Origin of the sequence: Pseudomonas sp. HMSC057H01, assembly GCF_001836405.1 — a bacterium.
GTDB classification, from domain to species: domain Bacteria; phylum Pseudomonadota; class Gammaproteobacteria; order Pseudomonadales; family Pseudomonadaceae; genus Pseudomonas; species Pseudomonas aeruginosa.
In genome coordinates this window covers 142,784-244,940 of record NZ_KV828464.1, presented here as the reverse complement: position 1 = coordinate 244,940, position 102,157 = coordinate 142,784, and the positions used below count along the sequence as shown (strand labels likewise).

Genomic DNA, 102,157 nt, shown 5'->3' with positions numbered 1-102,157 from the left:
TGGGGCGCATCCAGGCGAACACCTTGGCCATGTCGCGCCCGTCCAGCACGCCATGCTGGTAGGAGCGGCGCTTGCTGCTCTCCAGGGTCTGCTCGTCGGCGAAGAGCATCGCCGGGCTTTCCATCTGGCTGTCGAGCAGGCTGACCAGGTAGGTGACGCTACTGACCTTGCGCAGTTGCCGGCGCACCTGGAGGTGGCCGAGCAAGGCGGCCACGGTGAGCCCGCCGGCGCAGGCGCCGGCCAGGTTCACGCTGCGGCTGCCGGTGATCTCGCGGCTGACCTCGATGGCTTGGTCTAGGGCCTCGACATAGGTGCTCAGGCCCCATTCGCGGTGCTGGGCGTCGGGGTTGCGCCAACTGATGACGAAGACCTGCAGGTTGTTCTTCAGGGCGTACTGGACGAAGCTCTTTTCCGGCGACAGGTCGAAGATGTAGTACTTGTTGATCTGCGGCGGCACGATCAGCAGGGGCTTGGCGTACTGGCGCTCGCCCAGCGGCTTGTACTGGATCAGTTCCAGCACCTCGTTGCGGAACACTACCGCGCCTTGCGTGGTGGCGAGGTTGCGGCCGATCTCGAAGGCGGTCTTGTTCACCTGGCTGGGCATGCCGCCGTTGTGCACCAGGTCTTCGAGCAGGTGGCGGACGCCATTGAGCAGGCTGATCCCGCCGGTATTGAACAGTTCCTTTACCGCCAGTGGATTGATCAGGCTGTTGCTGGGTGCCACGGCGTCGGAGAGCAAGGCGACGAGGAAGCGGGCGCGGGCGCGATCGTCGCAGTCCAGGTTGCTTTCGTCGATCCAGGCGAGCAGTTGCTTCTGCCACGCCAGGTAGGCCTGCAGGGTGCGCCGGTAGAAGGGATTGAGGCGCCAGGATGGATCCTGGAAACGGGCGTCCTGAGGGTTCGGCTGGTGCAGGGTGTCGCCCAGCAGCACCTTGCCCAACTGGCCTCCGAAGGCGACCAGGTGCCGCGCACTGTGCAGCGGCTGGCGCAGGCCGTGGACGGCCAGGCTGCGGACCGTCGTCAGCAGGTCCTTGCCGCGCAGGCCGACGATGGCGCTCTGCGCACTCATGAACTCGGCGGGCACCGGCACGCTACCCGATTCCTGTTTTTCTCGCATGGACCACACTCCGTCGTAGGACCACAGTCTGGATGCCATGGGCGATAGTCCCCTGGCTCGGAATACTCAGTTATAGCCTGTGAATTCCGTTTCACCCGGGGCAGAACCGCACACCTGCCTGAACAGGGAGGATGCCGCCCGACAGTGGGGCAGCAAGCGCTGTACCACAACGCCGTGAGGGGCGTCGCAGAGCTTGCGCTGTCGCGGCGAAGCCAGGCGCCATGCGCCGTTGCGGAACATTGACTATGCACCTGCACCATGACGAAGCAGTGTCTGCTGCCCTGGTGTTGCCCGCGCAGCAGTTCAGCCGGTCTTGGGCAGGAACGGACGAGGGTGCATGACGGCGCGGCGGCGCTCCTCGGCGAGGAACTTCATGATGATCGGCGCCACCGATTCGGCGCGGGTCACCAGGAACAGGTGGCCGTCGTCGATCACGTGCAGTTCGGCGTTGGGAATGCGCCAGGCCAGCACGCGCATGTTGATCAGCGGGATGATCGGGTCGTCGTCGCCGGCCAGCACCAGGGTCGGCTGGCGGATCCTATGCAGCCAGTGGATGCTGGTCCAGCCGAGCCCGGCGAACAATTGCCAGTAGTAGCCCAGCTTGCCCGACGAACGCACCTTGCTGGCATGCGCCATGGCCAGCTTGGGGTCGCGGCGGAAGGCCCCGCCGTAGATGTCCGGTGCGATGTGTACGCCATAGGAGGGCTGGATGTAGCGCCGCGGGCTGGCCATGCGCATCAGTACCTTCGGCTTGCCTGGCACCATCACCGCGCCAGCCGAAGTGGCGGCGAGGATCAGCTTCTTGCAGCGTTCCGGATAGTCGTGGGCGAACTGCTGGGCCAGCGCGCCGCCCCAGGACACGCCGATCGCGTTGACCTGGCCGTAGTCCAGGTAGTCGAGCATCCGCGCCGCCAGCTTGGCCAGGCCGGGAAAGCGGTAGGGCACGCTGGGCGTCGAGGAACCGCCGACGCCGGGAACGTCGAAGGCGATCACCTCCAGTTCCGGGTCGAGCGCCTGGACGAAGGGGAATACCAGTTCCAGGTTGGCGCCTATGCCGTTGAAGATCAGCAGCGGAGTGCTTCCTTCCTTGCCCGGCCGCACTGCGGTGCGGATGGTCTGGCCGTCGAGGTCGATGGTCCGGAAGACGAAGGGCTGGGGCATGCTCGGGGTCCTCGGCGGCGCAGCCGCGGGCTCGGCGATACGGGGCCTGGCCGGCTTCCGCGCGGCGCGGGGCCGCGCCGGAGGCGCTGGCGGGGTTTCGTCGGCGGAGGCCGCGGATCGCTCCTGCGGCAGTTCTTCAGGCTGGTCGCTTTTCATCGTTCATGCACGTAGGTTCCGGGCGCGGCTTCGCCGGCCGGATAGGTCTTGTTGCCCAGGCTGGCGGGCGCCTTGCGGGTCTTGCCGGAGCGTTCGGCCAGCCATTGCTGCCAGTGCAGCCACCACGAATCGGCGTGCTTGCCGGCCTGTTCCAGCCAGGCCTTGGGCTCGGCGGGCAGTTCCGGATTGGTCATGAAGCGTGCCTTGGGGTTGCCCGGTGGGTTGAGGATGCTCTGGATGTGGCCGCTGTTGGAGAGGATGAACTCGCACTTGCCGCCCAGTAGCCTGGCCGACTTGTAGCACGACTCCCAGGGGGTGATGTGGTCGTTCAGACCGGCGACACAGTAGAAGTCGCAAGTCACCTGCTTCAGGTCGATGGGCGTGCCGGAGACCTCCAGGGCGCCGGGGCGGTTCAGCGGGTTGCTCTTGAACAGTTCGACGAACTCGCCGTGCAGCGCGGCGGGCAGGCGCGTGGTGTCGTTGTTCCAGTAGAGGATGTCGAACGCCGGCGGCTGGTTGCCGAGCAGGTAGTTGTTGACCCAGTAGTTCCAGATCAAGTCGTTGGGGCGCATCCAGGCGAACACCTTGGCCATGTCCTTGCCCTCCAGCACGCCGGACTGGTAGGAGCGACGCTTGGCGGCCTCCAGGGTCTTCTCGTCGGCGAACAGCGCGACCTGGGTATTCAGTTCGAAGTCGAGCACGCTGACCAGTTGGGTGAAGGCGTTGACCTTCTTCTCGCCGCTGGCGACGTAGTGGCCGACCAGGGTCGCGGTGGTGATCCCGCCGGAGCAGGCGCCGAGGAGGTTGAGGTCCTTGCTGCCGGTGATCGACAGGACTACCTCGATGGCCTCCTTGAGCGCCTCGATATAGGTGGTCAGGCCCCATTCGCGCTGCGACTTGGTCGGGTTGCGCCAGCTGACGATGAAGGTCTGCACGCCGTTGCGCAGGCAGAAGCGCGCCAGGCTCTTGTCCGGCGACAGGTCGAAGACGTAGAACTTGTTGATCTGCGGCGGCACCACCAGCAGCGGGCGTTCGTGCACCGACTCGGTGATCGGCCGGTACTGGATCAGTTCCAGCACGTCGTTGCGGAACACCACGGCGCCCTCGGTGGTGGCCAGGTTCTTGCCCACCTCGAAGGCGTCCATGTCCACCTGGCTCGGCATCCCGCCGTTGTTCACCAGGTCCTTGGCCAGGTGGCCGAGGCCGTCCAGCAGGCTCTTGCCGCCGGTCTCGAAGAAGCGCTTGACCGCCGCCGGGTTGCTCAGGCTGTTGGTCGGCGACATCGCCTCGGTCAGCAGGTTGATGACGAACTGGCCACGACTGATGTCTTGCGGCGACAGGTCGCTGTGGCTGATCCAGCTGTGCAGTTCCTTGCGCCAGGCCAGGTAGGTCTGCATGTAGCGCTTGTACAGCGGATTCTGGCTCCAGGCCGGGTCGGAAAAGCGCCGGTCGTCGTCGCCTGGGCGCAGCTCCGACTGGCCGAGCAGGACGTTCTTCAGCTCCAGGCTGAAATGCGCCACGTGCCTGGCGCTGTGCAGTGGCTGGCGCACCGCCTGGAGCAGTACCATGCGCGCGGAGGTGAGCAGGTCCTTGCCCCGGATGCCGATCACCGGATTCAGGTTCAGCGTGTTTTCCGCGGCTTGCTTGGGAAGCTCGTTATTGTTCTTTTGACTCATCGGCAACGCTCCATTGTTCGAGGCGAAACAGGGGACCGCAACGAAACCGGGGACCAGGTGTCCGGCCGGCTACTGCTCGACTACCAGCCCACCCGCACGTTTCAGGGCGGGGCGGACGCACGTCAGGGAAGGGAACCCGGACAAGGGGCTGCACCGTCTTGGTTACGCGAGTTTCCGCTGGCGTGCAAGCTGGCAGAAGCATCGGTGGCCGGCGTGGCTGGCCCGGCGAGCGGCCGACCTGCGGACTAGAGCGTTGCTGCCGTGCAGGGTAGGACATTCGCCGTGGCGACCGCGCCGACCGGATGTCTGGTCTGGCAGTCTGCGGGGCGAATGTTGCAAATGACGTGCCCTCGTTCGGGGCAGCGGGGAAAAATCGCCTGGATGCCGTGTGCCGCGAAGGGGCACTCGGCCCGGCGCTTCAGAGCATCAGCTTGACGACCGACTCGTCGGGGTCGCGCGACTTGCCGGCGCTGGCCAGCTCCGCCAGGTAGTCGGCCCATAGCTGGTCCTTGCGGGTCGCCAGCTCGTACAGGTAGTCCCAGGTGAACAGGCCGCTGTCGTGGCCGTCGTCGAAGCTCAGCTTCAGTGCGTACTGGCCGGCGGGCTCGACGCCGACCAGGCCGACGTTCAGCTTGCCGTACTGCAATACCGGGTTGCCGTGGCCCTGGACCTCGGCCGAGGGCGAATGCACGCGGAGGAACTCGGCGGGCAGGTCGTAGCTGTCCTCGCCGTAGCGCAGGGTCAGGGTCTTCGAGGCTTTGTGCAGCTGGATGGCGGAAGGGATACGCATCGCATCGGACTCGCGGAAGGGCGGAGTACAAGGATACCCCGGTTCGGGACCGCGCGGCCCGCCGCCACGGTGCTGGCCGTGGCGGCGGCGGTGGTCAAAGGATGTAGCGGGACAGGTCCTCGTCCTCGGCCAGCTCGCCGAGGTGGCTGTTGACGTAGCCGGCATCGATCAGGATCGGCTTGTCGCTATGCTCGCTGGCCAGGTCGGCTGCGCTGAACGAGACCTCCTCCAGCAGCCGCTCAAGCAGCGTATGCAGGCGGCGGGCACCGATGTTCTCGGTCTTCTCGTTGACCTGCCAGGCGATCTCGGCAAGGCGCTTGATGCCGTCCTCGGCGAACTCGATGGCCAGTCCCTCGGTCTTCAGCAGCTCGCGGTACTGCTCGGTGAGCGAGGCATGCGGCTCGGTGAGGATGCGCTCGAAATCGTTCGGGCTGAGGGCCTTGAGCTCCACGCGGATCGGCAGGCGGCCCTGCAGCTCGGGAACCAGGTCGCTCGGCTTGCTCAGGTGGAAGGCGCCGGAGGCGATGAACAGGATGTGGTCGGTCTTGACCATGCCCAGCTTGGTGTTCACCGTGCAGCCCTCGATCAGTGGCAGCAGGTCGCGCTGTACGCCCTCGCGGGAGACGTCGGCGCCGCCGGCGTTGGCGCGCTTGGCGATCTTGTCGATCTCGTCGATGAAGACGATGCCGTGCTGCTCGACCGCCTCCAGGGCGCGTGCCTTGAGCTCTTCCTCGTTGACCAGGCGCACCGCCTCTTCGTCGCGGATCAGCTTCAGGGCCTCGGCGACCTTCAGCTTGCGGGTCTTCTTCTTGCCCTTGCTCATGCCGGAGAACAGGTTCTGCAACTGGTTGGTCATCTCCTCCATGCCGGGCGGGGCCATGATCTCCACGCCGGCCGGGTTGTCGGCCACCTCGATGTCGATTTCCTTGTCGTCCAGCTGGCCTTCGCGCAGGCGCTTGCGGAACAGCTGGCGGGTGTTGCTGTCCTCGCGTGCCGGCTCGTCGCCGAAGCCCATGGCGGGACGCGCGGCCGGCAGCAGGGCATCGAGGATGCGCTCTTCGGCGGCGTCCTCGGCGCGATACTTGACCTTCTGGATCTCCTGTTCGCGGAGCATCTTCACCGCGGCGTCGGCGAGATCGCGGATGATCGACTCGACGTCGCGTCCGACATAGCCGACCTCGGTGAACTTGGTCGCCTCGACCTTGATGAACGGCGCGTTCGCCAGGCGCGCCAGGCGGCGGGCGATCTCGGTCTTGCCGACGCCGGTGGGGCCGATCATGAGGATGTTCTTCGGCGTGACCTCGGCGCGCAGCTCGGCCGGCAGTTGCATGCGTCGCCAGCGGTTGCGCAGGGCGATGGCGACGGCGCGCTTGGCGTCGTCCTGGCCGATGATGTGGCGGTTGAGTTCGTGGACGATCTCGCGGGGCGTCATGGACATTCGTTTACTCCAGCGGGGGACGAGCGCTTCAGACGGCGCTGTCCAGCTCCTCGATGGTCAGGTTCTGGTTGGTGAAGACGCAGATCGAGCCGGCGATGTTCAGCGCGGTCTCGGCGACTTCCCGAGCGCTCAGCTCGGCGTTGTGCTGCAGCAGGGCCAGGGCCGCGGCCTGGGCGAAGCCGCCGCCGGAGCCCATGGCGATCAGGCCGTGTTCGGGTTCGACCACGTCGCCGTTGCCGGTGATGATCAGCGAGGCATCCTTGTTGGCGACCGCGAGCATGGCTTCGAGGCGGCTCAGGGAGCGGTCGGTGCGCCAGTCCTTGGCCAGTTCGACGGCGGCGCGGACCAGGTGCCCCTGGTGTTTCTCCAGTTGCTGCTCGAAGCGCTCGAACAGGGTGAAGGCATCGGCGGTGGCGCCGGCGAAACCGGCCAGTACCTGACCGTGATACAGGCGCCGGACCTTCTTGGCGTTGCCTTTCATCACGGTGTTGCCCAGGGAAACCTGGCCGTCGCCGCCCATGACGACTTTGCCGTTGCGGCGGACAGATACGATGGTGGTCAAGGGGGAAATCTCCACACTGCGGGGCCGAATGCCCGGAATGCTGGGAGATATAGGGGCGATCCGCGGCTTTTCAACCGCACGCACCGCCGTGCGTCGGAACGCACGGCGTGGCCCGCGTTCAGCGGGCCTTGCGTTGCTGTAACAGCAGGTTGCTGAAGCCGTTGGAGGACAGTGTCTTCTGCGCCTGGGACAACTGGTCGCGGCTGTTGAACGGGCCGACCATCACCCGGTACCAGGTCTCGTCGCGGACGTTGCCGGCCTCGACGTTCACCGACTGCCCGAGCAGGATGATCTGCGCGCGCACGCGGTCGGCGTCGGACTGCTTGCGGAACGAGCCGGCCTGCAGGAAGAACTGCGTGCTAGCGGCGACCACCGCTTTCGGCAGCGGCGGTGGCACCTGCCCGGCGAGTGCGGCCTTGGCCCGCGCTTCGTCGGCCTTGGCCAGCTCGGCGGGGGTGGGCGACGGCGGGGCCTTCTCCGGTACCGCTTCCGGCGGCACCACGACCTCGGACTCCGGCAGCAGGGTGTAGAACTCGTACTTCGGCTTGGCCTGGGCCGGCGTCTGCGTTTGCGCGGGCTGCTGGGCCTGGCCGTTCTGCTGCGGCTGCTTGCCCTGCACGGCGGCCGGGCGCTGGGCGTCCGGGCGTTCGCGCTGGACGTCCTTGCGCCCGGGTTCGAGCTTCATCAGGAACATGATGAAGCCGCCGATGGCCAGGCCGGCGACCAGCCAGACCCAGCCGGGAACGCCGTTCTTCGCGGCGGGCGCCTGGTAGCGGCTGGCGCCGCGCTTGGGGGCGGGTTTCTTCTTTGCCATGGGGGTTCCCGGACTCCTGTTCGGGCGGGTTCGATTACATGCGTTCCAGAGTCTTCAGACCGAGCAGCTCCAGGCCCTGTTCCAGGGTACGGCCGGTCAGCGCGGCGAGACGCAGGCGGCTGTCCTTCTGCGCCGGGTCCTCGGCGGTGAGGATCGGGCAGTGCTCGTAGAAACTGGAGAACAGCCCGGCCAACTCGTACAGGTAGGCGCAGAGCAGGTGCGGCACGCCCTTGAGCGCGACGTTGTTGATCAGGTCGCCGAACTGCGCCAGTTGTGCGGCCAGGGCCAGCTCCTGGGGCTGCTCGAGGACGATCTTCCCGCCCAGTTGCTCGCGGCCCTGGCCGAGCTTGCGGAAGACGCTGGCCACGCGGGTGCAGGCGTAGAGCAGGTAGGGTGCGGTGTTGCCTTCGAAGCTGAGCATCAGTTCGAAGTTGAAGCTGTAGTCGCTGGTGCGGTGCTTGGACAGGTCGGCGTACTTCACCGAGTCGATCCCCACCACCCGGCCGATCTCGCGCAGCTGGACCTCGTCGAACGGCTCCTCGCCACGCTCGGCGCGCTGCTCGTTGCGTTCCTTGACCAGCGCATAGGCGCGGCTCTCGGCCTCTTCCAGCAGGTCGATCAGCTTCACCGTACCGCCGTCGCGGGTCTTGAACGGACGGCCGTCGGCGCCGTTCATGGTACCGAAGCCCATGTGCTCCAGCTCCATGCCGGCCGGAACGAAACCGGCGCGCCGCGCCACTTCGAAGACCTGCTGGAAGTGCAGGGCCTGGCGCTGGTCGACGAAGTACAGCACGCGGTCGGCGTGCAGCACGTTGTGCCGATAACGCATGGCGGCGAGGTCGGTGGTGGCGTAGAGGTAGCCGCCGCCGGCCTTCTGCACGATCACCGGGAGTGGATTGCCCTCGGCGTTCCTGAACTCTTCGAGGAAGACGCACAACGCGCCGTTGTCTTCGGTGAGCAGGCCCTTGGCGGTCAGGTCGGCGACCACCTGGGCGAGGTCGTCGTTGTAGGCGCTCTCGCCCATGACGTCGGCCATGCTCAGCTTCACGCCGAGACGGTCGTAGACCTTCTGGCAGTGCGACAGGGAAATCTCGTTGAAGCGGGTCCACAGGCGCAGGCAGTCAGGGTCGCCGGCCTGCAGCTTGACCACCAGTTCGCGGGCGCGGTCGGCGAATTCGGGAGACTCGTCGAAGCGTTTCTTCGCCGCGCGGTAGAAGACCTCCAGGTCGTGCAGCTCGGCCTCGGCGTCGACCGGTTGCTCTTCCAGGTAGGCGAGCAGCATGCCGAACTGGGTGCCCCAGTCGCCGACGTGGTTCTGCCGGATCACCGTGTCGCCGAGGAACTCGAGGACGCGCGCGACGGCGTCGCCGATGATGGTCGAGCGCAGGTGGCCGACGTGCATCTCCTTGGCCAGGTTCGGCGAGGACAGGTCGATCACCACGCGCTGCGCCGGGCCTGCCTTGCGCACGCCGAGACGTTCGTCGGCGAGGGCGCGGTCGAGGCTGGCGGCGAGCCAGACGTGATCCTGGAAGAAGTTGAGGAAGCCGGGGCCGGCGATCTCCACCTTGGCCAGTTGCTCGTGGGCGGGGATTGCCTCGACCAGCCTGGCGGCCAGGTCGCGCGGCTTCATCCCGGCCGGCTTGGCCAGCATCATGGCGATGTTGCTGGCGAAATCGCCGTGGCTACGGTCCTTGGTGTTCTCCACCTGGATGTCCGGGGTCAGGCCGGCGGGCAGGGTGCCGTCCGCGGTCAGTTGGTCGAGGGCTTGCTGGATCAGCTGGCGAATCGTGTCTTTCATCGTTCTCTCCGTGCTCGCGGGCAGAGGGGCGGCGCGCGACGGTCGGGCAGGGGAAGGGCCGGCGGATGCGGCGCTCCGAAGTTCACTCCCCGCGATGCGCGCGGGGTGGCCGGTCGAGGCTCAGAACCGCGCATTATCCGTGGGCGGACAGGCGTTGCCAACCGTTGCGGCGATTAGCCGACAGTTTGCGCCGGACATCGCGGATTCCGGCTGACCCCAGTCAAGCGGGGCGTCTTCCTGGAAGGCGCTCAGAACAGGTCGATCGGATCGATATCGAGCGACCAGCGCACCTGGCGCCCGCCGGGCAACTGTTCGAGGCTCTGCAGCCAGGGCGTCAGCAGGCGATGCAGCGGCGCCCGGCTCATGCACTGCAGCAGCAGTTGCGCGCGGTGCTTGCCGGCACGCCGCTCCATGGGCGCGGGCACCGGCCCGAGCAGTTCCACCTCCGGTCCGCCCATCTGCTCGAGCAATTGCTCGGCGGCACTGCAGGCGCTGTCGAGGAAGGCTTCCGCCTGGCCCGGCTTGTGCGCTTCGGCGCGCAGCAGGGCGAGGTGGGCGAAGGGCGGCAGGCCGGCGGCGCGGCGTTCGCTGAGGGCCTGTTCGGCAAAGGCGAAGTAGCCGTCCTCGGTGAGCTGGACCAGCAGCGGGTGATCGGCCAGGTGGGTCTGGATCAGTACCCGCCCGGGCTCCTCGGCGCGTCCTGCGCGGCCGGCGACCTGGACGATCTGCTGGGCCATGCGTTCGCTGGCGCGGAAGTCGGCGGAAAACAGGCCGCCATCGGCATCGAGGATCGCCACCAGGGTGACCCGTGGGAAGTGGTGCCCCTTGGCGAGCATCTGGGTGCCGACCAGGATGCATGGCTCACCGCTGTTGATGGTGGCGAAGAGGTCGCGCATGGCGTGCTTGCGCGAGGTGCTGTCGCGGTCGATGCGCAGCACCGGATGGTTCGGGAAGAGAATCCGCAGGCGTTCCTCGGCGCGCTCGGTGCCGGCGCCTACCGGACGCAGGTCGAGCTTGCCGCATTGCGGGCAGTTCATCGGCGGCCGCTGGCGGTGGTCGCAGTGGTGGCAGCGCAACTCGCCGCTGCCCTGGTGCACGGTCATCCGCGCGTCGCAGCGCGGGCATTGGCTGATCCAGCCGCAGTCGTGGCAAAGCAGGGTCGGAGCGAAGCCGCGGCGGTTGAGGAACACCAGGACCTGCTGGCCGGCCGCCAGGGTATCGCCGATGGCCTGTTGCAGCGGGCGGGAAAGGCCGGCGTCGAGCGGCATGCTCTTCACGTCGAGGCGGATGAACTTCGGCGGGTGCGCGCCACCGGCGCGCTGGGTCAGGCGCAGCAGGCCGTAGCGGCCGGCCTGGGCGTTGTGCAGGCTTTCCAGGGCGGGCGTGGCCGAACCGAGCAGGATCGGCACGTTCTCCAGGCGCGCGCGTACCAGTGCCAGGTCGCGGGCGTGGTAGCGCAGGCCGTCCTGCTGTTTATAGGAGGCGTCGTGTTCCTCGTCGACGATGATCAGTCCCGGCCGCTTCAGCGGCGTGAACAGTGCCGAACGGGTGCCGATGACGATGTCGGCCTCGCCATCCCGGGCGGCGAGCCAGGCGTCGAGGCGCTCGCGGTCGGTCAGGGCCGAATGCAGCAGGGCGATGCGCGCGTTGAAGCGGCGTTCGAAACGCGCCAGGGTCTGCGGGCCCAGGTTGATCTCGGGAATCAGCACCAGGGCCTGGCGGCCTGCGGCCAGGGTTTCGCGGATCAGTTGCAGGTAGACCTCGGTCTTGCCGCTGCCGGTGACCCCGGCCAGCAGGAAGCAATGGAAACCGCCGTGGCTGGCGCGAACCGCTTCGAAGGCGGCGCGCTGCTCGGGGTTCAGCGGCAACTCCGCCTGGGCCAGCCAGCCGCCTTCGCGCGGCGGGGTGCTGTGGCGCCGCACCTCCAGTTCGACCAGGCCTTTTTCCTTGAGCAGGTCGAGGCTGTCCTTGTTTATTTCCAATTGGTTCAGCAACTCATGGGAAACCCCGTGCGGATGCTGCTTGAGAATCGCCAGGGCCTGGCGCTGGCGCGGCGCCCGGGCCAGGCGCGGATCGTCGAGGCTGGATTGCGCGGCGGCATGCCAGAAGCGCTGCTGGCGCGCCTCGGCCGGCTCGCCCTGGCGCAACAGGTTGGGCAGCGCCCAGGACAGGGTGTCGCCGAGGCTGTGCTGGTAGTACTGGGCGGTCCAGCGACAGAGTTCGAGCAGGTGCGCCGGCATTGGCGGCTTGGCGTCGAGTACCCTGAGGGCAGGCTTGAGCTTGTCTTCGGGTACTTCGGAACGGTCCGTCACCTCTATCAGAACGCCAACCAGCTCCCGGCGCCCGAACGGCAGCAGCAGGCGAATCCCCGGCTGTAGGGCGCTGCGCGGAATGCCGCGGGGCGCGCGGTAGTCGAACAGGCGGCGGAGTGGCGAAGGCAGGGCTAGGCGTAGGATCAGGTCTGACACTCAGCGGCTTCCGGGGATGAAGGAAACGAGGACTGGGCCGGCGATGTTAGCAGACGACCGGCGGGCGGGGTCGCTTGCATAGATGAATCGGTCTGGTATGATCCACGCCCTTAATTACGTGCGGTGCCTGGTAAACGCGCTGGGTGGCGGCACACAACGCCTCGAGGATTGAATCATGAAAGCGGACATCCATCCGACTTACGAAGCTATCGAAGCTACCTGCAGCTGCGGTAACGTCATCAAGACCCGTTCCACCCTGTGCAAGCCGATCCACCTGGACGTGTGCTCCGAATGCCACCCGTTCTACACCGGCAAGCAGAAGGTGCTGGACACCGGCGGCCGTATCGACCGCTTCAAGCAGCGTTTCGGCGTATTCGGCGCCACCAAGTAAGCCGCTTGCCGCGAACGCGCGCAATGCTACTTGTCGCTGTACCGAGAAAGGCGTCCCTGGTGGGCGCCTTTTTCATGTCCGTGGTTTCCGCCTTCGCCGGTGCGGCGGAGGCCTGCCGGCCTACCGGTGCCTTGCAGAACGTCGAGGTGGCGCGGGTGGTGGACGGCGATACCGTGCGCCTGCGCGATGGCCGCAGCGTGCGGCTGATCGGTATCAATGCGCCTGAACTGGCGCACAACGGCCGCACCACCGAGCCCTTCGCCGAAGCCGCGAAGCAGCGGCTGCAGGCGCTGGTATCGGCCAGCGACGGGCGTCTCGCGCTGCAGCCGGGCCGCCAGGCCCGCGATCACTACGGGCGGACCCTGGCGCACCTGTTCGATGCCAGCGGCGCCAACCTCGAGGCGCGCCTGCTCGGCGAGGGCCTGGGCTACCTGGTGGCGGTCGCGCCGAACACCGAGCTGACGGCCTGTCAGCAAACGGCGGAACGTGCCGCGCGTTCGGCTAATCTGGGTGTATGGAAGCGTTCGCCGGTGCTTTCGCTCGATCGACTGGCGCAGAGCGGCTTCGCCGTGGTCCGCGGGCGGGTGCTCGAGGTCGAACGCAACCGGGGCGGTATCTGGCTGGAGATGGACGGTCCGCTGGTCCTGCGGATCGAGCCGAAGGTGCTCAAGGCGTTCGATGCGAAACGGGTGATGCAGATGGCGGGACGTTCGCTGGAAGTGCGTGGCTGGGTGGTCGATCGTTCCCGCCGTGGCGCTGTGCCGGCCGGCAAGGCGCGCTGGCAGATGTCGGTGACCGATCCGGCGATGCTGGAATGGTTGCCATGAAGACCGCCTGGCTCCTGCTGCTGTTGCTGGGAGTCGGCGCTCTGGGCGGCTGCGCGGTGAACCCGGCCACCGGCAAGAGCGATTTCGTGATGATGAGCGAGCAGCAGGAACTCGGCATGGGCGCTCGCTACAACCAGGAAATCCTCAAGCAGTTCCCCCGCTACAACGATGAAAAGCTCCAGGCCTACGTGCAACGGGTAGGCGAGCGGGTCGCCCGCAGCAGCCACCGCAGCAACCTGCAATATCATTTCACCGTCATCGATTCGCCGGACATCAACGCCTTCGCCCTGCCGGGCGGCTACATCTATATCCATCGCGGACTGATCGCCTACCTTGGCTCCGAGGCCGAACTGGCCGCGGTGCTCGGTCATGAGGTCGGCCATGTCACGGCGCGCCACAGCGTGCGCCAGCAGAGTCAGGCCAGCGCCTGGAACATCCTTGGCCAGGCGGTGGCGATCGGCACCGGGGTCGGCGCCGCCGGCGACCTGGCCAACGTGCTCGGCACGGCCTTCGTCCGCGGCTACGGGCGTGACATGGAACTGGAGGCCGATGGTCTCGGCGCCCAGTACCTGGCCCGCGCCGGCTACGATCCGACGGCGATGATCCAGGTGGTGCGGGTGCTGAAGAACCAGGAGGACTTCGCTCGCGAAGAGGCCGCGCGTAATGGCCAGGCGGTACAGGCCGGCGGCTACCACGGGTTGTTCGATACCCATCCGGACAACGACCGGCGCCTGCAGGAAGTGGTCGGCCCGGCCCGGCAGCTGGCCAACGGACAGCAGGAAGTGGGGCGCGAGGTCTTTCTTCGCCATCTGGAAGGCATGCCGTTCGGCGACTCGGCATCGGCCGGGGTGCGTCGCGGGCAGAACTTCTACCATGCCGAGCTGGACTTCACCCTGAGCTATCCGGCGGGCTGGAAGATCCTCAACCAGCCCAGCGCCCTGCTTGGCTATCCGGCGGACGAGCAGTCGTTCATCGGCATGAAGCTGGTGCCCCATGATTCCCGCCTGACGCCCGCGGAGTTCCTGCGCAAGAACGCCGGGCAACGGCTGGCCCAGGAAGAGTCGCTGAAGCAGGCCGGGCTGAACGGCTACACGGCGGTGGTGCCAGGCAACCCGGCGCGACGGGTTGCTGTGATCTACCAGGGCGACCGCGCCTACCTGTTCGTCGGCGTGGTCAAGGTCGGTTCCCTGGAGACCCAGGACGACCGCTTCCTCAGCGTGATCCGCAGCTTCCGTCCGCTGCGCGACAAGGAGCGGGCCCTGGCGCAGCCGCGACGCCTGCATCTGGTGCAGGTCAAGGCGGGGCAGACGCTGGAGCAATTGGCGGCTGGCGGCGAGGGGTCATTGAGTGACTCCGTGGCTCGTCTGCGTCTGCTGAATGACCTTTATCCGAGCGGTGAACCCCGTCCGGGCGATTGGCTTAAAGTCGTACGCTAGAGGTCTTGACAGCCGGGTCCTGACGATCTTGTGGGGCGTCGTCTTCTTGCGTATGCTCGGTCGCCCCGTCTGTCCAACAAGCAATAAAGCGGAAGTGCCCAAATGTCCGATCTTAAAACCGCTGCCCTCGAATATCACGCACAACCCCGTCCGGGAAAACTGAGTGTCGAGCTGACCAAACCCACCGCTACCGCCCGGGACCTGTCCCTGGCCTACAGCCCGGGTGTCGCCGAGCCGGTGCGTGAAATCGCCCGCGATGCCGAGCTGGCCTATCAGTACACCGGCAAGGGCAACCTGGTGGCAGTGATTTCCGACGGCACCGCGATTCTCGGCCTGGGTAACCTCGGCCCGCTGGCCTCCAAGCCGGTGATGGAAGGCAAGGGTGTGCTGTTCAAGCGCTTCGCCGGCATCGACGTGTTCGACATCGAGGTCGACGCCGAGAGCCCGCAGGCTTTCATCGATACCGTCAAGCGTATTTCCATCACCTTCGGCGGTATCAACCTCGAGGACATCAAGGCTCCCGAGTGTTTCGAGATCGAGCGCGCGCTGATCGAACAGTGCGACATCCCGGTGTTCCACGATGACCAGCACGGCACCGCCATTGTGACCGCGGCGGGCATGCTCAACGCGCTGGAACTGGCCGGCAAGAAGCTGGAAGAAGCGAAGATCGTCTGCCTCGGCGCCGGCGCTGCCGCCATCTCCTGCATGAAGCTGCTGGTGAGCATGGGCGCCAAGGTCGAGAACATCTACATGATCGACCGCAAGGGCGTGATCCACGCCGGTCGCGACGATCTGAACCAGTACAAGTCGGTGTTCGCCACCGAGACCGACAAGCGTACCCTGGCCGACGCCCTGGAGGGCGCCGACGTGTTCGTCGGCCTGTCCGGCGCCAACCTGCTGGAGCCGGAAGACCTCAAGCGCATGGCGCCGAACCCGATCGTGTTCGCCTGCTCGAACCCGGACCCGGAGATCAAGCCGGAACTGGCCCATGCCACCCGCAACGACGTGATCATGGCTACCGGACGTTCCGACTATCCGAACCAGGTCAACAACGTGCTCGGTTTCCCCTTCATCTTCCGCGGTGCCCTGGACGTACGTGCCACGCGCATCAACGAAGAGATGAAGATCGCCGCCGCCCTGGCCCTGCGCGACCTGGCCAAGCAGCCGGTCCCGGAGGACGTCTGCGCCGCCTATGGCGTGGACAAGCTGGAATTCGGCCGCGAGTACATCATTCCGAAGCCGATGGACAAGCGCCTGATCACCGTGGTTTCCGATGCCGTGGCCAAGGCTGCCATCGAGACCGGCGTGGCTACCCTGCCGTATCCGAAGAACTATCCGCTGAAATCGGTGGACGAAGTCTTCAACGGCTGATCGATCCGCCGGATAAAAAGAAACCCCGCCTTGGCGGGGTTTCTTTTTGCCTGCGCCTCGCGCTCCGTCGTCGTCGACGAAGCGCAGGCGCCGGTTCAGAACAGGTCGATCGGCGCGCCTTCGTCATCCGGCAGCGGGCTGCCAGGGAAGCTGCCCGGCGGCAGTTCGTTGACCGAGGGCGGGGTGTCCTCGTTCTTGAACATCTCGAAATAGGCGCCGGGAGTGCCCGGCGCGGCCGAACGGCCGGTTACCGGGTCGATGCGCAGGCTGACGATGCCTGGCGGCTCGGCCATGGTGTGCATCGGCTTGTCCTTGAGGGCGAAGCCCATGTACCTGATCCAGATCGGCAGCGCGACGGTACCGCCGTACTCGCGGCGACCCAGGGTCTCCGGCTGGTCGAAGCCGACCCAGACGCTGGTCACGTAGTCGGAGTTGTAGCCGGAGAACCAGCCATCCTTGGAATCGTTGGTGGTGCCGGTCTTGCCGGCCAGGTCGGTGCGCTTCAGCGCCAGGGCGCGGCGCCCGGTACCGCGCTTGATCACGTCCTGCAGCATGCTGGTCATGATATAGGCGGTACGGGCATCGATGATCCGTTCGGCCGGGGTCGGCTCGAAGGTGGTCTGGGCCTTGGCGGCGACTTGCTGGGCTTCGATCGAACCTTCGCCTTCGGCGCTCTCCGGATGCTCGGGGTCGCCAGGTTTCCCGGCGTCTTCCGCATCCGGCGCAGCGACCTGTTCTTCCACCGGCACGCGGGGCGGATTGGCCTGGTACAGCACCTGTCCGTCGCGGCTCTCGATGCGTTCGATGACGTACGGATTGACCTTGTAGCCGCCGTTGGCGAATACGCTCCAGGCGCCGGCGATTTCCATCGGTGTGACTGTCGCGGTACCCAGGGCCAGGGAGAAGTTGCGCGGCAGTTCGTCGCGCTGGAAGCCGAACTTGGTGATGTAGCTGATCGCCCGCTCGATGCCCAGGCCCTGCAGGACGCGGATCGAGACCATGTTGCGGGACTTGTACAGGGCTTCGCGCAGCGGGATCGGGCCGAGGAAGGTATTGGTGTCGTTCTTCGGTCGCCAGACCTTGTCCAGGTACTCGTCGACGAACACGATCGGCGCATCGTTGACCAGGCTGGCGGCGGTGAAGCCGTTGTCCAGGGCCGCGCTGTAGATGAACGGCTTGAAACTGGAGCCCGGCTGGCGCTTGGCCTGGATCGCGCGGTTGTAGTTGCTCTGCTCGAAGGAGAAGCCGCCGACCAGCGAGCGGATCGCCCCGTCCTTCGGGTCCAGGGAGATCAGCGCGCTCTGTGCGGCGGGAGTCTGTACGAAGCGCAGGGTGCCGTCTTCCTGGCGCTGCACGCGGATCTGGTCGCCGGCCTGGGCCACGTCGGCGGGCTGGCGCGGCATCGGGCCCATGCTGTTGTTGCTGAGGAAGGGGCGGGCCCATTTCATGCTGTCCCAGGTCACGGCTTCTTCCTTGCCGTCGCGGGTCATCACCATGATCCCGCTCTTTTCCACCTGGGTGACGATCGCCGGCTCCAGGCCGCCGATGCTGCGCTGCTGGCCCAGGTGCTTGAGCCAGGCGTCGCGGGTCTGGCCCGGCAGGCGGGTCTCCGGGCCGCGGTAGCCGTGGCGCTGGTCATAGTCGATGAGGCCGTCGCGGACCGATTGGCTGGCGGCGTTCTGCAGGTCGCTGCGGACCGTGGTGATGACCTTGTAGCCCTCGGTATAGGCCTCGCTGCCGTAGCGGCCGACCATCTCGGCACGGGCCATCTCGGCGATGTAGGGCGCATTCAGTTCGGGGGTCTGCACGTGGTAGGAGGCGTTGATCGGCTCCTCGACGGCGGCCTGGTAGCGTTGCTGGTCGATGAAGCCGAGCTTGAGCATGCGCTCGAGGATCCAGTTGCGCCGCTCCGTACTGCGGGTCGGGTTGACCAGCGGGTTGTAGCGCGAGGGCGCTTTCGGCAGGCCGGCGATCATCGCCATCTCGGCCAGGCTCAAGTCTTTGATCGGCTTGCCGTAATAGACCTGTGCGGCAGCCTCGATGCCATAGGCACGGTTGCCCAGGTAGATCTTGTTGACGTAGAGCTCGAGGATCTCGTCCTTGGTCAGCTGTCGCTCGATCTGCAGGGCCAGGAGGATTTCATTGATCTTTCGCGAGAAGCTTCTTTCATTGGTAAGGAAGTAGTTCTTCGCTACCTGCATGGTGATGGTGCTGCCGCCAGTCTGGATGTGACCGCTTTTCAATAATTGCGCGGCGGCGCGCATTAGGCTTTTCACATCGACGCCATAATGGTTGGCGAAATTGTCGTCCTCGGCGGACAGCAGGGCATGGATGAAGTCCTGCGGGATGTCGGCGAAGCGGATCGGCGTCCGGCGCATCTCGCCGAACTCGGAGATCAGCTTGCCGTCCTCGCTGTAGACCTTGAGGGGGATCTGCAGCTGGACGTTACGCAGAGCTTCCACCGAGGGCAGGCTGGGACTCAGATAGAGATAGGCGCCGCTGAAACTGAGCAGCACTCCACAAATCAGGGTGACGCAAGTCCACCACAGGAACTTCAGCAGGCGCATGGGTAGATTCGGATTTCCAGGAAAAAGAAAGAGTTAAGCGAATAGGACAGGAAAAAGGCAAAAGCTGTTCACATTATAAGCAATTTTTCTGTGACCTAGCCATTTGCCTGGCCTTCGGCTCTGGTATCTAATGTGAAAAAAGAAGAATCGTTCGTAAGTATTGAACGCTAATAGGGAATTGGTCGTGCTAGGGCTCATAAAGAAGAAAGCGAACACCTTGCTGGGGATCGACATCAGCTCGACCTCGGTAAAGCTCCTTGAGTTGAGCCGCTCCGGAGGCCGCTACAAAGTGGAGGCCTATGCCGTCGAGCCGCTTCCGCCGAATGCAGTCGTGGAAAAGAACATCGTCGAGCTGGAAGGGGTCGGCCAGGCGTTGTCACGGGTGCTGGTCAAGGCGAAAACCAACCTGAAGTCGGCCGTGGTCGCCGTCGCCGGTTCGGCGGTGATCACCAAGACCATCGAGATGGAGGCCGGGCTTTCCGAGGATGAACTGGAAAACCAGCTGAAGATCGAGGCCGACCAGTACATCCCCTATCCGCTGGAGGAAGTCGCCATCGACTTCGAGGTCCAGGGACTCTCCGCGCGCAATCCTGAGCGCGTGGACGTACTCCTGGCCGCCTGTCGGAAAGAGAACGTCGAGGTTCGCGAAGCGGCCCTGGCGCTGGCCGGCCTGACCGCCAAGGTGGTCGACGTCGAGGCTTACGCGCTGGAGCGCTCCTATGCGCTGCTGAGCAGCCAGCTGGGTGCCGACACCGACCAGTTGACCGTGGCGGTAGTGGACATCGGCGCGACCATGACCACCCTGAGCGTCCTGCACAACGGACGCACCATCTATACCCGCGAACAGCTGTTCGGCGGTCGCCAGCTCACCGAGGAGATCCAGCGGCGTTACGGACTCTCGGTGGAGGAAGCCGGTCTCGCCAAGAAGCAGGGCGGTCTTCCGGATGACTACGACAGCGAAGTTCTGCGTCCGTTCAAGGACGCCGTGGTGCAGCAGGTTTCCCGCTCGCTGCAGTTCTTCTTCGCCGCCGGACAGTTCAACGACGTCGACTACATCGTCCTGGCGGGCGGTACGGCGTCTATCCAGGATCTCGATCGGTTGATCCAGCAGAAGATCGGCACCCCGACCCTGGTCGCCAACCCGTTCGCCGACATGGCGCTGAACGGCAAGGTGAATGCCGGCGCCCTGGCCAGCGACGCTCCGGCGTTGATGATCGCCTGCGGCCTGGCGTTGAGGAGTTTCGACTGATGGCACGGATCAACCTTCTACCCTGGCGCGAAGAGCTGCGCGAGCAGCGCAAGCAGCAGTTCCTGGTGATTCTTGGCGGCGTCCTTTTGGTTTCCGGCGCACTGGTGTTTCTTGGTGGCCAATATCTCAACACTGCGATTGAGCATCAGGGCGCGCGCAACGACTTCCTGCGCAAGGAGATCGTTGTGCTGGATGCGCGGATCAAGGAAATCAGCGAGTTGAGATCGCGGCGCCAGCAGTTGCTCGAGCGGATGAAGATCATTCAGGACCTGCAGGGCAACCGCCCGATCATTGGTCGGGTGTTCGACCAGCTCGTGCGGACCTTGCCCGACGGCGTGTATTTCACCGACCTGAAGATGACCGGCAAGAACATCGCCATCGCCGGCGCAGCCGAGTCCAACAACCGCGTTTCCAATCTCATGCGCAACATGGACGCGTCCGAGTGGCTGACCGCCCCGACCCTGAACGAGGTCAAGGCGGTGACCCAGGGCGCGGTGGACCAGGCCAACGTGTTCCAACTGACCGTGCAGCAGACGCAGCCCGGCGAGGAAGACGCCAAGGCGAAGCATGGGGTTGCGCAAGGAGCCAAGAAATGAGTCTGGCCAGTTCCCTGGAAAGTCTGCGCAAGATCGACGTAAACGACCTCGATCTGAACAACATCGGTTCCTGGCCGGCGGCGGTCAAGGTCATCGTCTGCGTGCTGCTGACCGCGGCGGTCCTGGCGCTGGGCTACAACTTCCATCTCCGTGACTTGCAAACACAGCTCGAACAGCAGGCTGCGCAAGAAGAATCGCTCAAGCAGCAATTTGCTACCAAAGCGTTCCAGGCCGCGAACCTGGAAGCCTACAAGGCACAGATGAAGGAGATGGAGGAGTCCTTCGGCGCCTTGCTGCGGCAGTTGCCCAGCGACACCGAGGTACCCGGGCTGCTCGAGGACATCACTCGTACCGGTCTGGGCAGCGGCCTGGAGTTCGAGGAGATCAAGCTGCTCCCTGAAGTCACTCAGCAGTTCTATATCGAGCTGCCGATCCAGATCAGCGTGGTCGGCGGCTACCACGACCTGGCGACCTTCGTCAGCGGCGTGTCCAGCCTGCCGCGGATCGTTACCCTGCATGACTTCGAGATCAAGCCGGCTTCGCCCGATAACACCTCGAAGCTGCGCATGAGCATCTTGGCCAAGACCTACCGCTACAACGACAAGGGGCTGAAGAAATGAGAGCCCGCCTGATTCTGAGCAGCTTGCTGCTCACCATGCTTGCCGGTTGCGGCGCGAATTCCGAGTTCGGCGATCTTCAAGCCTATATGAACGAGGTACGTGCTCGACCTAAGGGCAATATCGAGCCTCTGCCGAAGTTTCAGCCATATGAAGCTTTTACTTATAGCGCTTCGAACCTGCGTAGTCCGTTCCAGCCGCCGGTGAAGATCGACCTGACCGTGCGGCAGAAAGGCAACAAGGTGGTTAAACCCGACGAGACACGGGTCAAGCAGTTCCTGGAAGGTTTCAACATCGAAACCTTCGAGATGGTCGGCACACTGTCCAACGCCCAGGGTACCTTCGCCTTGGTGAAGGGCGCAGGTGGCGTGCATCGGGTGAGGGTCGGGGACTACCTGGGACGCAACGACGGCAAGGTCGTCGGCATCAGCGAAGGAAAAATAGACGTGATTGAAATCGTTCCTGACGGAGAGGGGAACTGGCTGGAGCGTCCGCGCAGCCTGACTCTCAAGGAACGCTCCTGAGGGCGGGGAAAAACATGCATAACCAACAGCAGTCTGTACAACGGAGTCGGACGATGAACAGTGGCCTCTCGCGCCTCGGGATCGCTTTGCTGGCCGCCATGTTCGCGCCGGCATTGCTCGCCGCGGACCTGGAGAAACTCGACGTGGCGGCACTGCCTGGCGACCGGGTCGAGCTAAAGCTGCAGTTCGACGAGCCCGTCGCCGCGCCGCGTGGCTATACCATCGAGCAGCCGGCGCGAATCGCCCTCGATCTGCCGGGGGTGCAGAACAAACTCGGCACCAAGAATCGCGAGCTGAGCGTGGGCAATACGCGCAGCGTCACGGTGGTCGAGGCGAAGGATCGCACACGGTTGATCATCAACCTGACCACGCTGTCGTCCTACACCACCCGGGTGGAAGGCAACAACCTCTTCGTGGTGGTCGGCAATTCGCCGGCCGGCGCCAGCGTCGCTTCCGCCGCTCCGGTCAAGGCAAGCCCGGCTCCGGCTAGCTATGCCCAGCCGATCAAGCCCAAGCCGTACGTGCCGGCGGGTCGTGCCATCCGCAACATCGATTTCCAGCGTGGCGAAAAGGGCGAGGGCAACGTGGTCATCGACCTGTCCGACCCGACCTTGAGCCCGGATATTCAAGAACAGGGCGGCAAGATCCGCCTGGACTTCGCCAAGACCCAGCTGCCGGATGCGCTGCGGGTTCGCCTGGACGTCAAGGACTTCGCCACGCCGGTGCAGTTCGTCAACGCCAGCGCGCAATCCGACCGTACCAGCATCACCATCGAACCGAGCGGGCTCTACGACTATCTGGTCTACCAGACCGACAATCGCCTGACCGTCAGCATCAAGCCGATGACCACGGAAGACGCCGAGCGGCGCAAGAAGGACAATTTCGCCTATACCGGTGAGAAACTGTCGCTGAACTTCCAGGACATCGACGTGCGTTCGGTACTGCAGCTGATCGCCGACTTCACCGACCTGAACCTGGTGGCCTCGGATACCGTGCAGGGCAATATCACCCTGCGCCTGCAGAACGTGCCGTGGGACCAGGCGCTGGACCTGGTGCTGAAGACCAAGGGCCTGGACAAGCGCAAGCTCGGCAACGTGCTGCTGGTGGCCCCGGCCGACGAGATCGCCGCCCGTGAGCGCCAGGAGCTGGAAGCGCAGAAGCAGATCGCCGAGTTGGCGCCACTGCGTCGGGAACTGATCCAGGTGAACTACGCCAAGGCCGCGGACATCGCCAAGCTGTTCCAGTCGGTTACTAGTAGTGGCGAAGAGAAAGAAAATTCTCGTGGTTCGATTACCGTAGATGACCGTACCAACAGCATCATTGCCTATCAGCCGCAGGAGCGGCTGGACGAGCTACGCCGAATCGTTTCCCAGTTGGACATCCCGGTTCGTCAGGTGATGATCGAGGCCCGTATCGTCGAGGCCAACGTGGGGTACGACAAGAGTCTTGGTGTGCGTTGGGGTGGTGCCTACCACAATGGCAACTGGAACAGCTACGGCAAGAACGGCAACATGGGCATCAAGGATAAGGAAGGTTACAACTGCGGGCCGTTCCAGGGGCAGTGTACGTTCCCGACCAGAGATAATTCTCCGACCCCATTTGTGGATATGGGGGCCAAGGATGCTAGTTCCGGTATCGGTATTGGCTTTATCACCGATAACATCATTCTTGACTTGCAATTATCGGCTATGGAGAAAACCGGGAACGGCGAAGTGGTTTCGCAACCCAAGGTCGTAACTTCTGACAAGGAAACCGCGAAGATCCTAAAGGGATCGGAGATCCCATATCAGGAGGCCAGTTCCAGTGGTGCGACCAGCACCTCGTTCAAGGAGGCCGCTCTTTCTCTGGAGGTGACGCCGCAGATCACTCCAGACAATCGGATCATCGTTGAGGTGAAGGTGACCAAGGATGCTCCCGACTTCCAGAATGCTTTGAATGGAGTTCCTCCGATCAACAAGAACGAGGTTAACGCCAAGATTCTGGTCAACGATGGTGAAACCATCGTTATCGGCGGTGTATTCAGCAACACCCAGACAAAGGCTGTCGACAAGGTACCCTTCCTCGGTGACCTGCCTTACTTGGGCCGTTTGTTCCGCCGCGATACGGTCTCCGATACGAAAAACGAACTTCTGGTTTTCCTGACACCGCGGATCATGAATAATCAGGCCATCGCAATCGGTCGCTGATATCGAACAACGTGGTCAACCTGATCCTCGTCGGCCCGATGGGTGCTGGAAAGAGCACCATCGGGCGCCTGCTCGCCAAGGAGCTGCATCTCGCGTTCAAGGACTCCGACAAGGAGATCGAACAGCGGTGCGGCGCGAATATCCCATGGATCTTCGATGTCGAGGGCGAGGTCGGTTTCCGCGAGCGCGAGCAGGCCATGCTCACCGAACTCTGCGCCGCCGACGGTATGGTGATCGCCACCGGCGGCGGGGCGGTGATGCGCGACGGTAACCGCCAGGTGCTGCGCGCCGGTGGCCGGGTTGTGTACCTGCATGCCTCGGTCGAGCACCAGATCGCGCGCACGGCGCGGGACCGCAACCGCCCCTTGTTGCAGAAGCCCAACCCGGGACAGATCCTCCGCGACCTGATGGCGCTGCGCGACCCGCTCTACCGCGAAATCGCCGATGTGGTGGTGGAGACCGACGAAAGGCCGCCGCGCCTGGTCGTCCAGGAAATTCTCGAACGCCTGCGCAAGTTGCCGCCCCGCTGAGGCGCGGCGAATTGCGTTATTCTATTGCCCTTTCCTGTCTGGGGGCCTCATGCGCACACTTCACGTCGATCTAGGCGAGCGTAGCTATCCCATTTACATCGGTGAAAACCTGCTGGGCGACGCCCGCTGGTTCGCGCCGCATATCGTCGGTCGCCGGGTCGCGGTGATCAGCAACGAAACGGTCGCTCCTCTCTATCTGGAAACCCTGCTCAAGGCACTGCAAGGCCACGAGGTCACCCCTGTGGTGCTGCCCGACGGCGAGGCCTACAAGCAGTGGGAAACCCTGCAACTGATCTTCGATGCCCTGCTGAAGGAGCGGCATGACCGCAAGACTACCCTGATCGCCCTGGGCGGCGGCGTCATCGGTGACATGGCCGGTTTCGCCGCGGCCTGCTACCAGCGTGGGGTCAACTTCATCCAGGTGCCGACCACCCTGTTGTCCCAGGTCGACTCCTCGGTGGGCGGCAAGACCGGGATCAACCATCCGTTGGGCAAGAACATGATCGGTGCGTTCTACCAGCCCCAGGCGGTGGTCATCGACACCGCGTCGCTGAAGACGCTGCCGTCCCGCGAGCTGTCCGCCGGGCTGGCGGAGGTGATCAAGTACGGTTTCATTTGCGACGAACCGTTCATCACCTGGCTGGAAGAGCACATGGATGCCTTGCTGGCACTGGAGCCGACCGTTGTCACCGAGGCCATCGAGCGCTCTTGCGCGGCGAAGGCCCGCGTGGTGGGCGCCGACGAGCGCGAGTCGGGCGTGCGTGCCACGCTGAACCTCGGCCATACCTTCGGTCACGCGATCGAGACCCAGCAAGGTTACGGCGTCTGGTTGCACGGCGAAGCGGTAGGGGCGGGAACCGTGATGGCACTCGAGATGTCGCATCGGTTGGGTTGGCTGAGCGCCGCCGAGCGCGATCGCGGTATCCGTCTGCTGCGCCGGGCTGGCCTGCCCGTGGTACCGCCGGCCGAGATGACGGCGGAAGATTTTATGGAACACATGGCCGTCGACAAGAAAGTGCTCGATGGCCGCCTGCGTCTGGTTTTGCTGCAAGGACTGGGGAATGCCGTGGTCACCGGCGATTTTCCCCGTGAGATCTTGGACGCGACCCTGCGCACCGACTATCGGGCCTTGGCCGACCAGCTTGGAGATGAATGAGGTCCCATGACCAGCTTGCATGCCGATGAGGCCTTCCTGGGCCACTACCAATTCAGTCACGACCCGTTCGCGCCGCGCGTTCCGGGTTTCAAGTTCTTCCCGGCGCAGCGCAAGCCGGTGCTCGGCCAGTTGCACCATCTGGCCCGCTACAGCCAGCTCCTGCTGCTGGTCACCGGGCCCCTGGGCAGCGGCAAGACCCTGCTGCGCCAGGCGCTGGTGGCCAGCACCAACAAGGATGCGGTCCTCAGCGTGGTGATCTCGGCGCGCACCGCCGCCGACGAGACTTCGTTGCTGCGCCAGGTGGCGCAGGGCCTGAGCATCAACCAGGCGAGCCTGGAGGCGATCCTGACCAAGGTGGCGCAGCTGGCGATCACCGGGCAGGACGTCTACCTGATGGTGGACGATGCCGAGCAGCTCCAGGACAGCGCGCTGGAAGTGCTGTTGCTGCTGGCTTCCGGCACCAACGAGGGACGCCTGCATGTATTCCTGTTCGGTGAGCCGTCGTTGCTGCCGCGCCTGGAGGTGTTTTCCGAGGGTGAGGAGCGCTTCCATGCCATCGAGTTGCAGCCATACAGCGAAGAGGAAACCCGCGACTACCTGGCCCAGCGTCTCGAGGGCGCCGGGCAGGGCATCGAGCTGATTTCCAACGACCTGCTGGTGGACATCCACGAGCAGTCGGAAGGCTGGCCGGGAGCGATCAACCAGGTCGCCCGCGATGCCCTGATCGAAGCGATGCTGGCCAATCGTGGCGCAGCGCGCAAGGCAACCGGAGGGTCTTTCAACTTGCCCAAGAAGCATCTGGTGATTCTTGCGGTCGTGGCCATCGGCGTGATCGCCGCCTGGTTCATGCAAGGCAAGAGCAAGCCGGAGGCGCCGCAGACCGCCTCTACCGAATTGTCCATGAATGGCGCTACGCCGGCCCAGGCCCAGCAGCCGGGCAGCGGCCCGGCCGTGGAGTTCAACGGCTCCAGCCAGCCGTTGCCGCTACCGTTGGTCGGCGAGTCGCAGCCGGTCATTCGCGAGCCGCTGGCCCAGGCCGCCGGGCAAGGTGGCGACGACGAAGGCGGCCTGCCGTCCGCCGCGGTGCCGCCTACCGTTTCCAGCTCGGCTCCTCCGGTGACGCCGCTGGCCAACAACGGCGTCACGCCGATGCATCCGGTGCCGCCGGCGCCGACCGAACCGACCGCGCCTGCGGCGACCCCGACTCCGGCGCAGACCCCGGCACCGGCCGCGCCGGTCGCCAGCGCTCCGGCCAGCAAGCCGGCCCCGGCCCCCGCTCCGGCCAAGCCGGCGGCGAGCAAGCCGGCCACCACCGCCGCGGCGAAGCCGGCCCCGGCTCCGGCCGCCAAGCCGGCCAGCGGTGGCGGTGCGGGAAGCCAGTGGTATCGCAACCAGTCTGGTGGTAACTTCGCCCTGCAGATCCTCGGTACCGGCTCCGAAGCCAATGCCCAGGCGTTCATTCGCCAGCAGGGCGGCGGCGATTTCCGCTACTTCAAGAAAACCCTGCAAGGCAAGCCGTTCTACGTCGTCACCTATGGCAGCTTCCCGAATCGTGCCGCCGCCCTGGCCGCAGTGAAAAAACTGCCGTCCAAGGTGCAGGCCGGCAAGCCGTGGCCGCGTACCTTCGCCAGCATCCAGCAGGAGATCGGCCAGGCGCATTGATCCGACCTGTCGTCGCCTCTTGACGAAACTCGCTAGTCGTTAGCATGACTGGTGGGTTTCGTCTTTCATTTTGGCGACATTGAATTTCATTTTCTCGCCGCAAAATTTGTGAGGCCTTGTGCACCTATGTACAATGGCCTCCCTTTGCCTGTCGAAAACTCGCCGCATGAGCGGGTGACAGGCGAAGTAGATGACTAAAAAAGTTTTGCCGGTGAGAGTTCCTTATGAAAGCAGGTCTGTACCATCCTGAAACGTTCAAGGATAACTGCGGATTTGGCCTGATCGCCCATATGCAGGGCGAGCCGAGCCATCAACTTCTGCAAACCGCAATCGAAGCACTGACCTGCATGACCCACCGCGGTGGGATCAATGCCGATGGCAAGACCGGGGACGGCTGCGGGCTGCTGATCCAGAAGCCCGACCTGTTCCTGCGTGCCGTCGCCAGGGAAGCCTTTTCTGTCGACCTGCCCGAGCAATACGCGGTGGGCATGGTGTTCTTCAACCAGGACCCGGTGAAAGCCGAGGCGGCACGCGAGAACATGAATCGCGAGATCGTCGCCGCCGGACTGGAGCTGGTCGGCTGGCGCAAGGTGCCGATCGATACCAGCGTTCTCGGCCGCCTGGCGCTGGAGCGCCTGCCGCAGATCGAACAGGTGTTCATCGGCGGCGCCGGCCTGAGCGACCAGGACTTCGCCATCAAGCTGTTCAGCGCACGGCGCCGCTCGTCGGTGGCCAACGCCGCCGACAGCGACCACTACATCTGCAGCTTTTCGCACAAGACCATCATCTATAAGGGCCTGATGATGCCGGCCGACCTGGCCGCCTTCTATCCGGACCTTGGCGACGAGCGCCTGCAGACCGCGATCTGCGTATTCCACCAGCGCTTCTCCACCAACACCCTGCCGAAATGGCCCCTGGCGCAGCCTTTCCGCTTCCTCGCCCACAACGGCGAGATCAACACCATCACCGGCAACCGCAACTGGGCCCAGGCGCGGCGGACCAAGTTCACCAACGAACTGATCCCCGACCTGGAAGAGCTAGGCCCGCTGGTGAACCGCGTCGGCTCCGACTCGTCGAGCATGGACAACATGCTCGAACTGATGGTCACCGGCGGCATGGACCTGTTCCGCGGCCTGCGCATGATCATCCCGCCGGCCTGGCAGAACGTCGAGACCATGGACGCCGACCTGCGCGCGTTCTACGAGTATAACTCGCTGCACATGGAGCCCTGGGATGGCCCCGCCGGCGTCGTGCTGACCGACGGTCGCTATGCCGTCTGCCTGCTCGACCGCAATGGCCTGCGCCCGTCGCGCTGGGTCACCACGAAGAACGGCTACATCACCCTGGCCTCGGAGATCGGCGTCTGGGACTACAAGCCCGAGGACGTCATCGCCAAGGGTCGCGTCGGTCCGGGGCAGATCCTCGCGGTGGACACCGAGACCGGCCAGGTCCTGCACAGCGACGACATCGACAACCGCCTGAAGTCGCGCCATCCCTACAAGCAATGGCTGCGGCAGAATGCCCTGCGCATCCAGGCGACCCTGGACGACGACCATGGCGTGGCCAGCTACGACGCCGACCAGCTCAAGCAATTCATGAAGATGTTCCAGGTCACCTTCGAGGAGCGTGACCAGGTGCTGCGTCCGCTCGGCGAGCAGGGCCAGGAAGCGGTGGGCTCCATGGGCGACGATACGCCGATGGCGATCCTCTCCCGGCGCATCCGCTCTCCGTACGATTACTTCCGCCAGCAATTCGCCCAGGTCACCAACCCGCCGATCGACCCGCTGCGCGAAGCCATCGTGATGTCCCTGGAAACCTGCCTGGGCGTCGAGCAGAACATCTTCGAGGAAGCCCCGCACCATGCCAACCAGGCGATCCTCACCACTCCGGTGATCTCGCCGGCGAAGTGGCGGACCATCATGACCCTGGACCGCCCGGGCTTCGACCGCCACTTCATCGACCTCAACTACGACGAGTCGATGGGCCTGGAGGCCGCGGTGCGCAACATCGCCGACCAGGCCGAGGAAGCCGTGCGCGGCGGCAAGGTGCTGCTGATCCTCAGCGACCGCCATATCGCTCCCGGCAAACTGCCGGTGCATGCTGCCCTGGCCGTCGGCGCGGTGCATCACCGCCTGGTGCAGACCGGGCTGCGCTGCGACTCCAACATCCTGGTGGAGACCGCCACCGCCCGCGATCCGCACCATTTCGCGGTGCTGATCGGCTTCGGCGCCTCGGCGGTCTATCCGTTCCTCGCCTACGAGGTGCTGGCCGACCTGATCCGCACCGGTGAAGTGCTGGGCGACCTCTACGAGGTGTTCAAGTACTACCGCAAGGGGATCTCCAAGGGCCTGATGAAGATTCTCTCGAAGATGGGCATCTCCACCGTCGCGTCCTACCGTGGCGCGCAGCTGTTCGAGGCGGTGGGCCTGTCCGACGAGGTCACCGGCCTGTGCTTCACCGGAGTCGCCAGCCGCATCCAGGGTGCGCGCTTCGTCGATATCGAGAACGAGCAGAAGCTCCTGGCCGCCGAGGCCTGGAGCAACCGCAAGCCGATCCAGCAGGGCGGCTTGCTGAAGTTCGTCTATGGCGGCGAATACCACGCCTACAACCCGGATGTGGTGAATACCCTGCAGGCTGCCGTGCAGCAGGGCGACTACGAGAAGTTCAAGGAATACACCGCGCTGGTGGACCAGCGCCCGGTGTCGATGATCCGCGACCTGTTGCAGGTGAAGACCGCCGCGCAGCCGCTGGCGCTCGACGAGGTGGAGCCGCTGGAAGCCATCTTCAAGCGCTTCGATGCCGCCGGGATTTCCCTCGGCGCGCTGTCGCCGGAGGCCCACGAGGCGCTGGCCGAGGCGATGAACACCCTGGGCGGTCGTTCCAACTCCGGCGAGGGCGGCGAGGACCCGGCGCGCTACGGCACGCTGAAGAGTTCGAAGATCAAGCAGGTGGCTACCGGCCGCTTCGGCGTGACCCCGGAATACCTGGTCAACGCCGAGGTCCTGCAGATCAAGGTGGCCCAGGGCGCCAAGCCCGGCGAGGGCGGCCAGTTGCCGGGCGGCAAGGTCAACGGCCTGATCGCCCGCCTGCGCTATGCGGTGCCCGGCGTGACCCTGATCTCGCCGCCGCCGCACCACGACATCTACTCCATCGAAGACCTGGCGCAGCTGATCTTCGACCTCAAGCAGGTCAACCCGCAGGCGCTGGTATCGGTGAAGCTGGTATCCGAGCCTGGCGTCGGCACCATCGCCGCCGGCGTGGCCAAGGCCTATGCGGACTTGATCACCATCTCCGGCTACGACGGCGGTACCGGCGCCTCGCCGATCACCTCGATCAAGTACGCCGGCTCGCCCTGGGAACTGGGCCTGGCGGAAACCCACCAGACCCTGCGCGGCAACGACCTGCGCGGCAAGGTCCGGGTGCAGACCGATGGCGGCCTGAAGACCGGCCTGGACGTGATCAAGGCGGCCATCCTCGGCGCCGAGAGCTTCGGCTTCGGCACCGCACCGATGATCGCCCTGGGCTGCAAGTACCTGCGCATCTGCCACCTGAACAACTGCGCCACCGGCGTGGCGACGCAGAACGACAAGCTGCGCAAGGACCACTTCATCGGCACCACCGCGATGGTGATCAACTTCTTCACCTTCATCGCCACGGAAACCCGCGAGTGGCTGGCGCGCCTCGGCGTGCGCAGCCTGGGCGAACTGATCGGCCGCACCGACCTGCTGGAGATCCTCCCCGGCGAGACCGCCAAGCAGCAGAACCTGGATCTCGCTCCGTTGCTGGGCAGTGACCTGATCCCGGCCGACAAGCCGCAGTTCTGCGAGGTGGAGAAAAACCCGCCGTTCGACCAGGGCCTGCTGGCCGAGAAGATGGTCGAGCTGTCGAAGGCCGCCATCGAAGGCCTGAGCGGCGGCGAGTACGAGCTGGACATCTGCAACTGCGACCGATCCATCGGCGCGCGGGTATCCGGCGAGATCGCCCGCCTGCACGGCAACCAGGGCATGGCCAAGGCACCGGTGGTGTTCCGTTTCAAGGGCACCGCGGGACAGAGCTTCGGCGTGTGGAACGCCGGTGGCCTGCACCTGTACCTGGAAGGCGACGCCAACGACTACGTAGGCAAGGGCATGACCGGCGGCAAGCTGGTCATCACCCCGCCCAAGGGCAGTCCGTTCAAGACCCAGGAATCGGCCATCGTCGGCAACACCTGCCTGTACGGCGCCACCGGCGGCAAGCTGTTCGCCGCCGGAACCGCCGGCGAGCGCTTCGCCGTGCGCAACTCCGGTTCCCATGCGGTGGTGGAAGGTACCGGCGACCACTGCTGCGAATACATGACCGGCGGTTTCGTCTGCGTGCTGGGCAAGACCGGCTACAACTTCGGCTCCGGCATGACCGGGGGCTTCGCCTACGTCCTCGACATGGACAACACTTTCGTCGACCGTGTGAACCACGAGCTGGTGGAAATCCAGCGGATCAGCGGCGAGGCGATGGAGGCCTATCGCAGCCACCTGCGCAAGGTCCTGGTCGAGTACGTGAACGAAACGGCAAGCGAGTGGGGCGCGAACATCCTGGAAAACCTGGATGACTACCTGCGACGGTTCTGGCTGGTGAAACCGAAGGCGGCCAGCCTCGGTTCGCTGCTGACCAGCACCCGTGCCAACCCGCAATAAGCGCCCGAAGTTGTGATGAGGTTTCGATATGTCTGAACGTCTGAATTCCGACCGCCTGAACAACGACTTCCAGTTCATCGAAGTCGGGCGCAAGGACCCGAAGAAGAAGCTGCTGCGCCAGCGCAAGCGCGAGTTCGTGGAGATCCACGACCTGTTCAAGCCGCAGCAGGCCGCCGACCAGGCCCACCGCTGCCTGGGCTGCGGCAACCCCTACTGCGAGTGGAAGTGCCCGGTGCACAACTTCATCCCGAACTGGCTGAAGCTGGTTTCCGAAGGCAACATCCTGGCCGCCGCCGAACTGTCGCACCAGACCAACACCCTGCCGGAAGTCTGCGGCCGGGTCTGCCCGCAGGACCGCCTCTGCGAGGGTGCCTGTACCCTCAACGACGGCTTTGGCGCGGTGACCATCGGCTCGGTGGAGAAATACATCACCGATACGGCCTTCGCCATGGGCTGGCGCCCGGACCTGTCCAAGGTCAAGCCGACCGGCAGGCGCGTCGCGGTGATCGGTGCCGGCCCGGCCGGCCTCGGCTGCGCCGACGTGCTGGTGCGCAACGGCGTGACCCCGGTGGTGTTCGACCGCAACCCGGAGATCGGCGGCCTGCTGACCTTCGGCATTCCCGAGTTCAAGCTGGAGAAGCACGTCCTCAGCCGTCGCCGCGAGGTGTTCACCGGCATGGGCATCGAGTTCCGCCTGAACACCGAGATCGGCAAGGACGTGACCATGGAGCAGTTGCTCGATGAGTACGATGCCGTGTTCATGGGGATGGGCACCTACACCTACATGAAGGGCGGTTTCCCCGGCGAGGACCTGCCGGGCGTACACGACGCCCTGGACTTCCTGATCGCCAACGTGAACCGCAACCTCGGCTTCGAGAAGTCGGCCGAGGACTTCGTCGACATGAAGGGCAAGCGCGTGGTGGTCCTGGGCGGCGGCGACACCGCGATGGACTGCAACCGCACTTCGATCCGCCAGGGCGCCAAGTCGGTGACCTGTGCCTATCGCCGTGACGAAGAAAACATGCCGGGCTCGCGCAAGGAAGTGAAGAACGCCAAGGAGGAGGGCGTGAAGTTCCTCTTCAACCGCCAGCCCATCGCCATCGTCGGCGAGGACCGGGTGGAAGGCGTGAAGGTGGTCGAGACCCGTCTCGGCGAGCCGGACGCCCGCGGACGCCGCAGCCCCGAACCTATCCCCGGTTCCGAGGAGATCATCCCGGCGGAAGCCGTGCTGATCGCCTTTGGCTTCCGGCCGAGTCCGGCGCCGTGGTTCGAGCGCTTCGAGATTGCCACCGACAGCCAGGGCCGCGTGGTGGCTCCGGCGCAGGCGCAGTTCAAGCACCAGACCAGCAACCCGAAGATCTTCGCCGGCGGCGACATGGTCCGTGGTTCCGACCTGGTGGTGACGGCGATCTTCGAAGGACGTACCGCGGCCGAAGGCATCCTCGACTACCTTGGCGTCTGACCCGCGGCGCCACCGGCGCTGCGACAAATCACCGCGATAGACAAAAGGCACGGCCCCCGCCGTGCCTTTTGTTTTGTGCTTTGCGACAATAGCGGCCCTTTTCGCCCGCCGGCCTGTGGATAACCCCCTTCCGCACGCGCCCGCGTGAAGCCAGCAGCCTTTGATCGGATGCCGTTATGACTGCCCTGAAGAACGACCGCTTCCTCCGCGCCCTGCTCAAGCAGCCCGTCGATGTCACCCCCGTCTGGATGATGCGCCAGGCCGGTCGTTACCTGCCGGAATATCGTGCCACCCGTGCCAAGGCCGGCGATTTCATGAGCCTGTGCATGAACCCGGAGCTGGCCTGCGAAGTGACCCTGCAGCCGCTGGACCGTTACCCGCAGCTGGACGCCGCGATCCTCTTCTCCGACATCCTTACCATTCCCGATGCCATGGGCCAGGGCCTGTATTTCGAGACCGGCGAAGGCCCGCGCTTCCGCAAGGTGGTCTCGTCGCTGGCCGACATCGAGGCGCTGCCGGTTCCCGATCCGGAACAGGACCTGGGCTATGTGATGGACGCCGTGCGCACCATCCGCCGCGAGCTGAACGGCCGCGTACCGCTGATCGGCTTCTCCGGCAGCCCCTGGACCCTCGCCACCTACATGGTCGAGGGCGGCTCGAGCAAGGACTTCCGCAAGTCCAAGGCGATGCTCTACGACAACCCCAAGGCCATGCACGCTCTGCTGGACAAGCTGGCGCAATCGGTGACCAGCTACCTCAACGGGCAGATTCGCGCTGGCGCCCAGGCGGTGCAGATCTTCGACTCATGGGGCGGCAGCCTGTCGGCGGCGGCCTACCAGGAGTTCTCCCTGGTCTACATGCGCAAGATCGTCGATGGATTGATCCGCGAGCACGACGGACGCCGGGTGCCGGTGATCCTCTTCACCAAGGGAGGAGGCCTGTGGCTGGAGTCGATGGCCGAGGTCGGCGCCGAGGCGCTGGGCCTGGACTGGACCTGCGACATCGGCAGCGCCCGGGCCCGTGTCGGTGAGCGCGTAGCCCTGCAAGGCAACATGGATCCCTCGGTGCTCTACGCCAATCCGGCGGCGATCCGCGCCGAAGTCGCGCGGATCCTGGCGGCCTACGGCAAGGGTACGGGGCATGTGTTCAATCTCGGCCACGGCATTACCCCGGAAGTCGACCCGGCCCATGCCGGCGCCTTCTTCGAGGCGGTGCACGAGCTGTCGGCGCAGTACCACGGCTGAGCCGGAACGAAAGAAGGGGAGCCGAGGCTCCCCTTTTTCATGCGCGGGCCGACGGCCCTCCGGCGCGTTGGTTGGCGGGGTCGCGCCGGTGGCGTACCCGCCCTACGCAACCCGCCCGGCTCAGTTGCTTACCTTGCCGGTGCGGTCGTTGATCACGAACAGCTTGCCGTTGGCGTCGCGCACGAGGATTTCCGCGCCCGGCTGGCCATCCATGTCGGCCACCGAATCGATGCTGTAGTTGACGTCGCCGATGCGGTAGTCGCTGCTGGCGCCGCTGGCGTGGTGGATGACCCGCACCTTGCCCTGCATCACCACGATCAGCTCGTTGCCCGGCTTGCCGTCGGTGTCCGCGGTGCCGCCATAGAGTGCCCAGGCGCTGGCGCCGATGCTGTATTCCTTGCGGGAAGTGGCGTTGCTGATCACGTAGATGCCGGTGCTGGTGCGGCCGATGATCTCCGCGCCGGGCTGGCCGTCGAGGTCGGCGATCTGTGCGAGCGCGTGGTAGCCGCTGAAGGTGAAGTCCTTGGCGCCACTGGTGCGCGGGTCGATGACCTTGACGCCGTTGCCCATGTTCAGCACCAGTTCCTTGCCCGGCGCGCCGTCCACGTCGGCGACGTCGAACAGGCCCCAGGTGCCGTTGTAGCTGAAGGTGGCGTCGCGTTGCGTACGGGTGCGATCGAATACGGTGCGCACGCCGTTGCCGATGCTGAGGATGACTTCGTCGCCGGCGACGTTGTCGACGTCGGTGGCACGCATGATCGCCCAGGAGACGTTGCCTACCGGGTACTTGCGCTGGGTGGTGCTGGCGTGGGAGACGATCACCAGGTCGGGACCGGCCTTGACCAGGATTTCCGCGCCGGGCTGGCCGTCGGTATCGGTGGCGCCGAAGACCGACCAGACCACGTTGCCGAAGCTGTAGTTGCGGGTGCTGCCGCCTTCCACCACCTGCAGGTTGGCGCCGTCGCGGTAGACCGCGGCGAGCTGGCCGTTGCCCCGCAGGTCCCAGGTTCCTACCAGAACGCCGGCCGCCTGGGCTGCGCTGGCGCAGAGGGAGAACAGTGCCGTGCCGAGCAGGCAGGCGCGCTTGATCGCTGGTTTCATAAAGTCCCTTTTATATCGCTGTCGAGGCCGGCCGGATGCCGGCCGCAGCAGCATAGGACAGCGCTTGCCGCGCTCAAGGGAAACGCGAGGGATTTGTCGAGCGCTTGGCATTTGTTCGTGAAACTGGTTGCCCGCCCAGCAGGCGGGCGCGGGTGTCGCTCGGCGGCTCGCCGGTCCAGCGCTTGAAGGCGCGGGTGAAGTTGGTTGGATCGCTGTAGCCCAGGTACAGGGCGATACGCTGCAACGACACCTCGGGACGCCGCAGCAATCGCAAGGCCTGGCGCTGGCGAGCCTGGCCGAGCAACTGGCGAAAGCTGGTGCCGGCGTCATGCAGATGCCGCTTGAGGCTGCGGCTGGACAGGTGCAGGCGCGTGGCTACTTCCTCCAGGTTGGGGAAACGCTGTTCCTGCCGTTCCAGCTCCAGCCGCACGCGGGCGCAGATGTCCCGGCGGCCGGCATCGAGCAGCGCCAGTTCGCGTTCGCAGTGTTCGCGGGCGCGGCGCAATGCAGCCGGATCGGCCATCGGTAGCGAGCGGACGAGCAGGATGGCGGGGAACACCAGCTGGACGTGGGCCTGGTCGTAGCGGCACTGCGGCAGTGGCACAGGCACGGCAGGTTCGGGATAGTCGAAGTTGAGCCTGCCGACCAGGGCCGGTTCGCCGAGCAGCCAGGCGCCGGAGCGATACAGGCCGATCAGCAGGGCTTCGCTGAAGTACCGGTGCAGCGCCGGCGGGAGCGCGGGGCCTGGCAGCAGGCGCAGGATCACCTGCTCGTCCTCGCGCAGCAGGCTGATTTCGACGTTGCCCTGCAGCAGCGGCATGTAGCGCAGCGCCAGGCACAAGGCATCGCCGAGCGTCGCCGAGGCCATCATCGCGTAGCCCAGGCTGCCATGGGCGGTGGGAGGCGTGCGCAAGGCGAGCTGTGCGCCGAGGCCGGGGTCGCCGCTCAGCGCGAGCGCCGCGGCGGCGATCGCCTGGTACTGCTGCGATGTGACGCGTGCTTCCGGCTCTTCCAGTCGCAGCGTCGACAGACCGATTTCCCGCAGCAGCGCGCGTCCGTCCAGGCCGCGTTCCTCCAGCAGGCCGAGCAGCAGGCGCGGATAGGCGGCGGTGATGGTCGGTGCGTCGGAGTCCGTGCGGCGGCTCATGCTGGCGTGTCCTGGCCCGAAATGATCGGCAGTCTGGCGCGAGCGCGTCTGCCGCTGCATTGGCTGGCGCCGCGATACTGCCCGGCAACGCAGTCAAGCGGAGAACGAGCGATGCATCCCTGGGCACGACGCAACATTCCGCAACTGGCCGGGCGCCTGGCGCTGGTCACCGGCGCCAACAGCGGCCTGGGTTGGCAGGCGGCGCGCACGCTGGCCGGCAAAGGGGCAACCGTGGTGATGGCCTGCCGCAATCGCGAACAGGCGGAGCGGGCGCGGCGGGCGATCCTCGACGAGTATCCCCAGGCACGCCTGGAGCTGGCCGATCTCGACCTGGCCGACCTCGCCTCGATCCGCGCCTGCGCCGCCGGTTTCCGCCAGCGCCACGAACGCCTCGATCTCTTGTTCAACAACGCCGGAGTGATGTTCCTGCCCCTGCGGCGTACCCGCGACGGTTTCGAGATGCAGATGGGCACCAATCACCTTGGCCACTTCGCGCTTACGGGACTGCTGCTGGACTCGTTGCTGGCCGCTCCACGGCCCAGGGTGGTGGGTATGACCAGCGGTTTCAACCAGTTCGGCCGGCTGCCGCTCGACGACCTCAACGCCGAGCGCGGCTACAACCGCTATCTCGCCTATTGCCACAGCAAGCAGGCCAATCTGCTGTTCAGCCTGGAGTTGCAGCGCCGCGCCGGCCAGCGGGGCGTGCTTCTGCAGAGCCTGGCGGCGCATCCGGGCTACGCGGCGACCAACCTGCAGTACGCGGCACCGGCGATGTCCGGTTCGCGCCTGGGACGCTGGGCGATGAAGGTGGCCAACGGAGCGTTCGCGCAATCGGCGGAGATGGGGGCGTTGCCGGCACTTTCCGCGCTGACCGAACAGCGCTGGTATGGCGGCGCCTATGTCGGCCCGGATCGCTGGCTGGAAACCCGCGGTTATCCGGCGGCGGCGCGGATTCCGCGGAATGCGCGCGACCTGGGGCTGGCCGCGCGGCTGTGGGCGCTATCGGAAGAACTGACCGGAGTACGCTTCTGGTCGGAGTGAAGGCGCCGGGAGACCGGCGCCTCGAACTCAGTGGGCGGGCTGCGCCAGGGTGTTGCCAGGCAGGGCCGGCAGGCGCGCCAGGTGCAGCGAGACCAATACCGCGACCACCAGCAGCGAGCCGATGAACAGCCCGATGCCGTTCCAGCCGTAGTAATGCCAGAACACCCCGCCGAGGGTGCCGGCCAGGCTCGAGCCGACGTAGTAGCTGAACAGATAGAGCGACGAGGCCTGGCCCTTGGCGCGCAGGGCGCGGCGCCCGATCCAACTGCTCGCCACCGAGTGCGCGCCGAAGAAGCCGAAGGTGAACAGCAGCAGGCCGGCGAGCATCAGCGGGATCGGCTCGAACAGGGTCAGCAGCAGGCCGCCGAGCATCAGCAGGATGACCGCCCAGAGCACCTTGCGTCGCCCCAGCTTGTCGGCCAGCGAACCGACCCAGGCCGAGCTGTAGATGCCCGAGAGGTAAACCACCGAGAGCACGCCGACCACCGCCTGGCTCATGTGGTAGGGCTCGGCCAGCAGGCGGTAGCCGATGTAGTTGAACAGGGTGACGAAGCTGCCCATCAGCAGGAAGCCGATCAGGAACAGCCAGGGCAGTCCGGCGTCGCGGAAGTGCAAGCGGTAGCCGTTGAGCAGGGTCGCCGGCTTCAGCGGTGCCGGCCGGAAGTGTTTCGATTCGGGCAGCACGCGCCAGAACACCAGCGCGGCGACCAGGGCCAGGCCGCCGAGGACCGCCAGTGCGGCATGCCAGGAGATGAAATCGACCAGGACGCCGCTGATCAGGCGTCCGCTCATCCCGCCGATGGCGTTGCCGCCGATGTACAGGCCCATCGACAAGCCGATGTGCTGCGGATGGATCTCTTCGCTGAGATAGGTCATCGCCACCGCGGCCAGGCCGCTCAAGGACAGCCCGACCAGCGCGCGCATCAGCAGCACGCCATGCCAGGTGGGCATCACCGCGCTGCCGAGGGTGAACAGCGCGGCGGCCAGCAGCGAGACGACCATCACCGGCTTGCGGCCGATCGCGTCGGAGATCGGGCCGGTGACCAGCAGGCCAAGGGCGAGCATGGCGGTGGCGACGGACAATGCCAGGCTGCTTTCCGCGGCGCTGATGGAAAACGCCTTGGACAGCACCGGCATCATCGGCTGGATGCAGTAGAGCAGGGCAAAGGTGGCGAAACCGCCGGAGAACAGCGCCAGGGAGGTGCGCATGAACTGCGGGGTGCCTTTTTCGATATAGCGTTCGACTTCGGTGGCGGCTTCCAGCACCTCGTTGGCTGCTTCGCGGGCCGCCTCGATTAACGCGGGTTCTTCTTCGGCCTGTGGCCGGACTTGCGGATTGCTCACGGGGCACCTCTGGGGACGGTGGCGAGCAGGCACAACGAGGCCGCGCCACCTGGATTTCAGGGACAAGGGGTCGTTGTTGGAGGTTATGTGGCAAAGGATATAGATAGGTTTATATGATTTCCAATATATTGATCGACACGATTGATATGTAAAAACACCTAATAGGAGGGGCCGCTTGGAACTCAGGCACCTGCGCTATTTCATCGCCGTCGCCGAGGAGCTGCACTTCGGCCGCGCCGCCGAGCGCCTGGGGATCTCCCAGCCGCCGTTGAGCCAGCAGATCCAGGCGCTGGAGGAGGAAATCGGTGCGCGCCTGTTCGAGCGCACCAACCGCCGCGTCGAACTCACCGACGCCGGCCGGCTGTTCCTCGACGAGTCCCGCCAGGTGCTGGCCCAGGTAGACAAGGCGGTGCTGCTGGCGCGTCGCGCCCACCTGGGGGAACTGGGCGAGCTGAAGATCGGTTTCACTTCCTCGGCACCCTTCACCTCGACCATACCCAGCAGCATCCATGCCTTCCGCAAGGCCTATCCGGACGTACACCTCGACCTGCAGGAAATGAGCAGCCGCCAGGTACTCAAGGCGCTGCTCGAGGAAAGCCTGCAGGTGGGCGTGATCCGCCCGCTGGCGCTGCCGGATGCGGTGCATTGGGTGGAGTTGTTCCGCGAACCGCTGGTGGCGGTGCTGCGGGCCGACCATCCGCTGGCGGCCGGCAGCGAGGATGGCCTGGCCATCGCCGCCCTGGCCGAGGAGCCCTTCGTGTTCTTCCCGCGCAGCTACGGCACCGGGCTCTACGACCAGGTCATCGCCCTGACCCGACAGGCCGGCTTCAGCCCGCGCATCGCCCAGGAGGCCAGCGAGGCGATGACCATCATCGGCCTGGTCTCGGCCGGACTGGGGGTGTCGATCCTGCCGGCGTCGTTCCGCCGCACCCGGGTCGACGGCGTGGTCTACCGCACCCTGAGCGATCCCGAGGCGACGACTGCGGTATGGCTGGTCCGCCGGCAGAACGAGGGCTCGCCGCTGGCGCTGTCCTTCATCGACCTGGTGACCCGCGAGGCGGCCAGCCTGCGCCGGCGCTGAACCGCTCTACGTCAGGACCGAGACGGCGCTCGCGCTTGCCCGCGGCTTTGCCTATCATCCGGGATCAGGCTCGGCTCACGGAGATTTCCCATGCGGCGCGTGGTGTTCAATCAGAAAGGCGGGGTAGGCAAGTCCAGCATCGCCTGCAACCTGGCGGCGGTCAGCGCGGCGGAGGGCTATCGCACCCTGCTGGTGGACCTGGACGCCCAGGCCAACTCCACGCACTACCTGACCGGACTGACCGGCGAGGACCTGCCGGTGGGGATCGCCGACTTCTTCAAGCAGACCTTGTCTTCCGGACCCTTCAGCAAGAAGGGCAGGGTCGACATCTACGAGACGCCGTTCGACAACCTGCACATCGTCACCTCCAGCCCCGAACTGGCCGACCTGCAGCCGAAGCTGGAGTCGAAGCACAAGATCAACAAGCTGCGCAAATTGCTGGACGAACTGGACGAAGACTACGACCGGATCTACCTGGATACCCCGCCGGCACTGAATTTCTACACGGTATCTGCGCTGATCGCTGCCGATCGCTGCCTGATTCCCTTCGATTGCGACAGCTTCTCCCGCCAGGCGCTGTATGGCCTTCTCCAGGAGATCGAGGAACTGCGCGACGACCACAACGAAGACCTGCAGGTCGAGGGCATCGTGGTCAACCAGTTCCAGCCGCGCGCCAGCCTGCCGCAGCAACTGCTCGACGAGCTGGTGGCGGAGGAACTGCCGGTGCTGCCGGTGTACCTGATGAGCTCGGTGAAGATGCGCGAGTCGCACCAGGCTTGCACCCCGCTGATCTTCCTCGAACCGCGGCACAAGTTGACCCAGCAGTTCGTCGAGTTGCACGGGCTGCTCGAAAGCTGAGCAGCCTCTGCGGCAGCGCTTCTACGAGGTAACCAGGACGTCGCAGCTCGGCTGGCGCAGGTAACGTTGCGCCAGGTTGCCGAGCAGCGCCTGCATCAGCGCGTTGCGGCTGTGCCGGCCGAGGGCGAGCAGCTCCGGCTGGCGCTGCTTCAACGCGGCGTCCAGGCTGTACGGCAGCACGCCGGGAACCACTTCGTGGCTCAGCTGCGGCCCGACGCCCGGCAGGCGCTCCTGCTCGTCGCTCAGCAATTGTTCGATCAGCCCGGCCTGGGTGGCTAGGTGCGCGGCATTCTGCCGGGGCAGGCCGAGCACGCCGTCGTCGGGGGACTCGAACACGTGCAGGGCGTGCAGGTCGGCTTCCACCGGCAGCAGGCGGTAGGCCTGGCGCAGCGCGGTACAGGCGCACTGGGAAAAGTCCAGGGCGCTGAGCGCCTGGCGGTAGGGTTCGTCCGCCTCGCGCACGGCGAGCAGCACCGGCACCCGGCTGCGCCGCACCACTTGGTCGAGGGTGGTGTTGCCGAAGCGTTCGAAGGTCTTCTGGTGGTGTGCGCCCATCAGCAGTAGGTCCGGTTCGAGCGCCCGGGTCTGCTGCAGGATGCCGTCGATCGGCTGGCCCCTGAACAGGTGGATGGCGCTGTCCTCGTCGAGGCCGGCCTCCTTGCGCTTGAGTTGCAGCATGGCGCTGACGGTCTTCACCGCCGACGCCGATAGCCCCGGGTCGTACACGTGCAGCAGACTGACCCGCGCATCGTGCTGGCGGGCCAACTGGGCGGCGCGGGCGAGGGCGACGTCGGCTTCCGGGGTGAGGTCGTGGGCGACCAGGAGGTGGCGGATCATGGCGGACTCCGTGGGATGGCTACGCTGGCTTCCCCACTGTCGCGCCGCAGCTCGCTACGGACCTTGATCCACGGCAGAAAAAACCTTCGCCGGGCCCTGCGAAATCTGCCAGTCAGGGTCGCGCGTGGCTGCGTAGCTGGTACAGCGCGGCGCTTTCCGCCACTACCTCGCCCTGCTCGTCGGTGAGTTGCAGTTCGAGGCTGTATTCGGCCTTGCCGCGCTCCCCGGCCTCGGTTTCCAGTTGGCGGATGCGCTCGGCATCCAGGCGTGCCTCGACGCGTATGTCGCCCTTGGCCGGGCGGCGGAAGCGCAAGGTCATCTCCTTGACGATGGGATAGAAGCGGGCGCTGTCGAAGCTGGTCAGAAACAGCGCGCCACCGGGAATTTCGGCGAGGGTGAAGAGCGCCCCGGCGTACATGCTGCCGATGTGGTTCTCGTTGCCGGCGCCCGGCATGCGCAGGCGCACGTAGCCGGGTTCGAGGACTTCCGCCCTGAGTCCGCTGCGCTGGACGAAGGCGATCTTTTCTTCGGTCAGGTGCCTGGCGAGTTCGGTGGGCAGTGGCATGGCGCTCTCCATGTCGGGGATCCCAGCCAGACTAGCCGGCCGGCCAGGCCGGGCAAGGACCGAAACGCTCGCCCGGACTGACCGATCCGCTCAGCGTGCGGCGGCGGCCAGGGCCTGGTCGAGGTCGGCGAGGATGTCGTTGATGTGCTCGATGCCGATCGACAGCCGCACCATGTCGTCGGAGACTCCGGCGCGGGCCAGTTCCTCCGCGTTCAACTGGCGGTGGGTGGTGCTCGCCGGGTGGCAGGCCAGGGACTTGGCGTCGCCGATGTTGACCAGCCGCACCACCAGCTTCAAGGCGTCGATGAAGCGCGCGCCAGCGGCGCTGCCGCCCTGGATACCGAAGGACAGGATCGCCGCCGGGCGGCCCCCCAGGTAGCGCCGGGCCAGGGCGTGCTCGGGGTTGTCGGCGAGGCCGGCGTATTTCACCCAGGCCACCTGCGGATGCTGCTGCAGGTAGCGGGCCACGGCGAGGGCGTTGTCGCAGTGGCGCTCCATGCGCAGCGCCAGGGTCTCCAGGCCTTGGAGGATGAGGAAGGCGTTGAACGGCGAGAGCGCCGCGCCCATGTTGCGCAGCGGTACCACCCGGCAGCGGCCGATGAAGGCGGCGGGTCCGAAGGCCTCGGTGTAGGTGACGCCGTGGTAGGACGGATCGGGCGTGTTCAGCAGCGGGAAGCGCGACTTGTTCGCCGCCCAGTCGAATTTGCCGGAGTCGACCACGATCCCGCCGATGCTGGTGCCGTGGCCGCCCATGTACTTGGTCAGCGAGTGCACGACGATGTCGGCGCCGTGCTCGAACGGCCGGCAGAGCACCGGGGTGGCTACCGTGTTGTCGACGATCAGTGGCACGCCGTGGCGGTGAGCGGCGTCGGCCAGTGCCTGCAGGTCGATGATGTTGCCCGCCGGGTTGCCGATGGTTTCGCAGAACACGGCCTTGGTCCGCTCGTCAATCAGCGCTTCCAGGGCGGCGACGTCGTCGTGGGCGGCGAAGCGCGCCTGGATGCCGATGCGTGGCAGGGTGTGGGCCAGCAGGTTGTAGGTGCCGCCGTAGAGCTTGGCCACCGAGACGATGTTGTCGCCGGCCTCGGCGACGGTCTGGATCGCGTAGGTGATGGCCGCCATCCCCGAGGCCACCGCCAGCGCCCCGACCCCGCCTTCCAGCGCCGCGACGCGCTGTTCCAGTACGTCGTTGGTGGGGTTCATGATCCGTGTGTAGATGTTGCCCGGTACCTTCAGGTCGAACAGGTCGGCGCCATGCTGGGTGTCGTCGAAGGCGTAGGAAGTGGTCTGGTAGATCGGCACCGCCACCGCGCGGGTGGTCGGGTCAGGGCTGTAGCCGGCGTGGACGGCCAGGGTTTCCAGTTTCATGCAGCGTTCCTTCGGGCAGATTGGAAGGACGCAGCATGGGAAAGCGCGCCGGGCGGGTCAATGCGCCCGGGCAAGGAAAAGCGTGCCTGGTTAGACCGTTGTGTTCGCCGCTTATGCCTGTCAGCGCAGGCCGATGTAGATGTTGTAGGCGCTGATCAGGGTGATCAGGGTGCCGACGATGACCAGCAGGGTGCGCGGCGAAAGCTTCTTGCACAGCAGGGCGGCGAACGGTGCGGCGAACAGGCCGCCGAAGACCAGCCCGGCGACCATCTTCCAGGTGTCCGGCTGGCCAGCGAGGAGGATGAAGGAGGTGGCGCTGGCGATGGTCAGGAAGAACTCGGCGAAGTTCACCGAGCCGATGGTGGTGCGCGGGTCGCTACCCGAGCCGATCAGGCTGCTGGTGACCACCGGGCCCCAGCCGCCGCCGCCGGCAGCATCGACGAAGCCGCCGAAGAGTGCCAGCTTGGCCACGTGGCGCGGTGCCCGGCGCTTGATCACGTGGCGGTAGGCCTTGCTCAGGATGTACAGGCCCATCAGCAGCAGGTAGGCGGAGATGAAGGGCTTGAGCTGGTGGCCGTCGAAGCGGGTGATCAGCACGGCGCCGAGCACCGCGCCGATCATTCCCGGCAGCAGCAGGCGGAGGAAGAGTGACTTGTTGACGTTGCCGAGCTTGACGTGGGAAATCCCGGAAAAGCCGGTGGTGAACACTTCGGCGATGTGCACGCTGGCGCTGGCAGCGGCCGGCGTGGCACCAGCGCTGAGCAGGAAGGTAGTCGCGGTGATGCCATAGGCCATGCCCAGCGCACCGTCGATCACCTGGGCGAAGAAGCCCACCGCCACCGCGCTCCAGAAACCCCGGCTGGTCAGGGCCTGCTCGATGATCTCGAAGCCGTTGCTGCCGCCGTTGTCGAAGAACAGGCGCCAGGCCAGGAAGGCGAGCAGGCCGACCAGGATCAGCACCGCCGCCCACATGGCGGCGCGCAGTACCGGGTGGTCGTCCGGATGGGTGACGAAATCTTCGACAGGAGGCAGACCTAGCGCCTGGTGTTCGGTGTTGATCGAACTCTGGCTGAGATCGAGGTCGCGTATCTTCATGCGGCAAGGCGCCTGACAGGAGGTGGTAGAACAGGCTGGAATAAGTGTGGCGGCGAAGATAATCGGCTTTTCTTAGTGCGTCTAAGAAGTTTTCCGAAGGTATTTATTCCATTGCGGCATTATCGGCCGCCGTTCTGTCAGGGCATCCCGTCAGGAGGAGCAACTGATTTCCAGGTGCCGCCCCCAGTCCGGTGGGCGCCGAGTGAAGCGCTCCATGCCCGGCTGTTCCTCGAACGGGCGACTCAGCACCTGGTGCAGCAAGCGGACTTCCGTGTAGTCGCCCTGCTCGGCCGCTTCGATAGCCTGCTGTGCCAGGTAGTTGCGTAGCACATAGAGCGGATTGACCGCGTGCATGCGCCGGCGCCGCGACTCCTGGTCTCCGCCTTCTTCCTCGACGCGCCGGCGGTAGGCCTCGGCCCAGCGGTCAAAGGCCTCGCGGTCGACGAAGTCGTCGCGCAGGCTGGCCAGCGCCCGCTCCGGAGTCTCCTCGCCGAGTCGGCGGAAGAACAGCGAGTAATCCACCGCGCTGCCCTGCATGCGCTGCAACAGTTCCTGGACCAGGGCCTGGTCGTTCTCCGCGGCGACGCCCAGGCCCAGGCGCCGGCGCATCAGGTCGAGGTAGTGGGCCTGGTAGAGGGGTAGGAACAGGTCGAGGCTGGCGCGCAGTTCGTCCACTTCCACCAGTGGCGTCAGCGCCTGGGCCAGGGCGGCCAGGTTCCAATGGGCGATCGGTACCTGGTTGCTGAAGGAGTAGCGGCCGGCGTCGTCGGAGTGATTGCAGATGTGATTGGCGTCGAAATCGTCGAGGAAGGCGTAGGGCCCGTAGTCGAAGGTAATGCCGAGGATCGACATGTTGTCGGTGTTCATCACCCCGTGGCAGAAGCCATAGGCCTGCCAGCGGGCGATGAGTTCGGCGTTGCGCTCGACGACCTGGCGGAACATCGCCGCGTACGGCCGCTCGGCTGCGTTGCAGTCGGCGAAGTGGTGTTCCTGGACGAACGCCGCCAACTGTTTCAACTGGTCGTGCTGGCGGGTGTAGTAGAAGTATTCGAAGTGACCGAAGCGCACGTGGCTGGGCGCCAGGCGCAGCAGCGTCGCCGCGCTTTCCTTCTTCTCGCGCCAGACCGGCGTGCTCGAACCGATCACGCAGAGCGCCCGGCTGCTGGGAATGCCCAGTGCCGGAAGGGCTTCGGAGGCGAGGAACTCGCGGATCGACGAGCGCAGCACGGCGCGGCCGTCGCCCATCCGCGAGTAGGGGGTCTGGCCGGCGCCCTTGAGGTGCAGGTCCCAGTGCTCGCCGGCCTGGTTGATCACCTCGCCGAGCAGCAGGCCGCGGCCGTCGCCCAGGCGCGGGTTATAGGAGCCGAACTGGTGGCCGGAATACACCATCGCCCGCGGCTCGGCCTCCGACCACAGCTTGTGCCCGCCGAACAGCTCGGCGAACAGCGCTTCGTCACTGGTTTCCGCTGGCAGGTCGAGCAGCGCCAGGGCGGCGGGGCTGGCTACCACCAGGCGCGGCTCGGCGATGGGGTCGGGCAGGACTTCGGTGGAGAAGGCGTCGCCCAGGCGGGCGAAGCGGTTGTCGAAGTCGAGGTCGTCGAGTGATTTCAAGAGAGGCCTCCGGCAATTCCCGAGCATTGTGCTGGGAATTGCCGGAGGGCGTCCAGGCCCGGAGGTTCAGCGGGTCGGTTCGGCGGGACCGTCCTGGCCCTTGAGCGCGGGCGGATTGCCGACGCCGCTGTGCTGCGGCTCGCCGACGAACAGCTGGACCTGCTGGCCCTGGAGGTTCTTGACGAACACATCGACCTGGTTGAAAGCCATGTCGATCTTGTGTTCGCGGAAGCTGGTGGCGATCTTCGTCAGGATCTCGTCGGTGGAGGGGTTGCGGTCGCCCAGTTCGCGGACGTGGAAGCGCAGCTCGTAGTCGAAGGTACTGGCGCTGATGGTCAGGAAGTACAGCAGCGGCTCCGGGTCGCGCAGTACCCGCGGGTTTTCCTTGACCGCCTGCATCATCAGCTTGCGCGCCAGCGGCAGGTCGGTCTCGTAGGCCAGGCCGATCTTGATGGTGACCCGGGTCACGGTATCGCTCAGCGACCAGTTCACCAGTTGCCCGGTGATGAAGGTCTGGTTCGGGACGATGATCTCCTTGCGGTCGAAATCGGTGATGGTGGTGGCGCGGATGCGGATCCGACTGACCGTGCCGGACAGGTTGCCGATGGTCACCACGTCGCCGATTCGCACCGGACGCTCGAAAAGGATGATCAGGCCGGAGACGAAGTTGGAGAAGATCGCCTGCAGGCCGAAGCCGAGGCCTACCGAGAGCGCCGCCACCAGCCATTGCAGCTTGTCCCAGCTGACCCCGAGGGTGGACAGGGCGCTGACGATGCCGATGCCGCTGATGGCATAGGAAAGCAGGGTGGTGGTGGCGTAGGCGCTGCCCTGGGCCAGGGTCAGGCGCTGTAGCACCAATACCTCCAGCAGGCCGGGCAGGTTGCGCGCCAGGGCCACGGTGACCACCGCGATGGCCAGCGCCGCGAGGAAGTCGCGCAGGCTGATCGGCACGCTGGTGGCCGCTTCGCCGGTGCCGGCGGTGTACTGGTACAGGGTGACGTTGTCGAGGTAGGAGATCACGCTGATCAGGTCGGCCCAGACCCAGTACAGGCAGACGATGAAGCCGATCAGCAGGGCCAGGCGGATCAGCCGCAGCGATTGCTGGTTGATCTGCTCGATGCCGAGGGTCGGCTCCTCGACGTTGGTCTCGCCGTCGACGCCTTCCTTCGCCGCGTTCTGCCGTTTCGCCAGGGCCCGGGCGTAGGCCAGGCGCCGGGCCGCCACGCCCAGGCCGCGGACGAAGGCGGCTTCGATGACGAACCAGAGCAGCAGCAGGTAGAGGGTATCGATGAGACGGTCGGTGAGCTTCAGCGAGGTGTAGTAGTAGCCGAAGCAGACCGCGACGAAGAGCACCAGCGGCAGCGCGGTGAAGAGGAGGCCGACGATCATCTTGATCAGCGACGGACGCTCGTCGCCGGGGCTGCTGAACAGCAGGCGGCTGAGCAGCCAGGCCATGGCCGCGTAGCCGAGCAGGACCACGGCGATGCCGATCACGTCGTCGGCCAGGCTCGCCGGCTGGTGCTCGGCCACCGTCACCACGCCGACCAGCGCCAGGACCACAACGCCGAGGCGGACCAGGTGCCGGTCGAGGAAGCCGACCTGTTCGCGGCTCCAGTGGAAATGCCGCTCGGCGATGCCGCCCGGGGTGAGGATGCGATGGGCGGTGTAGAACAGCAGCCAGACCTGGGCCATTTCCAGCAGGGCGCTGCCGAGGGTGGCGTTCTGGCCGCGGGCGTCCAGCAGCAGGGCCAGGCCGGCGACGGCGAAGGTCAGGGTGCCGGGCAGGGCGAGGAGGATGGTGATCAGGATCGCCAGCGGGGTATGCAGCTGGCTGTCGCGCTTGAAGTGGCCGATGTCGTCGTTCAGCTCCGCCAGCTTGTCGTACAGGTAGCGGCGTTTCCACAGCAGAGCGGCGATCAGCAGGAACAGCGGCAGGAACAGCAGCGGCCGATCGACCAGGCCTTCGCCCAGTTCACGCACCCCGGAGCCCCAGGGGATCTCGGTGAGCTGGTTCTTCAGCAGGGTCGGGGTCATCTTGAACCAGGACAGGTCGAGCGGCTGGTTGCTGGGAATCCAGAACATCTGCTCGTCGAGGGTGGTGCGCAGGCTCTCGCTGGTGGAAAGCAGTTGCTTCTGGTTCAACTGCAAGGTGATCGCTTCGTTGAGCAGCGCGTTGAGTTCGTGGTTGAGCCGTTCGAGCAGCTCGGAACGGGTTGCCAGCAGGGTGTCGAGATCCTTGCGCAGTTCCGGCGTGACCTGCTCGCTGGGCTGCTGGGCGAGCAGGTCGTCCAGGTATTGCTGCGGGGTCGCCAGCTTGTCGCGTTCCTGGTTCAGTTCGAACTGGCCGAGGCGCAGGTCGGCGATCTCGTCGGCCAGGCTCTGGTCGGTCTTGATCTTCGGCAGCGCCTGTTTCTGCTTGTAGAGGATGCGCGACAGCAGCAGGCTGCCGCGCAGGACGTTGATCTGTTCCTCGAGGGCCTGGTTGGACTGGGTCAGGTTGTCCAGTTGCTGCTTGGTCTCGAGGTTGCGCCGGGTGAGCACGTTGAGGCGGTCGGTGGCGCGCAGCAGGTAGTCGGAGAGACGCAGATTCTTGGCGTTCTCCTGGCTCAGCAGGCTGTCGGTGCCGGCCCCCTGGGCGCCTTCCTTGGACAGCTCGGCGACGGTCTTTTCCGACTGCTCGCGGCGCTTCTCGCTGATTAGCGCCTGCAGGTCGAGGGTTTCCTTTTCCAGGCGCGAGATCTTCTCGGTGAGCAGATCGTGCTGGCTCTTGCCGAGGTCCTGCAGCAGGTTGTTGCCGGCCAGTTCCTGGCGCAACAGCTGGCTCTGCACGGTCAGCGCGGCCTGCTCGGCGAGCAGCTCGCCGCGACGGTCGGCGTTGATCGCCTTGCCGCTTTCCTTGCCGGCCTTGAGCAGCGAGCCGATCTCCAGGATTCGTGCCTGCATGCTGCTGATGCCGGCCTGGGCTCGTTCCGGGCGGGTCTCGGCGGTGATCGACAGGCTGTTGGCCTCGCCCAGGGCCTTCTGCCACTCGGCCTGCTGGGTGGTGCGGTCGTTGAGCAGCATCTCCAGGCGGGCCACGCTCTCGCCGCTGTAGCGCTCGCTGACCGGGCGTTCGCGGGTCTTCTTCAGGCGCTCCAGTTCGCGCTGGTTATCCTCGATCTGCCGGGGCGCGTCGCTCAGACGCTTTTTCAGGTCTTCCAGGCTCTGCAGCGCTTCGTCGCGCGCGGCGAGGAACTTGAGGGTCTGTTCGAGTCTGGCCTTGACGACCTTCTGGTCGGCTTCGGCGAGCTTGCGTTCGGCCAGCTTGTCGAGGCTTTGCTGGACGGCTTCGGCCGAGGGCGGCTCGGACTGGGCGAGGAGCGGCGGACTGGCAAGGCAGAGGCCGAGGAAAAGAGTAGCGATCAGGGAGCGGAGGGCAGGCATGGTCGAGAAGAGACTCGAAGAAGGGTGAATGCAGGTTAGTGGTGGCTCCGGGACGCCGCAAGGCGTCACGGAACGGGGATTCGACAGGAAATCAGAGGAAAAGTCCGGGCCCTGGGCGGCCTTCCGGAAACTTCACGCCGACCTTGCGGATACGGTTGCCTTCCAGGGCGGCCACGGTCCAGGTCAGGCCGTTCCACTCCACCTGGTCGCCGATCACCGCTTCGCCGCCGATCTCGTGGGCGATGAAGCGGCCCAGCGCTTGCTCGCCGTCGATGCCGTCGAGCTTCAGGCCGTAGAGCGAGGCCACCGCCGACAGCTGGGCATCGCCTTCCAGCACGAAGTCGCCGAAGAAGCGCGCGCCGAGGCCGCGGTCGGGCGCCTGGCTGAACAGCTTGCCGAGGGCCGGCAGGTCGTGTTCGTGGCCGATCACGCAGAGGATGTCGTCGGCCTCGAGGATGGTGCTGCCCGACGGGTGGAGCAGTTCGGTGCCGCGGAACAGCGCGGCGATCCGGGTCCCGCCGGGCATCTTCAGCTCGCGCAGGGCGGCGCCGATGCACCACTTTTCCTTGTTCAGGTGGTAGACGAACAGCTCCCACTCGCTGGTCGGGTGGATCTCCAGGCCGGCGCGGGATATCGGTGCCGGGTCCGGCGGCACCACCACCCGCAGCAGCCTGGCCGCCCAGGGCAGGCTGGTGCCCTGCACCAGCAGCGAGACCAGGACGATGAAGAAGGCCACGTTGAAGAACAGCTGGGCGTTCGGCAGGCCGGCCATCAGCGGGAACACCGCGAGGATGATCGGCACCGCGCCGCGCAGGCCGACCCAGGCGATGAAGGCCTTCTCGCGGTCGTGGAAGGCGCGGAACGGGATCAGTCCGATCAGCACCGACAGCGGCCGCGCCACCAGGATCATCCACAGCGCCAGGGCCAGCGCCGGCAGGGCGATCGGCCACAGGTCGTGGGGGGTGACCAGCAGGCCGAGGACCAGGAACATGCCGATCTGCGCCAGCCAGGCCATGCCGTCGAGCATGTGCAGGATGCCGTGGCGGCTGCGGATCGGGCGGTTGCCGAGGAGCAGGCCGCACAGGTAGATGGCCAGGATGCCGCTGCCGCCGACGGCGTTGGCCAGGGCGAACACCAGCAGGCCGCCGCTGATCACCAGCAGCGGGTAGAGGCCGCCGGCCAGGTGCATGCGGTTGATCAGTTGCAGCAGCAACCAGCCGCCGCCGAGACCGAGCAGGGCGCCGAGACCGAACTGCTGCACCAGGTGCAGGACGAAGCCCCAGCTGAGGCCGGTCTGGCCGCTGGCGAGCATCTCGATCAGGGTCACGGTGAGGAATACCGCCATCGGGTCGTTGCTGCCCGATTCGATCTCCAGGGTCGCGGTGACCCGCTCGTTGAGACCTTTGCCGCCGAGCAGGGAGAACACCGCGGCGGCGTCGGTGGAGCCGACGATGGCGCCGATCAGCAGGCCTTCCATCCAGTGCAGGTCGAACAGCCAGGCCGCCGCGATGCCGGTCAGGCCGGTGGTCACCAACACGCCCAGGGTGGCCAGCGACAATGCCGGCCAGAGCGCCACGCGGAAGCTGGAGACGCGGGTGCGCAGGCCGCCGTCGAGGAGGATCACGGCGAGCGCCAGGTTGCCCACCAGGTAGGCCACCGGATAGTTGTCGAAGACGATGCCGCCGACCCCATCGTTGCCGGCGATCATGCCGACGGCGAGGAAGATCACCAGGATCGGGATGCCCAGGCGGGAGGACAGCGAGCTGACGAGGATGCTCATGCCGACCAGCACCGCCCCGATCAGGAAGAAATTATTGACGGTGACGGCGTCCAAGGTCGGCCTCCTCGCGGCGGGACAGGGGGAAGGCGACGCTACGGGTCGGTTTTACGTAGGGGAATTACGTAGACAGGATGCAGGCCGCATGCCAAGTGATTCTAACCTGCGGATTTGGCGGACTGTAAAGGGGCGTCGGCGGTTTTTTTCGAAGGAATTCCGAGGCTTTCGCGTTGTCCGGGCGAGTGCGCGCGAACTCGCTGGCGTGGCCGCCAGGCAACGGCAACCCGGCGTTCATGCCCGGACATAAAAAAGCCCCGGACGTGACCGGGGCGGGAAAGGGCAGGCAGGATCAGAACCATTCTTCCTGCATGCTCGAACACACGTCGTCGCGGGCCTCCAGCAGCGCCAGTTCGTGGTGGCAGCCAGGCACTTCCCAGGTCAGGAAGTAGCGAGCGGCCTGCAACTTGCCGCGATAGAAGTCGGCGTCGGCGCAGTCGCCGCGAGCCAGCCCTTCCTCGGCGCGGATCGCCTGCTCCAGCCAGCGCCAGCCGATCACCGCATGGCCGAACACCTTCAGGTACAGCGCCGAGTTGGCCAGGCCCTGGTTGACCTGGCCCTGCATCAGGTCGCCGAGCAGTGCCAGGGTCACTTCGGACAGCCGCGCCACCAGCCGTTCCAGCGGCTGGCGCAGGGCGGCCAGGGATGGATGGGCTTCGGCGCGCCGGCAGGCGTCCTGGATCAGGCGGGTCAGCTGGCGCAGGCCGGCGCCGTTGTTCTGCCCGACCTTGCGTCCCAGCAGGTCGAGGGACTGGATGCCGTGGGTGCCTTCGTGGATCGGGTTCAGGCGATTGTCGCGGTAGTACTGTTCCACCGGGTATTCGCGGGTGTAGCCGTGGCCGCCGAGGATCTGGATCGCCAGCTCGTTGGCCTTCAGGCAGAACTCCGAGGGCCAGGACTTGACGATCGGGGTCAGCAGGTCGAGCAGTTCGTGGGCCTGGCGGCGCTGTTCGTCGTCCTCCAGGGTCTGGCTGTCGTCGAACAGGCGCGCGGCGTACAGGCCCAGGTCGAAGGCGCCTTCGACATAGGCCTTCTGGGTCAGCAGCATGCGCCGCACGTCGGCGTGGCGGATGATTGCCACCTGTGGCGCGCTCGGGTCCTTGCCGTCCGGCAGGCGGCCCTGCGGGCGTTCGCGGGCGTACTCCAGCGAATAGAGGTAACCGGCATAGCCAAGCATCACCGCGCCCATGCCGACGCCGATGCGCGCCTCGTTCATCATCTGGAACATGTAGGCCAGGCCGTGGTGCGGCTTGCCCACCAGGTAGCCGACGCAGGCGCCGTTGTCGCCGAAGTTCAGCGCGGTGGAGGTGGTGCCGCGATAACCCATCTTGTGGAACAGGCCGGCGAGGATCACGTCGTTGCGCGGCCCTAGGCTGCCGTCGGCGTTGACCAGGAACTTCGGCACGATGAACAGCGAGATGCCTTTCACCCCCGGCGGTGCATCCGGCAGCTTGGCCAGGACCATATGCACGATGTTCTCGGAGAGCGGGTGGTCGCCGCCGGAGATGAAGATCTTGTTGCCCTTGATCCGATAGCTGCCGTCGGCAGCCGGTTCGGCGCGGGTGCGGATGTCGGAGAGGGAGGAGCCGGCGTGCGGTTCGGTGAGGGCCATGGTGCCGAAGAAGCGGCCCTCGATCATCGGTTGCAGGAAGCGCTGCTTCTGCTCCTCGCTGCCGAAGCTCTCGATCAGGTTGGCGGCGCCCATGGTCAGGAACGGATAGGCCGAGCTACCGACGTTGGCTGCCTGGAAGTGGGCGAAGCAGGCCTGCGACAGCAGGGTCGGCAACTGCATGCCGCCTTGCTCGAAGCTGCGGGTGGCGTTGAGGAAGCCGGCGTCGAGGAAGGCATCCACTGCCGGCTTCACTTCCGGAATCAGCGTGGCTGAGCCATTCTCATAGAGCGGCTCGTGTTCGTCGCCCTTGCGGTTGTGCGGGGCGAACAGCTTTTCCGCCAGGCTCCGCGCGGTGCCGAGGGCGGCATCGAAGGTTTCGCGGCTATGTTCGGCGAAGCGCGGGCGCTGGGTCAGGGCTTCGGCATCGAGGACTTCGTACAGCTCGAACGCCAGGTTGCGGGAACTGAGCAGGGTTTCGGACATGACGACCTCGGCGAAAGGGGATCGTGGGGCGGCGCGGCGAAGGCATCGACCGTCGCAGGCGGTGCCAGGGTGCCAGCGAGTCTAGGCTGGTGAATGAAGGTCGCCAACCAACATCGATATGCGTGATACAAGGGCCAAACCTGCGACGGCGAGACCGCTGCCGAAGCCTCGGGAGGCTGGTAGAATCCGCGCCCCTCGCCCATGGGCGAGGGCCTGTGCCGACGCGGGGTCGGCGCGAATCCGCCGGGGCCGGGCGGTCCGGCTAGCAGCGCTGCCTGGCGCTGTCCAAGGAGCAGTCATCATGAACTATCGTCACGCTTACCACGCCGGCAACCATGCCGATGTCTTCAAGCACCTGGTGCTGGCGCGGATCTTCGCCCTGCTGGGGCGCAAGGACACGCCGTACGCCTACCTGGACAGCCATTCCGGGGTCGGCCTCTACGACTTGCAGGGTGACGAGGCCAGCCGCACCGGCGAGTGGGAGCAGGGCATCGCCCGTCTGTGGGAGCGCGAAGGCCTGCCCGAGCAACTGGACGATTACCTGGACGTGATCCGTCACCTGAATCCGGACGGCTCCCTGCGCTACTACCCGGGCTCGCCGGAGTTGGCGCGGCGCCTGACCCGCGCCCAGGACCGCGTGCTGCTCAACGAATTGCATCCCGAGGACGGCCGCCTGCTCAAGGCCAACATGGCTGGCGAACGGCGGGTCGCCGTGCACCAGGGCGACGGTTGGCTGCTGCCGCGGGCGTTCCTGCCGGCGCCGGAAAAGCGCGCGGTGCTGCTGATCGATCCGCCGTTCGAGCAGGCCGACGAATTGCAGCGTTGTGTCGCTGCGCTCGACGAGGCGATCGGGCGGATGCGCCAGACGGTGGTGGTGATCTGGTATCCGATCAAGGACGAGCGCCAGCTCAAGCGTTTCTACCAGGCCCTGGAACGTAGCGTCGCGCCGAAGCTGCTGCGTGCCGAGCTGCACGTGCATCCGATCGACGACGCCGAGCGTTTCAACGGCTCCGGGCTGGCCATCGTCAATCCGCCGTGGCCGCTGGAGGACGAACTGCGCGACCTGCTGCCCTGGCTGGCCGAGGTCATGGCCCAGAGCCAGGGCGGCTGGCGTCTCGACTGGCTGGTGGCGGAATAGTCGTCAGGCCGGCAGGCACACCCCGGTGCCGCCCAGGCCGCAGTAGCCGTTGGGGTTCTTCGCCAGATACTGCTGGTGGTAGGCCTCGGCGTAGTAGAAGGGCGGGACGTCGGCGATCTCGGTGGTGATGCGGTCGTAGCCGGCTTTCGCCAGTTCGGCCTGGAAGTTCTCCCGGCTGGCCATGGCCGCGGCCTTCTGGGCCGCGTCGAAGGTGTAGATCACCGAGCGGTACTGGGTGCCGATGTCGCCGCCCTGGCGCATGCCCTGGGTCGGGTCGTGGGCTTCCCAGAATACCTTGAGCAGCTGTTCGAAGCTGGTCTCCTGCGGGTTGTAGACCACCAGCACGACCTCGCTGTGGCCGGTCAGGCCGGAGCAGACTTCGTCGTAGGTCGGGTTCGGCGTGTAGCCGCCGGCATAACCCACCGCGGTCACCCAGACGCCCGGTTGCTGCCAGAGGCGACGCTCGGCGCCCCAGAAGCAGCCCATGCCGAACAGCACCTGTTGCAGGCCGGCGGGGAACGGCGCGGTCAGCGGGCGGCCGTTGACGAAGTGCGCTTCGGGCACCGGCATGGCGCTTTCGCGACCCGGCAGGGCCTGGTCCGGCGTGGGCAGCTCGCTTTTCTTGGTGAGGATTTCAGAACGCAGAACCATGGCTCTCGTCTCCTGCTCAGGGGGTAGGCGAATGACTCGCGGATGAGCACAGAGAGTACAGCCTTTCCGCGCCGGCGGGGGAGGCCAGGGGCGATCAGTGCAGGGTGCGGCAGGGATAGCGCAGCAGGCTGGTATTGAGCAGGTCGCTGGGGATCGGCCGGTCGAACAGGTAGCCCTGGCCGATGTCGCAGCGGTTGCGCCGGAGGAAGGCCAGTTGCTCGGCGCTCTCCACGCCTTCGGCGACTACCTTGAGCTTGAGGTTGTGGGCCATGGCGATCACCGCCGAGGTGATTTCCATGTCGTCCTGGCTGTCCGGGATGTCCTTGATGAAGCTGCGGTCGATCTTGATCACGTCGATGGGGAATTTCTTCAGGTAGCTCAGCGACGAGTAGCCGGTGCCGAAGTCGTCCATCGCCAGGGTCAGGCCGAGGCTCTTCAGGCGTTCGAGTTGCTGGCGGGTATCGTCGGTGGCGTCCAGCAGCAGGCTTTCGGTGAGCTCCAGTTCCAGCTGGCTGGCCGGAATGTTCTCTTCGTGGAGGATCGCCGCGATCGAGCCGACCAGGTCCGGGTCGGTGAACTGCTTGGGCGACAGGTTGATGGCGATCTGCAGCTCGCCCAGCCCGGCCTCGGCCAGCTCGCGGGCCTGGCGACAGGCTTCGCGGATCACCCACTTGCCGATCGGCACGATCAGCCCGGTTTCCTCGGCCACGCTGATGAAGCGGTCCGGGCGGATCATGCCTTTTTCCGGATGCTGCCAGCGCAGCAGGGCTTCCAGGCCGAGCAACTGGCCGCTGCGCAGGCACAGCTTGGGCTGGTAGTGCACCGCCAGTTCGTTCTGCGCCAGGGCGCGGCGCAGGTTGCTCTCGACGAACAGCTTGTAGCTGGCCTCGGCGGTCAGCGCCTCGGTGAACACCTGGACCTGGTGCTTGCCGTTGGCCTTGGCCTTGTGCAGCGCCAGGCCGGCGTACTTCATCAGGGTCTGCGGGTCGCAGCCGTGCTGCGGGGCGCTGGCCAGGCCGATGGAGCCGGTGATGTTGATCAACTGGTTGTCGACGAACAGCGGCTTGTCGAGCATGTGCAGGACCTGCGCGGCAATGCTTTCGCCCTTTTCCACCGCGGTGTCGTCGAGCAGCACGGCGAACTCGTTGCTGGCGAAGCGCGCCAGGGTGGCGCTGTCGCCGAGGCAACTGCGCAAGCGCCGGGCCAGGCTGACCAGCAGCTTGTCGCCGGTCTGGTGGCCGAGGCTGTCATTGATCCGCTTGAAGTTGTCGATGTCCACCAGCAGCAGGCTGAGCGGGCGGTCGCCGCTGCTTTCCAGGCGTTCCTCGAGGGCGCCGATGAAATAGTGCCGGTTGGCCAGGCCGGTGAGGTTGTCGCGGTAGGCGAGTTTCTCGATGTGCTGCTGGGCCAGCTTGTTCTGCGTGATGTCTTCGTAGATGCCGATGTAGTGGGTCAGCTCGCCGAGATCGTCGTAGACCTTCGACAGCGACAACTGGCCCCAGTAAGGCTCGTGGTTCTTGCGGCGGCTGCGGAACTCGCCCTGCCAGCTGTTCTGCTGGGTCAGCGCGGAACGCGCGTCGAACAGCAGCTCGCTGAGGTTCTCCAGCGCCGGAAGCTCGGACAGGCGTCGGTTACGCACTTCGTCGGCGCTGTACTGGGTGATCGAGGTGAAGCTCGGATTGACGTATTCCACCACGCCGTCGCGGTCGATCAGCAGGAAGGCGCTGGCGCTCTGTTCCACCGCGCGCTGGAACAGGTGCAGGGCGCTGGAGACATTGCGTCGCTCGTGGTTCATCAGGACCTGCGCGTACTGGTCGGCGAGTTCCCCGGCGAAGGCGATCTCGTCGCTCTGCCACATGCGGTTCTCGCCGGCGTGTTCCAGGCACAGCACGCCGACCACCTCGCCGCCGATGCGGATGGTGGCGTCGAGCAGGGCGTTGACGCCCAGCGGCTTCAGGTAGTCCTTGTAGAGTTCCTGGGTGCGTGGGTCGCGCTGGGCGTTGTGGGCGTCGATGGCGCGCCCGCTGTGTACCGCCTCGAGGTAGGCGGGGTAGCGGCTGGCGTCGATGCTCTGGGGCTTCTCGTACTGGTCGAGGTCGCGGCGGTAGACGGTCACCGCTTCCAGGCGCTGGTCGTCGAGCAGGCGCCAGATGCCGGCGCGCGCGGTGCCGTAGGCTTCGCAGGCGGCCTGGGTGATCAGTTGCGCGGCTTCCAGCAGCGGGTCGCTGGACAGGTAGCGATGGCGGGCCAGGCGGACGATCAGGTTCTGCTGGGTGCGCGAGCGCAGCAGGTGTTGCAGGTGGTCGTCCTGGGAGCGCTGGTAGAGGTCCAGGGACGCCTTCAGGCGCAGGTTCTGCGATTCCAGGTCGAGCAACTGTTCGCTGCGCTCGGCGCTCTCCTGTCGCTCCTCGACCATCAGGTAGCCGTGCAGCAACTGGCGGCCATGCTGCTGGAAGGCTTCGCCGAACTCCAGCATGGTCAGCACGCCGTTGGGTGTGTGCAGCTTGTAGCTCACCTGGTAGTGCGGGCGCTTCACCAGTTGCTGCTGGATCTGCTCGTGCAGGCGGTGGCGGGCCTCGGGTTCCATCAGGCTGGCGTAAGGCGCATCGAGCAGTGCGCAGAGGGTAGTCGCCGGCAGCCCGAGCTGGCGCTCGCAGGCAGGATCGAGGAACAGCAGTGCCCAGCTCGGCTCGTTCAGCCGCTCGAAACGCAGCAGCCCGAGCCGCGACGGCACGGGTAGCTGCGTGACAACCTCGGCCGCCGAACGGCTGGCGGCATCGGGATGACTTTTCATGCGAGGCTGATTCCAGGTACTGAGCGAGGGGGAGGCCTCGACCCGTTTCGATGGGGTGCAGGCAAAGGGTGCATTATGCCGATTGGTCTGACAAGTAACTCTGTATCGGCCCGGCAGGGCCCAAGTTAAGCGTATCCGGGAAAAAACCGCTGGACGGTCGGAGGTCTGCGGCGCCGCTGGAAAAGCCCTGTTTTTCGTAGGGTTGGCTTCGCCGGGAGGGTTGGCGTCGAGTGCCTGTCATCGTGCGCGTCGAACTCGCGCCTGCGGGTCCTGTGGCATTCGCTGGCGGTATGACGGGACGCAGTTTCGCCGAGCCGTCAGGCAGGCAAAAAAAGCCCCACCATCCGGTGGGGCCGAGAGACGAGCGTGGCATGCTCGCGAGAGGGGCTGGCCGCTCCGTGGGGAGCGGCGCAGGTATTACAGGAGCAGGGTGCGGATGTCCGCCAGCAGCTCGCCCAGGCGCTTGGTGAAGCGCGCCGCGGCGGCGCCGTTGATCACGCGATGGTCGTAGGACAGCGACAGCGGCAGCATCAGGCGCGGCTGGAAGGCCTTGCCGTCCCATACCGGCTGCATGGTCGCCTTGGACACACCGAGGATCGCCACTTCCGGCGCGTTGACGATCGGCGTGAAGCCGGTGCCGCCGATGTGGCCGAGACTGGAGATGGTGAAGCAGGCGCCCTGCATGGCATCGGCCGAGAGCTTCTTGTTGCGGGCCTTGTCGGCCAGCTCGGCGGCCTCGGCGGCCAGTTGCAGGAGGCTCTTCCGGTCGACATCGCGGATCACCGGGACCAGCAGGCCGTCCGGAGTGTCCACGGCGAAGCCGATGTGTACGTACTTCTTGCGAATCAGCGCCTTGCCGCTGGGGGCCAGCGAACTGTTGAAGTCCGGCAGTTCCTTGAGCAGGTGGGCGCAGGCCTTGAGCAGGATCGGCAGTACGGTCAGCTTGACCCCGGCCTTCTCCGCCGCGGCCTTCTGGGCAACGCGGAAGGCTTCCATGTCGGTGATGTCCGACTGGTCGAACTGGGTCACGTGCGGCACGTTCAGCCAGCTGCGATGCAGGTTGGCGGCGCCGACCTGCATCAGGCGGGTCATCGCCACTTCTTCCACTTCGCCGAACTTGCTGAAGTCGACTTCCGGGATCGGCGGGATGCCGGCTCCGCCGGTGGCGCCGGCACCGCCGGACTTGGCGCGCTGCAGTTGCTCCTTGACGAAGACCTGGACGTCTTCCTTGAGGATGCGGCCCTTGGGACCGCTGGCTTTCACTTCGCTCAGCTCGACGCCGAACTCGCGCGCCAGCATGCGCACCGCCGGGCCGGCGTGGACCTTGGCGCCGTCGCGGCTGGGTGCGCCGACCGGAGCCGGGGTATCGGCCTTGGCTGGCGCAGGGGCCGCCGCGGCGGGCTTCTGCTCGGCGGCGGGCGCCGCGGCCTGGGCCGGAGCGGCTGCCGGCTGCTCTTCGGCTGCCGGAGCGGCGCCTTCCACCTTCAGCTTGAGGATCAGGTCGCCGGTGCCGACTTCGTCACCGACCTTGATCGAGACGCTTTCCACCACGCCGGAGGCCGGCGAAGGGATCTCCATGCTGGCCTTGTCGGATTCCAGGGTGATCAGCGACTGGTCGGCCTCGACCGTGTCGCCAGCCTTGACCATCACTTCGATGACGTTGGCCTTGCCGGCCGAGCCGATGTCCGGGACCTTGATGTCCTGGACACTGGCTGCGGCGGGGGCGGCCGGCTTGCTCTCGCTCGGGGCGGGAGCAGGCGCTTCGGCTTTCGGCGCTTCCGGTTGGGCGGGCGCTGCCTCGGCCTTGGCTTCGGCAGGCTGTTCGCCGCCTTCCACTTCCAGCTCGAGGATTTCGTCACCTTCTTTCAAGGTGTCGCCGACCTTCGCCTTGATGCTTTTCACTACCCCGGCCTTGGGACTGGGGATTTCCATGCTGGCCTTGTCGGATTCCAGGGTCAGCAGGCTCTGATCGGCCTCGACCTTGTCGCCGGGCTTGACCAGCAGCTCGATGACTTCACCCTCACCGTTGCCGATGTCGGGTACGCGAATGAGTTCGCTCACATTCCTCTCCTTTTACGTGCCACCACCGCTGTGCGGCGCGCAAAACAAAGACTTTTGGTCCTTGGTTCGTTGTGAGCCGGCGCCGCCCGTTGGCGGCGCCGGCGTGCTCGAAACCCCTCGCTGCCGAGGGGAGTATGGAGCGAATTAGCAATCCAGCGGGTTGCGCTTCTCCGGATCGATACCGTACTTGGCGATGGCCTCGGCCACCACTTTCGGCTCGATATCGCCGCGATCGGCCAGCGCTTCGAGCGCGGCCAGCACCACCCAGTGACGATCCACTTCGAAGAAGTTGCGCAGCTTCTTGCGGCTGTCGCTGCGGCCGAAGCCGTCGGTGCCGAGCACCTTGTACTCCTTGGAGGGAACCCACTGGCGGATCTGCTCGGCGTAGAGCTTCATGTAGTCGGTGGAGGCGATCACCGGGCCGCGACGGCCGCCCAGGCACTCCTCGACGTAGCTCTGCTTCGGCTTCTGGCCCGGATGCAGGCGGTTCCAGCGCTCGACGGCAAGGCCGTCGCGACGCAGCTCGTTGAAGCTCGGCACGCTCCAGACGTCGGCGCCGATACCGAAGTCGTTGCGCAGCAGCTTGGCCGCTTCCTCGACTTCGCGCAGGATGGTGCCGGAGCCCAGCAGTTGCACGTGGTGAGCGGCTTCCTTCTTGTCCTCCTCGAGGAGGTACATGCCCTTGATGATGCCTTCCTCTGCGCCCTTCGGCATGGCCGGCTGGACGTAGTTCTCGTTCATCACGGTGATGTAGTAGAAGATGTCCTGCTGCTCTTCGATCATCTGCCGCGAGCCTTCGCGGATGATCACCGCCAGTTCGTAGGCGTAGGTCGGATCGTAGGTGCGGCAGTTCGGGATGGTCGAGGCCAGCAGGTGGCTGTGGCCGTCCTCGTGCTGCAGGCCTTCGCCGTTCAGCGTGGTGCGACCGGCGGTGCCGCCGATCAGGAAGCCGTGCGCGCGGCTGTCGCCGGCGGCCCAGGCCAGGTCGCCGATGCGCTGGAAGCCGAACATCGAATAGAAGATGTAGAACGGCAGCATCGGCTGGTTGTGGGTGCTGTAGGAGGTACCGGCGGCAATCCAGCTGGACATGGCGCCGGCCTCGTTGATGCCTTCCTCGAGGATCTGGCCCTTCTTGTCCTCGCGGTAGAACATCACCTGGTCCTTGTCCACCGGCTCGTAGAGCTGGCCGACCGAGGAGTAGATGCCGAGCTGGCGGAACATGCCTTCCATGCCGAAGGTACGGGCCTCGTCCGGGACGATCGGGACGATGCGCGGGCCGAGTTCCTTGTCCTTGACCAGCTGCGAGATGATCCGCACGAAGGCCATGGTGGTGGAGATCTCGCGATCGCCGGAGCCGTCGAGCATGGCCTTCAGGGTTTCCAGCGGCGGAACCGGCACGCTCATGCTCTTCTGCCGGCGCACCGGCATGAAGCCGCCCAGCGCGGCGCGGCGCTCGGCCAGGTACTTGGCCTCGGCGCTGCCTTCTTCAGGCTTGTAGAACGGCAGCTTCTCCAGGTCGGCGTCCTTGACCGGGATGTCGAACTTGTCGCGGAACGCGCGCAGGCTGTCGACGTCGACCTTCTTCACGTTGTGCGCGATGTTCTTCGCTTCGCCGCTGCCGGTGCCGTAGCCCTTGATGGTCTTGGCCAGGATGACGGTCGGCTGGCCCTTGTGGTTGACCGCCTGGTGGTAGGCCGCATAGACCTTGTAGGGGTCGTGGCCGCCGCGGTTGAGCTTCCAGATTTCCTCGTCGGAAAGGTCCTTGACCATTTCCAGCAGTTCCGGACGCGCGCCGAAGAAGTGCTCGCGGACGTAGGCGCCGTCTTTCGCCTTGTAGTTCTGGTATTCGCCGTCGATGACCTCGTCCATGCGCTGCTGCAGCAGGCCGGCGGTGTCCTTGGCGAACAGCGGGTCCCAGAAGCGACCCCAGATGACCTTGTTGACGTTCCACTCGGCGCCGCGGAACACGCCTTCCAGTTCCTGGATGATCTTGGCGTTGCCGCGGACCGGGCCGTCGAGGCGCTGCAGGTTGCAGTTGATGACGAAGATCAGGTTGTCGAGTTTCTCGCGGCCGGCCAGGGAGATCGCGCCGAGGGATTCCGGCTCGTCGCACTCGCCGTCGCCCATGAAGCACCAGACCTTCTGCTTGCCGGCGGGGATGAAGCCGCGGCTTTCCAGGTACTTCATGAAGCGTGCCTGGTAGATCGCCTGGATCGGGCCAAGGCCCATGGATACGGTGGGGAACTGCCAGAAGTCCGGCATCAGCCAGGGGTGCGGATAGGAGGACAGGCCGTTGCCGTCCACTTCCTGGCGGAAGTTCTCCAGTTGTTCCTCGCTGATGCGGCCTTCGAGGAAGGCGCGGGCGTAGACGCCGGGGGACGCGTGGCCCTGGAAGAACACCAGGTCGCCGCCATGTTCGTCGGTGGGAGCCTGGAAGAAATAGTTGAAGCCGATGTCGTAGAGGGTCGCCGAGGAGGCGAAGGTGGAGATGTGGCCGCCCAGGTCCGGGTCGTGCTTGTTCGCCCGCATCACCATCGCCAGGGCGTTCCAGCGCACCAGGGAGCGGATCCGGCGCTCCATGAACAGGTCGCCGGGCATGCGTGCTTCGTGGGTTACCGGAATGGTGTTGCGGTAGGGCGTGGTGATCGCGTAGGGCAGTTGGGTGCCGCTACGGCTGGCCAGCTCGCCCATGCGGGTCATCAGGTAATGAGCGCGGTCTTCACCTTCGCGGTCGAGTACGGACTCCAGGGCGTCCAGCCATTCCTGGGTTTCGACGGGATCGAGGTCTTGCATGGCTTGCTCCAGGGCGGAAAGGCTTCCAGAATCGGATGCCATAGGTGAGCGGCCGGCCTCGTGGGCGACCGCAGCTAATTCTTGGATGTTCTCCGGGGGTGTACCCGGCGACTTGTAGTTTTACTACAGATCAGTCTGAGAAACAGCCCTCTGGATACAATTTTTAGTAGTAAAACTACATTTCGATTGTTGCTGTCAGGCTATAAGGCCCGATGTAGAGCCTTTTCGACGTTGTGCGTCGAGCCTGTGGTCTTCGGTCGGAAGCCCAAACAGGATAGACCATGAGCCTGCCTTCGCTGGCGAATCTGCCGGCCACCCTGCTGCCCGCCGCCGAACGCGCCGGGACTGCCCTCCGCTCCGCTGTCGCCGCCCTCGATGCCGCCGCCCTGGCCCGCCTGGAGGCCTGGCCCGAGGAGCGCCTGGAGGATTTCCGACGGGTCGCTGCGGCCAGCGATTTCGTCGCCGAGCAGGCAGTGCGCGACCCGGCGATGCTGCTGGATCTGGCCGAACGCGGCGAGCTGGAGAACCCCCACGCGCCCGGCGAATTGCGCAGCCAGTTGCAGGCGCGGCTGGAGGATTGCGCCGACGAGGACGAACTCGGTCGGCGCCTGCGACGTTTCCGCACACGCCAGCAACTGCGCATCATCTGGCGCGACCTGACCCGCCGCGCCGCGCTGGCGGAAACCTGTCGCGACCTGTCGGGCCTGGCCGACGCCTGCATCGACCTGGCTTGCGAGTGGCTCCATCGGCGCCAGTGCGAGCAGTTCGGCACGCCGATCGGCCGGCGCTCCGGCGAACCGCAGCGGATGGTGGTCCTCGGCATGGGCAAGCTGGGCGCGGTGGAGCTCAACCTGTCGTCGGACATCGACCTGATCTTCGGTTACCCGGAGGGCGGCGAGACCGAGGGGGCGAAGCGTTCGCTGGACAACCAGGAGTTCTTCACCCGCCTGGGGCAGAAGCTGATCAAGGCGCTGGATGCGATCACCGTCGACGGCTTCGTCTTCCGCGTCGACATGCGCCTGCGTCCCTACGGCTCCAGCGGACCGCTGGTCTACAGCTTCGCCGCGCTGGAGCAGTACTACCAGGACCAGGGGCGCGACTGGGAGCGCTACGCGATGATCAAGGCGCGGGTGGTCGGCGGCGACCAGCAGGCAGGCGAGCAACTGCTCGGCATGCTGCGGCCGTTCGTCTATCGGCGCTACCTGGACTTCTCCGCCATCGAGGCGCTGCGCACCATGAAGCAGCTGATCCAGCAGGAGGTCCGGCGCAAGGGTATGTCGGAAAACATCAAGCTGGGCGAAGGCGGTATCCGCGAGGTGGAGTTCATCGCCCAGGCCTTCCAGCTGATCCATGGCGGGCGCGACCTGAGCTTGCAGCAACGGCCGCTGCTGAAGGTGCTGGCGACCCTGGAGGGGCAGGGCTACCTGCCGCCGGCGGTGGTCGAGGAGCTGCGCGGCGGCTACGAGTTCCTGCGCTACGCCGAGCATGCCATCCAGGCGCTGGCCGACCGGCAGACGCAAATGCTGCCCAGCGACGAATACGACCGCATCCGCGTGGCCTTCATCATGGGCTTCGCCAGTTGGGCCGCATTCCACGAGCGCCTGAGCCACTGGCGGGCGCGCATCGACTGGCACTTCCGCCAGGTGATCGCCGACCCGGACGAGGACGAAAGCGGCGAGGCGGCCTGCGGCAGCGTCGGCGCCGAGTGGATCCCGCTGTGGGAGGAGGCGCTGGACGAGGAGTCGGCCAGTCGGCAACTGGCCGACGCCGGCTTCGTCGATGCCGAGGCGGCCTGGAAGCGTCTCAGCGATCTGCGCCACGGTCCCCAGGTACGAGCGATGCAGCGTCTCGGCCGGGAACGCCTGGATGCCTTCGTTCCGCGCCTGCTGGCGATGACCGTGGAAAACCCCCAGCCGGACCTGGTGCTGGAGCGGGTTCTGCCGCTGGTGGAAGCGGTGGCGCGGCGTTCCGCCTACCTGGTGTTGCTGACCGAGAACCCCGGCGCACTGGAGCGCCTGCTGACCCTCTGCGCGGCCAGCCCGATGGTTGCCGAGCAGATCGCGCGGTTCCCGATCCTGCTCGACGAACTGCTCAACGAGGGGCGCCTGTTCCGTCCTCCACAGGCCGCCGAGCTGGCCGCCGAGCTGCGCGAACGGCTGATGCGGATTCCCGAGGACGACCTCGAGCAGCAGATGGAGACCCTTCGTCACTTCAAGCTGGCCCACGGGCTGCGGGTGGCGGCCTCGGAGATCGCCGGCACGCTGCCGTTGATGAAGGTCAGCGACTACCTGACCTGGCTGGCCGAGGCGATCCTCGTCGAGGTCCTCGAACTGGCCTGGCGGCAGTTGGTGCAGCGTCACGGCCGGCCGTTGCGCGCCGACGGCACGCCGTGCGATCCGGACTTCGTCATCGTCGGCTACGGCAAGGTCGGCGGGCTGGAGTTCGGTCATGGCTCGGACCTCGACCTGGTGTTCATCCATGACGGCGACCCCCACTGCGAGACCGATGGCGGCAAATCCATCGATGGCGCGCAGTTCTTTACCCGCCTGGGGCAGAAGATCATCCATTTCCTCACCGCGCAGACGCCATCCGGCACCCTCTACGAGGTCGACATGCGCCTGCGTCCGAGCGGCGCGGCCGGCCTGCTGGTGAGTTCGCTGGGCGCCTTCCAGCGCTACCAGGAGCAGGAGGCCTGGACCTGGGAGCACCAGGCGTTGGTCCGCGCCCGGGTGCTGGCCGGTTGCCGGCGGGTGCAGGCGAGCTTCGAGGCGGTACGTGCCGAGGTGCTGGCGAGGCCGCGCGATCTCGACGCGTTGCGCACCGAAGTCAGCGAAATGCGCGCCAAGATGCGCGACAACCTGGGAACCCGCGCGACCGCCGCCGGCACCGCCTCGAATGCCTTCGAGGCCACGGCAGCCTTCGATCTCAAGCACGATGCCGGTGGTATCGTCGATATCGAATTTATGGTGCAATATGCGGTTCTAGCTTGGTCCGGAGAACACCCGGCGCTGCTCGAATTCACCGATAACATCCGCATTCTGGAAGGACTGGAACGGGCTGGCCTGATCGCCAGCGAGGACGTCCGTCTCCTGCAGGAGGCCTACAAGGCCTATCGCGCAGCCGCACACCGCCTGGCACTACAGAAGGAGGCCGGGGTCGTGAGCGGCGAGCACTTCCAGACGGAGCGGCGAGAAGTGATCAGGATCTGGCGCGAGCTGCGGCTCGGCTGATCCACTCAGGCACGTAACGCAAGTACGTAACGAATATCTGAAGGAGCTGGCAACTATGTCGATGGCCGATCGTGATGGCGTGATCTGGTATGACGGTGAACTGGTGCAGTGGCGCGACGCGACCACGCACGTGCTGACCCATACCCTGCACTATGGAATGGGCGTGTTCGAGGGCGTGCGCGCCTACGACACCCCGCAGGGCACGGCGATCTTCCGCCTGCAGGCGCACACTGACCGGCTGTTCGACTCCGCGCACATCATGAACATGCAGATCCCGTACAGCCGCGACGAGATCAACGAGGCGACCCGCGCCGCCGTGCGCGAGAACAACCTGGAAAGCGCCTATATCCGCCCGATGGTGTTCTACGGAAGCGAAGGCATGGGCCTGCGCGCCAGCGGCCTGAAGGTCCATGTGATCATCGCCGCCTGGAGCTGGGGCGCCTACATGGGCGAGGAAGCCCTGCAGCAAGGCATCAAGGTGCGCACCAGTTCCTTCACCCGCCACCACGTCAACATCTCGATGACCCGCGCCAAGTCCAACGGCGCCTACATCAACTCGATGCTGGCCCTCCAGGAAGCGATCTCCGGCGGCGCCGACGAGGCCATGATGCTCGATCCGGAAGGCTATGTGGCCGAAGGCTCCGGCGAGAACATCTTCATCATCAAGGATGGCGTGATCTACACCCCGGAAGTCACCGCCTGCCTGAACGGCATCACTCGTAACACTATCCTGACCCTGGCCGCCGAACACGGTTTTAAACTGGTCGAGAAGCGCATCACCCGCGACGAGGTGTACATCGCCGACGAGGCCTTCTTCACCGGCACTGCCGCGGAAGTCACGCCGATCCGCGAAGTGGACGGTCGCAAGATCGGCGCCGGCCGCCGTGGCCCGGTCACCGAAAAGCTGCAGAAAGCCTATTTCGACCTGGTCAGCGGCAAGACCGAGGCCCACGCCGAGTGGCGTACCCTGGTCAAGTAAGCACCGAAGAAGGGTGTGACAGGGAGGCGAAAGCCTCCCTGATCATTTCCGGAGCCTGAATGAGAATTCTGATCGTAGGTCCCTCCTGGGTGGGGGATATGGTGATGGCGCAGACCCTGTTCCAGTGTCTGCGCCAGCGGCATCCCGAGTGCGTGATCGACGTGCTGGCGCCCGAGTGGAGCCGACCGATCCTCGAGCGCATGCCCGAGGTGCGCCAGGCCCTGAGCTTCCCGCTCGGCCACGGGGTGATGGACGTCGCCACCCGGCGCCGGATCGGACGCGGCCTGCGCGGTCAGTACGAGCAGGCGATCCTGCTGCCCAACTCGCTGAAGTCGGCGCTGGTGCCCTGGTTCGCCGGAATACCGAAGCGCACCGGCTGGCGCGGCGAGATGCGCTACGGGCTGCTCAATGACATCCGCAAGCTCGACAAGCAGCGCTATCCGCTGATGATCGAACGCTTCATGGCCCTGGCCTTCGAGCCGGGCGTGGAGTTGCCGAAGCCCTATCCGCAGCCGCGCCTGCGGATCGACGACGGCAGCCGCCAGGCGGCGCTCGACAAGTTCGCCCTGAGCCTGGACCGCCCGGTGCTGGCGCTCTGTCCCGGCGCCGAGTTCGGCGAGGCCAAGCGCTGGCCGGCGGAACACTACGCCGCGGTTGCCGAGGCGAAGATCCGTGCCGGCTGGCAGGTCTGGCTGTTCGGCTCGAAGAACGACCATCCCGGTGGAGAGGAGATTCGCCAGCGCCTGATTCCGGGGTTGCGCGAGGAGTCCTTCAATCTTGCCGGGGAGACTTCGCTGGCCGAGGCCATCGACCTGATGTCCTGCGCTGGCGCGGTGGTGTCCAACGATTCCGGCCTGATGCACGTGGCGGCCGCGCTGGATCGCCCGCTGGTGGGCGTCTATGGCTCCACCTCGCCGCAGTTCACCCCGCCGCTGGCGGACCGGGTGGAGATCGTCCGCCTCGGTCTCGAGTGCAGCCCGTGCTTCGAGCGCACCTGTCGCTTCGGCCACTACAATTGCCTCCGCGAGCTGCCGCCTGGTCTGGTATTGCAAGCCCTGGAGCGGCTGGTCGGCGACCCTGCCGAGGTCGCCGGATGAGGGTACTGCTGGTCAAGACCTCGTCCCTCGGCGACGTGATCCACACCCTGCCGGCGCTTACCGACGCCGCCCGGGCGATTCCCGGCATCCAGTTCGACTGGGTGGTGGAGGAAGGTTTCGCCGAGATTCCCGCCTGGCATCCGGCGGTGGCGCGGGTGATCCCGGTGGCGATCCGGCGCTGGCGCAAGAATCTCTGGCAGACCCTGCGCAACGGCGAATGGCGGCGCTTCAAACAGCGCCTGAAGGAAGTCGACTATGACCTGGTGATCGACGCCCAGGGGCTGCTGAAGAGTGCCTGGCTGACCCGCTACGTGGGCAAGACGCCGGTCGCCGGTCTCGATCGCGATTCGGCGCGCGAGCCGCTCGCCAGCCGCTTCTATCGCCGTGCCTATCCGGTCGCCTGGGGACAGCATGCGGTGGAGCGTACGCGCCAGTTGTTCGCCCAGGCGCTGGACTACCCGTTGCCCGAGTCGGTCGGTGACTATGGCCTGGACCGCGAGCAGTTGGCCGACGCCGACCCTGGAGCGCCGTACCTGGTGTTCCTGCACGGTACTACCTGGGTCACCAAGCATTGGCCGGAAGCCTACTGGCGCGAACTGGCCGAGCGCATGTGCGAGCGCGGCTGGTCGGTGCGCCTGCCCTGGGGCAGCGCCGCCGAGCGGGAGCGGGCCGGGCGCCTGGCGGCGGGGTTGGAAAATGCCGCGGTACTCCCCAGATTATCCCTGGCCGGCATGGCCAAGGTGCTTGCCGGCGCGCGCGCCTGCGTGGCGGTGGATACCGGCCTCGGTCACCTGGCGGCGGCACTGGACGTGCCGACGCTGTCGCTGTTCGGCCCGACCAATCCTGGCTTCACCGGCGCCTACGGGCGCTCCCAGGTCCACCTGGGCAGCGACTTCCCCTGTGCGCCGTGCCTGAAGAAGACCTGTACCTACCAGCCGACCGAAGAGGACCGCAAACTGTTCGATCTCAAGCGTGAGCAGCCGCTGTGCTTCACCCGGCTGAATCCCCAGCGCGTGGCCACCCAGCTGGAGGCCATGCTGCTGGCCCCGGAGACCCTCTGATGACCCTGGCGTTCATCCTCTACAAATACTTCCCCTTCGGCGGCTTGCAGCGTGACTTCATGCGCATCGCCCTGGAATGCCAGCGGCGCGGGCACGACATCCGCGTCTATACGCTGATCTGGGAGGGCGACGTGCCGGACGGCTTCGAAGTGCTGGTGGCCCCGGTGCGCTCGATCTTCAACCACCGGCGCAACGAGAAGTTCACCGCGTGGGTCCGCGCCGACCTGGCCAGGCGCCCGGTGCAGCGGGTGATCGGCTTCAACAAGATGCCCGGACTGGATGTCTACTACGCCGCCGACGCCTGTTTCGAGGAAAAGGCCCAGACCTTGCGCAACCCGCTGTACCGCCAGTGGGGCCGCTACCGCCACTTCGCCGGCTACGAACGGGCAGTGTTCGACCCGGCCTCGAAGACCGAGATCCTGATGATCTCCGAGGTGCAGCAGCCGCTCTTCGTCAAGCACTACGGCACCCAGGCCGAGCGTTTCCATCTGCTGCCGCCGGGGATCAGCCAGGATCGCCGGGCGCCGGCCAACGCCGCGGACGTGCGTGCGGAATTCCGCCGCGAGTTCGGCCTGGAGGAGGACGACCTGCTGCTGGTGCAGATTGGCTCCGGCTTCAAGACCAAGGGCCTGGATCGCAGCCTGAAGGCGCTGGCCGCGCTGCCCAAGGCGTTGCGCAGGCGTACCCGGCTGATCGCCATCGGCCAGGACGATCCCAAGCCGTTCCTGCTACAGATCGCCGCCCTCGGTCTCAACGACCAGGTACAGATCCTCAAGGGTCGCAGCGATATCCCGCGCTTCCTGCTCGGCGCCGACCTGCTGATCCACCCGGCCTACAACGAGAACACCGGTACGGTGCTGCTGGAGGCGCTGGTCTCCGGCCTGCCGGTGTTGGTGACCGATGTCTGCGGCTATGCCCACTACATCGCCGAGGCCGACGCCGGGCGGGTGCTGCCGAGTCCGTTCGAGCAGGACAGTCTCAACCGCCTGCTCGCGGAAATGCTGGAGGACGCTCCGGCGCGCGCCGCCTGGTCGCGCAATGGCCTGGCCTACGCCGATCACGCCGACCTCTACAGCATGCCGCAGCGCGCCGCCGACCTGATCCTCGGGGAGGCCTCATGAGGCTGGTGCTGGAAGAGCCGTTCAAGCGCCTGTGGAGCGGGCGCGACCCGTTCGAGGCGGTGGAGGCGCTGCAAGGCAAGGTCTACCGCGAACTGGAGGGGCGCCGCACCCTGCGCACCGAGGTCGACGGGCGCGGCTACTTCGTCAAGATCCACCGTGGCATCGGCTGGGGCGAGATCGCCAAGAACCTGCTCACCGCCAAGCTCCCGGTGCTCGGCGCGCGCCAGGAGTGGCAGGCCATCCGGCGCCTGCACGAGGCCGGCGTAGCGACCATGACCGCGGTCGCCTACGGCGAGCGCGGCAGCGATCCGGCGCGGCAGCATTCCTTCATCGTCACCGAGGAACTGGCGCCGACCGTGGACCTCGAGGTGTTCTCCCAGGACTGGCGCGAACGTCCTCCACCGCCGCGGCTCAAGCGCGCGCTGGTCGAGGCGGTGGCGCGGATGGTCGGCGACATGCACCGTGCCGGAGTCAACCATCGCGACTGCTACATCTGTCATTTCCTGTTGCACACCGACAAGCCGGTGAGCGCGGACGATTTCCGCCTCTCGGTGATCGACCTGCACCGTGCCCAGACCCGCGACGCCACGCCGAAACGCTGGCGTAACAAGGATCTGGCGGCATTGTATTTCTCTGCGCTGGACATCGGACTGACGCGTCGCGACAAGCTACGCTTCCTGCGCACCTATTTCCGCCGGCCGTTGCGCGAGATACTGCGCGACGAGGCCGGCCTGCTGGCCTGGATGGAACGCAAGGCGGAAAAACTCTACGAACGCAAGCAGCGTTACGGAGACCTGCTCTGATGGCGGGGTGGACCCTCGAACCCGATTACCGTCACCTGGCCGCCGATTTCGGTAGCCTCGATAGCGTGTTCGCCCTGGAGGGCGAACGGCTGACCCGCGACCCGTTGTCCGAAGTCATCCGCATCGAGCGCGACGGCGTGCGTTACTACGTCAAGCGCTACCGCAGCGCCGGCAAGGGCCTGCGCCGCTACCTGGCGCGACCGCGGATCAAGGCTGAGTGGCAGAACCTCAAGCGCTTCGAGAAGTGGGGCATTCCCACCGCCGAAGTGGTCGCCTGGGGGCTGGAGCGCAAGGCCGGCGCCTTCCAGCGCGGCGCCATGATCACCCGCGAGCTGCCGGGCACCGAGGACTTGTCGGTGCTCGCCTGCAACCGGGATCCGCGCCTGAAGGACCCGCGCTGGGTGGACGGCGTCAGCCGGCAGATCGCCAAGGCTACGCGCCTGATGCACGACCAGCATTTCACCCACAACGACCTGAAGTGGCGCAACCTGCTGGTGGACGGCCAGCCGCTGGTGTATTTCATCGACTGCCCGAACGGCGCGTTCTGGTGGAGCTTCATGCTGCGCTACCGGATCACCAAGGACCTGGCCTGCCTGGACAAGGTGGCCAAGTACCACCTGTCGCGCACCCAGCGCCTGCGCTTCTACCTGCAATATCGCCGTCGCCGGCACCTGAACGAATCCGACAAGAAGCGTATTCGCCAGGTGGTGGCTTTCTTCGAGGGGCGCGAATGAGCGTTTTCATCGCCGCGCAGGACCACGACCTGCTCCAGCGCAACCGTCTGGACAGCTTCGACGCCCTGTGGGCCTTGCAGCTGGACGCTGTGGACGAACCGAATACCGAACGGGGTGGCTGGAGCAGCGTCTACCGCCTCGACCTGGGCGACTCCGCCTACTACCTGAAGCGCCAGAGCAACCACCTGACCCGCAGCCTGCGCCATCCGCTGGGCGAGCCGACCTTCGCCCGCGAGTTCCGCAACATCGAGCGCTACCGGGCGCTGGGCATTCCCGCCCTGCAGGCGGCGTTCTTCGCCCAGCAGGCGGTCGGCGGAGAGCGCCAGGCGATCCTCCTGACCCGTGCCCTGGACGGTTGGCAGGACCTGGACACCTGGCTGGCGTCCTGGCACGACCTGGCCGAAGAGCGGCGCCGGGCGATTCTCCGGGCGGTTGGCAGGCTGGCGCGCCAGCTGCACGCGGCCGGACAGATGCATGGTTGCTTCTATCCCAAGCATGTATTCCTCCGCGAGGGGGCCGATGGTGTCTTCGAGGCCTGCCTGATCGACCTGGAGAAGACCCGCCCGATCTGGTTCGGCCGCCGCGACCAGGTCAAGGACCTGGAGCCGATGCTGCGCCGTGCCCCGGACTGGAGCGAAGCGGACGTGCACGAATTCATCTCTGCCTATGTCGACGAACCCCTCGACTCGGCCGAGGTCGAGCAGTGGTATCGCCTTCTCGACCAGCGCCGTCGGCGCAAGGAGTCGCGCCGATGAGACTGGCCGAACTGCAAGCCGCCGGGCGCCACCCGCAACTGCCATTGCGGGTGACCCTGGCGGATGGCGCCGGCGCTGCCGAACTGCGCCTGGACAGTCTGCTGCGGGTGCTGCCCGGGCAGCGCTACGTCGGTGCCGGCGAATGGCGTGGGCGCAAGGTGCTGGCCAAGCTGCTGGTGGGCGGCAAGGCCGCACGGCATTTCCAGCGCGAACTGGAAGGGGCGCGTCTGCTCGCGGCCCAGGGGCTGACCACCCCGGCGCTGCTGGCCGACGGGCTGCAGGAGGGCGAGGGCGGCTGGCTGCTGTTCGACTACCTCGACGCGGCGCAGAGCCTCGGTGACGCCTGGCGTGCGGTGGAGGCTCAGGCGCCGCTGGGCGATGCCCAGCAAGCGGTGCTCGGCGAAGCCCTGGCGGCCATTGGCGAGCTGCATGCAAAGGGCCTCTGGCAGGACGACTTGCATCTGGACAACCTGTTGCGCCACGCCGGCCGCCTGTATCTCATCGACGGTGGCGGCGTGCGTGCGGAAACTCCCGGCCAGCCGCTGTCGCGACAGAAAGTGCTGGAAAACCTCGGGGTGTTCTTCGCCCAGTTGCCGGCGCTCCTCGATCCTTTCCTGGAGGAGTTGCTGGTGCACTACCTGCTGGCCAACGGCGAGCATGCGCTGCCGCTGGAAGCCTTGCAGAAGGAAATCGCCAAGGTTCGCCGCTGGCGGGTACGCGACCTGCTGAGGAAGGTCGGTCGCGACTGTAGCCTGTTCAGCGTCGTGCGCGGTCCGTTCCGCCTGTTCGCCGCCCGCCGCAGCGAGGCCGAGACGATGGCGCCCCTGCTGGCGGACGCGGACCGCCTGATCGCCGCCGGCCACGTCTACAAGGACGGCGGCGCGGCCACCGTCGCCCGGGTCGAAGCGAACGGCCGCACGCTGATCATCAAGCGCTACAACATCAAGGGCTGGGTCCATTGGCTGAAGCGCTTCTGGCGGCCGAGCCGGGCCTGGGCCTCCTGGCGCGAAGGCAACCGCCTGGAATTCCTCGGCATCGCCACCGCCCGTCCGCTGGCGATGCTGGAGCGGCGCTGGTGCTGGCTGCGCGGGCGCGCCTACCTGATTACCGATTATCTCGGCGGTCAGGATATAATCGCTCGTTTTAAGCCTTGCCTGGACATGCCCGATGGCGCCGTTTCGCCACCGGAAGCCGAGTTGGCGGCACTGGATCGGCTGTTTTCGACGCTGATCCGCGAACGCATCAGCCACGGCGACCTGAAGGGACACAACCTGTTCTGGCAGGCCCATGAACAAGGCGGCGAATGGGCGCTGATCGACCTGGACGCGATGCGCAAGCATCACAGCCAGGCGTCCTTTGCCCGCGCCTACGCCCGCGACCGCGCGCGCTTCCTGCGCAACTGGCCGCAGGACAGCGGCCTCTACCGGCTGCTGGAGCAACGGATTCCCCGCCTCGGCGACGCCGCCGGGGCTTGAACGACAAGCGACGACCACCGCCTGCGGCGGTCGACGAGTTAAACGAAAGCCGCGGTTGTCGGTCCCACTCCGCAACCGCGAGCTGCTTTGAAGAGGTTCTACCGTGGCATTGACCGTCCTAGGCCTGTCTGGCGCCGTAAGCCATGACCCGTCCGCCGCCCTGTACATCGACGGCAAGCTGGTCGCGGCCGTCGAGGAAGAGCGCTTCGTGCGTGACAAGCACGCGAAGAACCGCATGCCCTACGAATCGGCGAAGTTCTGCCTGGAGCAGGCAGGGATCGAGCCGGCCGATGTCGACGTGGTGGCGATTCCCTTCGCTCCCATCAGCATCATGGAAAAGGCCCGCTGGCACTACGCCAAGCGCTACGCCTACGCGCCGGATCGCGCGCTGGATGCGATCCTGCTCGGCAACCGCCGCTACAAGCGTTACTACAAGCGCATCGAGTGGTGCCTGCAGCAACTCGGCTTCGACCTGAAGAAAATCAAGATCCAGCCGGTCGAGCACCACCTTGCCCATGCCTCCAGCGCCTACCATTGCTCGGGGTTCAAGGAAAAGACCGCGATCCTCGGCATCGACGGCAAGGGCGAGTACGCCACCACTTTCTTCGGCTGGGGCGAGAACGGTCGGATCCACAAGATCAAGGAGTTCTACGATCCGGATTCGCTGGGCGGCCTGTACGGCGCGATCACCGAGTACCTCGGCTTCGACATGCTCGACGGCGAGTTCAAGGTCATGGGCATGGCGCCCTACGGTGACGCCAGCAAGTACGATTTCTCCCGTCTCGCCAAGTTCGAGAACGGCGAACTGGTGATCAACACCGACTATGCCAACGTCATCGGCTTCCGCCGCTACAAGGAGAAAGGCAAGGGCTACTACTTCTCGCCCAAGCTGATCGAGTGGCTGGGGCCCAAGCGCGAAGGCGATATCGCCGACGATCCCTACATCCATTACGCCGCGAGCATCCAGGCGCTGTTCGAGAAGCTCGCGCTGGAGATGATGGACTACTACCTCGGCGATATCATCCGCGAGACCGGCAAGGTCGCTTTCGCCGGCGGCTGCGCGCTGAACGTCAAGCTCAACCAGAAGATCATCTCGCGCCCCGAAGTGAAGGAGCTGTTCGTCCAGCCGGCGGCCAGCGATGCCGGCACCGCGGTCGGCGCGGCGGCCTACGTGTCGCACCAGCGCGGCGTGCCGGTGGAGAAGATGGAGCACGTCTACCTCGGCCCGGAGTATTCCAACGAGGACGTCATCGCCGCCTGCGCCCGTCACGAGGCCAGGCCGCAGTGGCAGAAGATCGACAACCGCAGCCGGCGTATCGGCAGGATCCTTGCCGACGGCAACCCGGTGGCCTGGTTCCAGGGACGCATGGAGTTCGGTCCGCGTGCCCTCGGTGGCCGCTCCATTCTCGGCTGCCCGAGCGTGCCGGGCGTGGCCGACCGGATCAATGCGCAGATCAAGTTCCGCGAGCGCTGGCGACCCTTCTGCCCGTCGATGCTGGATACCGTCGGCCCGCAGATGTTCAAGATCGACCACCCGGCCCCGTTCATGACCTTCACCTTCGAAGTCAACGAAGAGTGGAAGGAGCGAGTGCCGGAAGTGGTGCACGAGGACGGCACCTCCCGCGCCCAGGTGCTGAAGCGCGAGTACAACCCGCGCTACTACGACCTGATGAAGGAACTGGAGAACCTCACCGGCAACGGCGTGGCCCTGAACACTTCGCTCAATCGTCGTGGCGAACCGATGATCTGCTCGCCGACCGACGCCCTGAACATGTTCTTCGGCTCCGATCTGCAGTACCTGATCATGGAGGACATCCTGGTCGTGAAGGAGGGCGTGGACTGGTATGACTCGGTCGGCTGAACCTCGCGTCCTGCAGTTCTGTCACGGCTACGACGGGCCTTTCCTCGACTGTGCCCGTCAGTACGCCAGCCTGTTCGCCGGAACCCCGTACAAGGTCACCACGGTGTTCCTCACCGGGCGTTCCGATCCTGAGGTGGCGGCGCGTTGCGCCTCCGACGAGGTACTGTTCCTCGAGTACGGCTCCAGGGACATCCGTGGCCTCAAGCTGAAGGCGATCCGCGACTTGCGCGAGATCGCCCGTTCGCGCGACTTCCGCTTCTGCATCGCGCACCGCTTCAAGCCGATCTGGATCGCCAGCCTGGCCACTCGTCTGCCGATCGTTGGCGTGCACCACGCCTTCGGCGATTACCAGCGGTTGTCGCGCAAGGTCTTCGCCGGCCTGATGAGCAAGCGCCTGAGCCTGCTGGCGGTGTCCGACGCGGTGCGCGACGATATCCGCCGTTGCCTGCCGAAGTGGCCGGCGGAGCGGATCGAGACGCTCTACAACCGCATCGACGTCGCTGCGCTGCAGGCCGAGCAGGTCGAGCGCCTGAGTGCGCGCCGGCAACTGCGCCTGCCCGACGAGGCCTGGGTGGTCGGCAACGTTGGCCGCCTGCATCCGGACAAGGACCAGGCTACCCTGCTGCGCGGCTTCGCCGCCGCGCTGCCGCGCCTGCCACAGAACAGCCTGCTGGCGATCCTCGGCAGCGGCCGCCTGGAAGAGCAGCTCAAGGACCTGGCCTGCGAACTGGGCATCGGCGAGCGCGTGCTGTTCCTCGGCCAGGTCGAAGAGGCACGGCGCTACTTCAAGGCGTTCGACGCCTTCGCCCTGAGTTCCGACCACGAGCCGTTCGGCATGGTCCTGCTGGAGGCCATGGTCGCCGGCGTACCGCTGATCGCCACCGCCTGTGGCGGCGCCCGCGAAGTGGTGGAGGGGATCGGCATCCTCTTCCCGCTGGGCGACGAGACGGCCCTGGCCGAGGGTCTGACCCACCTGGCGGCGCTCGACCGCCGCCAGCGCGAGGCCTGTGCGCGGCTCATGCTCGAGCGCCTGGAGACACGCTTCTCCGACGCTGCGGTGCGTCGCGAATTCTGGCGCCTGCCGACGATTGCCGGCTTCGCTTCGGAGTCTGCATGCTGAACAGGTTGCGCGCCTTCCGCGAACGCGGTTGGCGCGAAGTGGACGCGCCGACCTACGCCCAGGCCTGGCAGCGTTTCGGCGGCAGCGTCGCGACCCACCCGCTGGTGGTCGAGCAGCTCGCCGAAATGGCTGGAATCCCGGTGCGTTACCTGGGTTGGGAGAGCGCTGGCGAACTGGTTGCGGCGATCCCGACCTGGGGCCGCCACCTGGCGTTGTCCAAGGACGTGCTCAAGCGGCGCGGCAAGAAGGGCCTGTACGACCTGGGCAACGCCGAACTGATCCTGCCGGTGGCCGGCGATGCCCGCATCGCCCTCCGCCATGGGGGACGCTACCTGTCGGTGCTGCATGAGCGGAACATCGTCACGCTGCGCCCGCAGGCCGAGCAACTGGCTTTCGCTCGCGCCCCCGAGGATTTCTCCAAGAAGTTCCGCTACAACCAGCGGCGCGAAGTGCGCCTGGTGGAGGAGGCCGGTGGCCAGGTGCGCCAGGCAGACAGCTTCGCCCCGGCCGAGTTCGCCGCCATCTATCTTGAACTGTTCCAGCGTCGCTGGGGTTTCCCGGCCACCGGCGCGGAGCGCATGGCCGAGGTCTTCGAGCGGCTGCGCGAATTGCTGCGCGGCTCGGTCCTGCTGCTCAACGACCAGCCCATCGCGGTCCAGGTACTGTATCGCGCCGAAGCGCCGGGCTGGCTCAGCGTCGAGTACATCAACGGCGGCGTCGATCCGCAGACCCGCGAGTTCAGCCCTGGCAGCGTGCTCAGTTACCTGAACACCCAGGCCGCCTGGGAGGATGCGCGAGCGCTGGGCAAACCCCTGCGCTATTCGTTCGGTCGCGCCGACCGCGAATACAAGGATCGCTGGTGCCATCCTTCTCCGGTCTTCCAGGTCTGAAGCATGAGCGCACGCAAGCAGCAGTTGCTCAAGCGTCATCGACGCAACAAGCGGATCGGCCTACTGGTTGCGCTGCTGGCATTGCTGGCCGTCGGTCTGCTGGTCAGTCCCTGGTTGTTGCCGATCCTCCTCGTGGCCCTGTGGGTCGCCCACGAAGCCTGGTTCGCCGATCACCTGTTCTATTCGCCGGGCGAGGACTACCGCTACCGTTTCGCGGAAGGGGTCGAGTCGCTGCCGGTACGCCTGGCGGATGGCCGTCTGCGAGTCGACGGCGAGCTGCGCGAAGGCGATACGCTGGTGCTTGGCATCGGCGTGCGCGCTGGCTGGCTGGGGCGTTTCCTCGAACCCTCGGTACTGCTGGAAGGTGGCGCGGAGGCCGATGCCCAGGCTTTCGAACGTGGGGTGAACGGCTTGCGCTACCTGAACCTGACGGGACTGGCCGGGCCGCTGGGCGAGGGCCGGATTCGCCTGCGCGGCCGGCATTGCCGGTTGGTCGGCGAACCGACCCTGTGGCGTGCGCGCCATCCCGATTACCGTGAGCGGCGGGTGATGGTCATCGCTCCGCATGCCGACGACGCCGAGCTGGCCGCCTTCGGCCTCTACAGCCAGGCACGCGAGGCCTGGATCGTGACCCTGACCGCCGGCGAGATCGAAACCGAGCATTACCGCCGCATGGGCCTCGACGGAATAGCTGCGGCGCGCCTGAAGGGCCGCCTGCGCGCCTGGGATAGCCAGGCCGTGCCGGCGTGGGGTGGGGTGCCGGCCGAGCGCTGCGTGCAACTGGGTTATTTCTGCCTGCAATTGCCTGCCATGCAGGCGAACCCGGGCGAGGTGGTACCGTCCCGTGAGGCCGATCTCGCCGATATCCGTCCGTTCCGCCAGTTCAACCGTCTGCGCCTGGCCAGCGATACCGACGGCCTGTCGACCTGGAACAATCTGCTGGCCGATCTCCGCGAGCTGATCCTGCTGGCACGTCCCGAGGTCATCGTCCTGCCTCATCCGCATTTCGATCCGCACCCGGACCATGTCCGCGCCCAGGAGGCCGTGCGCGAGGCGCTCCAGGGTCTGGACTGGCAGCCGCAGGCATTGTTGCACTATGCCAATCACCTGCACGACAACGATCGCTGGCCGATGGGCGATGCGCACATGGGGGTCAGCCTGCCGCCGTTGACCGAAGAATGCTCGCCGTTGCTGCCATGGACGCTGGCGCTGGAGCGCACGCGCCAGGTGGACAAGGCCATGGCCTTGGGCATGATGCACGACCTGCAACCCAGGCCGCCGTTCAAGCGCCGTCTGCGCCGCCGTCTGCAGGGCTGGCTCGCCGGTCGTCGCTGGCCGGCATACGGCGAGGACGAGTTCATGCGCAAGGCGGTGCGTCGGCACGAGTTGTTCTGGGTGGAGTCGCTGGATGGGGAGGCGTGATGCTTGGGTCGAGCGTTCGGCAAGGTTCGAGCCGCCATGCTGCTTCGGAGCAGCCGCGAGGATGAAGGTCTGATGAAAGTTCTGTTTCTGGTCCAGAAAGAGCAGCGAGCGATCCTGGATCGCCTGTACGACGGCATCGCCGCCCATTGCGAGTGCGATACCCGCTGGCTGAGCAGCGAGGAGCAGGCCGACCTGCGCGGCTACTTCCGCAAGCACGTGGATGTCTCGCGCTACGACCGCATCCTGTTCTTCCTCCGCTTCAAGAAGGAAATGCGCCAGGTCCGCTTCATCCGCAGCGTGCCCAACCTGGTGATCCTCGAGCACGATGCCTACCAGAACTACATTCCCTGCAAGTACACCGGCAAGTTCAGCGCCCATTACCGGCGCCTGCCCTGGGCACGGGTGATCAGTTCGGGCCATACGGTCAGCGAACGCCTGCGCCAGGAGGGATTCGACGCGGTATTCGTGCCCAAGGGCTACGACCAGACCCTGTTGCATGACCTGGGCCTGGCGCGCGATATCGAGCTGGGCTTCGTCGGCAGTACCGGCAGCGTGGCCTACAGTGGACGCAAGGCGCTGCTCGACGAGTTGGGCGGAGTGGAGAACCTGCTGGTGACCAAGACCAAGTCCGGCGAGGAGTACCTGCGCACGCTCAACCGCATCCGTTTCTTCGTCAGCGCGGATGTCGGCATGGGCGAATACATGATCAAGAATTTCGAGGCGATGGCCTGCGGTTGCGTACTGCTGGCCTACGACCAGGGCGAGCGGGAAAACGAGGCCTTGGGTTTCCGGGACATGGAGAATATCGTGCTGTATCGCTCGGTGGCGGACATCCAGGAAAAGCTCGCGATCCTGCGCCTCGACACGGCCCTCGCCGAGCGGATCGCGCGAAGCGGCCAGGCGCTGGCCATCGAACGATTCAGCTTCGCCGCTGTCGGTCAGAGTATCGTCGAGGCCATGCGGCCCGCGTTGCGCGAGCCGGAGCGTCCCGGATGGCTGGAGAAGACCTGGCGACGTATCTTTACCTGAGAGTAGCAGCCGAAAAGAGCTGGGGCTTCAGGCGTGTTTGCTATTGTTCAGCTTGTTTTTCCGGGCTGGGGGGAGGTGTAGGACCGATGAAGATCGCAGGATCGCTCATGCATGTCTGGCGCTTTGAATGGGGACGTGAAGGACAGGTAAGGTTGTAGTTATGACGCTCGTCGATGATGGTTCGCAGCCATTGGTTTCCGTGATCATCGCTTCCTATAACCATGAAAAGTACATAGAAGCGAGCATCGCCAGCGTGGCTGCGCAGACGTACCGCAACGTGGAACTGCTGGTGGTGGACGATGGTTCCAGCGATGGCAGCGTCGAGCTTTTGCACGGGCTCCAGGCGAAGTACGGCTTCGACCTCAGGGTCCAGCAGAACCAGGGACTGTCGAAAACGCTCAACGAGGCGATCGCCAGGGCCCGGGGAAATCTCATCGTGCCCTTCGGGTCGGACGACATCATGTTGCCGCAACGCCTGGAGAAACAGGTGGCACACATGTGGGACAAGCCCGAGGTAGGTATCTGCGCGGGCAATATCGAGATCATCGACTCCAATGGCCGGGTCATGCCGGGTAAGGAGCAGCGCAAACGCGACCTGCCTTTCCGCCGCCTCGACTTCGATGACCTGTTCCTGGACCGCAAGCCGGGCCCGATGGCGCCCACCTTGATGTTCCGGCGGGAAGCCCTGGAGAAGGTCGGCGGTTTCGATCCGGACATACGCCTGGAAGATGTCTATATCGAACTGGCGGTGACCAAGGCTGGCTACGTCATCGACATTCTTGGCGAGGTCCTCGCCCAGTACCGCAAGCATCCCACCAATACGTACAAGAACGCCCGTTTCATGGTGGACAACGTATTCAAGACGTACAGCCAGTTCAGCGATCACCCCGATTACGAGCAGGTGATCATGCGCTTCCGCAATTCGATGTTTCTCAAGTGCTCGAACCGGGACAAGGTGCTGGCCCGGGAGCTGCTCTCCGGCTTGCCGCTGAAGTACTGGAACGAGAAGACCTTCCGCGGCATTGCGCGGTTGTTTTTCTCCTAGCTCGGATGAACCCGGACCGCCTCCTCAGGAGGCGGTTTCGTTTTTGTCGCGGGCGCTTTTCTGCACCCACAGGGCGTACAGCAGGGCCAATGGAATCCAGATCAGAAACCAGTGCTCCTTGGGGCGGGACATGAACGCGTTGCCTTCCGTGAGGCCGGAAGCCAGTCCGAAGACCAGCCAGGTAGACGCCAGCAGCACCATGGGGTCGCGACGGTTCTTCCAGGCGAAGATGAAGGCCAGGGCGTAGATCGCAGACCATAGCAGCAGGCCGACGATCCCGCCGGCGAACAGCACGCCCAACTCGATGTTGTGCGGATCGGCCAGCAGCATGCCGTTGGCCAGCTTGATCCGCATCGGGTGATCGTAGCCATGGCCAAGCCAGGGGTGCTCGCCGATCTGGCGCAGGGATTCGCTCCAGATTTCCGGGCGGAAGGAGACGCCACGCTGGGTGAGCAGCTCTGGATTGAAGATATAAGCCACGATCATGCCCAGCGCTGCCAACCCTATGACGATCAGGGTCTTTTTCTGATTGCCGGCGATCAACAGCCAGCCCAGGCAGGCGGTGATTGCGATCAATGGGGTGCGTGAGCCGGTCGACAGCAACAGGCAGCATAGTATCGCCAAGGACAGCAGCGGCAGTGGCGCAAGAAGATGGCGTGATTGCATCCAGTAAACCAGCCAGACCACAGTGAATGCGCCATATACATGGGCACTCAGCAGTGGGTTGTAGAGAGCCCCGTATCCGGACAAGCGCATCCATGCAGGATGTGTCTGGAGGTGGTAGTGGACCACCGTGACCGCGGCGGCGAAAACTGCTCCCAGTGCCGCCAGCCAAGTAATGTTGCGTAGGCGTTCGGGTGCCTGTAGCGCCAGTATCCCCACACAGAAGAGCAGTAGAACGATGTACAGCGGCCGTTTGAACAGCGAACCCGCCGAGTTTTCCGGCGTTGACCAGAGCAGGCTGAGCATCATGTAAGCGCTGAAGGCCAGAATGGCGATGAGCAGCGGCGAGCGGGTCAGTGGACGTAACAGTTGCGGCTGGATAATCACGAAAAGCAGCGTCGGGGCTGCAAGCAGGATGTAGAAAAGCCGGTGATAGTCGGAGCGGTCGCCGACCCAGAACATTCCGGTGAGCAGGGCCAGCCAGCCCAGCGGCAGGATCCAGTGGCTGAGGATGCGGCTGGTATCGTGGCGAAGACGGGTCAGTCGGGTAGCTGCGAACATTCCTTGCTCAATCCAGTTGCAGTTGCTTGAGGAGCTGCTCGAGTGTCCAGTGGACCTGGCTGCTGCGGAGATAGGCCTTGAGCACCAGGTGCTCGCTGTCGTCGAGGAACCAGGTTCGATCCTGTTCGTAGCGCAGCAGGTGCTTGAAGTTGCGAATGCGTTGGGCGGCGCTGAGCGCCGAGCGCTGGACCCGCAGGTCGGCGATGTCGATCAGGCCCATCCGGCCTTCCGGCGTGCGCACCACGTTGCCCAGGTGCAGCGAGCGGAAGTACACCCCCTTGGCGTGCAGCGCGGCGATCAGCTCGCCCAGTTGCGTCCGGACTGTATCGCCGCACTCCGGGTCGTTGCGGTCGAGTTGGCGGAGGGTCTGCCCCGGTAGCGGCTCGTAGTGCACCGCGTCGCGCTGGATATGTGGGATCCGCAGTACGTCCAGCACCTTCGGGCAGACGATGCCGCGCCGCGCCAGTTCGCTGGCATTGCGGGCGAAGCGCTCCGCATAGGGGAACAGGGCTGCGGAGGAAATCAGGCGCTTGCGGCGAAACAGCTTGAGGAAGGACCCGTCGCGCAGACGCAGTACCTTGTCCCCATGACCATCGGCTTCCAGCACTTCTGCGTTGTCACGCAACTGCAAGTAGGAGGGGTAGTCTATGACTCGCATGCGAGCTCCTGAACGAACGGCCCGCCATCTTACCCCAACACGCCTTCCAGGCAGAGTGATGGAGGTCCTGTGCTACACTCCGGGACCTTTTCAGCATGTAAGAAACCATGAGCGATAGTCCTCAGAATCCCGGACCTTCCAGTCTCAAGATCTATTTCCGCCTGTTGGGCTACGTGAAGCCCTACATCGGAATGTTCCTACTCAGCATCGTCGGTTTCCTGATCTTCGCGTCGACCCAGCCGATGCTGGCGGGCATCCTCAAGTATTTCGTCGACGGCCTCTCCAATCCTGACGCGGCATTGTTTCCGAATGTGCAGTGGCCCTGGTTGCGCGACCTGCACCTGGTCTACGCGGTGCCGTTGCTGATCATCCTGATCGCTGCCTGGCAGGGGCTGGGCTCGTTCCTCGGCAACTTCTTCCTGGCCAAGGTTTCCCTGGGGCTGGTGCATGACCTGCGGGTCGCCCTGTTCAACAAGCTGCTGGTGCTGCCGAACCGCTATTTCGACACGCACAGCTCCGGCCACCTGATCTCGCGCATCACCTTCAACGTGACCATGGTCACCGGAGCAGCCACGGATGCCATCAAGGTGGTGATCCGTGAGGGCCTGACCGTGGTCTTCCTGTTCCTCTACCTGCTGTGGATGAACTGGAAGCTGACCCTGGTGATGCTGGCGATCCTGCCGGTCATCGCGGTGATGGTGACTACTGCCAGCCGCAAGTTCCGCAAGCAGAGCAAGAAGATCCAGGTGGCCATGGGCGACGTCACCCACGTCGCCTCGGAAACTATCCAGGGCTACCGGGTGGTGCGCAGCTTCGGCGGCGAAGCCTATGAAGAGAAGCGCTTCCACGACGCCAGCCAGAGCAATACCGACAAGCAGTTGCGGATGACCAAGACCGGCGCGGTCTACACGCCGATGCTGCAATTGGTGATCTACGTCGCCATGGCGATACTGATGTTCCTCGTGCTGTGGCTGCGCGGGGACGCCTCGGCCGGCGACCTGGTGGCCTATATCACCGCGGCGGGCCTTTTGCCCAAACCGATCCGCCAGCTTTCCGAGGTCAGTTCCACGGTCCAGCGCGGCGTCGCCGGCGCCGAGAGCATCTTCGAGCAGCTCGACGAAGCGGCGGAGGAAGACCAGGGGAGCGTCGAGAAGGAGCGGGTCAGCGGGCGCCTGGAAGTGCGCAACCTGAGCTTCCGTTATCCCGGAACCGACAAGCAGGTGCTGGATGACATCAGTTTCGTCGCCGAACCCGGGCAGATGATCGCCCTGGTCGGCCGTTCCGGTAGCGGCAAGTCGACCCTGGCCAACCTGGTTCCGCGCTTTTATCAGCACAATGACGGCAAGATCATGCTTGATGGCGTTGAGGTCGAGGATTATCGCCTGCGTAACCTGCGCCGCCACATCGCCCTGGTGACCCAGCAGGTCACGCTGTTCAACGACAGCGTGGCCAACAACATCGCCTACGGCGACCTGGCTGGCGCGCCGCGCGAGGAAATCGAGCGGGCGGCGAAGGCTGCCAACGCCAAGGAATTCATCGACAACCTGCCGCAAGGCTTCGACACCGAGGTCGGCGAGAATGGCGTGCTGCTTTCCGGCGGCCAGCGCCAGCGTCTGGCGATCGCCCGGGCGCTGCTCAAGGACGCGCCCCTGCTGATCCTCGACGAGGCGACCTCGGCGCTGGACACCGAGTCGGAGCGGCATATTCAGGCGGCGCTGGACGAAGTGATGAAAGGGCGCACCACCCTGGTGATCGCCCACCGCCTGTCGACCATCGAGAAGGCCGACCTGATCCTGGTGATGGACCAGGGGCAGATCGTCGAGCGCGGCAGCCACGCCGAGCTGCTGGCGCAGAACGGCCACTATGCGCGGCTGCACGCGATGGGACTGGATGAGCAGGCGCCGGCGCCTGTCGGCTGATAAACTGGGCGTCTGCCCCGAGAGGTTGTTTGGAGTTCCCATGAAGTTGTCCATGCCCCGTTTCGACCAGGCCCCGGTGTTGGTGGTCGGTGATGTGATGCTTGACCGCTACTGGCATGGCGCGACTTCGCGCATTTCGCCGGAGGCCCCGGTGCCGGTGGTCCGCGTCGAACAGCACGAGGACCGCCCCGGCGGCGCCGCCAACGTCGCGCTGAACATCGCCGCGCTGGGCGCACAGGCCTTGCTGGTCGGCGTCACCGGCCGCGACGAGGCCGCCGACAGCCTGGCCAACAGCCTCAAGGCCGCTGGAGTGGACGCGCGCTTCCAGCGCATCGATAGCCAGCCGACCATCGTCAAGCTGCGGGTCATGAGTCGTCACCAGCAACTGCTGCGGGTCGACTTCGAGGAACCGTTCCGCACCGACGCGGCGGCCCTGGCCGTGGACGTCGAGTCGCTGCTGGCCAAGGTCAAGGTGCTGGTGCTGTCCGACTACGGCAAGGGCGCGCTACAGAACCACCAGGTGCTGATCCAGGCGGCGCGGGCGCGCAACATTCCGGTACTGGCCGATCCCAAGGGCAAGGACTTCGCCATCTATCGCGGCGCCAGCCTGATCACCCCGAACCTGTCCGAATTCGAGACCATCGTCGGCCGTTGCGCCGACGAAGCCGAACTGGTCGCCAAGGGCCAGGAGCTGATGAGCGAACTCGACCTCGGCGCCTTGCTGGTGACCCGCGGCGAGCATGGCATGACCCTGCTCCGCCATGGCCAGCCGGCCCTGCACCTGCCGGCGCGGGCGCGGGAAGTGTTCGACGTCACCGGTGCTGGCGATACGGTCATCTCCACCCTGGCCGCGGCGCTTGCCGCCGGCGAGGAGCTGCCGTCCGCGGTGGGCCTGGCCAACCTGGCCGCCGGCATCGTGGTCGGCAAGCTGGGTACCGCGGCGATCAGCGCGCCCGAACTGCGTCGCGCGGTGCAGCGCGAGCAGGGTTCCGAGCGTGGCGTGCTGGGCCTGGAGCAACTGCTGCTGGCAATCGAAGACGCCCGCGCCCACGGCGAGAAGATCGTCTTCACCAATGGCTGCTTCGACATCCTTCACGCCGGCCACGTGACCTACCTCGAACAGGCGCGCGCCCAGGGCGACCGCCTGATCGTCGGGGTCAACGACGACGCCTCGGTCACTCGCCTGAAGGGCGTTGGCCGGCCGATCAACTCGGTGGACCGGCGCATGGCGGTACTCGCCGGGCTCGGCGCGGTGGACTGGGTGGTGAGCTTCGCCGAAGACACTCCCGAGCGCCTGCTCGAGCAGGTGCGTCCGGACGTGCTGGTCAAGGGCGGCGATTACGGCGTCGAGCAGGTGGTCGGCGCGCAGATCGTCAAGGCTTACGGCGGCGAGGTACGGGTGCTCGGCCTGGTGGAGAACAGCTCCACCACCGCCATCGTCGAGAAGATCCGCCAGAAAGGCTGAGCCTTTCCCCGGCCGGTCGCCCCTAGCGGATGACTGGCTGGCCTGACAACTCCCTTCGGCGAGACGGTCATAGGCGCTGCCCATGCGGCGGCGCATGATCCGGGCATCCCATCCTGCGTGGAGCAAGATGCCCATGAGCACCGATGTACAGGGCCGTGCCCTGGCTGTACTGAACCGTGTCGCCCAGGCCGACTGGCCGGATCGCTTCAATCTTCGCAAACCCTTCGAGAAACTGCTCTACAGCGGCAGCCGTACCGGCTTCCGCCTGGCCAGCGAGCGTTCGGCGAAGCAGGCGAAGGGACCGCGCAAGGCCGATCCGGACGGGTTGTTCGACCTGTCGTTCTCCGACGACCAGCAGATGCTGGTGGACATGCTCGAAGGCTTCGCCCTGGAGGTGTTGCGTCCGCTGGCTCATGACGCGGATGCCGAGGCCAGCCTGCCGGCGGAACTGCTCAACCAGGCGCTGGAGCTGGGCCTGACCCACTATGGGGTCGGCGAGGTGCACGGCGGCATGGCCGGTGAGCGCACCACGGTGACCACTGCCCTTATCGCCGAGGCCCTGGCCAAGGGCGATCTGTCGCTGGCGGCGGCCCTGCTGGTGCCGTTGTCGGCGGCCAACTGCATCCGCCGCTGGGGCAGCCCCTCGCAGCAGGCGCAGTGGCTGCCGGCGTTCGTCAGCGAAGAGGGGGCGCCGCTCACCGCCATCGCGGTCAACGAGCCGAGTCTGCTGTTCGACCCGCAGAAACTGGCGACCCGCGCCCGGCGCAAGGGCAGTCACTACCTGCTTTCCGGAGAGAAATGCCTGGTCCTGCGCGGCCTGGAGGCCAGCCGCCTGATCGTCGCGGCGAAGACCGACGAGGGGCCTGCGCTGTTCCTGGTGGAAGCCTCCGCCAAGGGCGTCGAGCGACGTGCCGAGCCGGCGATGGGACTGAAGGCCGGCGGCACCGCCCGGTTGCGCCTGAAGAGCGTCAAGGTGCCGGCGGACAACCGCCTGGCCGCCGAGCATTTCGACTACCGGGCCTTCCTCGATCACGCGGCCCTGGCCTGGTGTGCCCTGGCGCTGGGCACCGGGCAGGCGGCGCTGGACTACGTGATCGCCTACTGCAACGAGCGCGAGGCCTTCGGCGAGCCGATCAGCCATCGCCAGGGGGTCGCCTTCATGGTCGCCGACATCGCCATCGAACTGGACGCCATGCGCCTGATGGTCTGGCGCGCCTGCGCCCTGGCCGAGCGCGGCCAGCCGTTCCAGCGCGAGGCTTACCTGGCGCGTCTGCTGTGCGCCGAGAAGGCGATGAAGATCGGCACCGACGCCGTGCAACTGCTCGGCGGCCACGGCTTCACCAAGGAGCATCCGGCCGAGCGCTGGTACCGCGACCTGCGCGCGGTAGCGCTGATGGCCGGCGGCCTGCACCTGTGAACCCGAGCGAGTGCGCGGTCCGCCGCGACGAGTGAACGAGGAATCGACATGTACCTGGAAACCCCGAAGAAATTCCGCAGCCTGGCTAACCAGGCGCATCAGGTCGCGGAAAACTATTTCCGGCCGATCTCGCGCAAGTACGACAAGGCCGAACACGCCTATCCGAAGGAGCTGGACCTGCTCGCGGCCTTGCTGGACGGCATGAACAGCGGCTCGCCCGAGGCTGTCGGCGCGACCTCGGCGAGCAAGCGCGCCGGCAAGCAGGTAGAGGAGGGCATCAAGAACGGCGGCAACCTGTCGGCATTGCTCGGCGTGATGGAACTGTGCTGGGGCGACGTCGGCCTGCTCCTGGCCATGCCGCGCCAGGGGCTGGGCAACGCGGCGATCGCCGCGGTGGCCAACGAGGAGCAGTTGCAGCGCTTCGGCGGCACCTGGGCGGCGATGGCGATCACCGAGCCGGGCTGCGGCTCGGACTCGGCGGCGATTCGCACCACCGCGACCCAGGATGGCGACCACTATGTACTGAACGGCGAGAAGATTTTCGTCACTTCCGGCGAGCGGGCCGATGCCGTGGTGGTCTGGGCCACCCTGAACCGCAACCTGGGGCGGGCGGCGATCAAGTCCTTCGTGGTCGAGAAGGGCACGCCGGGGATGACCGTGACGCGCCTGGAGAAGAAGCTCGGGATCAAGGCTTCGGATACCGCTTCGATCAGTTTCAATGATTGCCGGGTGCCGGCCGCGAACCTGCTGGGCAACGCCGAGGTCGACGTGCAGAAGGGTTTCGCCGGGGTCATGGAGACCTTCGACAATACCCGCCCGCTGGTGGCCGGCATGGCCGTCGGGGTGGCCAAGGCGGCGCTGGACCGGACCCGCGAATTGCTGAAGAAGGCTGGCTGCAAGTTCGACTACAGGAAACCGCTGCTCACCGTCAGCCACGCCGAGGCCACTCTCTATCGCCTGGAGGCGGAGTGGGAGGCAGCGCGCCTGTTGACCTTGAAGGCGGCATGGATGGCCGACAACAAGCTGCCCAACTCGAAGGAAGCGTCCATCGCCAAGGCCAAGGCTGGACGGGTGGCCAACGAGATCACCCTGAAGTGCGTGGAGCTGGCTGGCGCCCTCGGCTACGCCGAGGATGAGCTGTTGGAGAAGTGGGCGCGGGACTCGAAGATCCTCGACATCTTCGAGGGCACCCAGCAGATCCAGCTGCTCATCGTCGCTCGCCGCCTGCTCGGCAAGTCTTCCAGCCAGTTGAAGTAGAAAGGGCGGCAAAGCCCGCCCGGTTCAGGCGCTGGCGCGGTCGCGCCCACCGCCGGCCTGGTCGCCGTTGCTGGATGGCCACAGTGCCAGCCAGTCGCGGAAACGGATGCGTTCCTCATGCACCAGCCAGCCGTCCTGTACGGCAAAGCTCTCGGCCAACCACAGGCCGCGGGTGGCCGCAGGGCGCAACTGGCCCTTGCGCAGGGTGAACAGGTCGCCGGTGGGGCGCCCTTGGTCCAGCGGCAGCAGGTAGAGATCGGGGCGCCGACGGTCCAGACGCGCCACCAGCGGACCGCTCTCGAGCCGCTCGTCGACATGGTAGAGGCTCGGCTCGCGCGCATCGCGCGGCAGCTCCAGGCGCATGTCGTAGACCAGTTGCAGCGAGGCCGTGGGCAGGTGTACGTAGGCGCGTGGGCGCTCCAGCAAGCGCAGGCTGCCGGCTTGCACCGGACGGGCGGCGCCGGACAGCGGGGTGAGGACGAAGTGGCTGTTCTCCCGGTAGCGCAGCGAACCCTGGTAGGGCGTCGGCAGCCAGGTGTCGCCGAAGCGCCCGCCGAGCCAGCCGCCGGCGGTCTCCACCAGGCATTCCTCGGCGACTTCCTGGATCGCCGTGAGCAGCGGCAGGTTCAGTTCGTGGGCCGGTACGTAGCCGGAGATCAGCTTGAGCACGGTATCGCCGCGGTCCAGCCGGCGCTGACGGACCAGCACCCAGTAGTCGCGGCCCTGCCAGTTCAGGGTCAAGCGCACCGAGACCCCCAGGTTGGCCAGCTCGGCGACGAAGCGCTGCGGGTCGGCTACCTCCATGCGGCGGCGGCGTACGAGCATCTGCTGGAAGTTCAGCGGCAGGCCGAGGGCCTGGTAGACCAGCCCGTCCGGGGAGGCCTCCACCAGCAGCGGCAGGGTCTTGAAGGCGGACGGATCCTTGCGGGCGAGCATACGGGGCATACGGGGCTCCTTGTCGGGTCATCGCGCCGGGGCGGGACGGAGGCTCACGTTCGATGCACCGGCCACCGGAGGCGAGGGCGGCAGGCAGGATACGGCTCGTTCGGGAGGAACATGGCAGCGGAATGCACCGCGGGTGTCAACCCGCGGATGTTGCAGCCGATGTATGGTTCAGGCCTTTTTCAGGGCTTGCGCGGCCATCGCGACATTATGGGCCAGGTGCAGCGGATTGATGGTGCCGACGATGGCGGCGGCGACGCCCGGCTGGTCGAAGACCAGTTCGAAGCTGGCGCGCACCGGGTCCTGTCCGGCGCCCAGGCAGGCATGCCCGCTGGCCAGCGCCTTCTTCACCAGGATGCCCTTGGCATGGGCCGCGGCGTACTCGATGACCGGGCGCTCGGCGCGCTCGTTCAGGTTGTAGGTGACCATCGCGCAATCGCCCTCGCGCAGGGCGCGCAGGCCACCTTCGACGGTCTTGCCGGAGAGTCCGTAGGCGCCGATCAGGCCCTCGCGCTTGAGCGCGGCGAGAGTCGGGTAGACCTCGCTGTTCTCGAGGATATCCAGGTCGTTGCCATCGGAATGCACCAGCACCAGCTCGATCCGCTCGGTCTCCAGGCGCTTCAGGCTGCGTTCGACGGAGCGCCGGGTATGCGTGGCGGAGAAGTCGAAGACTGACTGGCCGTCGACGAACTCTTCGCCGACCTTGCTGACGATCACCCAATGCTCGCGCTGGCCGCGCAGCAGCGGGCCGAGGCGTTCCTCGCTGCGGCCGTAGGCCGGGGCGGTGTCGATCAGGTTGATGCCGAGGTCGCGGGCCAGGGCCAGCAGGTCGGCGGCTTCGCGGTCGTCGGGGATGGTGAAGCCGGAAGGGTACTTCACTCCCTGGTCGCGGCCGAACTTGACGGTGCCCAGGCCCAGCGGCGAAACGGCCAGGCCGGTGTCGCCCAGCGGGCGGTGCAGGTCGTGGAGGGTATCCCTGATCATGCGAAGGCTACCTCCCAGGCCGGTTCGGCGAGCGGCGGACGCGGCAGTTGCGGCAGCGCGGCATGTTCGCTGGGGCGGATGCCGTCTTCTTCCAGGCGGGCGCAGACCCGGTCGGCGAAGTCAGGGGCCAGCGCCAGCTTGGTCGGCCAGCCGACCAGCAGGCGTCCCTGTTCGGCGAGGAAGGCGTTGTCCGGGCGCAACAGGTTGGACTGTGCCGGCTCGGCGCGATCCACCCGCAAGGTGGCCCACTGCGCCTGGCCGAGGTCGATCCAGGGCAGCAGCTTTGCCAGTTCGCGGCGTGCTTCGGCGATCTGCGCGGCTTCGTCGCGGGCCACGCCATCGGCTTCGGCGATGTCGCCGCCGAGGTACCAGACCGACTGGCCGTCGCGGGTCGGATGGGTGGTCACGGTGATCCGTGGCTTCGGCCCGGCCCCCAGGCAGTGGGCGTACAGCGGTTTCAGGGTCGCCGCCTTGACCATCACCATGTGCAGCGGCCGCCGCTGCATGGCCGGTTGTTCCAGGCCCAGTTCGCGGAGCAGCGCCTCGTTGCCGGCACCGGCGCTGAGCACCACGCGCTGTGCACGGATCTCCCGGCCGTCGACGCACAGGCCGGCCAGTTCCCGGCCTTCGCGCAGCGGTTCGATGCGCTCGCCGGCGAGCAGGCTGTCGCCGGCCAGTTCCGCCAGGCGGCGAATCAGGTCGGGGACGTCGAAGACGATTTCCGTGAGGCGGTAGGCCTTGCCCTTGAACCCCTTGTCGCGCAGCGCCGGAGGCAAATCCCCGCCCTTGGCCTGCTCGACCCGGCTGCGCACCGCCTTGCTGGCGAAGAAGCTGGTAAGGCTGCCGGCCAGGCCGCCCGGCGACCACAGGTAGTGCGCCTCGGAAAGCAGGCGTACGCCCCGCAGGTCGAGTTCGCCGTCGCTGCCGAGACAGGCGCGCCAGCGCCGCGGCATGTCGGCGATGGCTTCGGAGGCGCCGGTCAGGGCGCCATGCAGGGCGTACTTGGCGCCGCCGTGGATGATCCCCTGCGACTTCACGCTCTGTCCGCCGCCGAGGCTGGCGCTTTCCACCAGCACGGTGGCGTAGCCGGCCCGGCGCAAGCGGGCGTTCAGCCAGAGGCCGGCGATACCGCCGCCAACGATGAGGATGTCGGTGGAAAGGGCTTGGGGCATGGGGCTGCCTTATCGGGAACGGAAAGGGCGCAGTATACAACCTGCGCCCGCGACGGTCGTTCAGTGCCCCGAAGCGCGGGAGAACAACTGGATCACCAGCACGCCGGCGATGATCAGGCCGATACCGAGGAGGGCCGCGGGGTCCAGGCGCTGGCCGTAGACGAACATCGCCACCAGGCTGACCAGGACGATGCCGAGCCCGGACCAGATGGCGTAGACCACGCCGACCGGCAGGGTGCGCATGACCAGCACGAGCATGCTGAAGGCGAGCACGTAGCCGCCCACCACCAGCAGCAGCGGCAGTGGCTTGCTGAATCCGGCGACGGCTTTCAGCGAGGTGGTGGCGACCACTTCGGCGGCGATGGCGATGGCGAGGTAGAGATAATTGGTCATGGCGGCGTCCTCCGGAAACTGCGGCCATTCTAGGGAGCCGGCGGATGGGATAAAGTCGTTACCTATCTGTATTGGAGATAGGTTATGCAGTGGAATCTGGAGCAGATCCGCCTGTTCGTCAGCGTCGCCGAGCGCCAGTCGTTCTCTGCCGCCGCCCGCGAACTGAAGCGGGTGCAATCGGCGGTGAGCAACGGCATCGCGCTGCTGGAGGCGGACCTCGGCGTCACCCTGTTCGAACGCAGCAGCGGACGCCAGCCGCGCCTGACCGACGAGGGCCGGGTGCTGCTGGCGGAGGCGCGCGAGGTGCTGCGCCAGTGCGAGCGCCTGCAGGGGCGCGCGCTGGGCCTGGCGCGCGGCGAGGAGCCGCGGCTGCGCCTGGCCCAGGACGAGGCGATGCCCTACCAGCCGGTGCTGGACAGCCTGGAAGCGCTGGCGCAGCGCTTTCCCAGTCTGGAGGTGCAGGTGTCCAGCGGCGGCCAGGGCGACGTGACCCGTCGTTTGCTCGAGGAGCAGGCTGACCTCGGCCTGCTGTTCCACCATGAGCGCATGCCTGAGTCGCTGGAGCGGCGGCGCCTCGGCAGCGTCGAGATGGTCACGGTGTGCGGCGCCGGCCACCCGCTGGCCGGGCTGCAACGGGTCAGTCGCCGCGAGCTGGCACAGCACCGGCAACTTTTGATCGTGCCCCAGCAGAGCGGCTATCCGGGCGGCGAGCAGATCAGCCCGCAGGTGTGGCGGCTGGACAGCTTCTATTCCATGGCCGAGTTGCTGATGCGCAACCTCGGCTGGGCCTGGCTGCCGCGGCACGTGGTGCAGTACCCCACCTACGACCGGCTGATGGTGGAGCTGACCAGCGACTGGACGCCGCCGTCGCTGGTGGTCGAACTGGTCTGGCGGCGCAACGAGGTGCTCGGCCCGGCGGCGGCCTGGCTCGGCGAAACCTTCACCCGCCACCTGCGCGCCATCGGCTGAGCCGGTCGGCGGGAGTTTTGCTAAGCTGCGCGCCCATGAACCGTACCCTCTATACCCTGCTGTTCCACCTCGGCTTGCCGCTGGTGGCGTTGCGCCTGTGGTGGCGCGCGCGCCAGGCGCCGGCCTACGCCAAGCGCATCGGCGAGCGTTTTTCCCTGTCCTTGCCCGAGGTGCCGCCCGGCGGCATCTGGGTGCACGCCGTCTCGGTGGGCGAGAGCATCGCCGCCGCGCCGATGGTGCGGGCGCTGCTGGAGCGCCATCCGCAGCTGCCGGTCACCGTCACCTGCATGACCCCGACCGGCTCGGAGCGCATCCGCGCATTGTTCGGCGAGCAGGTCCGGCACTGCTATCTGCCCTACGACCTGCCCTGGGCGGCGGCGCGCTTCCTCGACCGGGTGCGGCCGCGCCTGGCGGTGATCATGGAAACCGAGCTGTGGCCCAACCATATCCATGCCTGCGCCGTGCGCGGGATCCCGGTGGCGCTGGCCAATGCGCGCCTGTCCGAGCGCTCGGCGCGTGGCTACGCGCGCTTCGCCGGGCTGACCCGGCCGATGCTCGCCGAGCTGTCCTGGATCGCCGTGCAGACCGAGGCCGAGGCCGAGCGCTTCCGTCGTCTCGGCGCGCGTCCTGAGTGCGTCAGCGTGACCGGCTCGATCAAGTTCGACCTGCGCATCGACCCGCAGCTGCCGCTGGCCGCTGCCGCCCTGCGCGAGGAATGGGACGCGACGGCGCGACCGCTGTGGATCGCCGCCAGCACCCATGCCGGCGAGGACGAGATCGTCCTGGCAGCCCACCGGCGCCTGCTGGAAACGCGTCCCGACGCGTTGCTGATCCTGGTGCCGCGCCATCCGGAACGCTTCGCCGGCGTCCACGAGCTATGCCGCCGCGAAGGCTTCGCCACGGTCCGGCGCTCCGGCGGCGAGCCGGTGGCACGCGCGACCCAGGTGCTGCTCGGCGATACCATGGGCGAGCTGCTGTTCCTCTATGCCCTGGCCGACATCGCTTTCGTCGGCGGCAGCCTGGTGCCCAACGGCGGGCACAACCTGCTGGAGCCGGCGGCCCTGGGCAAGCCGGTGTTCGCCGGTCCGCACCTGTTCAACTTCCTCGACATCGCCGCGCAATTGCGCGACGCCGGGGCGCTGCTCGAGGTGACGGATGCCGGCGAGCTGTGCGACGGCCTCGCGCGCCTGTGGGCGCAGCCGGAGGTCGCGACGGCCATGGCCACTGCCGGAGAGAAGGTGCTGCGCAACAACCAGGGCGCCCTGGAGCGGCTGCTGGCGGGGTTGGCGCGGTTGCTCGGGCGCGGCGGGTAGCGCTCGCCCCGTCGGCCCTCCCCTGGCCCTGCATCGCGACAGGCCGTTTCAGAACGTCGGCGGGGTGATCACCCAGAGCACCAGGGTATCGCTGTCGCCCGGGTTGCCGTAGCGATGCGGTTCCTGGCTGGAGTAGCTGAAGCTGTCGCCCTCGCGGAGCTGGAAATGGCGGTCGCCGACCCAGAGTTCGAAGATTCCGCTGAGGATGTAGCCGGCTTCCTCGCCCTCATGGCTGTAGCTCTGCTGGCTGTAGGTGCCCGGCGGGAAACGCGAGTGGAGGATCTCCAACTGGCGGCTGGGCTGCGGGGTGAGCAGTTCGTCGATGATGCCGTCTTCGTAATGCACGCTCATGCGCGTGTTGCGCCGCACCACGTAGCCGGCGTCCGCCGGGTCCACCGCGGCCTCGCTGGCGAAGAACCACTGGATGGTCACGCCGAGGCTGCGGGCGATGTTGAACAGCGCCGGAATCGACGGATATGCCAGGTTGCGTTCCAGTTGGCTGATGTAGCCGGCGGTGAGTTCGCTCTGTGCGGCCAGCTCGGCCAGGGTCAGGCCGCGGCGCTTGCGCAGGCCGCGGATGCGGGTGCCGAGGAAGTGCGTTTCGCTGCGCGGCGTGTCGGTGGCGTCCGGCGGTGACGGGCGGGGCATGCGGCGGGGTCCTGGCTGCGTTTGCGGCATTCTAGGGGCTGGGCCGGGACCCGTCGAGGGAGCCGCGGCCGCGCCGCTCAGATGCTCCAGGCGGCCTTGAGCCCTTCGTAGATCGCCTCCTCGGCGGTGCGGGGGGCCAGGCAGTCGCCGATCCGCAACACCTCCGCCAGGCCGTGCAGGCTGTCGGCCAGGCGGTCCACCGGCTGGTGGCCCTGGCATAGCACCAGGGTATCGACCTCCTCGAACAGCATCGCCTCGCCGCTGGCGCTGTGCTGCATGTACACCGTGGTATCGTCGCAGCCGTACAGGCGGGCGTAGGGCGTGACCGGGATACCCAGGCGGTGCAGTTCGCCGGCCAACTGGTCGCGCACGTACAGCGGCAGGCTCTCGCCGCAGTGGGTGCCGTTCACCGCCAGGCGCACCTGGTGGCCCTCGCGCACAAGCTTTTCCGCGATACCGGGGCCGATCCAGTCGCCCCGCCAGTCGGTGACCAGCACCGAGCGACCGACCCGCACCTCGCCGCGCAGCACCTGCCAGGCATCCACCACCTGCAGCTCGCCGCCGCGCTCGAAAGGCGGCCAATAGGGTTCGGCGCCGGTGGCGACGATCACCAGGTCCGGCCGTTCGCGCTCCACCAGCGCGCGGTCGACCGGCGTGTTGCGGCGTACCTCGACGCCGGCCAGTTGCATCTCCCGTTGCAGGTTGGTGGAGGCGCCGCCGAATTCCGCGCGGCGCGGCAGCAGTTGCGCCAGGTTGACCTGGCCGCCGAGCTGGGCGCCGGCCTCGCAGAGCACTACCTCGTGGCCGCGCTGTGCCGCCACCGCCGCCGCCTTCATCCCCGCCGGGCCGCCGCCGGCGACCAGCACGCGCTTGCGCCGCGAGGCCGGATTGGGCGTTGCGTAGGTCAGCTCGCGGCCGGTTTCCGGGTGCTGGATGCAGGAGATCGGATAGCCTCGGTGGAAATGTCCGATGCAGGCCTGGTTGCAGGCGATGCAGGCGCGCACGTCGTCGCTGCGCCCGGCCTCGGCCTTGTTCGGCATCTGCGGGTCGCAGATCAGCGCGCGGGTCATGCCGCAGACGTCGGCCTGGCCTCGGGCGAGGATGGCCTCGGCCTCCTGGGGCTGGTTGATGCGCCCGGTGACGAACAGCGGGATCGCCAGGCGCGCCTTGAAGGTACCGGCTTCGCGGGCCAGGTAGGCCGGCTCGATGGCCATCGGCGGGACGATATGGATGGCGCCGCCGAGGGAGGCCGAGGTGCCGGCGACGATGTGCAGGTAGTCCAGCTCGCCCTGGACCGCCTCGGCCGCCTGCAGCGACTCGCTTTCGCTGAGACCCTCGGGGTCGCGCTCGTCGGCGGACAGGCGCAGGCCGACGATGAAGTCCTCGGAGGTGGCCGCGCGCACCGCCGCCAGCACTTCGCGGAGGAAACGCAGGCGGGCATCGAGGTCGCCGTTGTAGCCATCCGTGCGGCGGTTCACCCGCGGGTTGAGGAATTGCGCCGGCAGGTAGCCATGGCTGGCGACCACCTCCACCCCGTCCAGCCCTGCCTGGTGCAGGCGGCGCGCGGCGGCGGCGTAGCCGGCGACGATCTCGTCGATCAGCGGCTGGTCGAGTTCGCGCGGCATCACCCGGAACCGTTCGTTGGGCGAGGCCGAGGCGGAATAGGCCACCGCCAGCAGGCCGTCGGCGGATTCCATGATCTCGCGCCCGGGATGGAAGATCTGCGACAGCACCACGCATCCTTCGGCGTGGCAGGCCTCGGCGACCCGCCGGTAGCCGGGGATGCAGGCATCGTCGGTGGCCATCAGCACGTGCGAGGTGTAGCGCGCGCTGTCGTGGACCCCCGCCACCTGCATGACGATCAGTCCGGCGCCGCCGCGGGCCCGGGCGCGGTGATAGGCGACGAGTGGCTCGTTGACCAGGTTGTCGGTAGGCATCGACGTGTCGTGGCCGCTCGACATGATGCGGTTTTTCAGGCGTTTGCCCCGGATTTCCAGGGGGCTGAACAGGTGCGGGAAATTCACGGTTGGCGTCCTTCTTGTTGTTCTCGCGGCGCGCTTCAGAAACAGGATATGAATTTACCATCAGTAAAAAATCAACTTGTTTTTTTAAAATCGACTGGATAGTTTCTGTCCCGTGGCCGCTTCCCGGCGGCTCGCTGCGATCCACTCCACAACAAGAACAAGAGGAGACGCACATGAACCGTTCCTTTCCATTGCGCCGCGCGGCCAGCGCCCGTCCGCATCCGGTTTTTCCTTGCCGCGTCCTGCTCGGCGCCGTCCTGCTGGCGTTCGGCGGCCTCGCGCCTGTCCAGGCCGATGATGGCCTGGTGGTGGTCGGCTACGGCGGCGCCGGACAGAAGGCCCAGGAGGTGGCGTTCTTCCAGCCGTTCACGCAGCAGACCGGGATTCCCGTGGTGCAGAGCGAGTACAACGGCGAGATGGCCCGGATCAAGGTGATGGCCGACACCGGTCACGCCGACTGGGACCTGGTCCAGGTCGAGGGGCCGGACCTGGCGCGCGGTTGCGACGACGGCCTGTTCGAGCGTCTGGACTGGCAGGCCATCGGCGGCAAGCAGCAGTTGATCGCCAATGCCGCCCAGGAATGCGGTTCCGCCGCGCTGGTCTGGGGCGTGGCGATCGGCTACGACGCCGACCGGCTGCAACAGCCGCCGGCGTCCTGGGCCGACTTCTGGGACGTCCAGCGCTTCCCCGGCAAGCGCGGCCTGCGCAAGCGGGCGATCTACAACCTGGAGTTCGCCCTGCTCGCCGACGGCGTGCCACGCGAGCAGGTCTATCCGCTGCTGGCGACCCGCGCCGGTGCCGACCGTGCCTTCGCCAAGCTGGGCCAGCTCAAGCCCTACATCCAGTGGTGGGAGGCGGGAGCGCAGCCGGCGCAGTGGCTGGCCGCCGGCGACGTGGTGATGACGTCCACCTACACCGGGCGCATCGCCGACGCCCACCGCGCGGGGCGCAACCTGGCCCTGGTATGGCCGGGCAGCCTGTACGGCATGGACTACTGGGCGGTGGTCAAGGGTTCGAAGCGCGGCGCCGAGGCGCGTCGCTTCATCGCCTTCGCCAATGCCCCGGATGCCCAGGTGCGCTACGTCGAGAACATTCCCTACGGGCCGACCAACCGCCAGGCCGCCCAGCGCCTGCCCGCGCAACTGGCGAGCTGGGTGCCGACCGCGCCGGCGAACCTGGAGCAGGGCCTGGCGATGGACGACGAATTCTGGGTCGAGCATGGCGAGGAGCTGGAGGAGCGCTTCAACGCCTGGGCCAGCCAGTGAGACGGGCGCCACGTAACCTGCGATCATCGGGGCTGCCCGCCGGTGGTCGCGGGCGACGAGCAGGAGCCGCGAAAGGATGAACCAGGAAGTGCGCTTTTCCCGTCTGGAACCAGAGCAGCGCAAGGCGCTGCTGATCGAGGCGACCCTGGCCTGCCTGAAGCGGCATGGCTTCCAGGGCGCCTCGGTGCGCAAGATCTGCACCGAGGCCGGGGTATCGGTGGGCCTGATCAATCACCACTACGATGGCAAGGACGCGCTGGTGGCCGAGGCCTACCTGGCGGTCACCGGACGCGTCATGCGCCTGCTCCGCGGTGCCATCGACACCGCGCCGGGCGGCGCCCGCCCGCGGCTCTCGGCGTTCTTCGAGGCATCCTTCTCCGCCGAGCTGCTCGATCCGCAATTGCTCGACGCCTGGCTGGCGTTCTGGGGTGCGGTGGGCAGCATCGAAGCGATCGGGCGGGTCCACGACCATTCCTATGGCGAGTACCGGGCGCTGCTGGTCGGCGTGCTGCGGCAACTGGCGGAGGAGGGCGGCTGGGCGGACTTCGACGCGGAACTGGCGGCCATCAGCCTCAGCGCCCTGCTCGACGGGCTGTGGCTGGAGTCTGGGCTGAATCCCGCGACCTTCACGCCGCGGCAGGGCGTGCAGATCTGCGAGGCCTGGGTGGATGGCCTGGAGGCGGGCGCCCATCGCCGCTTCCGGCGTGCGACGGAAGCTTGTTGATCGTCCGTTCAGTAGTGGATAGGCTGCTGCTGGCAGCGGAAGGCGCCCCGGCACCTTCCGCCCACCGTCCGACAACCCAGAACAAGAAACGCCCCGGCCCGCCGGAGGCGCAAGGTGATGGCGATGGTTCCGCGCGTATTGGTGGTCGACGACGACCCGGTGATTCGTGAGCTTCTCCAGGCCTATCTCGGCGAGGAGGGCTATGACGTCCTCTGCGCCGGCAACGCCGAGCAGGCGGAAGCCTGCCTTGCCGAGTGCGCCCATCTCGGCCAGCCGGTCGAGCTGGTGCTGCTGGACATCCGCCTGCCCGGCAAGGACGGCCTGACCCTGACCCGCGAGCTGCGGGTGCGCTCCGAGGTGGGGATCATCCTGATCACCGGGCGCAACGACGAGATCGATCGCATCGTCGGCCTGGAGTGCGGCGCCGACGACTACGTGATCAAGCCGCTGAACCCGCGCGAACTGGTGTCGCGGGCGAAGAACCTGATCCGCCGGGTGCGCCATGCCCAGGCCAGCGCCGCCCCCGCCCGGCAGGCCCTCAGGCAGTTCGGCGACTGGCTGCTGGACGCCGACCGGCGCCGCCTGATCGACCACGCGGGCAACGAGACCCTGCTCACCCACGGCGAATTCCAATTGCTCGGCGCCTTCCTGCGCAACAGCGGGCATACCCTGAGCCGCGACCAGTTGATGGACCAGATCCGCAACCGCGAGTGGCTGCCCAGCGATCGCTCCATCGACGTGCTGGTCGGCCGCCTGCGTCGTAAGCTGCGCGACGACCCGGCCGAACCGCAACTGATCATCACCATCCACGGCGCCGGCTACCTGTTCACCGCCGCGGCCAGCGACGCCTGAGCCATGCAGGCCCGCTGGCTGGCGCTCTGCGGATGGCTGCTGGGCGGCCTGGCACAGGCTGCGGAGACCATCCGCTATTGCGACTATCCGGTATACCCGCCGATCTCCTGGAGCGATGGCCAGCAGGTCCGGGGGCTGGCGCCGGAGCTGGTGAAGCGGCTGTTCGGCGCGCTGGGCTACCGGGTCGAGGTGGTGGTGCTGGGCAACTGGCGGCGCTGCCTGCTGGACGCCGCCGCCGGACGGGTCGACCTGGTACTGGCCTACCGCACGCCCGCGCGCGATCGCGACCTGGCGTTTTCCGCCGAGCCGGTGCTGCGCGAGGAGGTGGCGATCTTCTACAACCGCCAGCGGCCGGTGCGCATCCGATCCCTCGGCGACCTCGCCGGCTATCGCGGCGGGCTGTTGTTCGGCGAAAGCTACGGGGCGGACTTCGACCGCTTCGTCGGCCGCCACGGCAACGTCGAATGGGTTTCCGACAGCCGACAGAACTTCGGCAAGCTGGTGCGCCAGCGCATCGACTACATTGCCCACGAACGCCGCACCGGCACGCTGTTCGCCGAGCGCCTGGCCGGCGGCGAGAACATCCGTGCGCTGCCTGAACCGCTGACGGTGGACTACCTGCGGGTGGCGGTCTCGCGGCACTCGCCGCTGGCAGCGAAGATGGACGAGATCGACCGGGCCCTGCGAGGCTATCGCGACGACGGCAGCATCCAGCGTTGGCTGGACGACAGCGTGCGCGACTATCGGCGCCTCGCCGGCAACCGCGCGGACGCCTGGTGAGCGGCCGCGGCGGAGTGTTGGCGCGGCGCCTGCTGTGGCGGGTGCTGCTGTTCAGCCTGTGTTTCACTGTCCTCGCCGGCGCCGTGCAGCTGTTCTTCGAATACCGCCGCGAAATGCGTGAGATCGAGGCGCGCCTGGAACTGATCCGCAGCGGCTACCTGGCCAGCTTCGAGCGCAGCCTGTGGGATCTCAACCAGGAGCAGTTGAACGTGCAGTTGCGCGGC

The 102,157-nt window shown here is 66.3% G+C and carries 78 protein-coding genes (1 of these 78 only partly in view); 45 read left to right on the top strand and 33 right to left on the bottom strand.

Annotated elements, in window-relative coordinates; all coding sequences use genetic code 11:
* The 9 genes from HMPREF2581_RS15235 to HMPREF2581_RS15195 all read right to left on the bottom strand — a co-directional run.
* A partial coding sequence (locus HMPREF2581_RS15235) for an alpha/beta hydrolase (protein ID WP_049263067.1) occupies nt 1-1,117 on the bottom strand: 1,117 nt, incomplete at its 3' end.
* Nucleotides 1,118-1,420: 303 nt separating this feature from the next.
* Nucleotides 1,421-2,278 (bottom strand): poly(3-hydroxyalkanoate) depolymerase, encoded by an 858-nt coding sequence (gene phaZ, locus HMPREF2581_RS15230; protein ID WP_003095866.1) that lies wholly within the window; start codon nt 2,276-2,278, stop codon nt 1,421-1,423.
* Between the two features lie 152 nt (nt 2,279-2,430).
* Entirely contained in the window at nt 2,431-4,110 is a 1,680-nt protein-coding gene (phaC, locus tag HMPREF2581_RS15225; protein ID WP_003095864.1) for a class II poly(R)-hydroxyalkanoic acid synthase, read from the bottom strand.
* 418 nt (nt 4,111-4,528) lie between these two features.
* Nucleotides 4,529-4,900, bottom strand: a complete 372-nt coding sequence (locus HMPREF2581_RS15220) for a gamma-butyrobetaine hydroxylase family protein (protein ID WP_003095857.1) — start codon at nt 4,898-4,900, stop codon at nt 4,529-4,531.
* 94 nt (nt 4,901-4,994) lie between these two features.
* A complete protein-coding gene (gene hslU / locus HMPREF2581_RS15215; RefSeq protein ID WP_003095854.1) occupies nt 4,995-6,338 on the bottom strand; it encodes an ATP-dependent protease ATPase subunit HslU in 1,344 nt (447 codons plus the stop codon).
* 28 nt (nt 6,339-6,366) lie between these two features.
* Nucleotides 6,367-6,900 carry an ATP-dependent protease subunit HslV gene (gene hslV, locus HMPREF2581_RS15210; protein ID WP_003095852.1) on the bottom strand — a complete coding sequence of 178 codons (534 nt, stop codon included), beginning with the start codon at nt 6,898-6,900 and terminating at the stop codon, nt 6,367-6,369.
* A gap of 118 nt (nt 6,901-7,018) precedes the next feature.
* Nucleotides 7,019-7,714 (bottom strand): SPOR domain-containing protein, encoded by a 696-nt coding sequence (locus HMPREF2581_RS15205; protein WP_003141794.1) that lies wholly within the window; start codon nt 7,712-7,714, stop codon nt 7,019-7,021.
* 34 nt (nt 7,715-7,748) lie between these two features.
* Nucleotides 7,749-9,512 (bottom strand): arginine--tRNA ligase, encoded by a 1,764-nt coding sequence (gene argS, locus HMPREF2581_RS15200; RefSeq protein ID WP_003135774.1) that lies wholly within the window; start codon nt 9,510-9,512, stop codon nt 7,749-7,751.
* A gap of 248 nt (nt 9,513-9,760) precedes the next feature.
* Nucleotides 9,761-11,980: a primosomal protein N' gene (locus HMPREF2581_RS15195; RefSeq protein ID WP_003141792.1), complete on the bottom strand. Its 2,220-nt coding sequence runs from the start codon at nt 11,978-11,980 to the stop codon at nt 9,761-9,763.
* A 175-nt stretch (nt 11,981-12,155) separates the two neighbouring features.
* On the opposite strand from HMPREF2581_RS15195, the gene rpmE reads away from it, so the two are divergent.
* The 4 genes from rpmE to HMPREF2581_RS15175 all read left to right on the top strand — a co-directional run bounded on the left by rpmE (nt 12,156) and on the right by HMPREF2581_RS15175 (nt 16,005).
* Nucleotides 12,156-12,371: a 50S ribosomal protein L31 gene (gene rpmE / locus HMPREF2581_RS15190; protein WP_003095846.1), complete on the top strand. Its 216-nt coding sequence runs from the start codon at nt 12,156-12,158 to the stop codon at nt 12,369-12,371.
* Between the two features lie 59 nt (nt 12,372-12,430).
* Nucleotides 12,431-13,198 (top strand): thermonuclease family protein, encoded by a 768-nt coding sequence (locus HMPREF2581_RS15185; protein ID WP_003141789.1) that lies wholly within the window; start codon nt 12,431-12,433, stop codon nt 13,196-13,198.
* Nucleotides 13,195-14,634, top strand: a complete 1,440-nt coding sequence (locus tag HMPREF2581_RS15180; protein WP_003095844.1) for a M48 family metalloprotease — start codon at nt 13,195-13,197, stop codon at nt 14,632-14,634. The genes HMPREF2581_RS15185 and HMPREF2581_RS15180 overlap by 4 nt, the downstream gene beginning before the upstream one ends.
* A gap of 102 nt (nt 14,635-14,736) precedes the next feature.
* Nucleotides 14,737-16,005, top strand: a complete 1,269-nt coding sequence (locus HMPREF2581_RS15175; protein WP_003095842.1) for a malic enzyme — start codon at nt 14,737-14,739, stop codon at nt 16,003-16,005.
* A 95-nt stretch (nt 16,006-16,100) separates the two neighbouring features.
* Here HMPREF2581_RS15175 and HMPREF2581_RS15170 read toward each other — a convergent pair whose 3' ends face one another.
* Nucleotides 16,101-18,572 carry a penicillin-binding protein 1A gene (locus HMPREF2581_RS15170; RefSeq protein ID WP_003141786.1) on the bottom strand — a complete coding sequence of 824 codons (2,472 nt, stop codon included), beginning with the start codon at nt 18,570-18,572 and terminating at the stop codon, nt 16,101-16,103.
* Between the two features lie 184 nt (nt 18,573-18,756).
* Here HMPREF2581_RS15170 and pilM point away from each other — a divergent pair, with 184 nt between their 5' ends.
* The 11 genes from pilM to hemE all read left to right on the top strand — a co-directional run bounded on the left by pilM (nt 18,757) and on the right by hemE (nt 34,468).
* Nucleotides 18,757-19,821, top strand: a complete 1,065-nt coding sequence (gene pilM / locus HMPREF2581_RS15165) for a type IV pilus assembly protein PilM (RefSeq protein WP_003110888.1) — start codon at nt 18,757-18,759, stop codon at nt 19,819-19,821.
* On the top strand, nt 19,821-20,417 hold the full coding sequence (pilN, locus tag HMPREF2581_RS15160) for a type 4a pilus biogenesis protein PilN (RefSeq protein ID WP_003141783.1): 597 nt from the start codon (nt 19,821-19,823) through the stop codon (nt 20,415-20,417). Before pilM ends, pilN begins: the two co-directional genes overlap by 1 nt.
* A complete protein-coding gene (gene pilO / locus HMPREF2581_RS15155; RefSeq protein WP_003116135.1) occupies nt 20,414-21,037 on the top strand; it encodes a type 4a pilus biogenesis protein PilO in 624 nt (207 codons plus the stop codon). The genes pilN and pilO overlap by 4 nt, the downstream gene beginning before the upstream one ends.
* Nucleotides 21,034-21,558 carry a type 4a pilus biogenesis lipoprotein PilP gene (gene pilP, locus HMPREF2581_RS15150; protein WP_003116136.1) on the top strand — a complete coding sequence of 175 codons (525 nt, stop codon included), beginning with the start codon at nt 21,034-21,036 and terminating at the stop codon, nt 21,556-21,558. Before pilO ends, pilP begins: the two co-directional genes overlap by 4 nt.
* A gap of 53 nt (nt 21,559-21,611) precedes the next feature.
* Entirely contained in the window at nt 21,612-23,744 is a 2,133-nt protein-coding gene (gene pilQ / locus HMPREF2581_RS15145) for a type 4a pilus secretin PilQ (RefSeq protein WP_003141780.1), read from the top strand.
* A gap of 11 nt (nt 23,745-23,755) precedes the next feature.
* Nucleotides 23,756-24,274 carry a shikimate kinase AroK gene (aroK, locus tag HMPREF2581_RS15140; RefSeq protein ID WP_003095833.1) on the top strand — a complete coding sequence of 173 codons (519 nt, stop codon included), beginning with the start codon at nt 23,756-23,758 and terminating at the stop codon, nt 24,272-24,274.
* 49 nt (nt 24,275-24,323) lie between these two features.
* Complete coding sequence (gene aroB / locus HMPREF2581_RS15135) at nt 24,324-25,430, top strand: 3-dehydroquinate synthase (protein WP_003107839.1); 1,107 nt, start codon at nt 24,324-24,326, stop codon at nt 25,428-25,430.
* A gap of 6 nt (nt 25,431-25,436) precedes the next feature.
* Nucleotides 25,437-27,092, top strand: a complete 1,656-nt coding sequence (locus tag HMPREF2581_RS15130; protein WP_003141778.1) for an AAA family ATPase — start codon at nt 25,437-25,439, stop codon at nt 27,090-27,092.
* Nucleotides 27,093-27,316: 224 nt separating this feature from the next.
* Nucleotides 27,317-31,762: a glutamate synthase large subunit gene (gltB, locus tag HMPREF2581_RS15125; RefSeq protein WP_003141775.1), complete on the top strand. Its 4,446-nt coding sequence runs from the start codon at nt 27,317-27,319 to the stop codon at nt 31,760-31,762.
* Nucleotides 31,763-31,790: 28 nt separating this feature from the next.
* Nucleotides 31,791-33,224 carry an FAD-dependent oxidoreductase gene (locus tag HMPREF2581_RS15120; RefSeq protein ID WP_003095829.1) on the top strand — a complete coding sequence of 478 codons (1,434 nt, stop codon included), beginning with the start codon at nt 31,791-31,793 and terminating at the stop codon, nt 33,222-33,224.
* A 176-nt stretch (nt 33,225-33,400) separates the two neighbouring features.
* Complete coding sequence (gene hemE / locus HMPREF2581_RS15115) at nt 33,401-34,468, top strand: uroporphyrinogen decarboxylase (protein ID WP_003141773.1); 1,068 nt, start codon at nt 33,401-33,403, stop codon at nt 34,466-34,468.
* A gap of 120 nt (nt 34,469-34,588) precedes the next feature.
* Here hemE and HMPREF2581_RS15110 read toward each other — a convergent pair whose 3' ends face one another.
* Entirely contained in the window at nt 34,589-35,569 is a 981-nt protein-coding gene (locus HMPREF2581_RS15110) for a PA5033 family protein (RefSeq protein ID WP_003141771.1), read from the bottom strand.
* A 73-nt stretch (nt 35,570-35,642) separates the two neighbouring features.
* Nucleotides 35,643-36,716 carry an AraC family transcriptional regulator gene (locus HMPREF2581_RS15105; protein ID WP_003141769.1) on the bottom strand — a complete coding sequence of 358 codons (1,074 nt, stop codon included), beginning with the start codon at nt 36,714-36,716 and terminating at the stop codon, nt 35,643-35,645.
* A 111-nt stretch (nt 36,717-36,827) separates the two neighbouring features.
* Here HMPREF2581_RS15105 and HMPREF2581_RS15100 point away from each other — a divergent pair, with 111 nt between their 5' ends.
* A complete protein-coding gene (locus tag HMPREF2581_RS15100) occupies nt 36,828-37,757 on the top strand; it encodes an oxidoreductase (RefSeq protein WP_003095820.1) in 930 nt (309 codons plus the stop codon).
* A gap of 27 nt (nt 37,758-37,784) precedes the next feature.
* Here the strand turns inward: HMPREF2581_RS15100 and HMPREF2581_RS15095 are convergent, their stop codons facing one another.
* Nucleotides 37,785-39,101, bottom strand: coding sequence for an MFS transporter (locus HMPREF2581_RS15095; protein WP_003095819.1), 1,317 nt, complete (start codon nt 39,099-39,101; stop codon nt 37,785-37,787).
* Nucleotides 39,102-39,276: 175 nt separating this feature from the next.
* Between HMPREF2581_RS15095 and HMPREF2581_RS15090 the strand changes: the two genes are divergently transcribed.
* Both HMPREF2581_RS15090 and HMPREF2581_RS15085 read left to right on the top strand, forming a co-directional pair.
* Nucleotides 39,277-40,182 (top strand): LysR family transcriptional regulator, encoded by a 906-nt coding sequence (locus HMPREF2581_RS15090; RefSeq protein WP_003095817.1) that lies wholly within the window; start codon nt 39,277-39,279, stop codon nt 40,180-40,182.
* A 90-nt stretch (nt 40,183-40,272) separates the two neighbouring features.
* Entirely contained in the window at nt 40,273-41,040 is a 768-nt protein-coding gene (locus HMPREF2581_RS15085) for a ParA family protein (protein ID WP_003095812.1), read from the top strand.
* 21 nt (nt 41,041-41,061) lie between these two features.
* Here HMPREF2581_RS15085 and HMPREF2581_RS15080 read toward each other — a convergent pair whose 3' ends face one another.
* The 8 genes from HMPREF2581_RS15080 to HMPREF2581_RS15045 form a co-directional block, all read right to left on the bottom strand.
* Nucleotides 41,062-41,877 carry a universal stress protein gene (locus tag HMPREF2581_RS15080; protein WP_003095811.1) on the bottom strand — a complete coding sequence of 272 codons (816 nt, stop codon included), beginning with the start codon at nt 41,875-41,877 and terminating at the stop codon, nt 41,062-41,064.
* 112 nt (nt 41,878-41,989) lie between these two features.
* Nucleotides 41,990-42,442, bottom strand: a complete 453-nt coding sequence (locus tag HMPREF2581_RS15075) for a YiiD C-terminal domain-containing protein (protein ID WP_003141766.1) — start codon at nt 42,440-42,442, stop codon at nt 41,990-41,992.
* 90 nt (nt 42,443-42,532) lie between these two features.
* Nucleotides 42,533-43,810: a bifunctional O-acetylhomoserine aminocarboxypropyltransferase/cysteine synthase gene (locus tag HMPREF2581_RS15070; protein ID WP_003141764.1), complete on the bottom strand. Its 1,278-nt coding sequence runs from the start codon at nt 43,808-43,810 to the stop codon at nt 42,533-42,535.
* A 120-nt stretch (nt 43,811-43,930) separates the two neighbouring features.
* Nucleotides 43,931-44,905 (bottom strand): sulfite exporter TauE/SafE family protein, encoded by a 975-nt coding sequence (locus tag HMPREF2581_RS15065; protein ID WP_003095804.1) that lies wholly within the window; start codon nt 44,903-44,905, stop codon nt 43,931-43,933.
* Between the two features lie 150 nt (nt 44,906-45,055).
* Nucleotides 45,056-46,516 carry a protein adenylyltransferase SelO gene (selO, locus tag HMPREF2581_RS15060; RefSeq protein WP_003110187.1) on the bottom strand — a complete coding sequence of 487 codons (1,461 nt, stop codon included), beginning with the start codon at nt 46,514-46,516 and terminating at the stop codon, nt 45,056-45,058.
* A 66-nt stretch (nt 46,517-46,582) separates the two neighbouring features.
* The gene (mscK, locus tag HMPREF2581_RS15055; RefSeq protein WP_003095799.1) at nt 46,583-49,939 is read right to left on the bottom strand and encodes a mechanosensitive channel MscK; all 3,357 of its coding nucleotides are present in this window, start codon (nt 49,937-49,939) and stop codon (nt 46,583-46,585) included.
* Nucleotides 49,940-50,030: 91 nt separating this feature from the next.
* Complete coding sequence (locus HMPREF2581_RS15050; protein ID WP_003095795.1) at nt 50,031-51,773, bottom strand: potassium/proton antiporter; 1,743 nt, start codon at nt 51,771-51,773, stop codon at nt 50,031-50,033.
* A 292-nt stretch (nt 51,774-52,065) separates the two neighbouring features.
* On the bottom strand, nt 52,066-53,868 hold the full coding sequence (locus HMPREF2581_RS15045) for an acyl-CoA dehydrogenase (protein ID WP_003095792.1): 1,803 nt from the start codon (nt 53,866-53,868) through the stop codon (nt 52,066-52,068).
* Between the two features lie 301 nt (nt 53,869-54,169).
* Here HMPREF2581_RS15045 and HMPREF2581_RS15040 point away from each other — a divergent pair, with 301 nt between their 5' ends.
* Nucleotides 54,170-55,006, top strand: a complete 837-nt coding sequence (locus HMPREF2581_RS15040; protein WP_003095790.1) for a 23S rRNA (adenine(2030)-N(6))-methyltransferase RlmJ — start codon at nt 54,170-54,172, stop codon at nt 55,004-55,006.
* A gap of 3 nt (nt 55,007-55,009) precedes the next feature.
* Here the strand turns inward: HMPREF2581_RS15040 and msrA are convergent, their stop codons facing one another.
* From msrA to aceE, 4 genes are all read right to left on the bottom strand, one after another.
* Nucleotides 55,010-55,657: a peptide-methionine (S)-S-oxide reductase MsrA gene (gene msrA, locus HMPREF2581_RS15035; protein ID WP_003141761.1), complete on the bottom strand. Its 648-nt coding sequence runs from the start codon at nt 55,655-55,657 to the stop codon at nt 55,010-55,012.
* Between the two features lie 94 nt (nt 55,658-55,751).
* Nucleotides 55,752-58,451: a phosphodiesterase DipA gene (gene dipA / locus HMPREF2581_RS15030; protein ID WP_003141759.1), complete on the bottom strand. Its 2,700-nt coding sequence runs from the start codon at nt 58,449-58,451 to the stop codon at nt 55,752-55,754.
* 417 nt (nt 58,452-58,868) lie between these two features.
* Entirely contained in the window at nt 58,869-60,512 is a 1,644-nt protein-coding gene (gene aceF, locus HMPREF2581_RS15025) for a dihydrolipoyllysine-residue acetyltransferase (RefSeq protein ID WP_003125595.1), read from the bottom strand.
* 144 nt (nt 60,513-60,656) lie between these two features.
* Nucleotides 60,657-63,305, bottom strand: a complete 2,649-nt coding sequence (aceE, locus tag HMPREF2581_RS15020) for a pyruvate dehydrogenase (acetyl-transferring), homodimeric type (protein ID WP_003114556.1) — start codon at nt 63,303-63,305, stop codon at nt 60,657-60,659.
* A gap of 281 nt (nt 63,306-63,586) precedes the next feature.
* Here aceE and glnE point away from each other — a divergent pair, with 281 nt between their 5' ends.
* From glnE to wapR, 15 genes are all read left to right on the top strand, one after another.
* Nucleotides 63,587-66,535 carry a bifunctional [glutamate--ammonia ligase]-adenylyl-L-tyrosine phosphorylase/[glutamate--ammonia-ligase] adenylyltransferase gene (gene glnE / locus HMPREF2581_RS15015; RefSeq protein WP_003141757.1) on the top strand — a complete coding sequence of 983 codons (2,949 nt, stop codon included), beginning with the start codon at nt 63,587-63,589 and terminating at the stop codon, nt 66,533-66,535.
* 55 nt (nt 66,536-66,590) lie between these two features.
* Nucleotides 66,591-67,514 (top strand): branched-chain-amino-acid transaminase, encoded by a 924-nt coding sequence (gene ilvE / locus HMPREF2581_RS15010; protein ID WP_003095783.1) that lies wholly within the window; start codon nt 66,591-66,593, stop codon nt 67,512-67,514.
* 59 nt (nt 67,515-67,573) lie between these two features.
* Complete coding sequence (waaF, locus tag HMPREF2581_RS15005) at nt 67,574-68,611, top strand: lipopolysaccharide heptosyltransferase II (protein WP_003109905.1); 1,038 nt, start codon at nt 67,574-67,576, stop codon at nt 68,609-68,611.
* Nucleotides 68,608-69,672, top strand: coding sequence for a lipopolysaccharide heptosyltransferase I (waaC, locus tag HMPREF2581_RS15000; RefSeq protein WP_003141754.1), 1,065 nt, complete (start codon nt 68,608-68,610; stop codon nt 69,670-69,672). Before waaF ends, waaC begins: the two co-directional genes overlap by 4 nt.
* On the top strand, nt 69,672-70,793 hold the full coding sequence (locus HMPREF2581_RS14995; protein WP_003135667.1) for a glycosyltransferase family 4 protein: 1,122 nt from the start codon (nt 69,672-69,674) through the stop codon (nt 70,791-70,793). The genes waaC and HMPREF2581_RS14995 overlap by 1 nt, the downstream gene beginning before the upstream one ends.
* The gene (rfaP, locus tag HMPREF2581_RS14990; RefSeq protein ID WP_003095775.1) at nt 70,790-71,596 is read left to right on the top strand and encodes a lipopolysaccharide core heptose(I) kinase RfaP; all 807 of its coding nucleotides are present in this window, start codon (nt 70,790-70,792) and stop codon (nt 71,594-71,596) included. The genes HMPREF2581_RS14995 and rfaP overlap by 4 nt, the downstream gene beginning before the upstream one ends.
* Nucleotides 71,596-72,330, top strand: a complete 735-nt coding sequence (locus tag HMPREF2581_RS14985; protein ID WP_003109902.1) for a lipopolysaccharide kinase InaA family protein — start codon at nt 71,596-71,598, stop codon at nt 72,328-72,330. Before rfaP ends, HMPREF2581_RS14985 begins: the two co-directional genes overlap by 1 nt.
* The gene (locus tag HMPREF2581_RS14980) at nt 72,327-73,085 is read left to right on the top strand and encodes a lipopolysaccharide kinase InaA family protein (protein WP_003095770.1); all 759 of its coding nucleotides are present in this window, start codon (nt 72,327-72,329) and stop codon (nt 73,083-73,085) included. Before HMPREF2581_RS14985 ends, HMPREF2581_RS14980 begins: the two co-directional genes overlap by 4 nt.
* Nucleotides 73,082-74,560 (top strand): lipopolysaccharide kinase InaA family protein, encoded by a 1,479-nt coding sequence (locus tag HMPREF2581_RS14975; RefSeq protein ID WP_003116149.1) that lies wholly within the window; start codon nt 73,082-73,084, stop codon nt 74,558-74,560. Before HMPREF2581_RS14980 ends, HMPREF2581_RS14975 begins: the two co-directional genes overlap by 4 nt.
* A 103-nt stretch (nt 74,561-74,663) precedes the next feature.
* Nucleotides 74,664-76,421 (top strand): carbamoyltransferase family protein, encoded by a 1,758-nt coding sequence (locus HMPREF2581_RS14970; RefSeq protein ID WP_003095766.1) that lies wholly within the window; start codon nt 74,664-74,666, stop codon nt 76,419-76,421.
* Complete coding sequence (locus HMPREF2581_RS14965) at nt 76,405-77,541, top strand: glycosyltransferase (RefSeq protein WP_003141751.1); 1,137 nt, start codon at nt 76,405-76,407, stop codon at nt 77,539-77,541. Before HMPREF2581_RS14970 ends, HMPREF2581_RS14965 begins: the two co-directional genes overlap by 17 nt.
* Entirely contained in the window at nt 77,535-78,431 is an 897-nt protein-coding gene (locus HMPREF2581_RS14960) for an antimicrobial resistance protein Mig-14 (RefSeq protein WP_003141748.1), read from the top strand. The genes HMPREF2581_RS14965 and HMPREF2581_RS14960 overlap by 7 nt, the downstream gene beginning before the upstream one ends.
* A 3-nt stretch (nt 78,432-78,434) precedes the next feature.
* Nucleotides 78,435-79,853, top strand: coding sequence for a PIG-L deacetylase family protein (locus tag HMPREF2581_RS14955; RefSeq protein WP_003141746.1), 1,419 nt, complete (start codon nt 78,435-78,437; stop codon nt 79,851-79,853).
* Between the two features lie 72 nt (nt 79,854-79,925).
* Nucleotides 79,926-80,882 (top strand): glycosyltransferase family protein, encoded by a 957-nt coding sequence (locus HMPREF2581_RS14950; protein WP_003114548.1) that lies wholly within the window; start codon nt 79,926-79,928, stop codon nt 80,880-80,882.
* 160 nt (nt 80,883-81,042) lie between these two features.
* Complete coding sequence (wapR, locus tag HMPREF2581_RS14945) at nt 81,043-81,927, top strand: alpha-1,3-rhamnosyltransferase (RefSeq protein WP_003141745.1); 885 nt, start codon at nt 81,043-81,045, stop codon at nt 81,925-81,927.
* A 24-nt stretch (nt 81,928-81,951) separates the two neighbouring features.
* On the opposite strand, the gene HMPREF2581_RS14940 is transcribed toward wapR, so the two are convergent.
* Nucleotides 81,952-83,151: an O-antigen ligase family protein gene (locus HMPREF2581_RS14940; RefSeq protein ID WP_003141743.1), complete on the bottom strand. Its 1,200-nt coding sequence runs from the start codon at nt 83,149-83,151 to the stop codon at nt 81,952-81,954.
* A 7-nt stretch (nt 83,152-83,158) separates the two neighbouring features.
* Complete coding sequence (locus HMPREF2581_RS14935) at nt 83,159-83,809, bottom strand: BUD32 family EKC/KEOPS complex subunit (protein WP_003109893.1); 651 nt, start codon at nt 83,807-83,809, stop codon at nt 83,159-83,161.
* Between the two features lie 107 nt (nt 83,810-83,916).
* Here HMPREF2581_RS14935 and msbA point away from each other — a divergent pair, with 107 nt between their 5' ends.
* From msbA to HMPREF2581_RS14915, 4 genes are all read left to right on the top strand, one after another.
* Nucleotides 83,917-85,728, top strand: coding sequence for a lipid A export permease/ATP-binding protein MsbA (gene msbA, locus HMPREF2581_RS14930; RefSeq protein ID WP_003095749.1), 1,812 nt, complete (start codon nt 83,917-83,919; stop codon nt 85,726-85,728).
* A 40-nt stretch (nt 85,729-85,768) separates the two neighbouring features.
* On the top strand, nt 85,769-87,193 hold the full coding sequence (gene hldE / locus HMPREF2581_RS14925; RefSeq protein ID WP_003141741.1) for a bifunctional D-glycero-beta-D-manno-heptose-7-phosphate kinase/D-glycero-beta-D-manno-heptose 1-phosphate adenylyltransferase HldE: 1,425 nt from the start codon (nt 85,769-85,771) through the stop codon (nt 87,191-87,193).
* A gap of 127 nt (nt 87,194-87,320) precedes the next feature.
* A complete protein-coding gene (locus HMPREF2581_RS14920) occupies nt 87,321-88,610 on the top strand; it encodes an acyl-CoA dehydrogenase family protein (protein ID WP_003135655.1) in 1,290 nt (429 codons plus the stop codon).
* Nucleotides 88,611-88,658: 48 nt separating this feature from the next.
* The gene (locus HMPREF2581_RS14915; protein ID WP_003095742.1) at nt 88,659-89,867 is read left to right on the top strand and encodes an acyl-CoA dehydrogenase family protein; all 1,209 of its coding nucleotides are present in this window, start codon (nt 88,659-88,661) and stop codon (nt 89,865-89,867) included.
* Nucleotides 89,868-89,891: 24 nt separating this feature from the next.
* Here HMPREF2581_RS14915 and HMPREF2581_RS14910 read toward each other — a convergent pair whose 3' ends face one another.
* The 4 genes from HMPREF2581_RS14910 to HMPREF2581_RS14895 all read right to left on the bottom strand — a co-directional run bounded on the left by HMPREF2581_RS14910 (nt 89,892) and on the right by HMPREF2581_RS14895 (nt 93,358).
* A complete protein-coding gene (locus tag HMPREF2581_RS14910; RefSeq protein ID WP_003114542.1) occupies nt 89,892-90,812 on the bottom strand; it encodes a hypothetical protein in 921 nt (306 codons plus the stop codon).
* Between the two features lie 168 nt (nt 90,813-90,980).
* Entirely contained in the window at nt 90,981-91,793 is an 813-nt protein-coding gene (locus HMPREF2581_RS14905; protein WP_003095738.1) for an aldo/keto reductase, read from the bottom strand.
* Complete coding sequence (locus HMPREF2581_RS14900) at nt 91,790-92,965, bottom strand: NAD(P)/FAD-dependent oxidoreductase (RefSeq protein ID WP_003141739.1); 1,176 nt, start codon at nt 92,963-92,965, stop codon at nt 91,790-91,792. Before HMPREF2581_RS14900 ends, HMPREF2581_RS14905 begins: the two co-directional genes overlap by 4 nt.
* Nucleotides 92,966-93,025: 60 nt before the next feature.
* Entirely contained in the window at nt 93,026-93,358 is a 333-nt protein-coding gene (locus tag HMPREF2581_RS14895) for a DMT family transporter (protein WP_003095735.1), read from the bottom strand.
* Between the two features lie 84 nt (nt 93,359-93,442).
* On the opposite strand from HMPREF2581_RS14895, the gene HMPREF2581_RS14890 reads away from it, so the two are divergent.
* Together HMPREF2581_RS14890 and waaA are read left to right on the top strand one after the other, a co-directional pair.
* Complete coding sequence (locus HMPREF2581_RS14890; protein ID WP_003109888.1) at nt 93,443-94,327, top strand: LysR family transcriptional regulator; 885 nt, start codon at nt 93,443-93,445, stop codon at nt 94,325-94,327.
* A gap of 35 nt (nt 94,328-94,362) precedes the next feature.
* Nucleotides 94,363-95,640 carry a lipid IV(A) 3-deoxy-D-manno-octulosonic acid transferase gene (gene waaA / locus HMPREF2581_RS14885; protein ID WP_003114538.1) on the top strand — a complete coding sequence of 426 codons (1,278 nt, stop codon included), beginning with the start codon at nt 94,363-94,365 and terminating at the stop codon, nt 95,638-95,640.
* A 48-nt stretch (nt 95,641-95,688) separates the two neighbouring features.
* Here the strand turns inward: waaA and HMPREF2581_RS14880 are convergent, their stop codons facing one another.
* Nucleotides 95,689-96,288 carry a helix-turn-helix domain-containing protein gene (locus tag HMPREF2581_RS14880; RefSeq protein ID WP_003095727.1) on the bottom strand — a complete coding sequence of 200 codons (600 nt, stop codon included), beginning with the start codon at nt 96,286-96,288 and terminating at the stop codon, nt 95,689-95,691.
* A gap of 77 nt (nt 96,289-96,365) precedes the next feature.
* Nucleotides 96,366-98,312 carry an oxidoreductase gene (locus HMPREF2581_RS14875; RefSeq protein ID WP_003123586.1) on the bottom strand — a complete coding sequence of 649 codons (1,947 nt, stop codon included), beginning with the start codon at nt 98,310-98,312 and terminating at the stop codon, nt 96,366-96,368.
* 173 nt (nt 98,313-98,485) lie between these two features.
* On the opposite strand from HMPREF2581_RS14875, the gene HMPREF2581_RS14870 reads away from it, so the two are divergent.
* From HMPREF2581_RS14870 to HMPREF2581_RS14850, 5 genes are all read left to right on the top strand, one after another.
* On the top strand, nt 98,486-99,577 hold the full coding sequence (locus HMPREF2581_RS14870) for an ABC transporter substrate-binding protein (protein WP_003095722.1): 1,092 nt from the start codon (nt 98,486-98,488) through the stop codon (nt 99,575-99,577).
* A 76-nt stretch (nt 99,578-99,653) separates the two neighbouring features.
* Complete coding sequence (locus HMPREF2581_RS14865; RefSeq protein WP_003141738.1) at nt 99,654-100,301, top strand: TetR family transcriptional regulator C-terminal domain-containing protein; 648 nt, start codon at nt 99,654-99,656, stop codon at nt 100,299-100,301.
* A 117-nt stretch (nt 100,302-100,418) separates the two neighbouring features.
* Nucleotides 100,419-101,153 (top strand): two-component system response regulator AruR, encoded by a 735-nt coding sequence (aruR, locus tag HMPREF2581_RS14860; protein WP_003109882.1) that lies wholly within the window; start codon nt 100,419-100,421, stop codon nt 101,151-101,153.
* Between the two features lie 3 nt (nt 101,154-101,156).
* Nucleotides 101,157-101,933 carry a substrate-binding periplasmic protein gene (locus tag HMPREF2581_RS14855; protein ID WP_011666781.1) on the top strand — a complete coding sequence of 259 codons (777 nt, stop codon included), beginning with the start codon at nt 101,157-101,159 and terminating at the stop codon, nt 101,931-101,933.
* Nucleotides 101,930-102,157, top strand: the beginning of a protein-coding gene (locus tag HMPREF2581_RS14850) for an ATP-binding protein (RefSeq protein ID WP_016254374.1). The gene runs 2,025 nt beyond the window's last position; only the first 228 of its 2,253 coding nucleotides appear in the window; its start codon is at nt 101,930-101,932; its stop codon lies off the right edge, out of view. The genes HMPREF2581_RS14855 and HMPREF2581_RS14850 overlap by 4 nt, the downstream gene beginning before the upstream one ends.

What these genes read in the sequence shown, in the direction of transcription:
- aroB (WP_003107839.1), top strand. Translation starts at nt 24,324, where the DNA reads ATGCGCACACTTCACGTCGATCTAGGCGAGCGTAGCTATCCCATTTAC.
- HMPREF2581_RS15100 (WP_003095820.1), top strand. Translation starts at nt 36,828, where the DNA reads ATGCATCCCTGGGCACGACGCAACATTCCGCAACTGGCCGGGCGCCTG.
- HMPREF2581_RS15120 (WP_003095829.1), top strand. Translation starts at nt 31,791, where the DNA reads ATGTCTGAACGTCTGAATTCCGACCGCCTGAACAACGACTTCCAGTTC.
- HMPREF2581_RS14905 (WP_003095738.1), bottom strand. Translation starts at nt 91,793, where the DNA reads ATGATCAGGGATACCCTCCACGACCTGCACCGCCCGCTGGGCGACACC.
- HMPREF2581_RS14980 (WP_003095770.1), top strand. Translation starts at nt 72,327, where the DNA reads ATGAGCGTTTTCATCGCCGCGCAGGACCACGACCTGCTCCAGCGCAAC.
- msrA (WP_003141761.1), bottom strand. Translation starts at nt 55,657, where the DNA reads ATGGTTCTGCGTTCTGAAATCCTCACCAAGAAAAGCGAGCTGCCCACG.
- HMPREF2581_RS15205 (WP_003141794.1), bottom strand. Translation starts at nt 7,714, where the DNA reads ATGGCAAAGAAGAAACCCGCCCCCAAGCGCGGCGCCAGCCGCTACCAG.
- pilO (WP_003116135.1), top strand. Translation starts at nt 20,414, where the DNA reads ATGAGTCTGGCCAGTTCCCTGGAAAGTCTGCGCAAGATCGACGTAAAC.
- waaA (WP_003114538.1), top strand. Translation starts at nt 94,363, where the DNA reads ATGAACCGTACCCTCTATACCCTGCTGTTCCACCTCGGCTTGCCGCTG.
- waaF (WP_003109905.1), top strand. Translation starts at nt 67,574, where the DNA reads ATGAGAATTCTGATCGTAGGTCCCTCCTGGGTGGGGGATATGGTGATG.
- rfaP (WP_003095775.1), top strand. Translation starts at nt 70,790, where the DNA reads ATGAGGCTGGTGCTGGAAGAGCCGTTCAAGCGCCTGTGGAGCGGGCGC.
- HMPREF2581_RS15130 (WP_003141778.1), top strand. Translation starts at nt 25,437, where the DNA reads ATGACCAGCTTGCATGCCGATGAGGCCTTCCTGGGCCACTACCAATTC.
- HMPREF2581_RS14950 (WP_003114548.1), top strand. Translation starts at nt 79,926, where the DNA reads ATGAAAGTTCTGTTTCTGGTCCAGAAAGAGCAGCGAGCGATCCTGGAT.
- msbA (WP_003095749.1), top strand. Translation starts at nt 83,917, where the DNA reads ATGAGCGATAGTCCTCAGAATCCCGGACCTTCCAGTCTCAAGATCTAT.
- pilP (WP_003116136.1), top strand. Translation starts at nt 21,034, where the DNA reads ATGAGAGCCCGCCTGATTCTGAGCAGCTTGCTGCTCACCATGCTTGCC.
- HMPREF2581_RS15065 (WP_003095804.1), bottom strand. Translation starts at nt 44,905, where the DNA reads ATGAAGATACGCGACCTCGATCTCAGCCAGAGTTCGATCAACACCGAA.
- HMPREF2581_RS14985 (WP_003109902.1), top strand. Translation starts at nt 71,596, where the DNA reads ATGGCGGGGTGGACCCTCGAACCCGATTACCGTCACCTGGCCGCCGAT.
- HMPREF2581_RS14915 (WP_003095742.1), top strand. Translation starts at nt 88,659, where the DNA reads ATGTACCTGGAAACCCCGAAGAAATTCCGCAGCCTGGCTAACCAGGCG.
- HMPREF2581_RS14870 (WP_003095722.1), top strand. Translation starts at nt 98,486, where the DNA reads ATGAACCGTTCCTTTCCATTGCGCCGCGCGGCCAGCGCCCGTCCGCAT.
- hslU (WP_003095854.1), bottom strand. Translation starts at nt 6,338, where the DNA reads ATGTCCATGACGCCCCGCGAGATCGTCCACGAACTCAACCGCCACATC.
- waaC (WP_003141754.1), top strand. Translation starts at nt 68,608, where the DNA reads ATGAGGGTACTGCTGGTCAAGACCTCGTCCCTCGGCGACGTGATCCAC.
- HMPREF2581_RS15105 (WP_003141769.1), bottom strand. Translation starts at nt 36,716, where the DNA reads ATGAGCCGCCGCACGGACTCCGACGCACCGACCATCACCGCCGCCTAT.
- hldE (WP_003141741.1), top strand. Translation starts at nt 85,769, where the DNA reads ATGAAGTTGTCCATGCCCCGTTTCGACCAGGCCCCGGTGTTGGTGGTC.
- glnE (WP_003141757.1), top strand. Translation starts at nt 63,587, where the DNA reads ATGAGCCTGCCTTCGCTGGCGAATCTGCCGGCCACCCTGCTGCCCGCC.
- dipA (WP_003141759.1), bottom strand. Translation starts at nt 58,451, where the DNA reads ATGAAAAGTCATCCCGATGCCGCCAGCCGTTCGGCGGCCGAGGTTGTC.
- HMPREF2581_RS15220 (WP_003095857.1), bottom strand. Translation starts at nt 4,900, where the DNA reads ATGCGTATCCCTTCCGCCATCCAGCTGCACAAAGCCTCGAAGACCCTG.
- HMPREF2581_RS14975 (WP_003116149.1), top strand. Translation starts at nt 73,082, where the DNA reads ATGAGACTGGCCGAACTGCAAGCCGCCGGGCGCCACCCGCAACTGCCA.
- HMPREF2581_RS15110 (WP_003141771.1), bottom strand. Translation starts at nt 35,569, where the DNA reads ATGAAACCAGCGATCAAGCGCGCCTGCCTGCTCGGCACGGCACTGTTC.
- phaZ (WP_003095866.1), bottom strand. Translation starts at nt 2,278, where the DNA reads ATGCCCCAGCCCTTCGTCTTCCGGACCATCGACCTCGACGGCCAGACC.
- HMPREF2581_RS15075 (WP_003141766.1), bottom strand. Translation starts at nt 42,442, where the DNA reads ATGCCACTGCCCACCGAACTCGCCAGGCACCTGACCGAAGAAAAGATC.
- HMPREF2581_RS14910 (WP_003114542.1), bottom strand. Translation starts at nt 90,812, where the DNA reads ATGCCCCGTATGCTCGCCCGCAAGGATCCGTCCGCCTTCAAGACCCTG.
- HMPREF2581_RS15085 (WP_003095812.1), top strand. Translation starts at nt 40,273, where the DNA reads ATGCGGCGCGTGGTGTTCAATCAGAAAGGCGGGGTAGGCAAGTCCAGC.
- HMPREF2581_RS14995 (WP_003135667.1), top strand. Translation starts at nt 69,672, where the DNA reads ATGACCCTGGCGTTCATCCTCTACAAATACTTCCCCTTCGGCGGCTTG.
- HMPREF2581_RS15180 (WP_003095844.1), top strand. Translation starts at nt 13,195, where the DNA reads ATGAAGACCGCCTGGCTCCTGCTGCTGTTGCTGGGAGTCGGCGCTCTG.
- HMPREF2581_RS14955 (WP_003141746.1), top strand. Translation starts at nt 78,435, where the DNA reads ATGAGCGCACGCAAGCAGCAGTTGCTCAAGCGTCATCGACGCAACAAG.
- HMPREF2581_RS14855 (WP_011666781.1), top strand. Translation starts at nt 101,157, where the DNA reads ATGCAGGCCCGCTGGCTGGCGCTCTGCGGATGGCTGCTGGGCGGCCTG.
- HMPREF2581_RS14940 (WP_003141743.1), bottom strand. Translation starts at nt 83,151, where the DNA reads ATGTTCGCAGCTACCCGACTGACCCGTCTTCGCCACGATACCAGCCGC.
- phaC (WP_003095864.1), bottom strand. Translation starts at nt 4,110, where the DNA reads ATGAGTCAAAAGAACAATAACGAGCTTCCCAAGCAAGCCGCGGAAAAC.
- argS (WP_003135774.1), bottom strand. Translation starts at nt 9,512, where the DNA reads ATGAAAGACACGATTCGCCAGCTGATCCAGCAAGCCCTCGACCAACTG.
- mscK (WP_003095799.1), bottom strand. Translation starts at nt 49,939, where the DNA reads ATGCCTGCCCTCCGCTCCCTGATCGCTACTCTTTTCCTCGGCCTCTGC.
- HMPREF2581_RS14880 (WP_003095727.1), bottom strand. Translation starts at nt 96,288, where the DNA reads ATGCCCCGCCCGTCACCGCCGGACGCCACCGACACGCCGCGCAGCGAA.
- HMPREF2581_RS14865 (WP_003141738.1), top strand. Translation starts at nt 99,654, where the DNA reads ATGAACCAGGAAGTGCGCTTTTCCCGTCTGGAACCAGAGCAGCGCAAG.
- HMPREF2581_RS15080 (WP_003095811.1), bottom strand. Translation starts at nt 41,877, where the DNA reads ATGATCCGCCACCTCCTGGTCGCCCACGACCTCACCCCGGAAGCCGAC.
- HMPREF2581_RS15040 (WP_003095790.1), top strand. Translation starts at nt 54,170, where the DNA reads ATGAACTATCGTCACGCTTACCACGCCGGCAACCATGCCGATGTCTTC.
- pilQ (WP_003141780.1), top strand. Translation starts at nt 21,612, where the DNA reads ATGAACAGTGGCCTCTCGCGCCTCGGGATCGCTTTGCTGGCCGCCATG.
- HMPREF2581_RS15170 (WP_003141786.1), bottom strand. Translation starts at nt 18,572, where the DNA reads ATGCGCCTGCTGAAGTTCCTGTGGTGGACTTGCGTCACCCTGATTTGT.
- HMPREF2581_RS14900 (WP_003141739.1), bottom strand. Translation starts at nt 92,965, where the DNA reads ATGCCCCAAGCCCTTTCCACCGACATCCTCATCGTTGGCGGCGGTATC.
- aceE (WP_003114556.1), bottom strand. Translation starts at nt 63,305, where the DNA reads ATGCAAGACCTCGATCCCGTCGAAACCCAGGAATGGCTGGACGCCCTG.
- HMPREF2581_RS14960 (WP_003141748.1), top strand. Translation starts at nt 77,535, where the DNA reads ATGCTGAACAGGTTGCGCGCCTTCCGCGAACGCGGTTGGCGCGAAGTG.
- HMPREF2581_RS14935 (WP_003109893.1), bottom strand. Translation starts at nt 83,809, where the DNA reads ATGCGAGTCATAGACTACCCCTCCTACTTGCAGTTGCGTGACAACGCA.
- gltB (WP_003141775.1), top strand. Translation starts at nt 27,317, where the DNA reads ATGAAAGCAGGTCTGTACCATCCTGAAACGTTCAAGGATAACTGCGGA.
- hemE (WP_003141773.1), top strand. Translation starts at nt 33,401, where the DNA reads ATGACTGCCCTGAAGAACGACCGCTTCCTCCGCGCCCTGCTCAAGCAG.
- aruR (WP_003109882.1), top strand. Translation starts at nt 100,419, where the DNA reads ATGGCGATGGTTCCGCGCGTATTGGTGGTCGACGACGACCCGGTGATT.
- HMPREF2581_RS14965 (WP_003141751.1), top strand. Translation starts at nt 76,405, where the DNA reads ATGACTCGGTCGGCTGAACCTCGCGTCCTGCAGTTCTGTCACGGCTAC.
- HMPREF2581_RS14920 (WP_003135655.1), top strand. Translation starts at nt 87,321, where the DNA reads ATGCCCATGAGCACCGATGTACAGGGCCGTGCCCTGGCTGTACTGAAC.
- pilN (WP_003141783.1), top strand. Translation starts at nt 19,821, where the DNA reads ATGGCACGGATCAACCTTCTACCCTGGCGCGAAGAGCTGCGCGAGCAG.
- HMPREF2581_RS14895 (WP_003095735.1), bottom strand. Translation starts at nt 93,358, where the DNA reads ATGACCAATTATCTCTACCTCGCCATCGCCATCGCCGCCGAAGTGGTC.
- HMPREF2581_RS14890 (WP_003109888.1), top strand. Translation starts at nt 93,443, where the DNA reads ATGCAGTGGAATCTGGAGCAGATCCGCCTGTTCGTCAGCGTCGCCGAG.
- HMPREF2581_RS15070 (WP_003141764.1), bottom strand. Translation starts at nt 43,810, where the DNA reads ATGAAACTGGAAACCCTGGCCGTCCACGCCGGCTACAGCCCTGACCCG.
- HMPREF2581_RS15045 (WP_003095792.1), bottom strand. Translation starts at nt 53,868, where the DNA reads ATGTCCGAAACCCTGCTCAGTTCCCGCAACCTGGCGTTCGAGCTGTAC.
- rpmE (WP_003095846.1), top strand. Translation starts at nt 12,156, where the DNA reads ATGAAAGCGGACATCCATCCGACTTACGAAGCTATCGAAGCTACCTGC.
- wapR (WP_003141745.1), top strand. Translation starts at nt 81,043, where the DNA reads ATGACGCTCGTCGATGATGGTTCGCAGCCATTGGTTTCCGTGATCATC.
- ilvE (WP_003095783.1), top strand. Translation starts at nt 66,591, where the DNA reads ATGTCGATGGCCGATCGTGATGGCGTGATCTGGTATGACGGTGAACTG.
- HMPREF2581_RS15175 (WP_003095842.1), top strand. Translation starts at nt 14,737, where the DNA reads ATGTCCGATCTTAAAACCGCTGCCCTCGAATATCACGCACAACCCCGT.